Origin of the sequence: Acinetobacter sp. SCLZS86, from assembly GCF_021560715.1 — a bacterium.
Classification (GTDB): domain Bacteria; phylum Pseudomonadota; class Gammaproteobacteria; order Pseudomonadales; family Moraxellaceae; genus Acinetobacter; species Acinetobacter towneri_A.
In genome coordinates this window covers 1-115,343 of the sequence record NZ_CP090864.1, presented here as the reverse complement: position 1 = coordinate 115,343, position 115,343 = coordinate 1, and the positions used below count along the sequence as shown (strand labels likewise).

General features: G+C 41.4%; 79 protein-coding genes, 2 tRNA genes, 3 rRNA genes and 5 pseudogenes (1 of these 89 running past the window's edge). 24 read left to right on the top strand and 65 right to left on the bottom strand.

Going from position 1 to position 115,343, the window contains the following annotated elements; translation table 11 throughout:
- Positions 1-7,055, bottom strand: the 5' end (the start) of a protein-coding gene (locus LZP46_RS00440) for a DUF5801 repeats-in-toxin domain-containing protein (protein WP_236094322.1). It extends 17,206 nt beyond the left edge of the window; 7,055 of the gene's 24,261 nt are visible here — the first part of the coding sequence; the start codon lies at positions 7,053-7,055; its stop codon lies off the left edge, out of view.
- Between the two features lie 258 nt (positions 7,056-7,313).
- Between LZP46_RS00440 and LZP46_RS00435 the strand changes: the two genes are divergently transcribed.
- The gene (locus tag LZP46_RS00435) at positions 7,314-8,351 is read left to right on the top strand and encodes a L,D-transpeptidase family protein (RefSeq protein WP_136695037.1); all 1,038 of its coding nucleotides are present in this window, start codon (positions 7,314-7,316) and stop codon (positions 8,349-8,351) included.
- Positions 8,352-8,407: 56 nt separating this feature from the next.
- On the opposite strand, the pseudogene LZP46_RS00430 reads toward LZP46_RS00435, so the two are convergent.
- Positions 8,408-9,348, bottom strand: a pseudogene (locus LZP46_RS00430) (IS5 family transposase).
- Positions 9,349-9,494: 146 nt separating this feature from the next.
- On the opposite strand from LZP46_RS00430, the gene LZP46_RS00425 reads away from it, so the two are divergent.
- The 6 genes and pseudogenes from LZP46_RS00425 (at position 9,495) to LZP46_RS00400 (ending at position 17,919) form a co-directional block, all read left to right on the top strand.
- Positions 9,495-10,127: a hypothetical protein gene (locus LZP46_RS00425; protein WP_227515211.1), complete on the top strand. Its 633-nt coding sequence runs from the start codon at positions 9,495-9,497 to the stop codon at positions 10,125-10,127.
- Positions 10,124-12,304: a hypothetical protein gene (locus LZP46_RS00420; protein ID WP_070153700.1), complete on the top strand. Its 2,181-nt coding sequence runs from the start codon at positions 10,124-10,126 to the stop codon at positions 12,302-12,304. Before LZP46_RS00425 ends, LZP46_RS00420 begins: the two co-directional genes overlap by 4 nt.
- Positions 12,301-15,258, top strand: a complete 2,958-nt coding sequence (locus LZP46_RS00415; RefSeq protein WP_178318964.1) for a tyrosine-type recombinase/integrase — start codon at positions 12,301-12,303, stop codon at positions 15,256-15,258. The genes LZP46_RS00420 and LZP46_RS00415 overlap by 4 nt, the downstream gene beginning before the upstream one ends.
- Before the next feature lie 282 nt (positions 15,259-15,540).
- A pseudogene (locus LZP46_RS00410) lies at positions 15,541-15,678 on the top strand (type II toxin-antitoxin system HipA family toxin); the annotation flags it as partial.
- 637 nt (positions 15,679-16,315) lie between these two features.
- Positions 16,316-16,633, top strand: a complete 318-nt coding sequence (locus tag LZP46_RS00405; protein ID WP_004883943.1) for a helix-turn-helix domain-containing protein — start codon at positions 16,316-16,318, stop codon at positions 16,631-16,633.
- Positions 16,630-17,919 (top strand): type II toxin-antitoxin system HipA family toxin, encoded by a 1,290-nt coding sequence (locus tag LZP46_RS00400; protein WP_178318965.1) that lies wholly within the window; start codon positions 16,630-16,632, stop codon positions 17,917-17,919. The genes LZP46_RS00405 and LZP46_RS00400 overlap by 4 nt, the downstream gene beginning before the upstream one ends.
- Before the next feature lie 17 nt (positions 17,920-17,936).
- Here the strand turns inward: LZP46_RS00400 and LZP46_RS00395 are convergent, their stop codons facing one another.
- Positions 17,937-21,284 (bottom strand): DEAD/DEAH box helicase, encoded by a 3,348-nt coding sequence (locus LZP46_RS00395; protein ID WP_178318966.1) that lies wholly within the window; start codon positions 21,282-21,284, stop codon positions 17,937-17,939.
- A 166-nt stretch (positions 21,285-21,450) separates the two neighbouring features.
- Entirely contained in the window at positions 21,451-22,689 is a 1,239-nt protein-coding gene (locus tag LZP46_RS00390; RefSeq protein ID WP_178318967.1) for a hypothetical protein, read from the bottom strand.
- Between the two features lie 213 nt (positions 22,690-22,902).
- Here LZP46_RS00390 and LZP46_RS00385 point away from each other — a divergent pair, with 213 nt between their 5' ends.
- Positions 22,903-24,273, top strand: a complete 1,371-nt coding sequence (locus LZP46_RS00385; RefSeq protein ID WP_236094321.1) for a phosphomannomutase CpsG — start codon at positions 22,903-22,905, stop codon at positions 24,271-24,273.
- A gap of 87 nt (positions 24,274-24,360) precedes the next feature.
- Here LZP46_RS00385 and galE read toward each other — a convergent pair whose 3' ends face one another.
- The 26 genes from galE to tviB form a co-directional block, all read right to left on the bottom strand.
- Complete coding sequence (galE, locus tag LZP46_RS00380) at positions 24,361-25,386, bottom strand: UDP-glucose 4-epimerase GalE (RefSeq protein ID WP_236094320.1); 1,026 nt, start codon at positions 25,384-25,386, stop codon at positions 24,361-24,363.
- Positions 25,379-27,100 carry a glucose-6-phosphate isomerase gene (gene pgi / locus LZP46_RS00375; protein WP_236094319.1) on the bottom strand — a complete coding sequence of 574 codons (1,722 nt, stop codon included), beginning with the start codon at positions 27,098-27,100 and terminating at the stop codon, positions 25,379-25,381. Before pgi ends, galE begins: the two co-directional genes overlap by 8 nt.
- The gene (locus tag LZP46_RS00370; RefSeq protein ID WP_019837371.1) at positions 27,100-28,368 is read right to left on the bottom strand and encodes a nucleotide sugar dehydrogenase; all 1,269 of its coding nucleotides are present in this window, start codon (positions 28,366-28,368) and stop codon (positions 27,100-27,102) included. The genes pgi and LZP46_RS00370 overlap by 1 nt, the downstream gene beginning before the upstream one ends.
- Positions 28,369-28,912: 544 nt before the next feature.
- Positions 28,913-29,800 carry a UTP--glucose-1-phosphate uridylyltransferase GalU gene (gene galU / locus LZP46_RS00365; protein ID WP_236094318.1) on the bottom strand — a complete coding sequence of 296 codons (888 nt, stop codon included), beginning with the start codon at positions 29,798-29,800 and terminating at the stop codon, positions 28,913-28,915.
- Between the two features lie 88 nt (positions 29,801-29,888).
- Positions 29,889-31,763 carry a nucleoside-diphosphate sugar epimerase/dehydratase gene (locus LZP46_RS00360; RefSeq protein ID WP_236094317.1) on the bottom strand — a complete coding sequence of 625 codons (1,875 nt, stop codon included), beginning with the start codon at positions 31,761-31,763 and terminating at the stop codon, positions 29,889-29,891.
- 259 nt (positions 31,764-32,022) lie between these two features.
- Complete coding sequence (locus LZP46_RS00355; protein ID WP_178318973.1) at positions 32,023-33,198, bottom strand: DegT/DnrJ/EryC1/StrS family aminotransferase; 1,176 nt, start codon at positions 33,196-33,198, stop codon at positions 32,023-32,025.
- 32 nt (positions 33,199-33,230) lie between these two features.
- The gene (locus LZP46_RS00350; RefSeq protein WP_178318974.1) at positions 33,231-33,893 is read right to left on the bottom strand and encodes an acetyltransferase; all 663 of its coding nucleotides are present in this window, start codon (positions 33,891-33,893) and stop codon (positions 33,231-33,233) included.
- Positions 33,894-33,906: 13 nt separating this feature from the next.
- A complete protein-coding gene (locus tag LZP46_RS00345; protein WP_178318975.1) occupies positions 33,907-34,899 on the bottom strand; it encodes a methionyl-tRNA formyltransferase in 993 nt (330 codons plus the stop codon).
- The gene (locus LZP46_RS00340; protein ID WP_178318976.1) at positions 34,896-35,480 is read right to left on the bottom strand and encodes a sugar transferase; all 585 of its coding nucleotides are present in this window, start codon (positions 35,478-35,480) and stop codon (positions 34,896-34,898) included. Before LZP46_RS00340 ends, LZP46_RS00345 begins: the two co-directional genes overlap by 4 nt.
- Positions 35,477-36,157: a PIG-L deacetylase family protein gene (locus LZP46_RS00335; RefSeq protein WP_178318977.1), complete on the bottom strand. Its 681-nt coding sequence runs from the start codon at positions 36,155-36,157 to the stop codon at positions 35,477-35,479. Before LZP46_RS00335 ends, LZP46_RS00340 begins: the two co-directional genes overlap by 4 nt.
- Before the next feature lie 16 nt (positions 36,158-36,173).
- Positions 36,174-37,394 (bottom strand): glycosyltransferase family 4 protein, encoded by a 1,221-nt coding sequence (locus LZP46_RS00330; protein WP_178318978.1) that lies wholly within the window; start codon positions 37,392-37,394, stop codon positions 36,174-36,176.
- Positions 37,395-37,397: 3 nt separating this feature from the next.
- On the bottom strand, positions 37,398-38,528 hold the full coding sequence (gene wecB, locus LZP46_RS00325) for a non-hydrolyzing UDP-N-acetylglucosamine 2-epimerase (protein WP_178318979.1): 1,131 nt from the start codon (positions 38,526-38,528) through the stop codon (positions 37,398-37,400).
- Between the two features lie 12 nt (positions 38,529-38,540).
- Positions 38,541-39,653: a UDP-2-acetamido-2,6-beta-L-arabino-hexul-4-ose reductase gene (gene wbjC, locus LZP46_RS00320; protein ID WP_178318980.1), complete on the bottom strand. Its 1,113-nt coding sequence runs from the start codon at positions 39,651-39,653 to the stop codon at positions 38,541-38,543.
- A gap of 2 nt (positions 39,654-39,655) precedes the next feature.
- Entirely contained in the window at positions 39,656-40,693 is a 1,038-nt protein-coding gene (locus LZP46_RS00315; RefSeq protein WP_178318981.1) for a polysaccharide biosynthesis protein, read from the bottom strand.
- Between the two features lie 2 nt (positions 40,694-40,695).
- The gene (locus LZP46_RS00310) at positions 40,696-41,709 is read right to left on the bottom strand and encodes a glycosyltransferase (protein WP_178318982.1); all 1,014 of its coding nucleotides are present in this window, start codon (positions 41,707-41,709) and stop codon (positions 40,696-40,698) included.
- On the bottom strand, positions 41,696-42,820 hold the full coding sequence (locus LZP46_RS00305; RefSeq protein WP_178318983.1) for a glycosyltransferase: 1,125 nt from the start codon (positions 42,818-42,820) through the stop codon (positions 41,696-41,698). The genes LZP46_RS00310 and LZP46_RS00305 overlap by 14 nt, the downstream gene beginning before the upstream one ends.
- 6 nt (positions 42,821-42,826) lie before the next feature.
- Positions 42,827-43,783, bottom strand: a complete 957-nt coding sequence (locus LZP46_RS00300) for a hypothetical protein (protein WP_178318984.1) — start codon at positions 43,781-43,783, stop codon at positions 42,827-42,829.
- Between the two features lie 271 nt (positions 43,784-44,054).
- Positions 44,055-44,981 carry a glycosyltransferase family 2 protein gene (locus LZP46_RS00295; RefSeq protein ID WP_236094316.1) on the bottom strand — a complete coding sequence of 309 codons (927 nt, stop codon included), beginning with the start codon at positions 44,979-44,981 and terminating at the stop codon, positions 44,055-44,057.
- A 1-nt stretch (position 44,982) separates the two neighbouring features.
- Positions 44,983-46,239: an O-antigen translocase gene (locus LZP46_RS00290; protein WP_178318985.1), complete on the bottom strand. Its 1,257-nt coding sequence runs from the start codon at positions 46,237-46,239 to the stop codon at positions 44,983-44,985.
- 5 nt (positions 46,240-46,244) lie between these two features.
- On the bottom strand, positions 46,245-47,360 hold the full coding sequence (locus LZP46_RS00285; RefSeq protein ID WP_178318986.1) for a DegT/DnrJ/EryC1/StrS family aminotransferase: 1,116 nt from the start codon (positions 47,358-47,360) through the stop codon (positions 46,245-46,247).
- On the bottom strand, positions 47,353-48,282 hold the full coding sequence (locus LZP46_RS00280) for a hypothetical protein (RefSeq protein WP_178318987.1): 930 nt from the start codon (positions 48,280-48,282) through the stop codon (positions 47,353-47,355). Before LZP46_RS00280 ends, LZP46_RS00285 begins: the two co-directional genes overlap by 8 nt.
- 136 nt (positions 48,283-48,418) lie before the next feature.
- Positions 48,419-48,868 (bottom strand): GNAT family N-acetyltransferase, encoded by a 450-nt coding sequence (locus LZP46_RS00275; protein ID WP_178318988.1) that lies wholly within the window; start codon positions 48,866-48,868, stop codon positions 48,419-48,421.
- A complete protein-coding gene (locus LZP46_RS00270) occupies positions 48,856-49,266 on the bottom strand; it encodes a sugar 3,4-ketoisomerase (protein ID WP_178318989.1) in 411 nt (136 codons plus the stop codon). Before LZP46_RS00270 ends, LZP46_RS00275 begins: the two co-directional genes overlap by 13 nt.
- 2 nt (positions 49,267-49,268) lie before the next feature.
- Positions 49,269-50,147 carry a glucose-1-phosphate thymidylyltransferase RfbA gene (rfbA, locus tag LZP46_RS00265; protein WP_178318990.1) on the bottom strand — a complete coding sequence of 293 codons (879 nt, stop codon included), beginning with the start codon at positions 50,145-50,147 and terminating at the stop codon, positions 49,269-49,271.
- Positions 50,147-51,205 (bottom strand): dTDP-glucose 4,6-dehydratase, encoded by a 1,059-nt coding sequence (gene rfbB / locus LZP46_RS00260; RefSeq protein WP_178318991.1) that lies wholly within the window; start codon positions 51,203-51,205, stop codon positions 50,147-50,149. Before rfbB ends, rfbA begins: the two co-directional genes overlap by 1 nt.
- A 12-nt stretch (positions 51,206-51,217) precedes the next feature.
- Complete coding sequence (gene tviB / locus LZP46_RS00255; protein WP_236094315.1) at positions 51,218-52,495, bottom strand: Vi polysaccharide biosynthesis UDP-N-acetylglucosamine C-6 dehydrogenase TviB; 1,278 nt, start codon at positions 52,493-52,495, stop codon at positions 51,218-51,220.
- Positions 52,496-52,838: 343 nt separating this feature from the next.
- Between tviB and LZP46_RS00250 the strand changes: the two genes are divergently transcribed.
- The 5 genes from LZP46_RS00250 to LZP46_RS00230 all read left to right on the top strand — a co-directional run bounded on the left by LZP46_RS00250 (position 52,839) and on the right by LZP46_RS00230 (position 58,867).
- Entirely contained in the window at positions 52,839-53,906 is a 1,068-nt protein-coding gene (locus LZP46_RS00250) for a polysaccharide biosynthesis/export family protein (protein ID WP_374706593.1), read from the top strand.
- A gap of 1 nt (position 53,907) precedes the next feature.
- The gene (locus tag LZP46_RS00245) at positions 53,908-54,336 is read left to right on the top strand and encodes a low molecular weight protein-tyrosine-phosphatase (protein WP_004680161.1); all 429 of its coding nucleotides are present in this window, start codon (positions 53,908-53,910) and stop codon (positions 54,334-54,336) included.
- Between the two features lie 19 nt (positions 54,337-54,355).
- Positions 54,356-56,554, top strand: a complete 2,199-nt coding sequence (locus LZP46_RS00240) for a polysaccharide biosynthesis tyrosine autokinase (protein ID WP_236094313.1) — start codon at positions 54,356-54,358, stop codon at positions 56,552-56,554.
- Positions 56,555-56,862: 308 nt separating this feature from the next.
- Positions 56,863-57,237 carry an endonuclease domain-containing protein gene (locus LZP46_RS00235; protein ID WP_136143550.1) on the top strand — a complete coding sequence of 125 codons (375 nt, stop codon included), beginning with the start codon at positions 56,863-56,865 and terminating at the stop codon, positions 57,235-57,237.
- 175 nt (positions 57,238-57,412) lie between these two features.
- The gene (locus tag LZP46_RS00230) at positions 57,413-58,867 is read left to right on the top strand and encodes a capsule assembly Wzi family protein (RefSeq protein WP_236094312.1); all 1,455 of its coding nucleotides are present in this window, start codon (positions 57,413-57,415) and stop codon (positions 58,865-58,867) included.
- Between the two features lie 91 nt (positions 58,868-58,958).
- On the opposite strand, the gene LZP46_RS00225 is transcribed toward LZP46_RS00230, so the two are convergent.
- Both LZP46_RS00225 and dapB read right to left on the bottom strand, forming a co-directional pair.
- Entirely contained in the window at positions 58,959-59,603 is a 645-nt protein-coding gene (locus LZP46_RS00225) for an START domain-containing protein (RefSeq protein ID WP_236094311.1), read from the bottom strand.
- Between the two features lie 132 nt (positions 59,604-59,735).
- On the bottom strand, positions 59,736-60,557 hold the full coding sequence (gene dapB, locus LZP46_RS00220; protein ID WP_178318997.1) for a 4-hydroxy-tetrahydrodipicolinate reductase: 822 nt from the start codon (positions 60,555-60,557) through the stop codon (positions 59,736-59,738).
- A gap of 282 nt (positions 60,558-60,839) precedes the next feature.
- Here dapB and LZP46_RS00215 point away from each other — a divergent pair, with 282 nt between their 5' ends.
- Positions 60,840-61,127, top strand: a complete 288-nt coding sequence (locus LZP46_RS00215; RefSeq protein ID WP_236094310.1) for a hypothetical protein — start codon at positions 60,840-60,842, stop codon at positions 61,125-61,127.
- 94 nt (positions 61,128-61,221) lie between these two features.
- Here LZP46_RS00215 and dnaJ read toward each other — a convergent pair whose 3' ends face one another.
- The 4 genes from dnaJ to LZP46_RS00195 all read right to left on the bottom strand — a co-directional run bounded on the left by dnaJ (position 61,222) and on the right by LZP46_RS00195 (position 67,256).
- Positions 61,222-62,337 carry a molecular chaperone DnaJ gene (gene dnaJ / locus LZP46_RS00210; RefSeq protein WP_236094309.1) on the bottom strand — a complete coding sequence of 372 codons (1,116 nt, stop codon included), beginning with the start codon at positions 62,335-62,337 and terminating at the stop codon, positions 61,222-61,224.
- A gap of 128 nt (positions 62,338-62,465) precedes the next feature.
- A complete protein-coding gene (locus LZP46_RS00205; RefSeq protein WP_236094308.1) occupies positions 62,466-62,843 on the bottom strand; it encodes a hypothetical protein in 378 nt (125 codons plus the stop codon).
- A 135-nt stretch (positions 62,844-62,978) separates the two neighbouring features.
- The gene (locus LZP46_RS00200) at positions 62,979-66,113 is read right to left on the bottom strand and encodes an efflux RND transporter permease subunit (protein ID WP_236094307.1); all 3,135 of its coding nucleotides are present in this window, start codon (positions 66,111-66,113) and stop codon (positions 62,979-62,981) included.
- Between the two features lie 3 nt (positions 66,114-66,116).
- On the bottom strand, positions 66,117-67,256 hold the full coding sequence (locus tag LZP46_RS00195; protein ID WP_236094306.1) for an efflux RND transporter periplasmic adaptor subunit: 1,140 nt from the start codon (positions 67,254-67,256) through the stop codon (positions 66,117-66,119).
- Between the two features lie 459 nt (positions 67,257-67,715).
- Here LZP46_RS00195 and LZP46_RS00190 point away from each other — a divergent pair, with 459 nt between their 5' ends.
- Positions 67,716-68,330, top strand: coding sequence for a TetR/AcrR family transcriptional regulator (locus LZP46_RS00190; protein ID WP_236094305.1), 615 nt, complete (start codon positions 67,716-67,718; stop codon positions 68,328-68,330).
- 233 nt (positions 68,331-68,563) lie between these two features.
- Positions 68,564-71,248, top strand: a complete 2,685-nt coding sequence (gene ppc / locus LZP46_RS00185; protein WP_236094304.1) for a phosphoenolpyruvate carboxylase — start codon at positions 68,564-68,566, stop codon at positions 71,246-71,248.
- A gap of 271 nt (positions 71,249-71,519) precedes the next feature.
- On the opposite strand, the gene LZP46_RS16280 is transcribed toward ppc, so the two are convergent.
- The gene (locus LZP46_RS16280; RefSeq protein WP_268920073.1) at positions 71,520-71,651 is read right to left on the bottom strand and encodes a hypothetical protein; all 132 of its coding nucleotides are present in this window, start codon (positions 71,649-71,651) and stop codon (positions 71,520-71,522) included.
- Positions 71,652-71,898: 247 nt separating this feature from the next.
- Here LZP46_RS16280 and LZP46_RS00180 point away from each other — a divergent pair, with 247 nt between their 5' ends.
- Positions 71,899-73,197, top strand: a complete 1,299-nt coding sequence (locus LZP46_RS00180; protein ID WP_179995246.1) for a solute carrier family 23 protein — start codon at positions 71,899-71,901, stop codon at positions 73,195-73,197.
- Positions 73,198-73,478: 281 nt separating this feature from the next.
- Here LZP46_RS00180 and LZP46_RS00175 read toward each other — a convergent pair whose 3' ends face one another.
- The 5 genes from LZP46_RS00175 to ilvD (LZP46_RS00155) form a co-directional block, all read right to left on the bottom strand.
- On the bottom strand, positions 73,479-73,658 hold the full coding sequence (locus tag LZP46_RS00175) for a hypothetical protein (protein ID WP_004970356.1): 180 nt from the start codon (positions 73,656-73,658) through the stop codon (positions 73,479-73,481).
- A 316-nt stretch (positions 73,659-73,974) separates the two neighbouring features.
- On the bottom strand, positions 73,975-74,262 hold the full coding sequence (locus LZP46_RS00170) for a chorismate mutase (RefSeq protein ID WP_019837337.1): 288 nt from the start codon (positions 74,260-74,262) through the stop codon (positions 73,975-73,977).
- Positions 74,252-75,565: a hypothetical protein gene (locus LZP46_RS00165; protein WP_236094303.1), complete on the bottom strand. Its 1,314-nt coding sequence runs from the start codon at positions 75,563-75,565 to the stop codon at positions 74,252-74,254. Before LZP46_RS00165 ends, LZP46_RS00170 begins: the two co-directional genes overlap by 11 nt.
- A 118-nt stretch (positions 75,566-75,683) precedes the next feature.
- Positions 75,684-77,369: a dihydroxy-acid dehydratase gene (ilvD, locus tag LZP46_RS00160; protein ID WP_236094302.1), complete on the bottom strand. Its 1,686-nt coding sequence runs from the start codon at positions 77,367-77,369 to the stop codon at positions 75,684-75,686.
- Positions 77,370-77,587: 218 nt separating this feature from the next.
- Entirely contained in the window at positions 77,588-79,417 is a 1,830-nt protein-coding gene (gene ilvD, locus LZP46_RS00155) for a dihydroxy-acid dehydratase (RefSeq protein ID WP_236094301.1), read from the bottom strand.
- A gap of 375 nt (positions 79,418-79,792) precedes the next feature.
- Between ilvD (LZP46_RS00155) and fmt the strand changes: the two genes are divergently transcribed.
- Positions 79,793-80,755, top strand: coding sequence for a methionyl-tRNA formyltransferase (fmt, locus tag LZP46_RS00150; RefSeq protein ID WP_236094300.1), 963 nt, complete (start codon positions 79,793-79,795; stop codon positions 80,753-80,755).
- A complete protein-coding gene (gene rsmB / locus LZP46_RS00145; RefSeq protein ID WP_236094299.1) occupies positions 80,752-82,059 on the top strand; it encodes a 16S rRNA (cytosine(967)-C(5))-methyltransferase RsmB in 1,308 nt (435 codons plus the stop codon). Before fmt ends, rsmB begins: the two co-directional genes overlap by 4 nt.
- 129 nt (positions 82,060-82,188) lie before the next feature.
- Here the strand turns inward: rsmB and LZP46_RS00140 are convergent, their stop codons facing one another.
- Both LZP46_RS00140 and LZP46_RS00135 read right to left on the bottom strand, forming a co-directional pair.
- Entirely contained in the window at positions 82,189-82,299 is a 111-nt protein-coding gene (locus LZP46_RS00140) for a methionine/alanine import family NSS transporter small subunit (protein WP_004970370.1), read from the bottom strand.
- A 1-nt stretch (position 82,300) separates the two neighbouring features.
- Positions 82,301-83,786: pseudogene (locus LZP46_RS00135) on the bottom strand (sodium-dependent transporter).
- A gap of 486 nt (positions 83,787-84,272) precedes the next feature.
- On the opposite strand from LZP46_RS00135, the gene LZP46_RS00130 reads away from it, so the two are divergent.
- Entirely contained in the window at positions 84,273-85,235 is a 963-nt protein-coding gene (locus LZP46_RS00130; protein ID WP_068532856.1) for an IS30 family transposase, read from the top strand.
- A gap of 195 nt (positions 85,236-85,430) precedes the next feature.
- Here LZP46_RS00130 and LZP46_RS00125 read toward each other — a convergent pair whose 3' ends face one another.
- Positions 85,431-86,873, bottom strand: coding sequence for an aldehyde dehydrogenase family protein (locus LZP46_RS00125; protein ID WP_236094298.1), 1,443 nt, complete (start codon positions 86,871-86,873; stop codon positions 85,431-85,433).
- Between the two features lie 171 nt (positions 86,874-87,044).
- On the opposite strand from LZP46_RS00125, the gene LZP46_RS00120 reads away from it, so the two are divergent.
- Positions 87,045-87,728, top strand: a complete 684-nt coding sequence (locus tag LZP46_RS00120) for a TIGR04219 family outer membrane beta-barrel protein (RefSeq protein ID WP_236094297.1) — start codon at positions 87,045-87,047, stop codon at positions 87,726-87,728.
- A 164-nt stretch (positions 87,729-87,892) separates the two neighbouring features.
- The gene (locus LZP46_RS00115; protein ID WP_236094296.1) at positions 87,893-88,855 is read left to right on the top strand and encodes an IS30 family transposase; all 963 of its coding nucleotides are present in this window, start codon (positions 87,893-87,895) and stop codon (positions 88,853-88,855) included.
- Between the two features lie 77 nt (positions 88,856-88,932).
- Here LZP46_RS00115 and rrf read toward each other — a convergent pair.
- The 6 genes from rrf to tyrS form a co-directional block, all read right to left on the bottom strand.
- Positions 88,933-89,047: ribosomal RNA gene (gene rrf / locus LZP46_RS00110) — 5S ribosomal RNA — on the bottom strand.
- Between the two features lie 191 nt (positions 89,048-89,238).
- Positions 89,239-92,132: ribosomal RNA gene (locus LZP46_RS00105) — 23S ribosomal RNA — on the bottom strand.
- Positions 92,133-92,525: 393 nt separating this feature from the next.
- Positions 92,526-92,601, bottom strand: a tRNA-Ala gene (locus LZP46_RS00100).
- 55 nt (positions 92,602-92,656) lie between these two features.
- Positions 92,657-92,733, bottom strand: a tRNA-Ile gene (locus tag LZP46_RS00095).
- Positions 92,734-92,891: 158 nt separating this feature from the next.
- A 16S ribosomal RNA gene (locus LZP46_RS00090) occupies positions 92,892-94,430 on the bottom strand.
- The 16S, 23S and 5S rRNA genes sit together here with 2 tRNA genes alongside, the layout of an rRNA operon.
- A 1,212-nt stretch (positions 94,431-95,642) precedes the next feature.
- Positions 95,643-96,875, bottom strand: coding sequence for a tyrosine--tRNA ligase (tyrS, locus tag LZP46_RS00085; RefSeq protein WP_236094295.1), 1,233 nt, complete (start codon positions 96,873-96,875; stop codon positions 95,643-95,645).
- A 63-nt stretch (positions 96,876-96,938) separates the two neighbouring features.
- Between tyrS and LZP46_RS00080 the strand changes: the two genes are divergently transcribed.
- A complete protein-coding gene (locus LZP46_RS00080; protein ID WP_236094294.1) occupies positions 96,939-98,066 on the top strand; it encodes an anhydro-N-acetylmuramic acid kinase in 1,128 nt (375 codons plus the stop codon).
- Between the two features lie 131 nt (positions 98,067-98,197).
- Here LZP46_RS00080 and erpA read toward each other — a convergent pair whose 3' ends face one another.
- The 3 genes from erpA to LZP46_RS00065 form a co-directional block, all read right to left on the bottom strand.
- On the bottom strand, positions 98,198-98,533 hold the full coding sequence (erpA, locus tag LZP46_RS00075) for an iron-sulfur cluster insertion protein ErpA (protein ID WP_004969742.1): 336 nt from the start codon (positions 98,531-98,533) through the stop codon (positions 98,198-98,200).
- A gap of 133 nt (positions 98,534-98,666) precedes the next feature.
- Complete coding sequence (locus LZP46_RS00070) at positions 98,667-99,674, bottom strand: putative solute-binding protein (RefSeq protein ID WP_236094293.1); 1,008 nt, start codon at positions 99,672-99,674, stop codon at positions 98,667-98,669.
- Positions 99,675-99,855: 181 nt separating this feature from the next.
- The gene (locus LZP46_RS00065; protein ID WP_236094292.1) at positions 99,856-100,872 is read right to left on the bottom strand and encodes a putative solute-binding protein; all 1,017 of its coding nucleotides are present in this window, start codon (positions 100,870-100,872) and stop codon (positions 99,856-99,858) included.
- Between the two features lie 386 nt (positions 100,873-101,258).
- Here LZP46_RS00065 and abc-f point away from each other — a divergent pair, with 386 nt between their 5' ends.
- The gene (gene abc-f / locus LZP46_RS00060; RefSeq protein ID WP_236094291.1) at positions 101,259-103,199 is read left to right on the top strand and encodes a ribosomal protection-like ABC-F family protein; all 1,941 of its coding nucleotides are present in this window, start codon (positions 101,259-101,261) and stop codon (positions 103,197-103,199) included.
- A 457-nt stretch (positions 103,200-103,656) separates the two neighbouring features.
- Here the strand turns inward: abc-f and LZP46_RS00055 are convergent, their stop codons facing one another.
- From LZP46_RS00055 to dnaA, 11 genes and pseudogenes are all read right to left on the bottom strand, one after another.
- On the bottom strand, positions 103,657-104,019 hold the full coding sequence (locus tag LZP46_RS00055; protein ID WP_236094290.1) for a hypothetical protein: 363 nt from the start codon (positions 104,017-104,019) through the stop codon (positions 103,657-103,659).
- A gap of 130 nt (positions 104,020-104,149) precedes the next feature.
- Positions 104,150-104,377, bottom strand: a pseudogene (locus LZP46_RS00050) (transposase domain-containing protein); the annotation flags it as partial.
- A 104-nt stretch (positions 104,378-104,481) separates the two neighbouring features.
- Entirely contained in the window at positions 104,482-105,420 is a 939-nt protein-coding gene (locus LZP46_RS00045) for a group II intron reverse transcriptase (RefSeq protein ID WP_250316258.1), read from the bottom strand.
- Positions 105,374-106,144, bottom strand: a complete 771-nt coding sequence (locus LZP46_RS00040; RefSeq protein WP_250316259.1) for a reverse transcriptase N-terminal domain-containing protein — start codon at positions 106,142-106,144, stop codon at positions 105,374-105,376. The genes LZP46_RS00045 and LZP46_RS00040 overlap by 47 nt, the downstream gene beginning before the upstream one ends.
- Before the next feature lie 575 nt (positions 106,145-106,719).
- Positions 106,720-108,120: pseudogene (gene tnpC, locus LZP46_RS00035) on the bottom strand (IS66 family transposase); the annotation flags it as partial.
- Positions 108,121-108,194: 74 nt separating this feature from the next.
- On the bottom strand, positions 108,195-108,539 hold the full coding sequence (gene tnpB / locus LZP46_RS00030; RefSeq protein ID WP_005080771.1) for an IS66 family insertion sequence element accessory protein TnpB: 345 nt from the start codon (positions 108,537-108,539) through the stop codon (positions 108,195-108,197).
- Positions 108,536-108,919: an IS66-like element accessory protein TnpA gene (gene tnpA, locus LZP46_RS00025; RefSeq protein WP_005083376.1), complete on the bottom strand. Its 384-nt coding sequence runs from the start codon at positions 108,917-108,919 to the stop codon at positions 108,536-108,538. The genes tnpB and tnpA overlap by 4 nt, the downstream gene beginning before the upstream one ends.
- Positions 108,920-109,075: 156 nt before the next feature.
- The gene (gene gyrB / locus LZP46_RS00020) at positions 109,076-111,544 is read right to left on the bottom strand and encodes a DNA topoisomerase (ATP-hydrolyzing) subunit B (protein WP_236094289.1); all 2,469 of its coding nucleotides are present in this window, start codon (positions 111,542-111,544) and stop codon (positions 109,076-109,078) included.
- Positions 111,545-111,589: 45 nt separating this feature from the next.
- Entirely contained in the window at positions 111,590-112,672 is a 1,083-nt protein-coding gene (recF, locus tag LZP46_RS00015; RefSeq protein ID WP_236094288.1) for a DNA replication/repair protein RecF, read from the bottom strand.
- A 37-nt stretch (positions 112,673-112,709) separates the two neighbouring features.
- Positions 112,710-113,858, bottom strand: coding sequence for a DNA polymerase III subunit beta (dnaN, locus tag LZP46_RS00010; protein WP_019836213.1), 1,149 nt, complete (start codon positions 113,856-113,858; stop codon positions 112,710-112,712).
- Positions 113,859-113,966: 108 nt separating this feature from the next.
- Positions 113,967-115,343, bottom strand: a complete 1,377-nt coding sequence (gene dnaA, locus LZP46_RS00005; protein WP_026438000.1) for a chromosomal replication initiator protein DnaA — start codon at positions 115,341-115,343, stop codon at positions 113,967-113,969.

The window sequence follows — 115,343 nt, the reverse complement described above, 5'->3', positions numbered from 1 at the left end:
GCACCATCTGCACCGTAGTTCACACTAAACGCACTGGCAAAGTTTTCGCTATCATCTGTGGTCAGGAACGTTTCATCTACCTCTAACGCTGTAATTACCGTATTGGTGGTTACCACTGGCGCATCATCACGGAAGCCAACTTTGTCGCCCAGGTTGATGAACGCACTATGCACGTCACCATCTTTATCCGTCGCTGTTGCTGTCAGGGTCACGGTGTCTGTGGTCAGCGTGATCAGCTCATTCGGTGATGTTGCACCACCTGTTGGGTGAACCAGAGAACGAATCTGATCCAGACCCACTTCTGCGGTTGCACTATCTACACGGATTTCAAACGCTTTCAAACCTGTTGAACTTGCAGATCCGCCTACACCTACACGACCTACAACGATGCCGCCCTCAAGGTATAAATAAACACGCTGACCTGTGGCTGTATCCACTACACCACTGTCTACTCCTGTGGCTTTAACCCCCAGGCTGTACGCTGTGCTACCTGCACCATCTGCACCGTAGTTCACACTAAACGCACTGGCAAAGTTTTCGCTATCATCTGTGGTCAGGAACGTTTCATCAACTTCTAACGCTGTACTTACCGTATTGGTGGTTACCACTGGTGCATCATCACGGAAGCCGACTTTGTCGCCCAGGTTGATGAACGCACTATTCACGTCACCATCTTTATCCGTCGCTGTTGCTGTCAGGGTCACGGTGTCTGTGGTCAGCGTGATCAGCTCATTCGGTGACGCTGTACCACCTGTTGGGTGAACCAGAGAACGAATCTGATCCAGACCCACTTCTGCGGTTGCACTATCTACACGGATTTCAAACGCTTTCAAACCTGTTGAACTTGCAGATCCGCCTACACCTACACGACCTACAACGATGCCGCCCTCAAGGTATAAATAAACACGCTGACCTGTGGCTGTATCCACTACACCACTGTCTACTCCTGTGGCTTTAACCCCCAGGCTGTACGCTGTGCTACCTGCACCATCTGCACCGTAGTTCACACTAAACGCACTGGCAAAGTTTTCGCTATCATCTGTGGTCAGGAACGTTTCATCAACTTCTAACGCTGTACTTACCGTATTGGTGGTTACCACTGGTGCATCATCACGGAAGCCGACTTTGTCGCCCAGGTTGATGAACGCACTATGCACGTCACCATCTTTATCCGTCGCTGTTGCTGTCAGGGTCACGGTGTCTGTGGTCAGCGTGATCAGCTCATTCGGTGACGCTGTACCACCTGTTGGGTGAACCAGAGAACGAATCTGATCCAGCGTCACTTCTGCGGTTGCACTATCTACACGGATTTCAAACGCTTTCAAACCTGTTGAACTTGCAGATCCGCCTACACCTACACGACCTACAACGATGCCGCCCTCAAGGTATAAATAAACACGCTGACCTGTGGCTGTATCCACTACACCACTGTCTACTCCTGTGGCTTTAACCCCCAGGCTGTACGCTGTGCTACCTGCACCATCTGCACCGTAGTTCACACTAAACGCACTGGCAAAGTTTTCGCTATCATCTGTGGTCAGGAACGTTTCATCAACTTCTAACGCTGTACTTACCGTATTGGTGGTTACCACTGGTGCATCATCACGGAAGCCGACTTTGTCGCCCAGGTTGATGAACGCACTATTCACGTCACCATCTTTATCCGTCGCTGTTGCTGTCAGGGTCACGGTGTCTGTGGTCAGCGTGATCAGCTCATTCGGTGACGCTGTACCACCTGTTGGGTGAACCAGAGAACGAATCTGATCCAGACCCACTTCTGCGGTTGCACTATCTACACGGATTTCAAACGCTTTCAAACCTGTTGAACTTGCAGATCCGCCTACACCTACACGACCTACAACGATGCCGCCCTCAAGGTATAAATAAACACGCTGACCTGTGGCTGTATCCACTACACCACTGTCTACTCCTGTGGCTTTAACCCCCAGGCTGTACGCTGTGCTACCTGCACCATCTGCACCGTAGTTCACACTAAACGCACTGGCAAAGTTTTCGCTATCATCTGTGGTCAGGAACGTTTCATCTACCTCTAACGCTGTAATTACCGTATTGGTGGTTACCACTGGCGCATCATCACGGAAGCCAACTTTGTCGCCCAGGTTGATGAACGCACTATGCACGTCACCATCTTTATCCGTCGCTGTTGCTGTCAGGGTCACGGTGTCTGTGGTCAGCGTGATCAGCTCATTCGGTGAGGCTGTACCACCTGTTGGGTGAACCAGAGAACGAATCTGATCCAGACCCACTTCTGCGGTTGCACTATCTACACGGATTTCAAACGCTTTCGCACCTGATGCGTCCGCTGAACCTGCATTACCCACACGTCCAACCACTACACCACTTTCAAGATACAGATAGACTTTCTCGCCTGTGGCTGTATCAACTACACCACTGTCTACTCCTGTGGCTTTAACCCCCAGGCTGTACACCAGGGCATTGGTTGTCGCTGCTCCATCTGCGCCATAATTAACCGTAAACGCACTGGCAAAGTTTGCGCTATCATCTGTGGTCAATACGGTTTCATCTACCTCTAACGCTGTACTTACCGTATTGGTGGTTACCACTGGCGCATCATCACGGAAGCCGACTTTGTCGCCCAGGTTGATGAACCCACTATGCACGTCACCATCTTTATCCGTCGCTGTTGCTGTCAATGTCACTGCATTCGTCGTTAAGTTAATGAGTTCATTCGGTGAGCCAGTACCGCCTGTTGGGTGGGTTAACGCAAGGACTTGATCTAGTGTCACTTCTCCTGTGCCTGCATTTACGCTGATACGGAATGCTTCTGCACCACCTGCGTCTGCCACACCACCACTACCAACACGTCCTACGACACTGCCTGATTCTAGGAACAGATAGACACCTTGACCAGTGGCAACATCAACTACACCACTCGGTACACCAGCACCTGATATGCCCAAGCTATAAACAGTAGTTCCCGCACCATCTGCACCATAATTGATATTAAATGCAGTGGAGAAGTTTTGGGTGTGGTCAGTTGCCAAGGTTGTTTCATCAACCTCCACATTAATGACAGCACCTGTGGTCACAATCGTTGGCGCATCATCTCGGAAACCCACTTTATCACCCAAGCTAATACTTGCAGAAGCAGTATCACCATCTCTGTCGGTCACAGTAGCCGTCAATGTCACTGCATTCGTCGTTAAGTTAATGAGTTCATTCGGTGAGCCAGTACCGCCTGTTGGGTGGGTTAACGCAAGGACTTGATCTAGTGTCACTTCTCCTGTGCCTGCATTTACGCTGATACGGAATGCTTCCGCACCACCTGCGTCTGCCACACCACCACTACCAACACGTCCTACGACACTGCCTGATTCCAGGAACAGATAGACACCTTGACCAGTGGCAACATCAACTACACCACTCGGTACACCAGCACCTGATATGCCCAAGCTATAAACAGTAGTTCCCGCACCATCTGCACCATAATTGATATTAAATGCAGTGGAGAAGTTTTGGGTGTGGTCAGTTGCCAAGGTTGTTTCATCAACCTCCACATTAATGACAGCACCTGTGGTCACAATCGTTGGCGCATCATCTCGGAAACCCACTTTATCACCCAAGCTAATACTTGCAGAAGCAGTATCACCATCTCTGTCGGTCACAGTAGCCGTCAATGTCACTGCATTCGTCGTTAAGTTAATGAGTTCATTCGGTGAGCCAGTACCGCCTGTTGGGTGGGTTAACGCAAGGACTTGATCTAGTGTCACTTCTCCTGTGCCTGCATTTACGCTGATACGGAATGCTTCCGCACCACCTGCGTCTGCCACACCACCACTACCAACACGTCCTACGACACTGCCTGATTCCAGGAACAGATAGACACCTTGACCAGTGGCAACATCAACTACACCACTCGGTACACCAGCACCTGATATGCCCAAGCTATACACCGTAGTTCCCGCACCATCTGCACCATAATTGATATTAAATGCAGTGGAGAAGTTTTGGGTGTGGTCAGTTGCCAAGGTTGTTTCATCAACCTCCACATTAATGACAGCACCTGTGGTCACAATCGTTGGCGCATCATCTCGGAAACCCACTTTATCACCCAAGCTAATACTTGCAGAAGCAGTATCACCATCTCTGTCGGTCACAGTAGCCGTCAATGTCACTGCATTCGTCGTTAAGTTAATGAGTTCATTCGGTGAGCCAGTACCGCCTGTTGGGTGGGTTAACGCAAGGACTTGATCTAGTGTCACTTCTCCTGTGCCTGCATTTACGCTGATACGGAATGCTTCCGCACCCAATGGATCCGCAAAGCCTCCTGCGCCCACTAAGCCGACCACTTCACCTGTTACCAAGGCGTACAGATAAACTGCCTGACCTGTAGCAACGTCAATCACACCACTCACTGCACCAACACTTGATATGCCGAGGCTATAAACTAGCGCGTTGCTTAATGCTTGTCCATCTGCACCGTAGGTGTTGACGGTGAAGGCACTAGCAAAGTTTTCGCTGTCATTCGTGGTCAACACTGTTTCGTCAACTTCTAATACTGTGAGTACCGCGTTGGTGGTGACGCTTGGGCCGTCATCCAAGAAGCTTAAGGTGCCTTCAATATCAAGATCCGCACTGGCCGTGTCGCCATCTTTATCCGTCGCAGTCGCTGTCAACGTGATCGCGCTGCTGATCAATGCCGAGGCATCGTTGTGATCCGCAGTGTCCGCATGCACGATGGCGCGGCTTTGGTTCAAGGTCACGTCGGCATTGGTCGCATCCACACTAACGCGGAACGCTTCTGCACCCGCTGGGTCAGCAACACCTGCTGCGCCAACCAGTCCAATGATGTCGCCATTCACGTCTTGGAACAGGTAGATGTTTTCACCAGTTACGGTGTCAACCAGACCACTGTCGCTGCCGACGGTGGTGCTTAAGCTGTAGACCAAGCTATTGGTCACTGCGGCAGTGTCTGCACCAAACGCATGCGTGAACGCATCGCTGTAACTGGCTGTCGCATCAACGCCGTAAGCGGTTTCATCCACGGTCAATGTCGCAGCGGTGCTGCCAACGCTGACGCTTGGGCCGTCATCTTCAACAATAACATTCAGCGTCGACGCTGCTGTCGCACCATGGTTGTCGGTAACGCTGGTCGGAATGGTGAAGTCAAGGATGTCTTCTACGCTGTTATCCGCATGATCCACCGCACTATCTAAGGTGACGGTGTAGTCGCCTGTTGCGCTGTCTAAGACCACCGTGATGATGGTGAGTGCACCTGCTGTACCGGTGACAGTGTTGGTCGCGGTGTCCAATGTCCACACCACGGCTACGCCATTGGAGGTCAATACGTCGCTTGGAACACCTGTAAACGCATAGGTTAACACCGCGTCGCTGTCCACATCCGCACCAACTAGACTGCCATTAAAGGTTCGACTGTTGGTGAGGTCATCACCATTGCTATCGGCAAGTCCGCCGACTAAGCCTTCTTCAGAGACCCGCGCACTACCTGAGGTCAGCTCTGGTGCAGTATTTGTTATCGTAATGGTTTCAATTGCTTGACTAGTACCGCCATGACCATCGCTGATGGTGTATGGGAAGCTAACTTGACCCACAAATCCTGTATTTGGAGTAAAGGTGATGGTGCCATCAGCAGCAACAGTCACAACGCCATTGGTTACAGGAATGCTCTGTGCTGTACCTGGTGTCAGGGTGACGCCGTTAATGCTGGTAATGCTTAAGGCGTCATTTTCTGGATCGGTATCACCTTGTAGTGGATTGAGAACCACTGGGGTGTTGTGCGGCGTGGTGTAGTTATCATTCACCGCAGCAGGTGCAGTATTTGTTATCGTAATGGTTTCAATTGCTTGACTAGTACCGCCATGACCATCGCTGATGGTGTATGGGAAGCTAACTTGACCCACAAATCCTGTATTTGGAGTAAAGGTGATGGTGCCATCAGCAGCAACAGTCACAACGCCATTGGTTACAGGAATGCTCTGTGCTGTACCTGGTGTCAGGGTGACGCCGTTAATGCTGCTAATGCTTAAGGCGTCATTTTCTGGATCGGTATCACCTTGTAGTGGATTGAGAACCACTGGGGTGTTGTGCGGCGTGGTGTAGTTGTCATTCACCGCAGCAGGTGCAGTATTTGTTATCGTAATGGTTTCAATTGCTTGACTAGTACCGCCATGACCATCGCTGATGGTGTATGGGAAGCTAACTTGACCCACAAATCCTGTATTTGGAGTAAAGGTGATGGTGCCATCAGCAGCAACAGTCACAACGCCATTGGTTACAGGAATGCTCTGTGCTGTACCTGGTGTCAGGGTGACGCCGTTAATGCTGGTAATGCTTAAGGCGTCATTTTCTGGATCGGTATCACCTTGTAGTGGATTGAGAACCACTGGGGTGTTGTGCGGCGTGGTGTAGCTATCATTCACTGCAACAGGGGGGGTATTTCCTGTTAGTGTAGATACAGACAATGGCATCCAACTTCCACCGCCCAAACCATGTTCAAAAGGCTTAATAACTGATAAGGATGCTGGATATTCAATCCCTAAAGGTGGAATATTATCGACCACCCTATTCAGCATCAAAGGGTTAATGCCATCAGCTATAGAAGTTTCACCCACTCTAGCAATCTGGACAAAACGGTGGCCGCCTTGTGTTGCCTCAGGATCACCCTCAAAAGACTCTCCTGCAATTTCAACGTAATCTTTACCCTCTTTTTTGAATACGCGACCGTCGTCTAAGCGAACAACATCATTTTGTTGTTCAGATTCATTCATTTGCTGAAATGATTTTGCAAAATTTACAATTTTGTCGATATCTGAATTTGACTCGACCAGTAAGGAATTAAGACTGAAATTACCATCGTTATTGATTAAATCTTTGCCGTGTATTTCGACTACACGACCATTTGAAAGCTGCAATACGACATTGCTTTCTTCAGAAAGATGCAATACATCCTTTGCCTGAAGTTTCGCCCCTTTTTTTAGAATTAATTTTTTATTTGTATTGGAAAAGCGCCAAACATCACCGTCAACCGAGATTACTTTTACTGTTGTATTCATTTATAACTTTACCTCAATTTAAATGTTTAGCCATATCAATTATTTATGCCTATATGGCTAAATTTATTTAGCGCGGACACGAAATTATCCTAGTTTAGTTAATTAATATACAATATTAGTGTTACAGTCCATATACATTTACCTTCTTAAGTTGGCATTTTTTTAACTAAAATTATTACAAAGGCGCATTTATTTAACTTTATTTAAACTATTGGTTTTGTCATTTTGATAAATCGTTTTACCTTGGGATTAGCTACTATGTTGAGTCGTTTCTTAATTATTTGCTTGAGTAATATCTGTATTTTTTCAACTTATGCAAACGCACGAGAACCGCACAGTCTACTTAGTATTTCAACTAATGATCAGAACAATTTGGCATTGTTAAATCAACCCAGCACATGGTCTTTAGATAATCTAAATAAAGCTGAATGGTCAGACAATCTTGAAAAAGGCTATCTTCCTGTTTACGCAAAATTACAAGTGCTGTTAAGTCGTCATTATTCATCTCCAGGGGCAATTGATGGCACATTGGGATTAAATACCGTTAAAGCCATTTCGGCTTTTCAGATCATGAAGGGTTTAAGTGGTGACGGAGTGTTAGATGCAAATACTTGGCGGCTTTTAAATGAAGATACGACTCATCCGACGTTTATTGAGTACACCATTACCGCACAAGACTTGAAGGGGCCTTATGCTCAATCTATTCCTGTAGATTATGCTGAACAATCAAAGATGCGAGGTTTGTATTACACTCGCGTGACTGAAATGCTCGGTGAAAAATTTCACATGGATGAATTGTTTTTACAAAAAATAAATTCAGGCGCAAGTTTTAATAAAGTCGGTGAAAAGATTATTGTGGCAAATGTGAAAAACACGTTGCCAAAAAATATAAAAATGATTATCGCGCACAAAGGCTCAAAACAATTATATTTGCTTGATCAACAAAATAAGATGATTGCTTCTTTTCCTGCAACCATTGGTAGTGAAGATAATCCCTCACCATCTGGCACTCATGTGATTGGGAGCATTGTGCCAAATCCACACTACAGCTATAACCCTAAGAATTTTATTCAAGGCAAAAATCTTAAACCTCTTAGTTTACCGCCCGGACCGAATAATCCAGTTGGAAATATTTGGATTGGTTTATCTCGACCTTCTTTTGGAATTCATGGTACGCCAAACCCTGCTTTAATTTCTAAAACAGCTTCGCATGGGTGTATTCGATTGACCAATTGGGACGCAAATAATTTGTCTAAAATTGTTCGCAAAGGCATGACTGTCAGATTTTTGGAGTAGAAGCGGCTTTGTTGCACAAAGATTTTAAATGCAAAGCGCCCCTAATTGAGCCAAATTTAAGGCGTAACTTGGGTAAGTGGTCGACCTAATTCCGTAAATCTGTTAAGGACGACTACACGTGCATGGATCTCATTCACTTGGCTATCAAAACTCCTTGCACTGAGCTTATCGCCTAATAATTTGATGCAATGCATCTTGGTTTCCACCAAACTTCGCCGATGATAGCCTGACCATTTTTTCCATAATGTCCTGCCTAAACGTGTAACTGTTCGAAGTCATTCATTTCGCTCTAGCGAGCTACTCTTTGTATCTTTCCATGGTTTCGCATTTTTTCTAGGTGGAATCACCGCATGTCCTTGCCGATCTGCAATGACCTCACGGCATTGCTTGGTGTCATAAGCTCCATCGGTATAAACAGAATCAATCCGCTCATCTTGTGGAATCTGATTAAGTAAATCACCAAGCACCTGTGAATCACTGACATTATTGGTTGTGAGCTGAATAGCGCGTATTTGTAGGGTTTTAGCATCTATACCAATATGTAGTTTACGCCATTGGCGACGATATTCAGGTCCATATTTCTTGCGTTTCCATTCGCCCTCACCTAGAAACTTCATGCCTGTAGAGTCCATGAGTAGATGCAGCCCATCGCTACTTTTTTGGTAGCTGATTGCAATATCAATATGCTTTTGTCTTCTACAAAGCGTGGTGTAAGAATATCACTGATATTCGGGGCTGCTCATCCGCAAAGTTTAATCAGACTTTGCACAAAGCCAGTGACCATACGTAAAGATAGACGGAATAAGGATTTAATCATTAAGCAGCATTGGATGGCTGCGTCGGAGTAGGTTTGATTTCGCCCTTGTTTGCCTTTTGATGGAGCATACCATTGCGTAGCAGGATCAAACCAAATGGCAATATTTCCGCGACTCATGAGTGCTCGGTTGTATGCGGGCCAATTGGTTGTGCGGTAGATTTTGTGTGTAGGCTTCTTCATTTGAAAATTATATCGCTGAAAAACCCTTTACAGATAGGTTTGTGCAACAAAGCCCTAAAAAGATTAAAAACACTATATATAGTGAAATTTACAATTTAATAACACAATATAGGGCGCACAACCCTTGACTCTCCTATAAAAAATACGTGAATATTATAGCTTATTTTTCAGCCACTTGGCATAAATATGGGGAGACATCAGCATATGTCTATAAAAAAAAAGCTATTGAAAGTCATCGTGTATCTTCAAAAAACTTACAATTAATGTGTTATCCAAAATGTATGCATGCCTACCAAATCTGGATTGCTCTATTTTTTCAGCTTAATGAGAAACAGCAAAACTATCATTTGGATTTTACTTTTCAACAAAAAGTCGACATTCCTGTTCTGACAACAGACAAACCTGATCACTATTTTTTTAGTAGTCATTTCAGCTGGATCTATGCCTATTCTTACAACAAGAATAAAAATGAATTTAAGTTCAGAGCTTATGAAAAAAATAATTCCTACGAATTCACCATCCAGGCTTTAAGCGAAGTAAAGGCCTTACTGTGTTCCGGATTACACCACTCCATTCATGGCTTAGACATCATTGCAAATTGGCTAAATGAAGAATACTTAGCTGCACATCTTCAGGAAGTTTTCGGTCAGAAAGTTTTAACTATCAATTATCTACGAGAATTATCAGGACTGTCTAAATCCAAAAGTCCAGTAAGTTCTATTTCAAATTATGCTGGTCCACTTTCATTAGAAAAAATTCTGGCTGGAATATCATCATGAACGGATATAGTTACTTAGAAGATACTCAAGAATTAAAGCTTGAGCCGTTTCGATACTTCTATCAAGCACTGGCGAAAGCAAAGCTGGAAAATTATCAGGATTCTATCAAACTCAATGACTTCATTAAACCTACTGAAATCGTTGAAATCAACAATATTATAAATCAAAAACTTGCAGACAAATCAATCAGTGACTACCCTCTGGTTCATTATCTTGTTGCAGTTATTAACACCCCATCAGCATATCAATCAACTGCACTGAAATGGGCTATTTTCAATACTCAATGTATCGAGTTACTGAATAGTAAAGAACATACAGCAACTGTAGCTAATCTATGTAGGCGTTTTCGTTTAGCAAGTACAAAGAAAGAATACTATTGGCTTTACAATTTTTTACCGTCTCTTCCAATTGAATTAGAAGAGCTAGTTAAATTTCTAAAAAATACTGAGACTGAAAATGGGGAATTATTTGACGAATCTAAAGAGAGTTTAGAGAAAAGGGAAATGGGCCAACTGGCAGAAATCCGCGTTATTTATACGTATACCCATACTCAATCAGAACGTCAAAAAAGAAATCGTCAAAGTAATCCAAACATCCCAAAACCGTCTCAAACTGACGTTAAAAAGACATTAAGAATTTCACTTGATGGAGAAAAAACATATCAAACTCATTTTGAGCGAGGTGTGGCAAAACAGCCCCTTGAGGATAAAACTGTAGAAAAAGTTGAAGATCATAACTTTGAATTTACTGGATTAGAGCAACATTCTGTCACTGCCCAAATCGTAAATCTGAAAAGTAAAATTCTGCATCAAAACAAGAATGAGCTAATGAGCAAGCCGAATCCTCGGGTCTTCGATTTGCCTACCGCACAGTACATTATGCAAATTTTATTAGAACAGGCAGAAAACTCTCCAATTCATACCCTGCTTTTATTTTCAGTCCTCAGTCTTACTCATTATAAAGATCTGCCGGTATTTCAAAAAAATTTACGAGTCAGTACAAAAAACAAAGAAGTATCACTGCAACCCCAAAAATGTTTCTTTAAGCAAAGCTTTGAAGTCTCTAAATTCAAGGATTTTGTTTTAAGAAAACATCGGTTGAATACCGTGAATTCTTTTACGATTCCTCTGCCTCAATATTATCTGGAAAATCTAAGTCAGTTGAAAAAAATGGATGGTGTTGAGATTGATTCCAAGATACAGGAGTATTTACAAAAAATTAATAAAGGGCTGACCTTCCAGTTAACAACACAAAATCTTCCGCGCTTACTCAGTGATATTGCATTGAATGAACTTGAGTATGAACTGGAAAGCAAATTGCTTAATGGAGAAAGTGTTCAGCACTATATTCCATGCCATTACTCTTCAACACAAATCGTGGATATTATTAATATTTATACTCAAATTCTAACTTTGACTGTTCCTCAGCTGGAAACTGAATATCTTGAAGAATTCAGTAACCCGCATTCTTTTGGTAGTCAGCAGACACCTAATCTACCATTTGTTAAATCATTTTTTCACCAGCTTGACCAACGAGTGCGGGAACATCCGAATCCATTTCAGACGTTAAATCATTATTCAATCTGGCTGTGGCATATTTGCATGCTGATAACGTCAGCACGACCAAGTGAGTCTTTCCCACCCAATCTAGATTATCTTGACCTCGACAATCAATTGATGGCTGTTGCAGATAAAGAGCAGCGTTATTCGGGCACCATTGGACGATATCTACCATTTAACGATTATCTTCGTGATGAAATACAGCATTACCTAAAATATTTAAAATACTTTCTCCACCTCACAAAGGCCTATCTGTCCAATGAACAAGTACAAGCAATCCATGAGGTCTTCGAGGGTGAACGCCCCTTTCTATTATTTTACGATCCACAAGGAGATATCCGAAATTTAGAACTTTCTGATATTCAAAAATTCTGTACAGAAATAGCCCTTCAGCGCAATTGGACCCGCCACTTTGCTCGTTATTTTTTTGCCCAATACTGCAATGAAGATATAGTTAAGGGCATCTTTGGTCATGACGAAGCAATGCAAGGACTGTTTGACCGCTATTCAGCTTTTCAGGCGACTGATTACGATCAAATCAGAACAGCACAAGATAAGCTAATTGAAATATTAGAGCTTAAAAGTATGTCGACATTCAACGGGTTCATGATTAAATGAGCAGACATCCACACTCGCTAAAACGATTAAAAAAGCATAGAGAGAGAAAAGTGTTTCTTTTGCAATTATTTAGCGAAAAATTCACAAAACTGACACCCGAAAACTATCCAGAAATTTTTCGACAAGTTGACGATCGACTTTTAGAGCACTATAAGTCAAATATCCGAAGCTACCAGATAGCACGTATAGAATTTGCTAAATATATTAAGCGCTTTAATCGTTCATCGAATCAAAACTATCCGGTGCCCGCCGCTCCCATTAAGCACGAAAGAACTCCTCCCGAGCAAAATATTGAAACCTTAAAACATGGTAAAAAAGTTACTCAATTTGCCCAAAATATGATTGCTTACTGGACAAAACATAATGACTTCAGTCTAACTCAATCACTTGGCTTCTGTTTGATCAGTTCAATATTATTTAATGGCATTTATAATGAGAACGAACTACAAAAGTTTTTAAAAATCATTTTAAAAACAAAGAAATTTCAAAGTTTTTTAAACCTGAATCATATTGTTTCACTTGATATCCCGAACCGGAATTTCGGTAATCAGCGTATATATGACCCTGATTTTTCAGTCAGCTATACCAAAACGTTTGTGCTACACGACATTGTGAAATGCTGGATCTACAGACTAAAACATCAAAAATTTGATTTATTTTCGGATATTGAAGATGCAGAACATCTGATTAACGCTTGTATTATTGAATGCTTCCCTGAGGAAAAGGTGCGTTGTAAAGACCTGTTAAAATACGGTTTTTACTATACACAGTTCCTGAAAAACAGCGGGCTGGATCAAATGTCCATTTGTATCTTAAAAAATGAAATTTATAGTTCCAGTCCTCTCGAAAAACAATTAGCAGCTTATTTTAGTCAGCCTGAACCCACGCCTACCCATACGATTCAGGAAGTTTATGAAAACCCTCAAGACCAGTCTAAAGTCACTATTGCATTAGATGTTGCCGATATTTTAGTAGAAATACGTCAAGCTATTCGTGCAAAAAACTATAGCGATCAACTCATAGAATTATATGCTAAAGAACAATCTCCAGCCTTGGAACGTTTGCTGCTGTGGAGCATACTACGCTCAAAATTAACGGAACCTCAACTGGACCTTCTAAATCATATTATTCAGCAGCAGCAACGATTTAAGCGCAAGCTTATACGTGCAGATTTTCAGCCGCTCAAGCAAAGTTCTCTGAAGACCATGTTTTCACAGTTTGCAGTCCATTGGCTGCAGGCAACGCAAGACAAAGATATTTCATCATTTTCAGATGCTGATTTTGAAGATCTGTATGGAGAAATGCTTCTATTAAAGAAAGAAACAACTAGAGCAACTCTACAAAAACGTCTACAGGAGTTTCATCACAAACAGACCTTATTTTTTAACGCACCCACTGTTGATCTGGATAATTTAATCCAGGTAAAAATCTGCAGAACCGCATTGATCTCGCCCCATATTTTTCACCACATGCTAGAGCAGCTCGAAAATACTCAAAATATTTCGATTCAGGATAAAAATATATTTAAACTGATTTTTATTTTGGGGTTCAGAGTCGGACTACGGATCAATGAAACATTGAATATCTTCGTACGTGATCTATTTATTAGTGAAGATGCTATGATAATCACTATTCGCAACAATCGCAATAAAAATCAAAAAAGCTACTCAGCTTACCGCAAGATTCCCCTGCATCATCTACTTAAAGCCGACGAATTACATGCATTTAAAACATATAGTCTGAATAGAAAACGTCTGCTAAAAGAACAAGGAAAATCAGTTGCACAACCGCTGTTTTTAAAACAGTCCTTAGAAGAAACTCATGAAAATGAAGTGAATTCCCTATTGAAACAATTGATCCAGCCAGTTTTTGGAGAACACAATTTTACTTACCATAGTCTGCGCCATTCTGCATTTAATCATCTTTACCTGATTTTAAAAAACTCAACACTTTCAGATGCATTTACTGACTATAGCCCACATGAGCAATTACGTATCCGTTATGCATTGTTGCGAAACAGAAATACTCAGCAAACCTGGTATGCACTTTCTCATTTTGCCGGGCACCTAACCCCTGACACGACCTGTTCAAGCTATCTGCATTTAATGCATCTGGCAATTAGCTACCAGCTGAATCAAATGCACAGCCCACTTCCTAAAGAAGCCTATTTTAATATTCTGAAACATGATGATGCTATTAAATATCCTGTTCAGCAACGGGCGATCAAACAGTTTTTATTTGATCAACTCACTAAAGACCGTTACAGGCAACATGATCATCAATATAAACCAGAACAACAGAAATCGCCTGATTCACTGATGCTAGGAGCTCATGACTCAGAGATGACTTTTGAATTATTGCATCACATTCTTGCAGTAGAAAAAGAGCAAGATCTTCTGTTACCTGAAGCCATTCCTTTGCAAATCGCGCAAAAATTACGTGCCAGAGCCCTACATTTGAAAACCTCCTGTGTAAACCAAAAAAAATCATCGAGGTTATTTACCACAGATTTTTTAAGGAAAACTCCGAATGCATTGGTCACCATGTTGCCAACCAATCAGGAGGAAAAAAAAGTCATTCAACATGTTCAGGAGCGTTATGCAAATGTACAAAGTAAATACAAAAAACAGCTTCATACGATCTACTCAATTTATCTTGAAAAAGTTCAGCCCAATTCAGCCCAGTTAATTTTTGAACTGAATGAAAAACGGCAACTGAAGAAACTTCTTTCTTTTATTCATAGTTTATTTCCGAAAAAATATCTTCATTTAGAACTCTCTCAACAGAGCAAGACAGAGCTCAAAAAGACATTACAGGATTTAACATTACGGGCAGAAAACTTCAGCTTGAATGAAAATGAAAGGCGAATTAAATTCTGCTTCAAAAGTAAAGATGCAAAAGTACTTGGGGTATTCAAGTTACTGATGTATCTCATGATAGTTTCTCATCTTTAAGCTGCTTGTAATAAAAATTTGAACTCTGAGCAACGATAATCAAATAGTATAAACTCTAGGGGCTTTGTTGCACAAAGATTTCCTAACTATATGATTTTATAGGATTTGATTGTTTTTCAGTCAGGATTTTAATTTAATAAAATCAATGGCTTATATATTTATGCAAGGCTTTGTTGCATAAATATTTTGCAAGATGCTGATTTTTAAGGGTTTTCCTAAAATTTTAATAAAAATAAATATAATAAAATCATAGTGTTAGCTATTTGTGCAACAAAGCCCTATGAAATTATTAGTTCGATTTGTAAGGTTGTAATCCGATTCAGGAATATCGCTCATGATCTATTACCTAGACAAATTCAAGCAGAGACTCTCCAAATGATCCAAAATAGGATTGAGCATAATATTCATTTATTGAATTGAATATAAAACATTTTCATGAGGATTAACAATCATTATATTAAATCATATACTGTTGTTATTTTTCATGAAAATCAGTATTAAAACATAGGTGACTTTTATAGACAAAAATTTCCAATATAAAGTGACCAAAATACCCTTAAATGATCTAAATTGCTAAAAATTTTGCCCCACTAAAAACTAATCACATTCAATTAAATCATATACTTAAAATTAACATCATTTAATGGTATAAATCTCGGTGACCTTGCCAAGGTTGGGGTCGCGAGTTCGAGTCTCGTTTCCCGCTCCAGATTCTAAAAGCCTCAGTTGAATGACTGGGGCTTTTTTATTGTTGTTTTATTCAATATTTTACTTCATAAGAAATTTTTATACTTAAAAAGTATGTTTACAAAAGTGCTCTTTCAAAACTGTGAACAAAAAACCGTGTAGATGATGCTCCAGAGTATCAATCATACAAGATAAAAAAAACTCCAAAACAAAAGATAGTATTAGCTACTACTAAGTGGCTTATGTTAAACAAGATCAGCTTGCCTAGATCCTAAATATTGATGCCGCGGAGCCTGTTAATAATTTCTGTCATTGCTTCTTAATAAAAAAGCAACTAATATGCTTCTTATACCACCAAAAAGCAATAAATATGTCTACACTAAATAAGTCTTTACTACAGCAAGTCAAAAAAAGACGAACCCTATTGGGTTTAAAGCAAGTTGATATGCAATCACGTACAGGCATTTCAAGACAGCAGTACCAAAAACTGGAAAGTCAAGGCAATCCTCGATTAGATACCTTAGAAATTATTGCGGCAGGACTAAATGCTCAACTGATGCTCATCCCAGATGATAAGGTTCATTTGATTAGACAATTATTGAATGATGAAATTAAAGTCACTATTGAAGATCAAGATGACTTAATGTCTAACCCATGGAAAGGTCTTCTCGGAGGAGAGGAACCATGAATACTGTTGCAGTCCTGAAATTAACATTACATCACGTTGTCGTTGGATACTTGGCAGGATTTCAGAGCGGAAAAAATATTCTGGTTTTCACAGATTCTTTTCACTTGGATCAGCAACGTTCGACCTTGAGCCTGCTGACTTCCCCTTTATATCCTCAAGCGGATAAGATTTTAGAAAAGACCTATGTTACACATCAGCGCTTACACCCCTTGCTATCAAATCTGCTACCAGAAGGTGCATTACGCGAACTCATAGCACAAAGCCTCAAAATACATATAGACAATGAATTTCAGTTATTGGCAGCTTTAGGTCATGACTTACCTGGGGCACTGATTGCAACCCCAGTAGATCCAGAAGAAATCCCAGATGGAATAAAATTTAAGCTTCAGATCTCGAATCCAGATCAGATATTAAAACAAGAGATTCGGACAAATAATAAGTTTTCCTTGGCTGGCGTCCAAATGAAGTTTTCCATGAAAGCCAAAGATGGGCGTTTTACATTAGCACAGGCAACGGAATCCAACCTACTCGGTGATTGGATTGTCAAAACTCCTTCTACCAGACATGCTTTTGTTCCGCTGAATGAATACTCTATGATGATCCTTGCCAAAATGGTCGGAATAGATATCCCAGAGATTCGTTTGGTAGATATGGCACTCTTACAAGACCTTCCACCATTAAATCTACCCCAAGAGCAATATGCTTTTGCAATTAAGAGATTCGATAGGCAGAGTACTGCTAATACTACAGAGCTTATTCATATTGAAGATTTTGCTCAGATCTTTGGTTCATATCCACACCAGAAATACAGCACCACAAATTATGAGCAGATCGGTAAGATCATTTATCACTATTCAGATAACAAAATTTTTGATATTCAGCAATTTGCCAGCCGTTTACTCGTCAATATTTTACTCGCCAATGGAGATGCACACTTAAAGAACTGGAGTATGATTTATCACGATAAAACAACGCCAAGATTATCCCCTGCATACGATATATTGATGACAAGTGTATATATTGAAAATGAGCGTCATTTCGCCTTAAATCTTGCCAAAAATAAAGATTGGTATTTAGCTGAGATGAAACACTTTGAACAATGGGCTGAAAAAGTCGGTGTTCCATGGCGTGTTATTGAAAAACAACTTCACGCGATCATGGACAAAGCACGGTCGGTATGGCCAGTGCTATTACTAGACTTACCTATGATTTCTGTTCATAAAGAAAAATTAAGAGAACATTGGAAAAAATTGCATCCAGACTTTCAGATACTTACAGATGATTAGGGTAATCTGAAACCAAACTAAAATTTCTCAAACAAGTTCATCACGTCATTTTCCGTCAGTTTCGCTTCGCCTTCATGATCTGTACTTAGAATAGAGTGTGCCAGTTCTGCTTTATTTTGCTGTAAGGCAAGAATTTTTTCTTCTATGCTTTTATTAGTAATCAGCTTATAGACAAATACCGGCTTGTCCTGTCCAATCCGCCATGCACGATCTGAAGCTTGATCTTCAGCAGCAGGGTTCCACCATGGATCATAGTGAATGACCGTATCTGCGGCAGTTAGATTCAAACCGACCCCTCCTGCTTTCAGACTGATTAAAAATACCGGCACTTGTCCAGACTGAAACGCTGTAATGACTTCATCTCGCTTTTTGGTCTTTCCAGTCAGCTTCACATAGCCAATTTCTGCGTGATGGAACTGTTGTTCAATCAGTTCCAACATTGAGGTAAACTGAGAGAAGATAAGAATTTTTCGCCCCTCTTCCACCATTGGAACGACCATATCCATCAACTGTTCAAGTTTGGCAGAATGCGCCTGCCCAATTTTCACTGAATCCAGCTTTAGTAAGCTAGGATGGCAGCACACCTGACGTAGCTTCAGTAAGGCATCTAAAATTTGAATTTGACTACGTTTAAAGCCTTTTTCTGCCACAATTTTCTGAATGCTTGCCTGCATCGTGGCACGAACAGCCTCATATAACTTGGATTGCTGGTCATTCATATCAATATTGACTTCAATCGTGGTTTTTTCTGGCAACTCTTTGGCTACGTCAGTTTTCAAGCGACGTAAAATGAAGGGCTTAATCCGGTTGACCAACTTTTGTCTTAACTGCTCATCACCGCGCTTTTCAATTGGATGACGGTACTTTTTATTAAAAATTTCTTGTGAATATAAAAATCCTGGCATCAGGAAATAAAATAGTGCCCACAGCTCACCCAAATGATTTTCCATAGGTGTACCGGTTAGACATAGACGATGTCGCGCTGTTAATTGCCGTACTACCTGTGCAGCTTTGGCGCGCGGATTTTTGATATTCTGCGCCTCATCCAAAATGAGTTGATGATATTCATATTGCTTTAGTTGCTCTTCATCTCTCGCCAGAAGCGGATAGGTGGTTAACACAATATCATAGTGCGGAATCTGCTCAAAATACTGATGGCGGTCGGGGCCTTGTAGCAGCAGTACCTTGAGCTCAGGAGTAAATTTTTCCGCTTCTTTGAACCAGTTATGCATCAGCGATGTGGGTGCAACAATTAAGGCGGGACTATCCTGCAAATATCCAGCCTGCTTTTCCATGAGTAAATGGGCTAAAGTTTGTGCTGTTTTCCCCAAGCCCATATCATCTGCCAGAATCCCGCCATGCTGGGTTTCCCTTAAAAACTGTAACCAGCCTAAGCCCTGCTGCTGGTATAGACGCAACTCCCCCTGAAAACCTTGTGGTGTCGGCAGTTGTTGCTGATAGCCTTGTTTGAATTTATGTACAAATTTCTGCAGGCGATCACTGACCTGCCATGTCATCCCAAGATTATGCTGCAATTCTAATAATTGACTCGCATCATAGCGATCAATACTGCGCTCTTCTTGCTGTAAAATGCTCTGCAGATGCAATAATACCGGCTTAATATCCCTAGCGGATAGCGCCAAATCAGGTTGATCAACTGCAGTTTTCACGGTGAAAATTTGACTGTCATGCAGATGAATAAAAGTCCGCGGATCAAGTAAATCAGGATTTACTCGCACCAAAGCTACGAGCGCATCAAGTAAATTATAAGAATTGCCTGCACTGTCTTGAACCGTCGCCCCGATATTGAACCAGTCCTGCTGGCCTTCAGATTCAGTGATAGAAATATTTAAATTTTCAACATATTGCAGGTTAAAGGGGCTGTTTTCCAGATGCTCTATCTGCCAGCCCATCAACTCAATTTGATTGATGGGCATCAGCTGTTTGATCCAGTCTCCATAGAAAGCAAAAACCATAGAATCGAGACGTTGTTTATCCAGTTTTAATTGCTGGTCATAACTAAGATCTTTCACCCACTTCAGTGATTCGACCAATAGCTGTAAACGCTGGATTGACTGTTGTTCCTGAACTAAGTCCCGAAGCTGTCGCACCATTTTGTCATGCTGCTCACCAATGAAACTGTCACCTGATGTACCTGCTTTAATTCGCCCGCCTGCATAGGAGAATTCAATTTCAGCACAAACAGACTCTTCCCATTTCCAATCAAATTTATCTAAAACACCGAAGCGTAAAATTGGCTGGGGACTACCCTCAAGGACATCAATATGCTGAATAGACTCGGGCTGAGGCAGATTTTTCACGTCTGAATATTGATGAGTCAGTTTCTCAAACTCTGGCAAGAGCATAGATGGAAGATCAGGCATCTGTAAAAAATGGTACAGAAGATTTGCCGTATATTCACCATATAACTGGCCCACCGTGTTCTGTTGAATATCCACATAACACGGTGGCTGGCTAGCGAGAATTTGGATATGTGGATTTGATTTTAAATCGAGTCGAATATCACCATTGACCAATTCAATATTTAAATGCTCTGTCTGTTTGTTTACACCTTGTTGCCAGATCAGTTCGATGTGATAGCCTTGTTCTGACCATTGAAGTGCAGTATGGCTCTTTTTTTGCCAGTACACATCGCCACTTTGAATAAAAGATTTGAAATGCTCCAATAAAATTCCGGAGATATCAAGATTGCTTTGATAAAAACGTTCGTCACTGTTTATTTTGGCATAATAATAAATCTGGTTAAATAATTGTCGTTTTTGTTCAGGTAAAGTCAGATGCTTTCTGGTGATATTTTCATATTGGGTATAATAACTTTCCCCCGCAATTGAGCCGTTTTTATTGCGTCTGGCCTTCTGAACATCAACTGTCAATTTCTTTAAGCTGACAGACTGATCTAACAGGTAAATTAAATAATTGTTTGTTTTGACAGATTGCTCTGGTTCAGTCTGTTGTAAATACCGTTTAAAATCATTCAACCAGCGCTGTGCCTGATCATCCCCCCGTAGGCGTTTTGCGATTCCCTGCGGGGATTGAGAGTCAGCATAACGCTGCTGAAATTCCTGGCGATATTCCTGAAAGAATAACCGCGCTAAAGCAGCAGCATGTTTACAGTTATATCCAACCGGACAAGTGCAGTCGTCATCAATTAAACGGTCCTTTTTAAGATTATAGGTAATTGCAGTATCGTAATAATCTGTCCCTTCAATTTGGGCATACATCGTAACCCCGTCTTTTTCCTCAAAGAACTCAATCGTTTCCCTATCAATGCGTTTAGCATAGCTAAGACTGCGCTGAAGAGTTGCTGTACTAAAGCGAGATAGAAAATTGATCAATGAGGACATAATTACCAGACACTAAAAATGTTTATACAATTATAACGGACAAAGGTGTCAATTCAGAATAGTAGCCGAACGGCCCAACCTGAGCATAACTTGGATTCACTCAAAAGGAATATTGTAAATAAAGACTACTTTTTGCATAAACATTCAAAGCCAAACCTCAATATGTCTACATCATCACAGCATGCATTTCCCACACATATTGACTGCGCATCAATTGCTTTAATTGTTTAAGGTCTTGATATTTTTCCAGTATCTCTTGCGCTCGAGCTAATTTTTGTTGAACATGTCGATAGTCTTGCTCATATTTTCGATACAAATCCTGCACTTTAATTTTACGGTTAGAATATAAAAACTGACTCCAATTAAAAGAGTAAATAATGTCATCTACTTGCATTTGCAAAGTTTCTAACTGTTCTTCTAAAAGCAGGTTATACGCTTTTAATTGTTGATTGGCGAAAGACAAATTATGCTGCTGACCCAACTGAATTTGCAAATTTAACAATGTCAATAAATCATTGGCTTCATAAGCCTGATTGGCTTGCTGCATCAATACGGTTTTTTCTTGTTTTTTCTGCTCATCTTGCTCACGATCTGGGTGAATCCACGCTGTAATTTTTAAGTAAATCGCTTTAATGGACTGATTTGCTAGTTTCTTGGCTTCTTCACGCTGTTGCTGTTTTTTTGCTGCTTTGGCTTTTTCACGGGCAATTTGCTGTTCGGCAAAAGCTTTTTGCGCACTACTCAACTGACTTAAAAAATCCAGCTCATCTTGTTCTTGCATTTTTTGTTCAAATTTTTTTATAAAGTCATCTAAATCTAATGGATCATGCTGAAAATCAAAAAAATCTAGATCTAGGTCATATTCTTCACAAAGAAAATGCTTCAAACTTTCTAGCTTGAGCTGTGCCAAGCGCTCTTGTTCAGACTCATCATGTTCAAAACTATTTTGTTCACATTGTTCAACATTTTCGTCTTCTGACTCTGTTGCTGTTTTAGCTTCAGATCTTAAATCCACATCATCTGTGTCTAGCAATTCAATATGATGCCCATAACTGTTCAGCAATTCTGTTAAAAACTGAACTTGTTCGGTAGACATCTGCTGCGAATCTAAGAGCTGTAAACTGAGTTGCTCAATTTTTTGAGCAAGTTTAGTTTGTTGGGCTGCCGTCATTTTTTGTTGTTTTTGCTGAAGCAATTGTTGAATTTGCTGAAATATAATTTCACGCAATTGCGTATAGGTTGGTAAAATTTCTCGGCTGGCTCGTGCCTGAATATCGGCTTGTGCGGTCTGCCATTCATTCAAACGTACTTGTTCCTGCTCAATTTTTTGACATAATTTCTGAAATTTTTTCTGTGGCGCAGAAAGTTTCTGCTCTGGCTCTAAAGTACTTTTCTGTAATTCCATCTTCAATCATATCGAACACATAAGTCTGAGCCGTATTTTAACCAACTTCTTACTCATTAAAAACACCTTTGCCCATCACCACGTCTTTTCTCATCCATAGTCTTTGACCTGAAACATCTTCAAGCAATTGATTTTCTATTCTTTACAGCACATTGCACATAGTTCGATTATCATAGGCAGCAATACGATTTTTCCAAATATTCAGGACAATACATGAGCACATTCACCTGTTTTAAAGCCTATGACATTCGCGGAAAATTGGGCACAGAACTCAATGAAGAGATTGCCTATAAAATTGGTCGTGCTTACGGACAAATTTACCAACCTAAAACCGTTGTAATTGGCTGCGATATTCGCCTTAGCAGCGAAGGCTTAAAGCAAGCCACCATTCGTGGTTTAAATGATGCAGGGGTCAATGTGCTAGATTTGGGCATGACAGGCACAGAAGAAGTCTATTTCGCAGCCTTTCATTTAGACGTGCAAGGGGGCATTGAAGTAACTGCCAGCCATAATCCCATGGACTACAACGGCATGAAACTGGTACGTGAAAATGCACGTCCGATTAGTGCCGATACCGGCCTAAAAGATATTCAGGCTTTGACAGAATCGGGCGAATTTACCCCAGTTGAGCACAAAGGTAGCACTCAAAGCTACAATATTTTGCCTGAATTTATTGAACATTTAATGACTTATATCGAGCCTAGCAAAATTCGCCCAATGAAACTGGTCATGAATGCAGGCAATGGCGCTGCAGGACATGTGGTCGATGCGATTGAGCAAAAATTCAAAGCTCTGAATATTCCTGTTGAATTGGTCAAAATTCACAATGATGCCGATGGTACTTTCCCCAATGGTATCCCGAATCCAATTTTAGTGGAAAACCGTGATAGCACCCGCAATGCCGTATTAGAGCATCAAGCCGACATGGGTATTGCGTGGGATGGTGACTTTGACCGCTGTTTCTTGTTCGATGAAAAAGGCCAGTTTATTGAAGGCTATTATATTGTCGGCTTATTGGCACAGGCATTTTTGCTCAAACAAACAGGCGAAAAAATCGTGCATGACCCGCGCTTGGTCTGGAATACCTTTGATGTGGTCGCGCAATATCAAGGTGAAGCGATTCAATCTAAATCTGGGCATGCCTTTATTAAAGATGTAATGCGTGAACACAATGCTGTTTACGGCGGTGAAATGAGTGCACACCACTATTTCCGTGATTTCGCCTATTGTGACAGCGGCATGATTCCATGGTTATTGGTGCTTTCGGTATTGTCTGAAACAGGACAATCGCTATCCAGTCTAGTCGAAGAGATGATTGCCAAGTTCCCATGTTCGGGCGAAATTAACTTTAAAGTGGCCGATACTCAAGCCACGATCCAAAAAATCTTTGAGCATTATGCCAGCCAAAACCCAACGATTGATCAAACCGATGGCGTGAGCCTTGACTTTAGGGCATGGCGTTTTAATGTGCGTGCGTCAAATACTGAGCCATTATTGCGCTTAAATATTGAAAGCCGTCGTGATCAAAACCCACGCCCAATGCAGGACTATGTGGATGAGTTGACCCAATTGATTCAAGCTTAATCTGAAAATCAAAGCAATATAAAAAAGGGAGTCAAAACTGACTCCGTTTTTATGCTCTAAACCTTGTGGCTGAGTGTATGGCTAGAATCATTCATCTTGACGATAACCATTCGGATTCTGCTTTTGCCAGTTCCAACTATCGGCCAACATATCTTCTAAACCATATTGTGGTGTCCAGCCCAGTTCTTGCACTGCGCGGCTATTATCTGCAAAAGAGGTCGCCACATCGCCTTCACGACGTGGTGCAAACTCGAATGGAATTTGCACACCATTGACCTGTTCAAAAGTATTCTTCACTTGCAGCACCGAAATTCCATTACCCGTACCAATATTCCAAGCACGGCAACCCTGTGCAGTCAAACGGTTATTCAAGGCACATAAATGCGCATTGGCCAAATCGACCACATGAATATAATCTCGCACGCCTGTACCATCTGGCGTGGCATAATCCTGCCCAAAAATTGACAGTTTTTCACGACGTCCCACCGCCACTTGGGTGACATAAGGCATTAAATTATTTGGAATACCTTGTGGGTCTTCGCCGATGCAGCCACTTTTATGTGCCCCCACAGGATTAAAATAACGCAATAGCGCAATCGACCAACGTGAATCGGCAAGGGCTGCTTTTTGTAAAAGCTGTTCCACAATCAGTTTGGTATAGCCATAGTTATTGCTTGGCATACCCGTTGGCATCTCTTCATGTAACGGCGAAATATTGGATTCGTCATATACTGTAGCCGATGAACTAAACACCAGTTTAAACACATGCGCGCGTTGCATCGCCTGGATCAAGCTAATTGAACCCGCAATATTGTTATCAAAATAGCTCAGTGGAATTTGTTGGCTTTCTCCCACCGCTTTGAGTCCTGCAAAATGAATCACTGCATCAATTTGATGTTGCGCAAACACAGCATCCAAAGCAGCAGCATCACGAATATCACCCTGAATAAACTGTAAGGTTTTGCCAGTCAGTTGCTGCACTCGCGTCAATGACTCTGCCGAGCTATTGGACAAATTATCTAGTACCACCACACTGTGCCCTGCATTCAGCAACTCGACACAGGTATGTGAACCAATATAACCAGCACCGCCTGTTACTAAAACATTAGCCATCTATTTTTCCTAATAAAATTTTTAATAAACCTTGAGTCGATGCATCGAGTGCCGATAAATCCTGTTGCTGCCCATTCAAAATAGGCAAGAGCTGATTGGCAATTTCCTTACCTTTTTCTACGCCCCATTGGTCAAAGGGATTGATATTCCATAGCACCGATTGTACAAAGACTTTGTGTTCATACAAAGCAATCAACATGCCTAAGCTATACGGATTGAGTTCTTGCAATAAAATACTGCTACTTGGCTGATTACCACTGTACTGCTTATACGCCGCTAAGCCATCTAATTCCTGCTGATCTAGAGCCTGATTGCCAAAGGCCAAAAGCCGCGACTGTGCCAAGCAGTTGGACAATGCCAAATGATGCTGCTCCACCAAAGCCTCAGCATTTTCCGCATAAGTAAATTGATTGGCATTATAACGCTGCACAGGGGCAATAAAATCACAACTGACCGCATGCGTCCCTTGATGCAACAATTGATAGAACGCATGCTGTGCATTCGGCCCAACCTCGCCCCAAACAATCGGGCAAGTATCCAAGCTCACCGCCTCGCCATTACGCTGAATGGACTTGCCATTCGATTCCATTTCTAATTGCTGTAAATACGAAGCGAAGTATTTTAAACGTCCATCATAAGGCAAGACCGCATGAGTCTGAATATTCAGGAAATTATTATTCCATACCCCTAGCAAACCCATCAGCACTGGGATGTTCTGATCAAATGCAGCTGTTTGAAAATGCTGATCAACCGCATGTGCACCTGCTAAAAACCGCTGAAAACCCGCAACGCCAATGGTCAGTGCAATCGGTAAGCCAATACACGACCATAACGAATAGCGACCACCCACCCAATCCCAAAGCAAGAGCTGATTTTCAGGACAAATGCCCCAAGCGGTCATTTTATCTGCTTTGGTGGATACCCCAATAAAGTGATGCTTTAGAATTTGGGTGTGCACACCCAGCGCTTTTTCCAGCCATTGTTTCACAGTTTGCGCATTGGATAAGGTATCAATGGTGCCAAAAGACTTGGACGAAATAATAAATAAAGTAGTTTCAGGACGCAGACGATGCAGCAATTCAGATAGCTGGCTGCCATCCATGGTAGACACAAAATGTACATTCAGTGGTTTTTCAGTTGCCACTTTAAAGTCAGATAAGGCTTGGGTCACCATCAACGGGCCTAAATCTGAGCCACCCACACCAATATTGACCACATCCTGAATCACTTCACCCGTGGCACCACGGTATTGGCCTGCATGGATTTTTTCCACCAAGGCATACATACGCTCAAGCTGGATATGGACTTGCTCAGTCAATGCAGCGTAGGCATCGGTCTGTTCGGAAGCACTTGCTGCTGGGCTGGTCGCAGGCAAACGCAAGGCCCAATGCATCGCATCGCGCTGTTCGGTATAGTTGATTTTCTCTGAGCCTGTTGCCGTTGAAAATAAACGTCCAATCCACTCAGCAAGCTGACTCTGCTGTGCAAACTGAACCAGGGTCTGCAATACCTTGGCATCAATCCGATGCTTGCTATAGTCAAACAGTACACTGTCCAAAGCCACCGAAAAACGCTGAAAACGCTGCGGATCTTGGGCAAATAGCTGATTTAAATGCAGCTGCTGAAACTGTTGCTGTAATTGTTGTAACTGTGGCAAGGCATTATCATTTGGAGATATCGAGGTTTGCGTCTGTGGCGTTGTGCTGCGAATCATTAGCGGCCTACTCCCATATAAGCAAAACCTTGTGCCTTCACAAATTCAGGATCATAAATATTGCGACCATCCAAAATCAGTGGATGCTGCATCTGCTTTAATAAAGTTGGATAATCCAAACTCCAATATTGTTTCCACGCAGTCAGCACACACAATGCTGATGCACCTTCGACGGCTTGGTATTGGTCTACACATAAAATCAGATCATCGCGCTGACCATACTGTGCCACAATTTCAGGCAAGGCTTGTGGGTCGTGCAATTTGACCGTCACACCCTGCGCCCACAACGCAGGCAACATTACATGAATGGGAGAATGTTGCACCCGTGCAGTATTTTCTTTAAAGGCTGCGCCCCAAATCGCCACGGTTTTACCGTTTAAATCGCCCTGATAATAATTCCACAACTTTCTAAACAAGAGTTCTTTTTGTTGTTCGTTAATATCCCAAACTTGCGCCAACAGCTGACTTTTTACCCCTGTAGTGGATACGGTACTGGCCAGAGTCTGAATATCATGGCTAAAGTTTTCACCACCAAACCCCGCACCAGGATACATATACGATGCACCAATACGGCTATCTGCCGCCATACCCTGTCGCACATGTTCAATATCAATCCCCAGTTTTTCTGCCACCACTGCCAAGTCATTGATATAACTGATACGGGTTGCCAACATGCCTGAAATACTCAGTTTGGTAAATTCTGCATCCAACACAGGCATAAACAGATATTGCTGCGCACGTGGAAATAAAGGGCGGAGTAGTTCTTTGAGTTTGACTTGCGCACGTTCATTTTCACAACCCACGGTGAGTTGCTGTGCACGGGTCATACTTTGAATGGCATTGCCCTCTTGAATCATGTCGGGCAAATAAATCCAGTCATCTTGTGGCAAGATTTTTTGCAGGCGCTGTGTGCCATTTAAGCCCAAAGTCGAGGCATTGATCATCAATTTAGGGTGAATGATCGGACGTTGTTGCAACTGCCCCAAAACAGTTAAGGCGTGAGCTTCTTCAGTCGGGTTCAAACTGAGTAGATACACATCCACATCTAAAGGCAATGCAGCAAAATCACAATAGTGTAAAAAGCCCTTGCTGCATTGTTGTTGTAATAACAGGCTCAAGGCTTGGTCTTGAAAGCTGAGATGTTGCTGTTCTAGTGGATGGGCAGCATCCTGAAAGATATCGCACCAATAGACTTGATGCCCACATTCTGCCAAGAGTGCAGACATCACGCCTGCATAGAGGGTTTTTCCAAAGACTGCGACTTTCAAAATGTGTTCCTGTGTATTGGTTGATGCTGTTTATTTCATGGGGTTACTCTCTTGATTCAAGAGAGATTAGGAAAGATTTTTACATTTCATCCTTTCCTACTGTTCCTCCCTTTTTAAAGGGAGGCTAGGAGGGATTTTCAACATTGAAAGTTTTCACCATATTTGGCTCTCCTTTTTTTAATCCCCCTCAATCCCCCTTTGAAAAGGGGGAAGTTCGCACAAGCAAGGGCTTTATAATGGATGTTCCACCATGAGCAAGAATTTAAGCACTGCTTTAAATTTTCGCACATAAAATCAATTTTATAATGAGCACCCCTCTCTTTTTTAAAGAGAGGTTGGGAGAGATTTTCAACATTGGAAGTTTTCACCATATTTGGCTCTCCTTTTTTTAATCCCCCTCAATCCCCCTTTTTCAAAGGGGGAAGTTCGCACTAGCAAAAGCTTTATAATAGATGTTCCTCCCTGAGCCAGAGTTTAAGCACTGCTTTAAATTCTTGCGTAAGAAGGGAGGCTAGGAGAGATTTTCTAATCTTTCCCCCCTTAATCACCTTTTAGATTCAAGCTTTAACTCTTGAATCAAGGCTTTAAAATCATCGCCTAATTTTGGATGATCAAGCCCATAATGCAACACTGCTTTTAAGTAACCCAACTTGCTGCCACAGTCAAAAGTCTGACCTTGCATACGGTAAGCTTCGACCACACTGTTTTGTTGCAACATGGCAATCGCATCGGTCAATTGAATTTCATTACCTGCCCCTTTAGGGGTGTTTTCGAGCAAAGTCATAATTTCTGCAGGCAAGACATAACGCCCCACTACCGATAAATTAGAAGGTGCCGTGCCTACTGCAGGTTTTTCGACAATGCCCTGCATCACGGTACTTTCACCTTCAGCAGGTGCTGCGGCTACATCGACAATACCGTATTGATCGACCAGATGATCTGGCACTGCTTCGACCATAATCTGTGCGGCCTGAGATTGCTCAAAACGCTGAATCATACGCGCCAAGTCATTTTGTGCCGCATCATCTTTAACCAATACATCGGGTAACAGCACTGCAAAGGCGTCATTGCCCACTACAGATTTAGCACATAAAACCGCATGCCCTAAACCTAAAGGTTGTGGCTGACGTACACTCACGACACTGACATGTGCAGGTAAAATTTCGGTAATTTCTTTGAGCAAATCCATTTTTTGTTTTTGTGCTAAAGTGGTTTCTAGCTCAAAGTTACGGTCAAAGTAGTTTTCAATGGAGGCTTTAGAGGAATGGGTCACCAAAATAATTTGCTCAATCCCTGCTGCAACTGCCTCCCGTACTACATATTCAATCGCTGGACGATCGACCACAGTCACCATTTCTTTAGGGATAGATTTACTGGCAGGTAAAAAGCGGGTGCCTAAACCAGCAACGGGTAAAATGGCTTTTTTAATCATCTCATATACCTAAATTTACACAAATTTTTTAGTTAAATTTTACTCATCAACAAGTTGAACTTACTTACTTCAACTTAGTTTTTGAAATTTAGTTCACCTTAATTTCTATACCACGGGCATAACCATCCACATAGTGTTCAAGCTGTGCTAAAGCCCAGTCAATATCACTTTGAATTGCGGTTAAGTCATGCATACGCTCAAACACCAACAACAATTCATCCAACGGATACTTTTTTTCATAAGAACGCAAAATCCGGCTGTGTTGTGTCACTTCGGTATTATCAGCATCAATCAACAATTCTTCGTAGAGTTTTTCGCCTGGGCGTAAACCTGAATATTGAATTTCAATATCACCTTCCTGACTGCCTGTTTCTCGTACTTTTAAACCACTCAGTGCAATCATTTGACGGGCCAAGTCCTGAATGCGTACAGGTTCCCCCATATCTAGTAGGAATACATCGCCCCCCTGACCTAAAGCACCCGCCTGAATCACCAATTGCGAGGCTTCTGGAATGGTCATAAAGTAACGGGTGACTTCAGGATGAGTCACGGTAATGGGCCCACCTTTGGCAATTTGCTGTTTAAACAACGGCACCACCGAACCCGATGAACCCAAAACATTCCCAAAACGGACAATGCTAATTTGGGTCTGATCTTGCGCTTCTGCCATGGCTTGGCAATACAATTCTGCCATACGTTTAGACGCCCCCATGACATTGGTTGGACGCACGGCTTTATCGGTAGAAATGAGTACAAAGGTTTCTACACCTGTTTTGACCGCTGCATTTAAGCTAAATGCCGTACCAATGGCGTTGTTTTTCAAACCTGCCAATGGGTTACATTCTACCAAGGGCACGTGTTTGTAAGCAGCCGCATGGTACACGGTTTGAACCCTATACTGTTCCATCACTCGCTCTAGTTTGGCCTGATCTAGCACTGAACCTAAAATCGGGATAATCGTGACATCGCTATTTAAGCGTAATTCTTTGTCAATGCTATACAACGCAAATTCGGTCAGTTCATAAATCACCAAGGCTTTGGGTTTATTTTTGACAATTTGGCGACACAATTCAGAACCAATGGACCCCCCCGCACCTGTGACCAAGACCATTTTGTTTTGAATATTTTTAGCCAACAGTTCGGGTACTGGCGGCACAGGGTCACGCCCGAGCAAGTCAATAATATCGACTTCCTGAATATCCGATACGCGAATTTCACCATCGACTAGTTTGGTTAGTCCTGGAATTTCGGTAATTTTAATATGTGCAGGCTCTAAGAATTTGACGATCTCGCTTTTACGCATACGTCCGACCGAAGGCAACGCAATCAAAATTTCATCAATATGCTTTTTCGGCATGACTTTTAATGCTGTTTCTGCATCATAGACTTTTAAACGGCCCAACTGTTGCCCAGTGAGTGACGGATCATCATCAATAAACAACACAGGTAAGTGTTCATCGGAATTGTATAGTGCTGCTGCAATTTGCTGTCCTGCATTGCCTGCACCATAAATCGCCACACGTTTTTTTTGTACATCGGCTTGTAAATAAGAACGTACGATAAAGCGAATAAAGCCACGGCTAAACCAAACCCATGCGAACATGAGAAAGCCGAACATAAGCGGAATAGAAGTGGGAATAAAGGCATCGGTAAAATATGCCAACGCATACAATCCTGCCACAGTCAAAGAGGTTCCCAACCCCAATTTGACCATAAACAGTTCGCTGTAGGTACGCACAATAAAGCGATACACGCCAAAAATAAACAGCGATACAACGGCAATCACACTTGCCCATACCGAACCAAAAGCCAAGTTGGGCACCACTTCTGCGCCTAAATCAAACTGGCGAATGGCATAACATAGCCACAGCAAGACAGGAAATACACAAAAATCCAGCACTATTAAAAATGCGAGTTTGACTAAGCGGGGGGATTCTACAGCAGGTTCGATAATGGATTTCACGGGATGAGGCTTCTCAATATTTTTTTTACTGAAAATTGTCTATAAACATTAAATAGACAATTTTCAGTTCACACTATTTTTATCAATGTAAAATATATCATTTGGCATATTTTACTCTATTTTCAGTTTAAAGATTAGATGACTCTATCGCACTTCAATAGCCGAATGATGTAAAGCTACAACAACCAACCTAATGCAGCCCTTTGCGCCCTATCGCAAGATGAAGATCATCACTTGAAGGCTGCATCATAAGTATGGCTTAGCCTGCCATCTTTTGTATCACCTGCTGAATTGCCGCAATGGTTTTTGTGATACTGTCATCGCTTAAGTTTGGATGTACCAAGAACATTAAACTGGTTTCGCCCAATTGCTGTGCATGCGCTAAACGCTGTGCAGGACGCCATGCTGTACCATCAAAAGCATGTTCTAAATACACTTCTGAACATGAGCCGCTAAAACAAGGTACATTCAGCGCATTGATTTCCTGCATGATACGATCACGTGACCAACCTGTAGGTAACTGTTCGCTATTGACCTGCACATAGCACTTGTAGTTGGCATGTACATAGTCACTGTCTGGGTAATGCACAGTAAAATATGGACTGTCCTGAAACGCTGCTAAAATGCGCTGTGCATGCTCGGTACGTTTTTGTGTCCATTCAGGCATGCGCTGTAATTGAATACGTCCAATCACGGCTTGCATTTCCATCATGCGCCAGTTGGTGCCAAAAGAGTCGTGTAACCAGCGAAACCCTGGTGGATGCTGTTTGTTATAAATGCTGTCGTAATTTTTACCATGGTCTTTGTAGGACCACATTTTTTTCCATAGCTGTTCATCATTGGTGGTGACCATACCGCCTTCGCCACCTGTGGTCATAATTTTGTCCTGACAGAACGACCATGCACCAATATGTCCAATGGAACCTGCAGATTTACCTTTGTACATCGCACCATGTGCCTGTGCACAGTCTTCAATCACATACAGACCCTTTTCTTTTGCCAGTTGCATAATCGGATCCATATCACACATCCACCCGGCTAGATGGACACAAATAATCGCTTTGGTATTTGGAGTGAGTACCGCTTCAATGGTACGAGCAGATATGTTTTGTGAATCGAGTTCTACATCTGCAAAAATGGGGTTGGCACCTGCTGTCACAATGGAGCTTGCCGATGCTAAAAAGGTGCGTGAAGTGACAATCACGTCATCACCCGTGCCAATGTTCAAGGCTTTGAGTGCAACATCCAAAGCGACAGTACCGTTGGCAAGTGCCACGGCATATTGGGTTTGCGCAAATTGCGCAAATTCTTTTTCAAATTCGCGGCATTCTTGCCCTGTCCAGTAGTTGACTTTGTTGGACAGTAGAACTTGAGATACGGCATCTGCCTCTTGTTGAGTAAAGCTTGGCCATGGTTCAAATGCTGTGTTTAGCATGCTTTATCCTAGAATATTAATTCGTATTCGTCTTAAAAATTAGTTTTTTTCAGCAGTCGCGCAGGGTTGCCGACAACAGTCACATCTGCAGGTACACTTTTAGTCACCACAGCACCCATACCAACCACCGCACCCCGACCAATAATTAAAGGTTGGTCTGGCGTACCTTGTTTTATCATCGCACCCGCACCAATGTAAGCATGGTCATGAATATGAATATTGCCATTACACTGAACACCTGGGGCAAAAGTCACAAAGTCACCAATCACACAATCATGTTCTACATAGCTATATAAGTTGGCATGAAAGCATTTACCAATTTTTATATTTGAGGTAATGCTCACAAAAGGGCTGAGTGCTGCGCCTGCGGCAATTTCAACCTCATCCATCAGTACGACATTATCTGCCTGAACACTCCAGAGCTCAATTGCATCTTGTTCAAGTTGTATTGAAATTTTTTCACGTACTTGACTATTGGCAATCGCAATCAGCACCTGTTTTTGAGTCGCTGGGTGTGCTTTAAATGCCGCATAATTCATAGCACGATGTGAATTGATTATGGTTTCTGCAACTAAGCTATCATCTATAAATACGATTTCAGCAGGATTTCCCAAACGTTTTAATTGGGCTCTTGCTACAGGCATCAAACCACGCCCACAACCTGAAGCACCATAGATACCAAATAATACAGACATTTTAGGCACCTATTTATAGCTTGTTACTTAATACTTTTTTTAAAGAAGTTTCCATTACTTCTAAACGTTCACTCAAGTCTGCTACTTTTTTTCTTAGCAGATTAATTTCGAGAGAATTTATATATCCTAATCTCATCCCTACTTTAGGTAACCAAGAATTATCTGTAGACCAACTAGTTACTCTAATACAATGATCAAGACATTGAATAATAAAATCATTTTGATTAACTTTTTGAATCGTCCCAACAACGCCATTATAAGGCGAATTAAATAATACTTCAGATTTCCAGATTTTTATTTCTAAGTCTTCAAAAAATGTAAAAGCTCCAGGATGAGGGAGTGTAGCGGCTTTAATTAACCGGTCAACTTTATATGCCTCATTTTCCCAATTTATACAACCATCAAAATGAGTACGCTTGCCATTAAATGTGGCCTGCTCTTCAGATTGTTGTGTTCCTTTTAATTTATTATTTTTTATTGCAAAAATTAACTCATCTAAAGCATCTTTTTCTGCAATCAGCAATTTTGCTTCAACACTTTCAGCATCATCGGACTCTTCAACCAGAAATGGTGTCTGAACAAAAATTTGTCCTTCATCAGCATTTTCTGTTAATTCAAAAAAAGTCGCTGCCCCATCCTCACATTTTTCAGTAATCCATGCTAAAGGTGCTCTGCCTCTGCCTTTTGGCAAAGCAGTAGGATGAAAACCGATAGAAAAATTTTTAGCAGCATCAATAATTTTTCTAGATACCAATTGAGACAGACCAACAACAAAAATATAATCTGGGTTTGCTTCTACAATTTCATTTTCAAGATCATTTATCTTTTGAAACGCTTTATAAATATATCCTTTCTTTTGACTATAAGATAAATCTGTCCATCCACTCACTAAAGAATGATCTTTAGGCTCATAACCATAAACGGTAACGTCAGCTATATTTGAATCAAGAAGTTTATCAATTAATAGTTTTGTACTTGTTACTCCACCAATAACTATAAATTTCATTTCACATCCTTTTTAAATTTATCTTCTCCAAAAATAACAACTAATATTGTTTTAAAAACAATTTTTATGTCATTTAAAATGGATAAAGTTTTTACATATTGAATATCGTATTTCCAACGCTCTTCCCAGCTCAAAAAAATATTCCCATTAATTTGAGCTAACCCAGTCATCCCAGGGCGAACTTTAAAACGCTCTTTTGCCCATTCAGGCATTTCTTTATAAGTTATGGTAAGACATGGTCTAGGGCCAACTAGTCCCATATCCCCTTTTACTACATTAATCAGTTGAGGTAATTCATCTATTTTGGTACGACGCATCACTCTCCCAATCCATGTTACCTCTGGATCGGTATTAAAAGTCTGGCTAATTTCTCTATTTTCATTTACGCTCATAGAGCGAAATTTTAAAATTTCGAAAAAACAGCCATTAAGCCCTACTCGTTGTTGTTTATAAAATATTGGCCCCTTGTCACCTAATTTTATAAACAGGGTACAAAGAATTAATATTGGTGATAGGAGTATTAATAAAAATAGAGAAATTATGAGATCTGTTAATCGTTTTAAAGCAACTGTGAATTTCATCGCTGATATTCACCTATAAGTACAAAACCTTCTGCTGCCATACTGCCTATATGTGTTCCTCGAATATGAGCTAGAGATTCCAATGATTTAAGTGAGCGTGGCATATTTGAGGGTTGAACTTGACTTTTATAAGCAGCCATTGCCAATAGTTTTTTTTCTAAAAAACTCTCTATATCAACAAAAATATTAGGTTGAAATGCAGCAACTAAATAAGGTGCCGCTAAATGGGTTTCTGAAAGAGTCTCATAACATAACACTCTCTTTAAATTTTTATTTTTTGATAAATAGGGTCTTAACGCTACCAATGCAGCGTAATTGATTACACCATGATCCTGATGTAAGTCATGCTGAAAGGGAATATATACTTCATCTGGATTAACTTCTTGAATTAGCTTATCCACTTCACCATTCACTTTCCATGTCGGGTAGTGATCTAAACAAGCAGCAGGTAAATTTTTAAATATAACTTGAGTTATACCTAAAATTTCTGCTGCATCTAAACACTCAGTACGAATGCCATCCCATAATGAACTTGGCCATATCGGATGAGTCTCATCACCAGGTCCTGTTAAAATAGCTAATACTACTTCATGTCCTTGGGATGTTAGTTTCGCAATCGTTCCTCCCATACCAATCACTTCATCATCTGCATGAGGGGCTAATATTAAAACTTTCATTACATATTCTCTCAAATTAAACTTTTCGACTAACTTTTTCAAAAATCGTTACAAAGTTTAAGACCCCACTTTCTAAAGATAATTCTTGTAAATAAAAGTTGTGCGCATTTAAGCCCATTTGCAGCTGTTCACTAGCAGACAAGTGATAAATTTTCAAAATAGCTTGCTGAATACTTTCTACATCCTCTGAAATAGCAATACAACCACATTGAGCTTTTTGCACAAGTTCAGCAGCATCTCCAGCTACCGCCATTAATATTGGTTTACCCATTGCCATATATGCTTGCGTTTTAGACGGTACGGTAATCTCAAACAATGGGTCTTTTTTTAAGTGTACTAGTAATAGATTAGATAGCTCTAATACACCTCCAACTTCAGCCATAGGCATACGAGGGATAAAAATCACGTTAGATATATTTTCAACAATTAAACGTTGTTTTAAACGCTCAGTTTCTGTACCACCACCAACAAATACAAATTGAATATCCTTAATATGTTGAACTTTTTTAGCAACCTCTAAAATAGTATCTAAAGCCTGAGCTTTCCCCATATTTCCTGCAAAAACAATATTAAATTTATTTTGCATCAGCTGCTGATATTCAATTTTTGCCGGCTGAGCCTGAGTCAGACCTTGTTCATCACACCAATTATAAATAATGCTAATTTTTTCTTCTGGTACACCACGTTCTGACAGCAGCTTTTTAAAGCCAGGACATAGCACGACAATATGATCAACAAATCTATAGACCAACTTACACACTAAACCAATAAGATTTAAAATTTTAATGTTATTCAGCATGCCTGTTGCTTTTAGGGTATCAGGCCACATATCCTGAATGTCATAGACAACCGGTGTACGTCGAAAAAACTTAATGAAAATAGCAGCTATTCCCACAGTTAATGGGGGATGATAAGCATAAATGACATCGGCTTTTTTGGTCGAAAAAATGCCAAAAAGTATTGCCATAAATGCAAAGCTAATATAGTTAAAAATTCTTTTTAACGCAGAGCTATCATGATTAGGATATAAAGCAACACGTAAAATGGATATTCCATCTACTTCTTCACGTTGATAAAGTTTTAATTTATACCCATCATAAATTTTCCCACCTGGGTAATTTGGAAACCCCGTGAGTACCTGAACATCATGACCTTGTCGTTTTAACTCTTTGGCAAAAGCCAGTCCTTTAAAAGTAGGTTCAGGATCAAACCACTGCGTTAAAAGAAGAATTTTCATATTTTAGTACTTCTTCCATACCACACGGTTAACATAGTCGGTATAGCTTAAAATTATACGTGCCACCTTTTCACTCACGTTTGGCATACTGTAGTCAGCAACTAAACGCAATAATCTTTCTTCGCCACGTGGTTGATGATCTAAAATTTCCAAACCTTGCAAAACACGCTCTGCGGTTAAGCCCACCATCATCACGGCAGCTTCTTCCATCCCTTCTGGACGTTCATGCGCCTGACGCAAGTTCAAAGCAGGGAAATTTAGAATTGAAGATTCTTCATTAATGGTGCCACTGTCTGATAATGTTGCTTTTGCAGAAAGTTGCAACTTATTGTAATCACTAAATCCAAGCGGCTTTAATAATTGAATCAGCGGATGAAACGCAATATTCAGCTCTTCAATACGCTTACGGGTACGTGGATGTGTGGAAACAATCACAGGATACTGATACTTTTCCGCAACTGAATTCAGCATTTGAACCAGGTCTAAAAAGTTTTGATCAGAGTTAATATTTTCCTCACGGTGTGCACTTACAATAAAGTATTGGTGCTCTTTTAAACCTAAACGCTCTAGCACATCTGAAGCTTCAATTTTAGCTTTGTAATGATGCAGCACTTCAAACATTGGACTACCTGTTTTAATTACCTGATCTGCGGGTAAGCCTTCTGACAACAAGTAATCTCGTGCAATCGTACTATAGGTCAAGTTAATGTCAGCGGTATGATCGACGATACGACGATTAATTTCTTCAGGTACACGCATATCAAAACAGCGGTTTCCTGCTTCCATATGGAATGTTGGAATTTTACGACGTTTTGCAGGTAATACGGCCATACAGCTATTGGTATCACCCAACACCAGTAAGGCTTCTGGTTGAACTTGCTCTAATATCTTATCTACAGCAATAATCACATTACCAATGGTTTCTGCACCCGTCGCACCTGCAGCATTTAAAAAATAATCAGGTTTACGGATACCTAAGTCGGTAAAAAAAATTTCATTGAGTTCATAATCATAATTTTGACCTGTATGAACCAAAATATGATCAAAATATTGATCACACACTGCCATTACACGCGATAAACGAATAATTTCAGGGCGTGTGCCCACTACCGTCATTAATTTTAATTTTTTCACAACTTTTACTCTTTAACGGGTTAATGGCATTACATAAGTATCAGGTTTTTCACGATCAAATATTTCATTTGCCCATAACATCACCACCAATTCATCTTCACCAATATTGGTAATGTCATGCGTCCAGCCTGGTACAGTTTCTACAATTCGTGGTTCATCCCCACAAGTTTCAAGCTCATAGAACTCGCCTGTCACTACATGCTTAAACTTAAATAATGCCTTACCTTTAATGACCAAAAATTTTTCTGTTTTGGTGTGGTGATAATGTCCACCACGGGTAATACCAGGGTGTGCGGTAAAGTAAGAAAATTGTCCTGCATCTGGTGTTTTCAGCATTTCGACAAACACACCGCGTTGGTCACCATATTTAGGTACGCTATAGTCAAATTGTTCAGGCTTCAAGAAACTTAGATAAGTCGAATAAAGCGCACGAGTTAAACCTGTACCAACTCGGTCTGTAATTAAGCTCTCACGGGACTGTTTAAAACCAGCCAAAGTTTTTGCTAAATCTCCAACGCTAATTTGATACTCAGGTTGGACTGCAAAAATTTGTTCTACTTGTGCTGTACCTTGAATAATGTCCCAAAATGATTTCACCACATCATCTACATAAACTAGACGAATCATGGCATTTTCATCATGAATTTGAATAGGTAAATCATGAGCGGTGTTGTAACAGAAGGTTGCCACAGCTGAGTTATAATTTGGGCGTGACCATTTACCAAATACATTGGCTAAACGGCAAATATAAACGGCATTGCCCCGTTGCTGATTCAACTCTAATAATACCTGCTCACCACCTAGCTTACTCTGTCCATAGGCACTGTCACGTTCTGCCTGAATTGAAGAAGAAAGAATAACTGGTGTTTGCTTATTAGTCTGTTTGAGAATATCTGCAATTTTTTGCGTAAGTGTGATATTTCCATCTATAAATTCTTGTTCATTTAAAGGGCGATTAATCCCTGCTAAATGCACAATCCAGTCTGCAGCAAGGACAGATTGCTCTAGTTCTGCTGAACTAGAATTACGGTTGAATGGTAAAACTCCTATTTCTGATTTTTCAGACAGAAATTGAATTAAGTTTTTTGCAATAAAGCCGTTAGACCCTGTGACTAAAATTTTCATGTTTAAGCCTCTGGATCTATATACTGACCTTGGGTTAAAGCACGTACGAATTCAAGTTTTAATAATAACTTTTTCATACCTTCAACATCTAAGCGGTCGGTATTATGTGAGTTATAATCTTCAAATTCAGAAATTTTTGAGTCGCCCTCTTCTACATATTTTTCATAGTTGAGGTCACGTTGATCTGCAGGCACTCGGAAGTAATAGCCTTGGTCTATCGCAACCACCATTTCTTCACGGCTAAGCAAGGCTTCATAGGCTTTTTCACCATGACGCGTACCCATAATAGAAACAGGATGTTCTTCTACTTTAAGTAGTTCTTTTAATGCTTGAGCCAAAACTTCAATGGTTGCTGCAGGTGCTTTTTGTACAAAAATATCACCATTTTCACCGTGTTCAAACGCATATAAGACTAGATCAACCGCGTCTTCCAAAGTCATCATGAAGCGGGTCATGTTAGGGTCTGTAATGGTAAGCGGTTTACCTTGGCGAATTTGATCTACAAACAATGGAATGACTGAACCACGAGATGCCATCACATTACCATAACGCGTACCGCAAATTACTGTTTCTAGTTCTTCTAGGTTACGTGATTTTGCTACCATGACTTTTTCCATCATGGCTTTGGAGATGCCCATAGCATTGATAGGATAAACAGCTTTGTCTGTACTTAAGCACACCACACGTTTTACGCGGTTTTGAATGGCTGCTTCCAACACATTTTCTGTACCTAAAACGTTGGTTTTTACCGCTTCCATAGGATGGAATTCGCATGATGGCACTTGCTTTAATGCAGCAGCATGGTAAATGTAGTCTACCCCTCGTGTCGCATTCAGCACGCTGTTATAGTCACGGACATCACCAATATAGAATTTAAGCTTAGATGATTGGTATTTTTTTCGCATATCATCTTGTTTTTTCTCATCACGACTAAAGATACGAATCTCTTTAATATCTGTTTCTAAAAAGCGTTTTAAAACAGCATTACCGAATGAACCTGTACCGCCTGTGATGAGAAGAATCTTGTTTGTAAAATACATATTTAGTCCACTAGAAGTTGCATAATCTTTGAAAGATCATTTTCGATTAATTTCTTTGCACAAGGTAATTCATTTTTTATAGCAGTTACTATGGCAGCTTGTATAGAATCTATACTAATAGGATCAAAAATTAGTGAAGGCTCACAAACTTCATAAGTATAGCTCAGGTCTGATGCTATTACTTTACAACCACCATCTATAGCTTCAGCCAACCCTAATCCAAAACTTTCAGCCAATGAGGGGAATATAAAATACTCATGACACAAATAAAGTACAGTTAATTTTTCTCTATCTATAAAACCAACATTTTTGATCGGATAGCCCACATCAATTTTCTTCTGAATAAATGCACATAGATTTAAATCGGTATCTGGCACAGTAACAGTCAAACTACCTTTATGTACTTCATCATAAGCCAAACAAAAAGATTCGATTAACCTATAATGATTTTTATGAGATGAACTGTTGCTCACATAGAGAAAACTATCCTTTGCTCTATTTATATTATAACAAGAGAAATTTAACTCAGGATAGAAGGGCAACTTGGCTATTTTTTCAGCTCTGCCACTTAAATATTTTTTAGAAAATTCCAACTTAACATTTTCACTTTGCACTAACCAAATATCAGCATTGTTTTTTATACAATTTAAAATATTCTGCTTTATAACGTATGTAAATTTATTTTTAAAAGAAAATCCTTTTGGAATTTCTAAAAAAAGTAGTTGATGAAAATAAACTAGAACTTTAGCTTTTAATCGAATAGTAGGCGGCAAGTTACCAAAACAAATAACTTTATCAAATTTATCTTTATTCTTTTGATAAAAAAAGTGTCGTTCCATTAAAGAATTGGAAATATACTTCTTACGTAAATCAGGAATTTTTTTGAAATAAACTTCGGCTCTACTATCGAACAAATAGAAAACATTTTGGAATATTGACTCTAAGTAATCTACTAAATGCCTGAGTAAGACCAATCCACCACCATTATTAATAAAAACGGAATCAACCAGCAACATTTTCAAGCAACCTTTTTAAATCAACGATAAATTCTTTATCCAAACTCTCAATTGTAAAAACTGGATTGGTATTTAAATTTAATTTTTTTATCGCATTTGAAAAACTTAAAGGATCTGCACTTTCAGAAAATGAAATTAAATCAGAAACTTTTGATTCTTCAATACATCTTATGGGTGTACTTACAACTGGCAGCCCTACACTTAAATATGCTAAAACCTTAGAAGGGAAAGTATAATCAGAGAGGTTATCAGATAGAAATCGGGGATTAATAGCAAAATCACAATTATTAAGGAAATTAATATAATCATCTCCCTTTAAAAATCCTTCATAAACCACATTATTACTTAAATCTTTTTCAACAATATATTGCTTAAGTTTGTTTAGTGCATAATCACTGCCATAGCCTAAAATTGATAAGCTGTATGAATCATCTAAATATTTCATTGCATTTAAAGCTAAATAAATATCTGAAGCGTCTTTCTCAGAAATTAAGCCAGCGTAAACAATTCTTTTTTTATTATTTCGTTTTTTAGTAGATAAGGAATCTTTAACTTCATAATTCCCATAACAAACAACATAGGGTTTAGTATTTTCAATAAAATTTGGCAATAAATCATTCACATATATATATGCATCAGCACCCTTGAGATTTTTAATTTCATTATTAATTTCAGAATCAGATTTACCCCAAGCAGCTTTATAACTCTCCTCTACTTCAATAATTAAATTATATTTTTTAAAAATTTTTATAAATTTAAATAAAAACAGAAGATAATAGCTATGGTAAAAAATCACAGTATCTGTTTTTTTCACTTTAAAAATTAAAATACTAATTATTTGCAGATATAAATATATTTTTGAAAATAATTTAAAACTAGTAGTTCCAACAAAAAAATTATTTTCTAATGAGTCAATTTTAATGCTTTGGCTTTTATGAGTGATATTTTCTTTAGACTCGCCAAGACATATTACATCGATAGCTATATTGTTAATTTTCATACAATTAATAATATAGCTCATTTTATTACTACAACCAGGAAATTCTAAGAAACCATTGGGGTTACTGTTTCCAGTATAATAGCCAAAATAAAATAATTTCATACGTTTCATCAAAAATCAAGTGTTCCTAAAAAAATAGCTTCTCATAATTACAAATGAGAGCAGCAGCAATAAAAAATTATGAAGCTCATTTGCAGAAAAAATAAGACCTTTGAAATAATAAGCAAGCAATGACAAAACTAATAAAATATAAATCAGCTTATTTAATTTCAATAACTTATTATTGAAAACATATAAAAAAACAAAAATCTGGAATACAACACCGACTAGACCGAACATAAATATATCGCGAACAAATCCTATATCAGATGAAAGAGAGTTCTTACCTAAAGTTTCATACCCTTGACCAAATAAAAAGTTTATTGTAGTGCTTGGAAAAACTAACATATCTTTTAAAGCTAAAAAAGTACCGCTTATTTCCCCATTTAATAACAATAACACCTCTTCCATACCAACATTAAAACGTCTCAAAAGTTCACTACCCATATAACCGTTTAAGAAATAAAATAAAATACTGATAAAAAAGGTTGCAAAAACAAAAAAGTAAAATTTATTTATTTTATAAAATTGAAAAATTAAACTTAAATAAAAAATTAAAAAAGATAATACTATTGGAATCGCACCAATTCTAGCATTTAAAACAACACTCAAACCGAACCCAACAGTTAAAATCAAGTAATATAACTTTATATTTATTTTTTTTTCATAAAAAAAGTAATAAAGAGTAAATATAGTATAAACACCCATTAACATAGGTAGACTTGATGTATAGTTCTGTGATAAACCAAACGAACGAACCCCAACTTCATTATTAGCAATATCTAATAACATAGTATCTTCTTGTCTTGCCGCACTTAAAATAAACTCTCTTAACTCTGGGGAAATAATTGTGAATATTACAATTACAATTTGAATAACACCAATATTTATTAAAAACTTAATAAATAAATTAAAATCAAATCCATAGGTTTTTTTATAAACACACACAATAGTAAAAGAAATTAGCAAAGCCATTAGTAACAAAAGCAGGGTATATGCCCTATACAAAGCATCCTCATTAAATAAGAAATACAAAATTAAACAATAAAAAATCATAAAAAAAATATAAGAGATTAGAATAAATACCCTTTTATTTGATATAAAAAAAACTAGCTTATTAAAATTAAACAAAAGATAGATTAATGACACAACAAAAAGAATGTATATTAAATTAAAATCAAAAAAAATGGTTGGATTAAAAATAAATAAAAAAGCAAAAACATATAGAAAAAAATTATTTAAATACTTAAAGTTTACCATAATATTTTTTCCAGTAAAAAACAATCCTAAATATTGCCTTAAAATAGTATATATCAAACTTACTTAGTGATTTAAAACCACCTTTAACAGCATACTTCTTCGTTTTACTATAAGAAGAAAAGTATATAAATCGCCTATAATTCCAACATAAAATAGCTTCATTATATAATTTATGGTGTTTAAACTTTTCAATAGTTACTCGATGAGAGTTAGACACATCTAAGCGCATTACTGGTCTACTTCTCTCCCCTCCTATTGCGGAAGGAGAGCGATAATAATACAACTTACAATCTAAAATCCCCACATTATAAAATTCTAACAGTCGCAAATAAAGATCATAATCTTCTGCTGTTATACTTTCATCAAACCCCCTTAGCTCATCTCGCAAGATTTTCAAATTATATAATCCAGTTACTGGTAAATGTACTTTAAATGTAAAAACATCATTAAATTGTATGTTCTCATTTAAACCTAAATTATACCGTAATGTTTGATCATTCAATACGTTATTCAAATCATCTACAACAAAAGACTTTGTTATACAAAATTTTTTATCATTATTATTTTGTAAGTAATTAGCTTGAAAAAAAATCTTATCTTTATGATAATAATCATCCGAAGCTAAAGGAGAAAAATATATCCCCTCACACCACTCCAATGCCTCATTTAATGTTGCGCTCAATCCTTTATTCGATCTATGTCGGAATTCAAACCGAATAAACCTTTCTTGGCAAGCTGGGATCATTTCTTTTATCTTTTCTACCGAACCATCCTTTGAACCATCGTCGATAATAATTAGCTCGATATTTTGATAAGTTTGATTAATTACACTTTGAATACTATCTTGTACAAAGCTTTCATGGTTATAACAAGGAATAACCACTGAAACCAATGGCTGATTACTCTGATTCAATTTAACCTCTTTGACTCTCTAAAGTCCCAAATATAAAATAGCTCATAACCAGCCAATACAAAGCATAATTTACTAAATGAGCAATTGAAACACCTTCAAAACCGAAGAGCTTAGTAAATAAATAAGTCAATCCTACAGAGGACAAAGCAAATAGTATTTCTGTAGTGACAAACAGCTTTGTCATTGCCTTAGCTAACATAAGATAAGCCAAAATCCAGCTGCCTATTTTAAGCGAATCGCCTATCATTTGCCATAAAAACAAATCTCGCATAGGCATAAATGCTTGACTAAACAACAGTGCAATAATCCAATCACGTAATAAATAGACACTCAAACCACCAACGACCGCCAAAGGAAAAATAAACTTATAACCTGAATACACTTCTTTTTTTATTTCATCCAAATGTGTCAGTTCGGCCAATCTAGGTAAATAATATACCCCCAATGTAGTGGTAACCAACATCAAATATGCTGCACTTAAGCGAATCATCGCTTCCCAATAGCCTGCGTAATTTAAACCAAACTCTTGAGATAAATAAGAACGGATTACCATTTGAGACAACGGCACACAAATTGCACCAACAAGTGCCATAACCGCAAAAGCCGCAAAATTCTTAGCAATTTGTGGCTCGATTCGTCCAAATAAATATGAAATTTTGAACCAATTGGCTTTATAGCATAAAAACAGCGTTACAAAAAAAGCAAGAGATTGATAAATGGATAATGCAACTAGAGCACCATATAAATGATATTGAACAGCTAAAACACTCGTTACTAATAAAGACAGTACACTACCTGCAATATTTGCAGTGACCAACTTTAAAATTTCCTTTTTCCCATTCAAAATTGCTAAAAAAAGTGCATTTAAGTTAAATAAAACTAAAAAAACCGCAAACCACGCAAAAACAGATTGATATTCAACAGTTTGAAAAATATAAATTGACAACTGTTTTTGATAAATTAGAATAATTATTGAAAAAAATAAACTAAAAATAAGAACTGAACTGCCTGCAGCTTTCCAAATTGCTCTTTGCTTAGTTTCATCCTCATGATATTCAGCAGTATATTTTATTACTGCTGTATTAATCGCGCTTCCTGCAAAAGTTGTGACCATTTGTATAAAGTTTTGAAACTGCCCAATTGCGGCATAGCCTGCAGGACCAACATATACAGCTAAAATTTTATTCAAAATAAACATTGTAGCTATTTTAATTAAAACAGCCACCCCGTTTAATGCGCTCGTCTTTAACAGATTCATTACTTTTAAGCTTGAAATTGATTACATAAAGTGATAATTCTTTCTGCATCTACTGCAGACAGTGTCGACCCCATAGGTAAACTTAGTACTTCAGTATGTATCTGCTCAGAAATAGGATAACTTAAATTATTCCATTCTTTATACGCTTGTTGTTTATGTGGTGGAATTGGATAATGGATTAATGTTTGAACACCATGATTTAATAGATACTTTTGTAAAGCTTCACGATGCTTTGTACAAATTACAAATAAATGCCAAACATGTTGAGTATAGGTTTCTGCATTAACTTCCTTCAATGGGAGTTGAATTAGAGGATTTTTGATTCCATTTAAATATAAGCCTGCAATGTGACGTCTATGCTGAGTTTCTTCCTCTAAGTATTTGAGCTTAACATCTAACATCGCCGCTTGAATTTCATCTAAACGGCTATTTACGCCTGGTACTAAATTTTTATACTTTTCATGCGAGCCATAGTTACGCAATGCTTTTAACATGGTCGCTAATTCTGCATCATTGGTCGTGACTGCTCCTGCATCACCTAGTGCACCTAAATTTTTTCCAGGATAAAAACTAAAACCTGAAGCATCGCCCCAGTTTCCTGCTTTTTTACCTTGTATTTGTGCCCCATGACTTTGTGCGGAGTCTTCTAAAACCAATAAATTGTGTTGTTCAGCAATTTGCATAATTTCTGGCATTTCTGCCAATTGCCCATACAAATGGACAGGTAAAATCACTTTGGTTTTAGCCGTTATTGCTTCTTTTATTTTTATAGGATCAATATTGTAGGTAGAAATATTTGGCTCAACTAAAACTGGCGTCAAGTTATTTGCTGTGATAGCGAGAATACTGGCGATATAGGTATTCGATGGAACAATAACTTCATCTCCATCTTTAAGTTTACCTAATTCTTTCCATGCGCGCAGGGTGAGAATCAGTGCATCAAGGCCATTGGCCACGCCAATACAATGCTTGGTGCCACAATAAGCTGCAAACTCTGACTCAAATGCCTTCAGTTCAGTACCTTGAATATACCACCCTGAGTCGATGACACGGGTAGCTGCTTCAATCAGTTCTTGGCGATATTCTCTATTGGCAGCTTTTAAGTTTAAGAATTCAATCATTTAGCAAAACCCATGTTTCTTTTACACTATTAATACAGCCAATGGACTGCTTATAGTCATTCAACCCAGAAGAAACAACACCGTCTTCACTAGAAGGTCCAATATCTAGATACTCATAGCCTAGATCCCTGTATACTTTTACGAGCTCAAATGGTAAATAATACATTGCTTTATATCTTTCACCATCACCTGTTGCACCCCAGTATATTACTTGAGCTACTTTCTTTGTTACATCAAACACAATTGCTGATGCGACAGGGTTATCATTTTTTTTGACCAAGAAGAATCTTGCTTTTGCTGGTCCTTCCGCTGTTCTTATCACTTGATCCCAACACATACGAAGAGGATAACCTTTTGACGCTCTGTTCTCAGCAATTACATCATAAACAGTTTTTTTTTCGGATAAACTTAAAGCTTCTGAAAAAACAAACATATTCTTTCGTGCGCTTCTTATTGCTTTTTTTGCAGATGAAAACAAGCTCTCCTCATCAAAATTAAGGAGATCAAAGTGAGAGTTTATATCCCTACTCTGAATTCTGGAACCTGAATCTTGGAGCGCAAAGGAAAATTTAGTTACCGATGACATATCATAAAAAAAAGGAGGCAAAACAAACTTTGCATATCTTAACTCTGATAACTTTAGTTTTTCTTTTAGGTTTTGCAACAAGCCTAGATATTCAGAATATTTAACATTACTTGTTGACATTCTACAAAAGGAAAATGGCGCACTGAATGGTGCCAGCAAACCGTCACCCACTTTCCCAAAGAACATATGTAGTTTACCATACCTGTGAACATAAACATATTCACATTTACTCAAATTAAATTTAGTGAAATCTTTAGAAGAGAACAGCATGTAGCTATCTTCAAATAGGTTTTCATCAATATCATTGCATGCTGTGGCAAAGTTGTTTTCTATCATAAAGTATCAAGCCTCATTACAACGCACTTATCTTCTATACCTGTTTCTGAGAAACCATATTTACGATACAGCATGTAGCTATCTTTAAATAGGTTTTCATCAATATCATTGCATGCTGTGGCAAAGTTGTTTTCTATCATAAAGTATCAAGCCTCATTACAACGCACTTATCTTCTATACCTGTTTCTGAGAAACCATATTTACGATATAGACGAATGGCTCTTTCATTGGATACAGCAACTTTTAAATTAATTTTTTTTAATCCTAAATCTTTTGCTTTTTGAATACAGAGATTGATAATTTCTTTACCATGACCATACCCCCAGTATTTTTTATCTCCAATGTAGCCCCAATACTCTCCTTCATTAGCAGAGATATTTTTTAAACCACACGCTCCAACTTTGACTCCATCAATCGAAACTCCATAAATAAAATATCCACTTCTGGATTTAATATTTTTAAAAAAATTCAACTGCTCTTTCTTTGTAAAGTCTGGAGTCATAGTTAGCTCTTTAATCTCAGGGTCACTCAGCCACAACCAAGATAACTCTAAAAATTCTTCGGTGTATTCAACTAACGATAGCATTTCTGAATCTCTTTTAAGAAAACATCATAATCACGAATATAGTCGCTTTCATCATAATGCTCACTTGCCAACACAAGCAAAACACAATCTTCTGAAAAATTATGCATTTCATGCCATACCATAGGTGGTATTTTTAAACCTTGATTCGGCTTGCACAATACAACCTCTTGCTTTTCCTTACCACTATCCATCAACATTTTACAACTTCCTTGAATACAAAAAGCAATTTGTTGTAGTTGTCTATGTGCATGAAATCCACGTGGAACATCAGGCTGAGCGCCAAAAATATAATAAAGCCTTTGAATATTGAATGGGATATTCTTATTAGCTTCAGCAACAACAAGGCTACCACGGTGATCACCTAAATCAGGTAATTCAACCCACTCTATAAGGTTCATATTTATTCACTCACCAAAGAAATGAGATATTGACCATAATCATTTTTACTCATGCTCTGACCAATTTCTAAAACCTGTTCTTTACTCAGCCAACCATTATTCAAGGCAATTTCTTCTAAACACGCCACTTTATAGCCCTGACGTTTTTCAATAGTCTCTACAAACTGCGCTGCCTCAAGTAAACTTGCATGTGTGCCTGTATCCAACCAGGCAAAACCACGTCCAAGCAATTCTACATTTAAATCACCACGCTCTAAATACATCTGATTAACTGTGGTAATTTCTAATTCTCCACGCTCAGAAGGCTTCACTTGTTTCGCAATTTGAATCACATTATTGTCATAAAAATACAAACCTGTAACTGCAAAGTGAGATTTAGGCTGCTTTGGTTTTTCTTCTAATGAAATGGCACGTTTTTGTTCATCAAATTCGACCACACCAAAACGCTCAGGATCTTTCACCTGATAACCAAATACCGTTGCACCTTTTTGACGGGTAACCGCCTGTCGAAGCATAGGTGTGAAGCCTTGACCATAAAAAATATTGTCGCCAAGCACTAAGCAAACATTACTGTCCCCAATAAAGCTTTCACCAATAATAAATGCTTGTGCCAAACCATCAGGGCTAGGTTGGACGGCATATTCAAGCTGAATTCCAAATTGAGCGCCATCACCTAATAAACGTTTAAAACCATCAATATCTTCAGGAGTACTAATAATGAGTACTTCTCGAATACCTGCAAGCATTAATACTGAAAGCGGGTAATACACCATTGGCTTGTCATAAATAGGCAACAATTGCTTAGATACCCCTTTGGTAATCGGATATAAACGTGTACCTGAACCGCCTGCTAAAATAATACCTTTTGTTGTATTTGACATTATGAATTTACACCCAATCTTTCGCGTTGGTAACTGCCATCTTGCACTCGATGGCACCAGTCTAAGTTATTTAAATACCACTCTACCGTTTTACGGATTCCAGTTTCAAAAGTTTCTGCAGGCGTCCAACCTAATTCATTTTGAATTTTTGTGGCATCAATCGCATAGCGTAAGTCATGACCAGGGCGGTCTTTTACAAATGTAATCAGTGATTCATAAGTTTGACCATTGGCTTGTGGCTTTAACTCATCCAAAATTTTACAAATGGTTTTAACCACTTCTATATTCTGCTTTTCGTTATGACCACCAATATTGTAGGTTTCACCCACTACACCTTCGGTTACCACTTTATATAAAGCACGTGCATGATCTTCTACAAATAACCAATCCCGAATTTGCTGACCATCCCCATATACAGGTAAAGGTTTAGCATCCAGTGCGTTTAGAATCACCAATGGAATTAGTTTTTCTGGGAAATGGTAAGGTCCATAATTATTTGAGCAGTTGGTCACAATGACAGGTAGACCATAAGTTCTGTGCCAAGCACGGACTAAATGATCTGAACTGGCCTTAGAGGCAGAATATGGAGAACTTGGCGCGTATGAAGTTGTTTCTGTAAACAGATCAGTCGTACCTTCTAAGTCGCCATAAACTTCATCCGTTGAAATATGATGAAAGCGAAAGTTTTGTTGTGCTTCTGGGTTAAGACCCATCCAATATTTTCGAGCGGCCTCTAATAAAGTATAAGTTCCCACAATATTAGTTTGAATAAATGCTGCAGGACCATCAATTGAGCGGTCTACATGCGACTCTGCAGCCAAATGCATAATTGCATGAGGTTGAAATGCATCTATTGCAGCTGCAATTTGTTCTGTATCACAAATATCAATTTGTTTGAACTCATAGTTCGAGTGTTGATCAATTTCTTTTAACGACTCTAAATTACCCGCATAAGTCAATTTATCTATATTCAGAACTTGGTTATTGGTGTTTTGAATAATATGGCGGATGACAGCTGAACCAATAAATCCTGCACCGCCAGTCACTAAAATTTTCATAATTTCCTTTTGTTATAAGCGAATATCTACATCTGTATGATTTAAAATATATTTTAAATCGTATAAAACATATTTTTCTTTTGCCACTGCTTTAAACTTATCTATAGACATCTGCTTAAATTGATCATGCGCAACTGCTAAAACAATGGCATCATATTTAGCGTTCGCCAAACTAGCAACAGGGTCTATACCATATTCCTTTGCTGCGTCTAACGGATCCACCCACGGGTCATAAATATCTAAATCTAAATCATATTCTTTTAAAGCTTTAACCATATCTACAATTTTAGTATTGCGAATATCAGGACAGTTCTCTTTAAAACTTAAGCCCATCACTAAAATTTTTGAGCCAACCACTTGTATACGTTGCTTCACCATCTCTTTAATCAATTGTGTTGCAACATATTCACCCATACGGTCATTTAAACGACGTGCCGCTAAAATAATTTCTGGATGCAAGCCTAAAGATTGGGCTTTATGGGTTAAATAATACGGGTCTACCCCAATACAGTGCCCACCGACTAAACCTGGACGGAAAGGTAGAAAATTCCACTTGGTTCCTGCAGCCTGTAAAACCGCTTCGGTATCAATACCTAACTTATTAAAGATAACCGCCAATTCATTAATTAAAGCAATGTTCACATCACGTTGGGTATTTTCAATGACCTTAGCTGCTTCAGCCACTTTTATACTCGGTGCTTTATGTGTACCTGCAGTCACAATCAGTTGATAGACTGCGTCGACAAAGTCTGCAACTTGTGGGGTAGAGCCCGAAGTCACTTTTAAAATATTGGTCACACGGTGTAGCTTATCGCCTGGGTTAATCCGTTCTGGGCTATAGCCTGCAAAAAAATCCTGATTGAATTTTAATCCAGACACTTGTTCCAAAACTGGAATACAAGCTTCTTCGGTAGCACCGGGGTACACGGTAGACTCATACACCACCACATCGCCTTTTTTAAGTACCTTCCCAATACTGGTAGAGGCTTTAATGAGCGGGGTCAAATCAGGTTGTTTAAACTCATCAATTGGGGTTGGGACAGTCACAATCAAAAAATTGCAGCTATTTAAGTCATCTAAATTGGCAGAATAAGTCAATTGCGTCGCTTGTTTAAGTTCTTCTGACGACACTTCTAAGGTATGATCATGCCCACTTTGTAATTCTTGTATGCGTTTTTGCTGAATATCAAAACCCACCACAGGCAACTGCTTACCGAATTCAACCGCTAGAGGTAACCCGACATAGCCTAAACCAATAATGGCAATTTTTAGGTCTGAAAGCTGTAGCATTTGAGCGCCTTTAAATTTATATCTGTATTTTATGAAGAATGAATCTTTCGGCAGGAATACTAGCAGAAATTTATGAAATTTCTATTATGATTTGTGCTCAAATTAGTTGAAAGATGCATCAGTGTATAGTTTTTGTGACTATTCAACTTTTTTAATTTAGATTAAATTCACAATTTGCGATTTTTATCATTTTTTTCGCAAGGAATTTGACAGAATCTGCAAAATGATTACAAATTGCTATGTACCTATTTGACAAGTTCGGTAAAATGGTCGGAATTGATTTAAATATTTTAATAAATTAAAAATGGAATCTCGCGTGCGACACTTTCAACTGGCTGTTTTAATGGCATGTGGCATTGCCGCCACTGGCTGTGCTGTGACCTCTGGCTTACAAACCTATGACCTACCTACACAAGGTGCGTACCAAACAGACCAAGGCGCCCAACTAACGGTCGTTCAGCTAACACAGGACAATTTACCTAGCCACTTGCTCAATAATATTCAGAGTGCAAATTCTACCTATCATTTATTTAACAATAAGCAACACATTTACCGTTTAACTGCAGGTGATGTACTTTCAATTCAGCTTTGGGCTTACCCTGAGATAACACCACCTATCCAAGATATTAGTAATATCAAAGCAGCTGGCTATCCTATTGACCCAAATGGCAATGTATACTTACCTCTACTTGGACAAGTCAAAGTTGCTGGCAAAACACTGGCTGAAACCAACCAATATTTACGCTCACAATTTTCGCGCTACTTAAAACACCCAGATGTAGTTGTGCGAGTTCTTTCTTATGAAGGACGCCGCTATTTTGTAAATGGTCAAGTCATGCGTAGTGGTCAGTACACATTGAATGACCAACCTATCAGTATTTATACAGCTTTGGGACAAGCAGGTGGCGTAAATACTGAAACAGGTGATAACACCAATATTCAACTGATCCGACAAGGGCAAACCTATCACTTAAATGCTGTAGAATTAGAAAAGCAAGGGTTGTCTTTGCACAACTTACTTATTCAACCCAATGACACAATTTTTGTAAATGCAAAACAAAATCAAAAGTTATACGTTATGGGTGAGTCAAATAAAAGCCAAGCACTTACTTTACGTGATCAAGGCATGACCTTAAGTGATGTATTGGGTGAAAGTGAAGGTGTTAACCCTTATTCTGCAAGTGCTGCACGTATTTTTGTGATGCGCACAGATTTAAGCACTAAAACCTCTACAATTTATCATTTGAACTTAAGCAGCTTAGGCAATTTGGCTTTAGCCAATCAATTTCAGATGCAAAAAAATGATATTGTATATATCGATGCAACGGGGCTTACACGCTGGCAACGTATCATGAATCAAATTGTGCCTTTCTCGAGTGCACTTTACACATTTGACCAGTTAGGTAAATAGCATGCAAATTCAAAATGTTTTAGTTGTATGCATTGGAAATATATGTCGTAGTCCAATGGCTGAATATTTTCTAAAAAACAATCATCCCAATTTAAATATTGAGTCTGCAGGTCTCTCTGCAATGTCCGGGCATTCGGCAGATGCAAAAGCTATACACTGTATGGATCAACTGAATATTGATATGCGTCCACACATTGCCAGACAAATTACTGCTGAAATGATTAAAAAATCAGATTTAATTTTAGTCATGAGTAATAATCAAAAAAAACATCTTGAGCAAACTTGGTCTTTTGCCAAAGGAAAGGTTTTTCGTTTGGGGCATTGGCAAAATCAAAATGTGCCCGATCCTTATCAACATGATCAAGCTTTTTTTGATGAAACTTGTCGCAACATTCAAAAATACGTTTCTGACTGGCAATCCCATTTTTAATTTTTAGCAGTTTTATTTCATGAATTCGAATAGCACACCTCAAGACGATACCATTGACTTAAAAGAATTATTCTTTTCTTTGCTGTCGCAATGGAAGCTCATTGCTCTATGTACACTCCTTAGCCTCGTTTTCGCTCTCCTTTACTTAAAAGTAACGCCAAATGTCTACTCAACGGATGCTATGATTCAGGTTGAGGACGCTAAAGGTGCTGGTGCGGCAGCTCTTTTAGGGGATTTAGGAAGCGCACTACCTGGAGGAGTGGGTGGAAAGTCAGCTGCAGATGCGGAAATTGAAATCTTAAACTCGCGCAAAGTACTCGGACAAACCATACAAGACTTAAAGCTAGATATTCGCATCACCGATGAACAAAATAGCCTGACGCATCGTTTGCTCAACACAGTTCAAAGTAAAGTTATCTATAAAAATAATGTTGTGACTTGGCAAGATAAAAAAAATGTATTTGTTATTCAATCTTTTGATGTGCCTAATTTTTATCTAGATAAAAAGCTCACATTAAACTTTATCAATGGACAAGAGTTTAGCCTGTCTTATAAAAAAGATGTTGTATTTAAAGGAAAATTAAATGCGATCAATCAAAGCCTAGATCAGAAAGGTTTATGGAAAATTCAAATTTATGCGAAAAACCCTATATCGCATGATTTTTCAGTCACTAAATTATCTATGCCTTCAGCCGTACAATGGATTAAAAAAGATTACGGTGTAGCGGAAAGAGGTAAAAACTCTGGTGTGATTGGTCTTAACTACAATGGTGAAGATAAAGAACATATCACACAAGTACTTAACCACATCTTAAATATTTACCAAGCACAAAATATTGAACGTAAATCACTGGAATCGGCTCAAACATTGAGCTTCCTTGAAAAGCAACTGCCTGAGTTAAAACAACAACTCGAAGACTCTGAAATTAAATTTAACCGTTTCCGAGAACAATACAACACAATTGATGTAACACAAGAAGCGGAGTTAATGCTAAAGCAGAATGTTGAGCTAGAAAAATTAAAAATCCAACTACAACAGCAACAAGCAGAACTCTCTTCAAAATATACGCCTGACCACCCATTAATGTCAGCAATTAACGCTCAACTTTCTGAAATTAACAAAAAAACTTCAGAAATGACTCAATCCATTAAGCGTTTACCTGAAACCCAGCGACTGTACTTACAACTGTACCGCGATGTTAAGGTAAATACTGAGTTATACACCGCGTTATTGAATAGCTACCAACAACTCAAAATTGCCAAAGCAGGTGAAATTGGTAATGTCCGCATTATTGATACTGCAATTGAACCTGTAAAACCAATTAAACCTAAAAAGCTCATCACATTAGTACTTGCTATTTTTGTAGGTGGCTTCTTGGGCACATTATTAGCCTTACTGCGTAATATGTTGCGCTCAGGTATTAAAGACTCGAATCAAATTGAAAATGAGCTTGATTTACCTGTTTATGCCACTGTACCGCATTCACCTGTGCAAGAAAGCCGTATTAACATTCTGAAAAAGAAAAAGAATATTCCTATTCTTGCGGTGAAACACAGTGATGATATTGCCATTGAAAGCCTGCGCAGCATGCGTACTGCTATTCACTTTGCTTTAAGCAGTGCCAAAAACAATATCATTATGATTTCTGGCCCTGCACCAGAGTTGGGTAAATCGTTTATTTCAACCAACCTAGCCACCATTTTGGCGCAAAGTGATAAGCGCGTATTATTGATTGATGCCGATTTACGTCGCGGTTATATGCACAAATATTTTAATTACGACCCTAAGCCTGGCTTAACCGAATACCTGAATGGTCAACACGAGTTAGGCAATATTGTACGCAGTACTGAAGTTGAAAATTTAAGCATCATCAGTCGCGGCAAAAGCCCTGCTAATCCGTCAGAATTGTTAAGTACGCAAAAATTTGCAGATATGCTAACGCACTTGTCGAGTCAGTTTGACCATATTCTGATTGATACCCCGCCAGTTCTTGCGGTCACCGATGGGATTATTATTTCACAATATGCGGGTGTGAATTTGGTTGTGGCACGTTATGCCAAGACGCAAATGAAAGAGCTTGAAATGACTGTCAACCGCTTTGAACAAGCTGGCGTTAAAGTAAACGGCTTTATTTTGAATGATATTCAACGTGAAGCGGGTGGCAGTTATGGTTATAACTATGCTTATGCCTATAAAGCTAATAAGGATGAAGATTGATTTATTCAATCTAACCTTTTTGCTGGTGCTAGGCTTCCTCCACTGTCAAAGATGAGCTATAAGGCAAAAGCCACCAACGTTAAAATCCCTCCTAACCTCCCTTTAAAAAAGGGAGGAATGTTTCATTACAAAGCCTCTGCTTGTGCTAGCCTCCCCTTTGAAAAAGGTGAGCTATATGCTCGTGCTAGCTTCCCCCTTTGAAAAAGGGGGATGGAGGGGGATTAAAAAAATCTAAAAAGATGAGCTATGTATGTCACAAGAAAGCTAATTAAAAATAAACCACTTTTTAAAACAAAGAATAAAAAACCATGCAACCCTATAACAAAAATTTAAAATATAACGCACGACAGTTAAGAAACAATATGACCGAAGCAGAACAAAAACTCTGGTTACGACTGCGTCAAAAACAACTCTTGGGCTTACAGTTTTACCGGCAAAAGCCTATTCTGAATTTTATTGTAGATTTTTACTGTCCTGCGGCAAGTTTAATTATTGAATGCGATGGCAGCCAACATTTGAACGAAAAAGGCTTAAAGTATGATTTATTACGTGATCAGGCTTTAACACAGTTAAATTTAACGGTGTTAAGATTTAACAATTTACAAATTTTGCATGAACTCGATGCAGTCGTCCAAACGATTGAAAATGTGATTTTAAGTCAACACGCTGATAATCCCTCCTAGCCTCCCTTTAAAAAGGGAGGAACATTCATTACAAAGCCCTTACTTGTGCTAGCCACCACCTTTTACAAAAGAGTTTTCTGTTGAAATTTACAACAATACTCAACAATTCACATTGCAAAAATCCACTCAAAAACCTATCTTGTTTACAGTTTATAAACGCTGAGTATATATAAGCATGTTTGCACCCAAAGCGCTGCTGGCGACACTGGCATTAAGCTCCTCCTTCACCTTTGCCCAAGGCATTGTCTTAAATGACCAAAACTTACGTACCGATTTAAACTGGCTAAATCAGCAAGGCGTGATTCAAATTAGTACGTCAACTTGGCCTATGAGTGGTGATGAAATTCAACGTGTACTTTCTCAAGCCAAAGTCAGCAACAACAATCAACAAAAAGTCATAGATGCAGTGGTGGCACATTTAAATACCAATAACAAACTGCTCAAAGCCTCGCTTTTTGCAGAAACAGATCAAAAAAATATTCCACAAGCCTTTGGCGACCAACAAAAAGCGCAATATCAGGCAGGCTTGGAACTCAATGCAGGCAATCAACACTGGGATGCTAAAATTCGGGTCAATGCAGAAAAAGACCCACAAATTGATAACGATCAAGATGTCAATGTTGAAGGTTCCTATATTGCAGCCAAACTTTGGAATCAATGGCTCATTGGAGGGCAAATTCCAACCTACTGGGGGCCTGCCCATGACGGCAGTTTAATTCGTGGCGATGCTAGCCGCCCAGTTTACGGCGTAACTATGCAACGTGCTGAACAACAAGCTTTCAGCAACAAATGGTTGTCATGGATTGGTCCATGGCAATATCAGGCCTTTGCAGGTCAGTTGCAGGATTATGATGCTGTACCCGATGCCAAATTGATTGGGTTACGTGTCACTGCACAACCGCTACCTTATTTGGAATTGGGGGCTTCACGTGCCTTTCAATGGGGGGGTGAAAATCGTCCAGAAAGTTTTGACTCATTCTGGGATGCGGTGATTGGTAAAGATAATGTGTATGGAGATACTCCTAACCCATCTAACCAAGTGGCGGGCTTTGATGCACGCTTAAACCTACAGCCATTGCTACAAGTGCCAATGGGTGTTTATGCACAATATGCTGGTGAAGATGAAGCAGGCGGCTTACCTTCAAAAAAAATGTATTTGGCTGGGGTAGACTATTCATCAAGCTATCAGAATATGCCTTTCCAACTCTATACCGAATGGGCTGACACCCGTACCAACGGTAAGGGACAAGGTATCACTTATAATCACAGCACCTATACTGATGGTTTCTACCAACATGGCTATCCTTTAGCGCATGCTATTGGCGGTGATGGACAAATGATTTCAGTCGGTGGTGATATCCGTCTAGACCGCCTAAACCGAGTCAATGCACGTATGCTGTTTGCCAAATTTGATCAGGCGGCTAATCGACGTGCGAGAGGTGAAACCAACCAAGCTTTCCCAGAAAAAGATCAGTTAAAAGCTTTGGATTTGACTTGGACACACTATTTACGCCCAGATATTCCACTTAAACTGAATGGCTGGATTAGCGATTCAGATGTCCATGGCAATGATGGTGGTGCATCGATTGGCATTGAATTTCCTTTAGAAAAAGGGCTTTTTTCATATTAAGTCTACCCGCTAGACCGAAATACTTCGTGGATGAGATCGACACCGATTTCATCCATTTTTTGAGATTAAAAATTCAGCGCAACTCAATTATTTAACGCAAAATTTCAGGCAATGCCTTATAACTACCGCTTTTGCTTAATTCAATTTTCATTTTTTGCAGCATTTGATACGGTTGCTGCTGCACAAACATATTCACAAAACTTAAAGGAATCGAGCCTTCAGGGTTGGCATAGCCATAGGTACTGACTTTGACTTTGTGATTACCCAGTTTCTGAAAGGTCCAGTCGCCTTCGTAATCCTGAATACGCACATAATCTGGGCTCAAGGGATAGCCGCCCTCAATGGCTTTATTTTGAATACTAACCATACCTTGCGCATCTTTAGTCATTTTACCTTTGACCACCAAATCACGATCTTTTAGTGGAAAAGGAAAATCCAGCACCATATACAGCAAGAACTCACCTTTTTGGTCATCACGTGACAGGACTTTGACACTGCCAACATAAGGCACCCATTTCACGGCATGATCAACATCTAAAATTAACGCAGCAGCTTTTTCTAAAGGTACATTGAAGGTGGTTTCGGCCTTATACAAAAACACAGGGCTAGACTGTTGTTGAAAGGTCCAGACTTTAATATTGTTTTTATGTATACTCAGTTTGGCATGTTCAATATTTTGTGCAGAGGCCACACAAATACAGCTGCTTAACCCAAGCATCAGCAGAGTTTTTTTCATTTTATTTTGCATCTTATTTTAGTTTTAAATGGGGTCTGATGCTTCATCATCCATGGCATCAGACCCTAGTTTTAGCGGTAGATTGAAAATTGTTCAAGTAGTTTTTATCTATTTCGGATTCCTGCGCAGTTTTTAAACTTGAATATCGTTAAAGCCTAGCACATCTTTCATGTCGTATTTACGCGCTTCGCGTCCCACCACCCACGCTGCAGCACGCACGGCACCTGCAGCAAAATTCATGCGGTTGGTGGCTTTGTGGGTAATTTCCACACGCTCGCCATCGGCAATAAACATCGCAGTATGCTCGCCCACAATATCGCCACCGCGAATGGTTTGGAAACCAATGCTCTTCCGTTCACGTGGTCCTGTGTGTCCTTCACGGCAGTAAACAGCGTCTTGTTTTAAATCACGACCTAAGGTTGCTGCAATGGCTTCACCCATCATTAATGCCGTGCCTGATGGTGCATCGACTTTATGACGATGATGCGCTTCAATCACTTCAATATCTACACTATCACCAAAGACTTTCGCTGCCAATTCCAGCAGTTTAATGGATACGTTTACCCCAACTGAATAGTTGGCGGCATACACCACTGGGGTCTGTTGAGCCGATTCTTCTAAGAGTGCTTTTTGTTCATCATTCATGCCTGTGGTGCCAATCACAATCGCCACGCCTGCTTCACGACAAAGCTTTAAGTGCTGTGCTGTGGCGGCGGGTGCGGTAAAGTCGATTACGACATCACAATCAGCTAATACCTGTTCTAGGCTGCCCACGACTTTCACACCGAGTGTACCTACACCTGCCAACTCTCCTGCATCTGTCCCCAAGAGACTGCTTTCTGGACGTTCTACTGCGGCTGCCAACTGGTAGCCTGCTTCTTGAACGGCTTGAATTAAGATGCGTCCCATACGGCCGCCTGCGCCTAATACACCAATGCGTGGAGTTGCTGACATAGCATATTCCTAAAATAGATTCTAAATTGTGCTTACTATATCAAAACTCGCTGCCTAGACTAAGTTTGTCAGCCAAGTTTCTGGGTTTATTTTTATCGGAAAGCAACTGTGACAGTATGCTAAAGGTCACTTTAAATGCCACTGGCAAACTTTTATCAAAGCGATGCTAAAAATTTATCTGAAAATGCTCATCTTTTATTTTTATTTCACAAATTTGCAAACTTGTATGCGCAGACTAGCCTGCACGAATGATAACAACTGCACAAATTAAAGGGGATTTACATGCATTCGAAGAACATTGTATTGGCATTATTGTTAGGCATGAGCACAACATCCGTATTTGCAGAGCCTGCACTTCAAGAAGGGGATACGCTGGAAAGCCTGTCTAAAGTCCGTATTAGCGTGACACTACAAGAACCACTTGCTGTTGAAGTTGATACACCTGAACTAGAACAAACAGCACCAACGGAACATGGGGTTGTTGCAACCGCTCAGCCACAAACTGCCGTTGAAACAGCAACGACTGAAATGGTTGATGTTTTAGAGATTGATGTACCTGAAGTCGAATAAGCGTGCAGCAGATACAACAAAGGCGATCTTCAAGATCGCCTTTATTTTTGAGTTTAGATCAGGTTGTGCTTCGACATACCTAATCTAAGTTTCCTTAATCAAACAAACGATCAAAGAAAGACTTCTTCTTTGGTGATGACTGACTGCCCTCACCTTCCATCGTCGTCTGTAATTCTTTTAACAGTTCACGCTGACGTGCAGTTAAATTCACAGGTGTTTCCACCACAATACGGCAGAGCAAATCGCCTTGCATACTGCTACGCACAGGTTTTACCCCTTTACCACGCAAACGGAATAATTTACCCGTCTGTGTTCCCTCAGGCACTTTCAGGCTCACGCGACCATCTAGAGTCGGAATTTCAATTTCCTTACCTAAAGCAGCATCGGCAATACTGACAGGTACATCCATATATAGGTCGGCACCATCACGCTGGAAGATTTCATGCTCGCGCACCACTACTTCTACGTATAAATCTCCTGATTGACCATCACGAATCGCTTCACCTTTACCCGTTAAGCGTACGCGGTCGCCATTGTCCACCCCTGCAGGAATGGTCACTTCAAGAGTTTGTTGACGGTCTGACACCCCCGAACCATGACATTTTTTACATGGATTCTTGATGATTTTGCCCTGACCACGACAGGTACTACAGGTTTGCTGTACCGAGAAGAACCCTTGTTGTATGCGTACTTGACCCGCACCATGACAGGTTGGACAAGTTTCAACATCATTTGGATTTTCTGAGCCTTTACCATCACAAGCGTCACAAGGCGCAGGTGCTGTAAAGGTGATGGTTTTCTTGACGCCTTTTACTGCTTCTTCAAGCGTGAGTTCCATCACATAGCGTAAGTCTGAACCACGGCGTTGACGTTGCTGACCACGCCCACCGCCACCGAATGCACCACCGAAAATATCACCGAACTGGCTGAAAATGTCTTCTGCACTAAAACCACCGAAGCCGCCAGCACCACCGCCCATACCACCTTCAAAGGCTTGATGCCCCATACGATCATACATGCTGCGTTTTTCGCTGTCCGATAAAACTTCATAAGCTTCCGCAGCTTCTTTAAATTTCTCTTCGGCTTCAGGATTGTCTGGGTTGCGGTCAGGATGATATTTCATCGCCAACTTACGGTAGGCTTTTTTTATTTCATCATCACTAGCGGTTTTAGCGACACCCAAAACCTCATAATAATCACGTTTAGCCATGTCTGGCGATGCTCCTCACGGAATTCTAATTAAAACTGAACTGATGTGTGAAATTGGGGTAAAACTGAGTTTTACAAGGGTAGACTGCTAAAAATTTTAGCTGCCTGCTGAATACACGCGAAAATTCCTTAGAATACGGCTTTATTTTTCAAAAATTTGGATAGCCCTTTAATCCAAGCATTGATTAAAAACAAGAAGGCAATCACGGCAAAGACGACACCTGCCACGGTGCAAGCTTTGACCCATAAAAAAGCATCCCAGGGAAAGAAAGCCAATGGAATAAACCACAATGCAGCAAACAGTGCCAATACACTGTAAATCAGCACATTGCGCATGACCCATAAAGCCTGCGCCTGTAACCAGACTTCAGTGCTATCGACCAGAATCACTTTACGCGCATACCAATAAGCTAACGCGCCGCTCACCACAGTAAATAAAGCAAAAAACATAAACACGTAAGAGATCGCAACCGAACGGCGCAACTTTAACAAGTTATCTTGCTTCATAATGTGATTAAACCCCATCTGTGCCATGCTTTATTTTTTAATCTGGCGCATGCTGTAACGTATGCAAAGGCTGAAAAATATAAGGTGCTACTATATTGAAATTTTCCAAGTTTCGCACCCGTTATTATGTCACTTTTACAGATTATGTGGATTTTTTTTCACTTTAAACCACTGGGCGTATAACGCAGGTAAAAAGAACAGAGTTAATAAGGTCGCCACAATTAATCCGCCCATAATCGCCACAGCCATCGGGCCAAAGAAAATACTGCGAGAAAGTGGAATCATCGCCAAAACAGCCGCTAATGCTGTAAGGACAATTGGACGACAACGGCGTACCGTGGCGTTAATAATCGCATCCCACTGCGACTCTCCTGCCCGAATATCCTGCTCAATCTGATCAATTAAAATCAAGGAATTGCGCATGATCATGCCCGATAAGGCAATCGTGCCAAGCATCGCCACAAAACCAAAGGGTTTGTTAAACAGCAACAGGAACAATACCACACCAATAATGCCAAGCGGCGCAGTCAAAAATACAATGAACGCACGAGACATGCTACGCAGCTGAATCATTAACAAGGTCATCACCACTGCAAGGAAAACTGGCATGCCTGCATTGACTGACTTTTGCCCACGTGCCGACTCTTCAACTGTACCGCCCACTTCAATTAAATAGCCATTTGGCAATTTTTCACGCAAGGCTGCCATCGGCTCAGATAATTCGGCTACCACCGTTGCAGGTTGCAGATTGCTACGAATATCGCCACGTACGGTAATGGTCGGCAAGCGGTTACGATGCCAAATTAAACCTTCTTCAAAACGATATTCAATTTGTGCGATTTGCGCCAACGGCACCGATGTTCCACGTGAAGTAGGTATGGCCAAGCTGCTTAAAGATGCGACATCTAGTCGCTCGGTTTGATCGCCACGTAAACGAATTTCAATCAGTTCACGTTTTTCACGATACTGGTTGATTGCGGCGCCACTGATAGAGCTATTGAGGAAGTTAGCCAAATCTAGACTCGACACTCCCATTTGACGGGCACGGTCTTGATCAATCTGCAATTGAATGACTTTGCTCGGCTCACCCCAATCTAAATGCACATTGGTGCTGTTTGGGTTGGCACTGATAGTGGCTGCGACTTGCTGCGCCCATTGACGTACTTGTGCCAAGTCTTCGCCTGACACGCGAAATTGCAATGGATAACCCACAGGCGGACCATTTTCCAATAACGACACCCGAGTACGCACCTCTGGCAATAACAAGCGAATTTGCTCTGATAAATTACGACGAATTTCATTGCGGTCTTCTAAGGACGATGCCAACACCACAAATTGGGCAAAACTGGCCTGCGGCAATTGCTGATCTAAGGGCAAATAGAAACGCGGTGAACCTGTGCCGACATAGGCCACATAATTGTCGATACCTTGTTGTTGTGCTAAAAACTTTTCAACTTTTTTAACGGCTGCTTCTGTGGCTGTTAAGGATGCACCCTCTTCAAGTTTTAAATCGACTAAAATTTCTGCCCGATTGGAAGGCGGAAAGAATTGCTGCGGTACCAATTTAAACATGGCAATGGATAGGACAAAAATGGCCACGGTCGCTGCAATGACGGTTTTACGATAGCGTACACAGCTATTGACCCAACCTCGAAACACTTGATAAAAGCGGGTTTGATAAGGGTCGTGTAATTCACCTGTTGGCTGTACCACAGGCTGCGGCTCAGCTTGTTTGCCTAAACGCGCCAAAAGACGTTGATACCACGGCGCTCGCTGTGCATGACGCTGAAAATCTGGCAATAATTTATCGCCAAGATAAGGCACGAATAGCACGGCAGCAAACCAGGACACCACCAAAGCAATGGTCACCACTTGGAAAATTGAACGGGTATATTCCCCTGTACTTGAGGCTGCTGTGGCAATGGGTAAAAAACCTGCTGCGGTAATCAATGTTCCAGTCAGCATAGGAAAAGCAGTCGTTCGCCACGCATGACCTGCCGCTTGCAAGCGACTATAGCCTTGCTCCATCTTAATTGCCATCATTTCAATGGCGATAATGGCGTCATCCACCAATAATCCGAGCGCTAGAATAAGCGCACCGAGTGAAATTTTGTGCAGACCGACATCAAACAAATGCATACCTGCAAAAGTCATCGCCAAAACCAGTGGAATGGAAAATGCCACCACCAAGCCAGTACGAAAACCCAATGAAAAGAAGCTGACCAAAAGCACGATAATCACCGCCTCAGCCAAGACTTTCATAAATTCATTGACGCTGTGTTTTACCGCTACAGGTTGATCAGAAACTTTTTGCAGTTGCATGCCTAAAGGCAAAGTTTTTTGCAAACGGGCAAATTCTGTTTCCAGATTTTTCCCCAAAGCCAAAATATCTCCGCCTTTACGCATCGACACCGCAATGCCAATGCCGTTTTCGCCCATAAAGCGCATACGTGGTTGGGCAGGTTCGCTAAACCCACGATAGACCTCGGCAACATCGCCCAGTTGAATGGTGGTGCCATTCACCAACAGCGGCATTTGTTTCAGCTCATCAACACTGTTCAATGCACCGCTGACACGGACCTGAATACGGTCTGAATTGGTTTCAAAAAAACCTGCGCTTGCCATGCTGTTTTGTTGTTGTAAGGCTTGCTGAATCGCGCTAACAGGAATGCCGAGTTGTGCAGCTTTGGTATTAGACAACTCAATCCAGATTTTTTGGTCTTGCAAACCGACCAAATTGACTTTGGCCACATCTTTGACCCGCTGCAATTGTAGCTGCAAACGGTCGGCATATTCTTTGAGGGTGGCGTAATCATAGTCTGCGCCTGTCAGCACATAAATATTACCAAAAGTGTCGCCAAATTCATCATTAAAAAATGGGCCTTGTACCCCTTGTGGCAATTCATGGCGAATGTCATTGACCTTTTTACGCACCTTATACCAGACATCTGGAATTTGGCTGGAACGCATGGAATCTTTGGCAATAAAAGTCACCATGGACTCGCCCGGACGCGAATAGGCCATGATGCGTTCATAATCGCCCGTGCTCATCAATTCTTTTTCAATACGGTCAGTGACTTGTAAGGATACCTCTTTGGCACTCGCTCCTGGCCAATAGGTTTGAACCACCATCACTTTAAAGGTAAATGGCGGATCTTCACTTTGTGCCAATTTGGAATAGGAAAAAATCCCGACAATACCCAACAGCAACATCAAGTAGACCACTAGACCTTTATTTTTCAGCGCCCATTCGGATAAGTTAAAATTCATATTTTAACGCTCCGTCTGTGTAGCAGCAGGAGCTGCCTGAGCGGTTGGATTGACCGCCTGTACAGCTTGATTGTCACGGTTAATTGGGCGGATTTTTTGTCGATCACGCAGTAAATGTACCCCACCCATCACCACATAATCTTGCGGCTGCAAGCCACTGAGTACAGGCACGCTGTCCCGTCCATAAGCGCCCAAGGTAACGGGAATTTGGCGAACGGTTGAATCTGGCTGTAAAACCAAAACAAAAGCTTGTTGCCCCGTTGCCGATACGCTAGATAAAGGTACATATAAACCCTGATTGGCTTGGCGAGTCAGAAATACCCGCGCACTTTGCCCCAATTGAATCTGTGCATTGCCTTCGCGTAAAGCCACTTTGACTTTAAAAGTACGCGACTGATCTGCCGCAGGGGAAATTTCACGAACCTTACCTGTAAAACGGCTATCAGGCTGTGACCATAAACTGACCGTTGCCTCTTGCCCGACCCGAATATCAGCAACTGCTTGTTCAGGCACCCCAATCACGACTTGACGTTCTCCATCAATCGCCAATTGATAAGCGACCTGCCCTGCCGCTAAAACCTGCCCAACTTCAATATTGCGTTCAGTAATCACGCCATTTTTTGTGGCCCGTAACTGGTTATAGTCGGTTTGATTACTACTAACCGCATAATTGGACTGCGCCTGTTTCAACTGCGCCATGGCATGTTGATACTGGTTTTTGACTGCATCATATTGCGAGCGGCTGACTGCATTCATGGGTAACAATTGCTGAAAACGCTGCAATTCATCACTGGCAACTTTTGCAGCAGATTGCGCACTTTCGAGTTGCGCTCGTGCGGCATTGAGCTGTAATGCTGCATCTTGCACATCCAGTTTTGCTAAGACTTGCCCAACCTTAACCTGATCTCCCACATCGGCAAAACGCTGTGTAACTTGCCCTGCTACCCGAAATGCTAAAGCAGTTTGCTGACGTGCTTGTACCTCGCCTGCATAGCTTTTTTGCTCAAGATGTAAACTGCTAGGCTGAGTCACCATCACCAAAGGGACTTCCTGTTCAACCGCGGTTTTTTGCTTGCTGCATCCCATTAGGGTGATACAGCACAGCAGCATCAGGCTACCAATGAGATTCTGAGTCGTATTCATCAGGTTTGCTCTTATTTAAACGTTTTTATTAGGGCAGAATACGGTAGGGTTTGCTGACACTTCGTCTATGTTTGCGACATGAGAGATATATCTCGCAAGGTTTTTTAGCTGATATAAGGCATGAGGCAGGAAACTTAGTCATTCTAAGTAACTGACTCATAACGTAATAGCAGTAAAAAAAATGCTCACCCCCTTGCGCAGCAAACAAAGCAGCACTTTGTTCTTGCTCATGTGGCTAAAACTTTCTCAGATTGCTTTATGAAACTTGGTAATAGTCTCGCTATTCCCTGCGTTTCATGCCTGATCTGCTCAGTTTTAGCCTACAGCGCAAGCCATTTATGAAGTGCGTGCAAACCCCTATATTAAATTGATTATTTTTTAATTAATATACCACTAGGTACATTAATTAAAACTGAAGCGTCATTTTCTAGTTGTACTGATGCAAATTAGGAGGAGCATGTGCAGATTCATGTCGGACGACCCAAAGATTTAGAAAAACGCCAACGTATTTTAATGTCGGCAAAACACTTGTTTTTAAAGTTGGGCTTTCATGGTTCGAGTATGAATCAGATTGCACGTGAAGCAGGCGTGACCAAATTAACGGTGTATAATCACTTTCAAGACAAAGCCACCTTATTTTCCTGTGCCATTGAAGAAACCTGTGAAAGTCTGCTCAAAGCACAGCCTTTGGACTTGACTGCACATCGCAATTTTAAGCAGGCTTTATACCAAGCCTGTGAACTGTCCTTGAACTTGGTCAATATGCCTGAAGCGATTAAATTAGAGCACTTGCTGATGGAGCTGGCCTCGGAGCAAAATCCGTTGGCATTGCAGTTTTACAATGCCTCACATGCCAAACTTCGCGCGATGTGGGAAAGCTTCTTTCGTCAAGCAGCAGAATTGCAGTTTATTCAGGCCGATGAACCTAAAACACAAACTGAATTGATAGTTTCCTTACTGCATGGTTTACGTCACCACGAAGTTTTACTCGGTGTACGTGCCGTGCCCGATGCTGCACAATCTCAAAAGATTATTGAAGATGCGATTGGTATTTTTATGCTGCGTTATGGCTGAGCAAGCTAATTTTGCAGCCTCATCATGCGAAATCTAACTCTCACCTTACACATATACGAATGATCAACTGACTCATATCTCCGCCCTGTATTCCTCTCCTAAATACTGCCGCTTGGCTCTATAACTTCAGATGCGCAAATTCCATGCAACTTTTGTAGATAGCCCGCTTGGATTGTGTCTAAATCGGGGTATAGTCTTAACAGAGTAAAAACACAGAACATGGAGAACAACGAATGATTCAACAAATTGATGCTCCTCTACGCGATGACGTACGCTTACTTGGCAATTTATTGGGTGAGACCCTCAAGTTACACGCAGGACAAGATTTGTTTAATCAGGTCGAACAAATTCGTGCTTTATCTAAAGGCGCGCGCGATGGACAAGCCGAAGCTGAAAAACAACTCGAACAACTGTTTTTAAGTCTAGAAGATGACGAAATCTTACCGCTCACCCGTGCCTTTACCCACTTTTTGAACTTTGCCAACATCGCCGAGCAATATCATGTGGTGCGGAGTCGTCGCCAAAGCGAATTTGATGAAAATGGCGTTTCTCCAAACCCACTCGATCACTTATTCCTCAAGTTTAAAGACAACCAAATTTCTGCAGAAACCCTCTATCAACAAGTCTGCGAACTGAAAATTGAATTGGTTTTAACTGCGCATCCGACTGAAGTCAGCCGTCGTACCCTGATTCAAAAATATGACGATATTAATGACTGCCTGTCTAAAATGGATCAACAAAAACTGACGCCACGTGAACGTCAGGCAGTTTTGGCAGATTTAAAACAGCTCATCAGCTCAGCTTGGCAAACCGATGAAATTCGCCAACATCGCCCAACCCCTGTCGATGAAGCCAAATGGGGCTTTACCACCATCGAACAAACCCTGTGGAATGCAGTGCCTAAATTCATACGTGAATTAGACAGCATTGTGCAGGAACACTGTGGGCAAAGCCTGCCGCTGAACGTTGCGCCTGTGCGTTTCGCCTCTTGGATGGGCGGTGACCGCGATGGCAACCCCAATGTCACCCATAAAGTGACTCAAGAAGTATTGTGGTTGTCGCGCTGGAAAGCAGCAGAACTGTATTTACGTGATATTGAAAACCTGCGTTGGGAACTTTCCATTCAGCAATGTAGCCCAGAATTGGCAGATGCTTTAGGACATTCCCATGCAGAGCCGTACCGTGAATATTTACGCGACACCCGTGAACGCCTAAAAGCCACCCGCGACTGGTTAGCAGCAAAATTACAAGGCAAAGATGCTGATGACAGTTTGGTGATTAAAAACAAAGACGAGTTGTTACAGCCTTTATTACTGTGTTATCGCTCGCTGACGGCTTGTCAATTGTCAGACATTGCGAACGGCAAATTGCTAGATTTAATACACCGTGTGAATTGTTTTGGTATTGAATTACTAAAACTGGATATTCGCCAAGAGTCAGGACGTCATCGCCAAGCCATTTCTGCCATTACCGAATATTTAGGTTTAGGCAATTTTGAAACTTGGACTGAACAAGCGCGTCAGAACTTCTTACTTCAAGAACTGCAAAGCAAACGTCCGTTATTGCCAAAATTCATGCAGGAACCTGCAGAAAGCCTGATTCAACATCCCGATGTGCAAGAAGTGTTTGCAACAATGCGCACGTTGGCTGCGCAGCCGCAGGAAAGCTTGGGCGCTTATATTATTTCCATGGCGGAATATCCAAGTGATGTGTTGGCGGTGTTATTGCTACAAAAAGAAGCAGGCATTCAGCATCCTTTACGTGTGGTGCCGCTGTTTGAAACCCTGAAAGACTTGGATGGGGCTGCCCAGACCATGAATACCCTATTTAATATGCATTGGTACAAACAGCATATTCAGGGTAAACATGAGGTCATGATTGGCTACTCAGACTCCGCCAAAGATGCAGGTTTTATGTCTGCCAACTGGGCACAGTACCGCGCTCAGGAAGAACTGACTGCGGTAGCGCAGCAACATGCTGTGCAACTGACTTTATTTCATGGTCGTGGTGGTTCCATCAGCCGTGGTGGTGCACCGACTCAACAAGCACTGTTCTCACAGCCACCGGGTTCTATTTCAGGTGCAATTCGCGTGACCGAACAAGGCGAAATGATTCGTTTTAAATTTGGACTTGAAGGGGTTGCCTTACAAAATCTGGAAGTCTATACCGCTGCCACCTTAGAAGCGACGCTGATGCCACCGCCTGTACCAAAAGCAGAATGGCGCGAGCTCATGCATAACATGACTGAACTTTCGGTACAGGTCTACCGTCAAACTGTGCGTGAAAATCCCCATTTTGTGAAATATTTACGCACCGTTACGCCAGAGCTAGAATTGCAGATGTTGCCGCTCGGTTCACGTCCTGCAAAACGTAAAGTCAGCGGCGGAATTGAATCCTTACGTGCCATTCCGTGGGTGTTTGCATGGACGCAAATCCGTCTGATGCTACCTGCTTGGTTAGGGACAGGCGCGGCAATTAACCAAACAATCGATCAGGGACAAAAAGCCACTTTAGATGAAATGCTCAGCGATTGGCCTTATTTCCAGACTTTAATTGATATGTTGGAAATGGTGTTGTCTAAAGCCGACAGCAATATTGCATTGTATTATGAGTCTAACCTGACCGATGACGAAGACCTGAAAGAACTCGGTGAGCAACTGCGTCAACGCCTGCGGGATGCCGTAACAACGCTACTGACTCTCAAAGGGGAATCGCAATTGCTCAGCAGCAATGATGTGCTAGATCAATCGATGCGGGTGCGTAAACCGTATTTATTGCCGCTGCATTTGCTACAGGCAGAGTTGATGAAACGTCGTCGTTTATATTTGGCAGAACAGAATGCCGAACATACCCCTGTCGATCATGCCCTCATGGTAAGCATTGCAGGGATTGCAGCAGGCTTACGCAATACAGGTTAAGCCTCTACGAATAGATAGCACAACAAGCAGAGTCTGTACTCTGCTTGTGGCTCATTCACTTAGAAATGGCATGGGCAGATTGCTGTATAAAAGGGTCACTAAAAAAATCATATAAAACATGAAAACTGGCATTTTTTATGATTTCTGAGCTACCTTCTTTGAATTATGCTTATGATTAAATATCTGATAAAAAATATGAACATTGACTATTTTCTGGGTCAAATGACAGTACTCACAGATGTGTTTACCATTAGCTCTATGTTCTACAAGCTTACTGCTGTTTAAACGCATTATTATCTTTGAGGGCACCCTTGCCTGCTGAGTGGTCTTTTACGGTGGTTCTGTGCTGACCTTGCTCATTATCATCCCCTATACGCCCGTTTTTTAGCCCTATACGTTGCATGGCGAAAAACCAGCCTAAATTATGTGCAATTAAATTTATTCTTAGTCTGTTTTCATCCCATTGATGCAGCAATACATTCTTTAAATTTATAAATAAAATTACTTATTTATATTAAATGCAATTTTTAACAAATAGTAAAATTTAATCCTAAAAATAAGCAGCCGGTCAGTTTCCTCGCAAAATTTTTAAAAAATTTATGCAATACAAGAGTATGATGTGCTCAATTTAGCTTTTGAGTGCTCACTTTATGTCCAATTGGTTTCCCAAATGGCGCCCCTATGAGGGCAGCATTGATGCACGTCCTGTAGGGACCAATGAGTATCTACCGCCTGCACAAACCGTTGTCTTGGGAATACAACACGCGTTTGCCATGTTTGGTGCTACGGTACTTGCACCTTTCTTAATGGGCTTTGATCCGAACCTTGCCATTTTAATGTCAGGGATTTGTACCATCCTGTTCTTTTTCATGACAGGTGGGCGTGTGCCAAGTTATTTAGGTTCGAGCTTTGCCTTTATTGGGGTAGTGATAGCTGCCACAGGCTATGCAGGTGCAGCAGGTGGTTTAAATGCCAATATTGGGGTCGCGGCAGGCGGGATTATTGCCTGCGGTATTTTATATGCTCTGATTGGCTTTTTGGTGATGGCTACAGGCACCCGTTGGATTGAAAAATTGATGCCACCTGTGGTGACAGGTGCCGTGGTAATGATCATTGGTTTAAACCTTGCCCCAGTTACAGTCAAAGCCGTTGCAGGCAATCCATTTAATATGTGGATGGCATTGGTGACTGTGCTATGTATGGGCATAATTGCTGTATTTACCAAAGGTTTACTGCAACGCCTCTTGCTCCTAATTGGCTTACTCATGTCGTATCTGATCTATTTTGTAGTCACCAATGTCATGGGTTGGGGTACGCCAATTAACTTCGCACCAATTCAGCAAGCCGCGTGGTTTGGTGTTCCAGACTTTCACGCGCCTGTATTTGATGTGAATGCCATGCTGATTATTGCCCCAATTGCGTTCATTTTGGTGGCAGAGAACTTGGGACACATTAAAGCAGTCGGTGCCATGACAGGTGAAAACCTCGATCCACACATTGGTAAAGCCTTTGTCGCAGATGGTGTTGCCACAACACTCGCAGGCGGTGTCGGTGCACCAGGTATGACCACTTATGGTGAAAATATTGGCGTGATGGCTGTTACCCGCGTGTATTCCACAATTATTTTTGTGGTGGCGGGGGTCTTTGCAATTTTCCTTGGCTTATCACCAAAATTTGGCGCGATTATTCACACCATTCCTACCGCTATTTTAACGGGTGCTTCAATTGTGGTCTTTGGTTTGATTACCATTGCTGGCGCAAAAATTTGGATTGAAAACAAAGTCGATTTTTCTAAAAACAAAAATCTGATGGTGGCTGCCGTGACCATTATTTTAGGAACAGGCGACTTTGCGCTGCAACTGGGCAGCTTTAACTTGGGTGGGATTGGTACAGCAACTTTTGCAGCCTTGTTCCTAAACTGGTTCTTTAGTTTGCGTGATCCATCCTAAGCAGAACTTGTAGTCATTTGCTTGAACCTAAGCAGATGCCGAAACAATGCAAAAAGACCGAACAACAGTGATTGTTCGGTCTTTTTTTAGCTCAAACGGTCTGTCTAGAATAAACCGTTTTTAAGAGATCATGCTTTTACTTAAGGCTTATTTCTGTTTTTTAAGCTCTTGCTTAAGTTGCTTCAATTTGCCTTTATGTTTTGAAATCTTTTTCAAACGTGCTTTGATTTTTTGCTTCAAAGATTTAACTTGCTTAGCCATGGTATTACTCCTTAGTAAGGCTATTCGTTGCCATTGTGTTGTTTCACAAAACTACGAATAAATTTTCTTAATTCACGAGCAGCACTAGTATCAAGTTCTTCACATAAACGAATAAATTCATCACGTTCAGTACTATTAATACGAATTAAAAGTTGTCCATCTTTCTTGCCTGTCTTTATTTTTTTGATTTGCTCGTTCATTGCTGATCTCTCCAAAATAAAGACTGCTTCGCAAAAGATGTATATACAATATATATACTTTTTAAAATAAAGCAAACTTACAATGTTAAAAAATGTAATAAAATCAGATTCTTTTTTTTACCACGACTTTATAACAGCCGTCAAAGTCAAGACAGGCAAGGCTTTGCGCTTAAAGCTGCCAGCAGAAAAAATAAGCAAATTATTTTTAAAAATTATGGTTTGAAAACCAAGATGGCATACAAATAGCGGTTTTACCGCGTAAATATAAAGTTTGGGCTGCGGTTGAAGCATCACCCAAACTTATAGATAAGACCAGTTAGGGACGAAATTCTTTTAATTCACGCTGAATAAAATGCTGAATCATATCGTGATATAAACGCTCGACCATGTCTGGATCGACTGCATGTTGCACGGCCAAAGCACGGACTTTTTCAATCACTTCTTTCACGCGCTGTGGCGACTGTACATCATCCACAGTCTGTTTATGGCGCATCGCCTGATCGACATAAAACTGACGCGATGCAATCAATTCAATTAAAGCCACATCAATTTGGTCTATTTTGTCACGTGCTTGTTGTAATGATTTTACTTTTTCATTGTTCATGGGCTTGGGCTACACTTTCAGTTTCGGTTTCACTCTTATACTTTTCTTCTAACACATTACTGAAAATACTTTCAATCATCCACACCCGATATAAGCTATTAAACACGTATCTTTGCCCATCTATACGCAATTCCAACACAGGAAAATCAGGCTGAGATTTCATTTCACACAGCATATCATTTTCTTTGAGCAACTCAGTCACATCCGCTGTGGTCATTTGATCTAACTCGAGTTCACGCTGCATACGCTCAAAATGCGCTTTAAAGGACAAATCCTGCCCCCTTGTCCATACCGCCTGCAAAATGCGATATATGGCATCGACACGCTGTTCTTCAGGCACACTGTAATACAGTTGCGCCATTTGATAAGTCGCCTGCTCGGTCGGGCGGCAAAATGGCGTAAACGCAACATCGGTACGTTTAGATAATCGCGTCGCCAAACTCCAGTCAAAGCAGTCACGCCCATGATAGGACAATGGATACACATTCAAATGGATATTGTAATAGGCAGCTAATTCCTCTTTGATATACGCCAATAACAACCAAGAAATCGGGTCTTCTAGTGCGATGTATAAGTCCAATTCAGGGTCAAGTGCCTGAATTTCATTGAGTTCTTCGGCATCACTAATTAAATGCTCACACCATTCAATGTGATTGATCAAGAAAATCGGATTATCGGTGAGTAATTTTTGTTGTTTTAAACGGCGGGTTAGACGCAATAAATCATCTACGGCATGATATTTACGTCCACCAAATTCAAAATAACTGGCCAATACAGGTACATCATCAAAAACCCTTTCAGGAAAATCCTGAATTTGATGATGACGGCTGGCCATGGCATATAAGGTGCGTAATTTACCCGACTGCTTTTGCCACAGCATATGGAACACATCTTCGAGTAAATACAAGAAATCCTGACCACGTAACGGAGTATGCCGCAAAATGGCTTCTGCCTGCATTAAGGCCTCTGCAGTCGGTGGTTCAGGGGTATCGTGAAAACTAAAACGATGCTGTTTGGCAAGAATTTGTGCATCTTGAATACAATAATTTTGCCATTCTACAGCCGACATTTGATTCGGTGCATCGCCACTTTGCCGCGAAATCACCACGGTTAAAGGTTTTAACTCATCGGCCAGAATATCTTCTAATTGCGGCAACTGCTGTACCGCCAAATAGCTATATACATCATCTAGACGTAAATACACACTCAGTCCGTGTTCCGTGGACAACACCGCTTGCCGAGATGGTTTTTGATAAAACCATCTGGATCGGATCGGATCGAACCAACGGCGTAACAATGACATGAGATCAGCCTCTAAAAAGAAAATCCTTGTGGTTTAGGGACAAGCCACATGCAAATCATGTGCGCTCGTCCTTCAATACTACACAAGGATTTATATCAATTCATATAAAAATGAGCAATTAAACCTCTAAATTCAGATCAGTCACTGCACCTTTTTCTGCACCCGATGCCAATTTAGCAAATTTCGCCAATGCACCATGGGTATAGTTTGGCTTTGGTTTGACCCATGCCGCTTTACGCGCTGCCATTTCCTCTTCCGACACATGCCAAGTCATTTCACGGGTTTCAGCATTAATCGAAATTTTATCGCCATTTTTCACCAAACCAATTGGCCCACCTTCATACGCTTCTGGGGTCACATGTCCAATCACAAAACCGTGACTACCACCCGAAAAACGTCCATCAGTAATTAACGCGACTGAATTACCCAAGCCCTTGCCAATAATTGCAGAAGTCGGTTTCAGCATTTCTGGCATACCTGGGCCACCTTTAGGGCCTTCGCCGCGGATCACAACCACTTCACCTTCTTGCACTTCGCCATCTAAAATGCCGCGCATTGCACCAATTTCACCTTCAAAGACACGCGCAGGGCCTTCAAAATACAAGCCTTCTTTGCCTGTAATTTTTGCCACTGCACCCGTAGGCGATAAGTTGCCTTTTAACACCACCAAGTGTGAATCTTTTTTGATTGGTGCATCAAACGGTAAAATAATGTGCTGACCTTCAGGGTAATCGGCAACATCGGCCAAATTTTCTGCCAAAGTTTTACCTGTAACCGTTAAGCAAGAACCATCAAGCATGCCTGCATCTAGCATGCGTTTCATCAATGGTTGAATTCCGCCAATGGCAATTAGCTCCGACATTAAATACTTGCCCGATGGACGTACATCGGCCACGACTGGGGTTTCCTGACCAATACGCACGAAATCATCCAGTGTGAGTTCAACCCCTGCAGAATGTGCCATGGCAATTAAATGCAGCACGCCATTGGTCGATCCACCCAAAGCAATCAGCACTTTAATGGCATTTTCAAAGGCAGATTTGGTCATAATGTCACGTGGTTTAATATCCAAACGTAACAAATTCATGACTGCTTCGCCTGCACGTTGGCAGTCATCCATTTTATCTTGAGAAACAGCTTCTTGTGCCGAAGACCCTGGTAAACTCATGCCCAATGCTTCAATCGCCGATGCCATAGAGTTCGCGGTGTACATGCCACCACACGAGCCTGCGCCCGGCAAAGCCACTTCTTCGATCTGCTTGACCTGAATTTCGTTAATTTCGCCTTTGGCGTGCTGACCCACGGCTTCAAATACCGAAATAATATCGGTGTGTCCTGCACCTGGTTTAATCGTGCCGCCATACACAAACAAGCCCGGACGGTTTAAACGCGCCAATCCCATAATGCAGCCCGGCATGTTTTTATCACAGCCACCAATGGCAATCACACCATCATAGGCCTGACAGCCCACCACAGCTTCAATTGAGTCGGCAATGATTTCACGTGAAACCAGTGAATATTTCATACCCTCAGTGCCGTTCGAAATACCATCTGAAATAGTGATGGTATTGAAAATAATGCCTTTACCACCTGCCTGATTCACGCCTGTTTCTGCTTCACGCGCCAAGCCATCGATATGCATATTACATGGGGTGACATTGGCCCAAGTCGATGCAATGCCAATAAATGGACGAGTAAAATCTTCATCCTTAAAACCCACCGCACGCATCATGGAGCGTGCAGGTGCATTTTCAATGCCTTCATAGACTTCGGCTGAATGTTCGCGGATATTCTGTTTACTCATGGCTGATTCCTTAGCGAGATGGGTGAAATGACGTGTTCATTATGACGATTTATTTTATTTTTCATTGTATCGAAAGCAGGCAGGATGTAAACGAAAATGCCTGTCTAATTTCATTGCTCAAATTTGCTGCGATACTAACATTGCTCATTGCAGGCTCATAAAAAAGCACCCCAATTTTGAAGTGCTTTTTTGTGGCAGCTTAAATTGCCAATTCCTGCTTAGATTTCACGTACCGCACCTTTTGCCGCACTGGTAGTGTGCATGGCATAGGCTTTCAACGCTTTAGAAATTTTACGTGGACGTTCTTCTGCAGGATGCCAACCTTTGGCTTCTTGCGCTTCACGACGTGCCGCCATGGTTGCGTCATCTACTGCCAAGTGAATGCTGCGGTTTGGAATATCAATTTCGATACGGTCACCATCTTCAACCAAACCAATCGCACCACCTTCAGCCGCTTCTGGAGAAACGTGACCAATTGAAAGACCTGAAGAACCGCCCGAGAAACGACCATCAGTCAGTAAGGCACATTCTTTGCCTAAACCTTTCGATTTCAAATAGCTGGTTGGATAGAGCATTTCTTGCATACCTGGGCCACCACGTGGGCCTTCGTAGCGAATCACCACCACATCACCCGCTGTGATTTTACCGCCCAAAATCGCGTCTACTGCAGCATCCTGACTTTCAAAAACACGTGCTGTGCCGTTAAATTTCAAAATGGAATCATCCACACCTGCAGTTTTGACAATACAACCATCCAAAGCGATGTTGCCGTAAAGTACCGCCAAACCACCATCTTTAGAGAAGGCGTGTTCTGCATTACGAATCACACCATTGTCACGGTCACCATCTAAACGTGAATAGTAACGGTCTTGTGAGAATGCTGTTTGGGTGGGTACGCCGCCGGGTGCAGAACGGAAGAAGCTATAAACGTCTTCATTTTCGGTACGGATGATGTCCCATTTATCTAAAGCATCTTTTAAAGTCGCTTCGTGAACTGTGCCCACTGAAGTGTCCAATAAACCTGCGCGATCTAGCTCACCTAAAATAGACATAATGCCGCCCGCACGGTGTACATCTTCCATGTGAACATCTTGTTTTGCAGGTGCAACTTTACACAATACAGGCACTTTACGTGATAAACGGTCAATATCATCCATGGTGAAATCCACACCTGCTTCATTGGCAGCCGCCAACAAGTGCAATACGGTGTTGGTTGAACCGCCCATGGCAATGTCCAACGTCATAGCATTTTCATAAGATGCTTTGGTTGCAATTGAACGTGGCAATACGCTGTAATCGTCTTGTTCATAATGGCGTTTGGCCAATTCCACAATCAACTGACCTGCTTTATCAAACAGTTTTTTACGGTTGGCGTGAGTTGCTAGAATTGAGCCGTTGCCAGGTAGAGATAAACCTAGAGCTTCTGTTAAGCAGTTCATTGAGTTGGCAGTGAACATCCCTGAGCATGAACCACACGTTGGACATGCTGAGCGCTCGTATTCAGCGACTTCTTCATCGGTATAGTTATCATCTGCCGCTACAATCATCGCATCAATCAAGTCAATCGCGTGTTCATTGCCACGAATTTTGACTTTACCTGCTTCCATTGGGCCGCCAGATACAAACACCACTGGAATGTTTAGGCGCATGGCAGCCATCAGCATCCCTGGGGTAATTTTGTCACAGTTGGAGATACAGACCATAGCATCGGCACAGTGCGCGTTGACCATGTATTCTACCGAGTCGGCAATCAAGTCACGTGATGGCAATGAATACAACATGCCGTCATGGCCCATGGCAATCCCGTCATCTACGGCAATGGTGTTAAATTCTTTGGCAACACCACCTGCCGCCTGAATTTGCGCTGCCACCATTTGACCGAGGTCTTTTAAATGCACATGGCCCGGTACAAATTGGGTAAATGAGTTGACCACCGCAATAATCGGCTTACCGAAATCTTCGTCTTTCATACCCGTTGCACGCCATAAGCCGCGTGCACCCGCCATATTTCTTCCGTGTGTCGATGTTTTTGAACGATAGTCAGGCATTATAAAGTTCCAACTTGGTTGTGCTGAAATGAATCTGAAATTCATTCTGGCGAAATAATACTGTTTGCAAGATCTGTATCACTGCAAAACAGTTTAAGAATCTTTCTATTTTACTACAGCTTGAGGTAGTAAGGCTGCTGCTTTACCGACTTTATGATGGATAAAAAGTGACGAAAACCCACAGCACCTTGTTGATCATACTGAATTCAATACAAAACTTTCATGAATAATTTTTAAAATTTACATTACTAATTTTTATCATAATAATTTATAGCGCAGCACAGCGACAAGGTGGATTTATTACAACCCGTTCCGACCTTTGGGCCGCAATTTGTTATAATTGCCGCGTCATCTAAAACTATGGGTTGATTTCCATTGAAAATCGTTTTTGCAGGTACGCCTGAATTTGCTGCAAGCGCTTTGGCAGCACTCCTGAACACCGAACATGAGATTGTCGCGGTTTACACTCAGCCTGACCGTAAAGCAGGACGCGGACAAAAACTCACAGCATCTGCGGTGAAGCAATTGGCACTTCAACACGATCTTCCTGTCTATCAACCTTTGCATTTTAAATCATCTACTGAAGAAGGTCTGGCGGCTCAACAAGAATTGGCTGCATTGAATGCCGATGTGATGGTGGTTGCGGCCTATGGTTTAATCTTGCCGCAAGTGGTTTTAGATACGCCTAAATATGGCTGCTTGAATATTCACGGTTCTTTATTGCCACGTTGGCGTGGTGCAGCGCCGATTCAGCGCGCCATCGCCACAGGGGATACCGAAACAGGCATCACAATTATGAAAATGGCCGCAGGCTTAGATACGGGTGATATGATGTATAAAACCCGATGCCCAATTACTGCCACAGACACCTCTGCTACTTTACATGACAAACTGGCGCAGCAAGGCGCCGAAGCAATTGTTGAAGTATTGGCTTCAGAACAAAAATTACAAGACTATTTAGATGCGCGTGAAGTGCAAGATGAAGCCTTAACGGTCTATGCACACAAACTAACCAAAGCCGAAGCGCAAATTAACTGGTCCCAAACTGCAGCCGAAATTGACCGTAATATCCGTGCTTTTAACCCGTGGCCTGTTGCATTTATTCCTTTAGATGACACTCAAAACTTACGCGTGTGGGGTTCAGCATTATCAGATGAATCTGCACAAGGCAAAGCTGCAGGCACAATATTAAAACTGGACAAACAAGGTGTACACGTCGCTTGTGGTGATCAACAAGCAGTATGCTTAAGCTCGTTGCAATGGCCAGGTGCTAAACCACTGAATCCTGTGCAAATCATTCAAACTCAAAAACTTCAAACAGGACAAGTTCTCGCATGAGCCATTCTGAATCAGGCAACTCACATTTGAACTTGCGTGCCCAAGTTATTCGTACGCTACTGGCTGTACAACAAGGGCAATCATTGGCTAGCATTTTACCTATACATTTAAGCAAAGTCGCAGAACGTGACCGTGCCTTGTTTCATGAGCTGGTTTTGGGCACCTTGCGTCAATGGTATGCCCTAAAAAGTATTACTTTGCCGTTGTTGGTGAAACCACTTAACAATGAAACTGTTGAAACCTGTTTATATGTTGGCTTATATCAAGTGCTTTGTACCCGTGTAGCCAGTCATGCCGCAATTTCCGAAACTGTTACTGCAGCCAAACAATTGGGCTATCAAGCACTCAGCGGTGTAGTGAATGCGATTCTGCGTCGTGTTTCACGTGAAACATCCGAATTTCAAACGGCTTTGGCACAAGCGCATGGTTTGCCAAGTTGGTTGTATAAACGCCTGAAAAAAGATTGGCCTGAGCAATTAGAACAACTGACGCACACTTTAAAGCAAACTGCCCCCCTGACCTTAAGAGTCAATACGCGCCAAATCAGCCGTAATGACTATTTAAAAATTTTGCAGGAACAAGAGATTGCTGCTGAAGCTTGCACCGTATCTGCAGTTGGTATTGTGATGCTGCAAAATGTGCACATTCCAGACTTGCCTGGTTTTGATGAAGGCGTATTTTCCGTACAGGACGAACATGCCCAACTGTGTGCAATGCTCTTGCCAAATTTAGATGGCAAAGTCGTAGTCGACGCCTGCGCAGCACCCGGTGGTAAAACAGCGCATCTGCTCGAAAAATTTCAGCCTAAAAAATTGATTGCCTTAGATCAGGATGCCAAACGTCTGTTACGTGTCAGCGAAAACCTAGAACGCCTGCAACTAAATCAAGAAGCGAAAGTCGAAATTTTGGCTGCCGATGCAACCACATGGAACGCTAGTGAAGCAGTCGACTGTATTGTATTGGATGCACCATGCTCTGCAATTGGGGTCTTGCGTCGTCATCCAGATATTCGTTTGCTGCGTCAATCTGGCGATATTCAGCAAACGGTGGCATTACAGCAACAGATTTTGCAGCAGATGTGGCAGCAACTCAAAGTTGGCGGCACCTTGCTTTACATTACCTGCTCGGTTTTAAAAGCCGAAAATGAACAGCAAATGCAGCAATTCTTTGCCGAACATCTTAATGCCAAAGAAGTCAAAATTGATGCAGATTGGGGCATTCCACAACTTTACGGACGCCAATTATTGCCGCAAGAAGGACGCGGTGATGGTTTTTATTATTGTCGTATTGAAAAAACCGCCTAAGTTGTTTTTGTTTTAACCATTCTTCTCATTGAATCGCCTTTCCAATAAAATAACCCTTGAATCAATCAAGGGTTATTTTAGTTAGCCAGTGCAATGCTTTAAAGCTTCTCACCCGTTTCAGCAAAATGCTTAGTCTTCAAGTTCATCTGGGTTTTTGATCAGGTGAATCATCGCCAAAACCAAACCACCCCAAAGTACCACTGTTGAAATAATCAACATCACCAATGCAGATGTATTCATGTTATTTCTCCGCTGCGTCTTGATCTTTTAAACGACTAAACAATACCGCACCAATAATAAAGAGCGCCACGGTACCACCACCCACGATGAGTAAAATGTGTAATGGATAACCCCCATAGCCTTCCGCAAAAATAGATTTAAGGGTTAAAGCTAAAGCGACTAGCAATGAAAGCGGAGTCACGATGGTTAATAGGATATTCCAGCCCAAACCCAATTTAATACTTGAGTATTGGTTAACGTGTTGCTGCAATTCTTTGAGCAATGGACGACGGAACCAAGTCACCAAAATAATCGACAATAAACCACCACCAACAATACCAATATTGTTGGCAAAGTAATCAATGATGTCGACAAAAGTAATTGCGCTGTGGGTAGAGAATAACAGAGTTGAAACAATCGCTGAACCACCTGCAATAATGGTTACTGCACGCTTACGCGACCATCCCAGTTTGTCTTGGAACGCAGCAATAGGAACTTGCAGAATACTCACCATTGAGGTCACCCCCGCAACCGTCAATGAAGCGAAGAATAAGAAACCAAATAAATCGCCACCAGCACCCAAGCTAGAAATGATTTTTGGGAATGCAATAAAAGCTAAACCAATACCACCTGAAACGACTTCATCTACCGATGAACCTGCACTGTACGCCATAAAACCAAGCGCAGCAAAAATACCAATACCCGCTAAAATTTCAAAAGATGAGTTTGCAAGTGCAACCACCAAGCCTGAACCAGTCAAGTTAGTTTTACGTTTTAGGTATGATGAGTAGGTCAACATAATCCCGAAACCCAACTGAAAGCGAGAAGAAGATATGACCAAAGGCAGCTAACCATACTTTATAATTCGTCATCGCTTCCCAGTTAGGCGTAAAGAAAGCATTTAAGCCATCGACTGCACCCGGTAAACGTAAAGCTTGAACCACGAGAATAGAGAACAAAATCAGCAAAAGTGGTATAAAGATTTTATTTGACAGCTCAACCCCTTTTTTCACCCCGCCGTATAAAATGAACATCACCACCATCCATACGATGACCAAGCCAATAAATAAGGTTGGTACAAAACCAAAGGCTAAGCCTTCACCATTTTGTAAGTAGCTTGTGAAAAAGAATTTTTCAGTGTCTGTTCCCCATTGCTGACCAATGGAATAGAACATATAACTGCCTGCCCAAGACAATACGCTGGCATAGTAAATACCAATCAGCAAAGTCACCATCACCTGCCACCAGCCCAATGCTTCACTGTTCATGAGCTTTTTATAAGCGGTTGGTGGTGCTTTACGGTATTTATGCCCAACTGCATAGTCCAAAAACAGCAATGGCAAACCTGCGGCAAAGATCGCAATTAAATAAGGGATTAAAAATGCGCCGCCGCCATTTTCATAGGCAACATAAGGGAAACGCCAAATATTGCCCAACCCGACCGCAGAACCAATGGCTGCGATAATAAAGCCTGATCGCGCGGACCAACTCTCACGAGAATCTGTCATAGAACACCTAAACTTCAGGCTATTTTTTGCTGCTTGTTTTTTAATTCTGACCTTTTATATAAATAACTTGCTTTTTCATTAGCTTAAATTTACTTTATATAACGGTACTTTAGCGCACGCAAAAAATATCCTGCAAAAAATGAAAATCTGGGTGTTTGCTTTAGAGTCACACCTTTTGAGCATCAAATTCTAAAGGTCAAACAGCGAAATATTCGGAAAATCTTGCTTAAAGTCTTTGCCCAATATTGCGCTTTTGTATGGCTTAACAATACTCATTTTTGAACAATTTTTCTGTAAATTCTGCTTAGAAAGATGCTTTTTGTATGCATTTTTTTAATCAAACGTTCAAATTCCACTCCATTTTGACTTGATTTTTTAGTTACGCAGATTCAAATCTCAAGTGCAACACATTTGTAGTTAGTTGAAAAAGTTAGGTGTATTCATAGAATCATTCGACTTTTTCAACCCGCAATTGGAAAGCACACAATGAAGAAATACACCCAACTTTCTCAAGATGAAAGATACGAAATTTATGCTACTTTGAAAAGTAAAAGTTCAATCGCTACCCTTGCTCGGGAGTTAGGACGTTCACGATCAACCATCTACCGTGAATTAAAAAGAAATACTGGGCAACGTGGATATAGAGCTCAACAGGCAGCTAAATTTGCAAGTCAAAGACGGTACCGTCCTTCATCATCAATGACAGCATTTGCCTTCGCTTATATTGATTATTTGATTGGTTTGGACTGGTCACCAGAACAAATTTCAGGTGCTTTAACACAACGCGGTTGGCTGGGTGTACCTTCACATGAGTGGATTTACCAGTACATTTATCAAGATAAATCAAAAGGCGGTAAACTTTATCTACACTTAAGGCTTCAGAAGAAATATCGAAAACGCGGTTACAAAAACACGGATCGTAGGGGGCAAATCATTGATAAAACAAGTATTCACTGCCGAGACCAGGTCATTGATCAACGACAACGTTTAGGAGATTTCGAAGGTGACACGGTGATTGGTAAACATCATAAAGGTGCTTTATTGACTCTCGTTGATCGAAAGAGCCTGTATGTACATATTGTTCATTTAGGGCCAACGAGAGCATCCTCTCAAACGATTACTTGTGCATTAGATCGTTTACAAATGAGCCATGCTTATAGTGTGACATTTGATAATGGCAAAGAATTTTCCGAACACAAAAGAATTACTGATGCTGGCATAGAGACGTATTTTGCTGATCCTTACAAGTCTATTCAGCGAGCTAGAAATGAAAATACGAATGGTTTAATCCGGCAATATCTGCCAAAATCATCATCGTTTGATGACGTGTCAAACGAACAAATAGAGCAGATAGAATTTGCACTCAACCATCGTCCTAGAAAAACACTAGGTTGGTATACACCGAGTGAAGTTATGGCTGGTTTTTATACTGTTGCACTTGCCGCTTAAATCCGCCTTATAAGTTCTATAACTATTTGGAATGAAATTTTGATGCTATTTGAGTTATTTTAATTTTCATCTATTTTACACTAGCGCTGTAGCCTATTATTCACCGAACTACAGCACTGTAATCAATCATCTCAAAATTCAGAGTTAACTCATCCTTTCTCTTTATTTATAACGATGCATCATTAGATCAGATACTTAACGCTTAATTACCAATAAACGCTCTTCCTGCATATCCCGAATAGCAGATTGAATTCCCTCACGCCCTAAACCCGAATCTTTCACTCCACCATAAGGCATATTGTCCACACGGAACGATGGAATATCATTAATAATCACCCCACCAACTTGTAACTGATCCCATGCATACAGCATTTTTTCCAGACTCTTTGTATAAATACCCGCCTGTAAACCAAAACGGCTTTGGTTAATACGTGTAATTCCTTGTTCAAAAGATGAATATTTTTCCAAAATGGCAACAGGGCCAAAAACTTCATCTTTATAAACCTCCAAGTTTGGATCGACCTGTTCCAATAAAGTCGGCTCAAACATCACACCTTTCAGCTCGCCACCGACCAATATTTTTGCACCTTTTTTCACCGCTTTATCAATCCACTTTTTCAGACGCTGCGCTTCAGAAGTCTTAATCATTGGGCCAACTAGCGTCGTGTCTAAATCAGGATCTGCCGCTTTAATTTTCTTGAGCTGGCTCACAAGTTTCTTTTTCAGTTCGGCATATACGTCAGCATGCACCAAAATACGTTGCACACTAATACACACCTGCCCAGCATGATTATACGCCCCACTAATGAGACGATTGATCAGCGCATCATTCAGTTCAGTATCGGGTTCAATCATCACCGCTGCATTGCCGCCCAACTCTAGCGTTACTTTTTTTCGTCCTGCGCGGGCTTTCATATCCCAACCCACCACATCTGAACCAGTAAAACTGAGCAGTTTAAAACGGTCATCAGTCACTAAAACATCGGCTTGCTCGCGCTCGCAAGGTAATACTGAAAACGCACCCTGAGGTAAATCTGTTTCAGCCAACACTTCTGCAATTTTCAATGCTGAAATAGGCGTGGCGCTGGCAGGTTTTAATACAAAAGGGCAACCTGCAGCAATCGCGGGCGCAATTTTATGTGCAGTTAAATTCAACGGAAAATTAAAAGGGCTGATCAAAGACACTGCACCAATGGGTACATGCTTAACCATCCCTTGATAATTCGCAGCAGCAGCCGTTACCGCCAACGGTAAAATACGTCCTTCATCTAGCTGCGACACCGCATCTGCCGCAATTTGGAAGGTATTAATTAAACGCTCGACTTCTGCCATCGCAGCCAAACGTGGTTTTCCACCTTCGGCAATTAAAATTTCGACTAATTCTTCACGCATGTTTTGAAAACGCTGCACACAATGCAAGAGAATTTTTTGTTTTTGAAAGGGCTGTAATTTTGTCATTTCTGCTTCTGCTTTGACGGCTGCAAGAATAGCTTTTTCAATACTTTTTGCATCGGCAAGTGCGACACGTGCATATAATTTTTGAGAATATTTATGCTGAACGGCTAACCATTGCCCTGTTTCTACTGCTTTATTGGCAAGATAGAGCGGGTAATCGACAGGTGGATGGACATTTTGCATACTGAAATCCTCTTTTTTGGCGCGAATTAGGCTATATTTTTACAAGAATTTTGATTCAAGAAAATGTATGATGCGCTAAGTTAGACAATATTTCACATGATTTTTTGTCACGAGAACATACAACACCACACCATTCATCCCAAATGATGATGACAAAATACTAGGGTTTATATGCTTACATTACAACGTTTTGCTTTAGCATGCAGTTTAATTGGTTGTTCAGCGGTGCATGCCGATATTATTGGGCTAAAAGCCAGCGTGGATTATTGGAAATATAGTGCAGACTGGAATCAGGCTCAGTTATCGCCAAACTTAGATGATGATTTTGCCATACCCTTCAGTTTGGCAGTAGAACATCCTGTTCCTTTTTTACCCAATGCCAAAATTAAGCATGTCAATTTGCAGGCCGAAAGCGAGCAAAGCGCTGCTGGTGTAAAAATCAATCAGCTGGATTTAGATTACTCAGACTTCATTTTATATTATGAAATTTTAGATAACATTGTTGCAGCAGATGTTGGATTTGGTGCCAAAGTACTTGAAGGCGACTTAAGATCGAATTTGTTTTCGACACAAGACGTCAGTGAAACTTTACCTATGCTGTATGCAGAAGCAGTAGTCAAATTACCATTTACAGGTTTAAGTGCCAAAGCTGAGGCCAACTATGCCAAAAATAGCGACAATGAAGTTCGTGATGCTCAGGCAGAAATTAAATATAACTTTATAGATGCCGTTTTGGTCGATGTGGGTTTAAAAGCAGGCTATCGTATTTTAGATATTAAGCTCAATCAAGATTCCAATCAGGAAACTCAATTAGAGTTTAAAGGCCCATATTTAGGCTTAGAAGCACACTTCTAAGCATTTGATATTTAAATAAATTTAAAAACCTTAAATTATGTTTAAGGGTTTTTTATTCTTCGCAGATTCAAATCCCAAGTGCAACACATTTGTAGTTAGTTGAAAAAGTTAGGTGTATTCATAGAATCATTAGACTTTTTCAACTCGCAATTGGAAAGCACACAATGAAGAAATACACCCAACTTTCTCAAGATGAAAGATACGAAATTTATGCTACTTTGAAAAGTAAAAGTTCAATCGCTACCCTTGCTCGGGAGTTAGGACGTTCACGATCAACCATCTACCGTGAATTAAAAAGAAATACTGGGCAACGTGGATATAGAGCTCAACAGGCAGCTAAATTTGCAAGTCAAAGACGGTACCGTCCTTCATCATCAATGACAGCATTTGCCTTCGCTTATATTGATTATTTGATTGGTTTGGACTGGTCACCAGAACAAATTTCAGGTGCTTTAACACAACGCGGTTGGCTGGGTGTACCTTCACATGAGTGGATTTACCAGTACATTTATCAAGATAAATCAAAAGGCGGTAAACTTTATCTACACTTAAGGCTTCAGAAGAAATATCGAAAACGCGGTTACAAAAACACGGATCGTAGGGGGCAAATCATTGATAAAACAAGTATTCACTGCCGAGACCAGGTCATTGATCAACGACAACGTTTAGGAGATTTCGAAGGTGACACGGTGATTGGTAAACATCATAAAGGTGCTTTATTGACTCTCGTTGATCGAAAGAGCCTGTATGTACATATTGTTCATTTAGGGCCAACGAGAGCATCCTCTCAAACGATTACTTGTGCATTAGATCGTTTACAAATGAGCCATGCTTATAGTGTGACATTTGATAATGGCAAAGAATTTTCCGAACACAAAAGAATTACTGATGCTGGCATAGAGACGTATTTTGCTGATCCTTACAAGTCTATTCAGCGAGCAAGAAATGAAAATAAGAATGGTTTAATCCGTCAATATCTGCCAAAATCATCATCGTTTGATGACGTGTCAAACGAACAAATAGAGCAGATAGAATTTGCACTCAACCATCGTCCTAGAAAAAAACTAGGTTGGTATACACCGAGTGAAGTTATGGCTGGTTTTTATACTGTTGCACTTGCCGCTTGAATCCGCCCTTCTTAATATTTTCTTTTCTACATAAAAAAGCCCCCTTGACGTTTATGTCAAGGGGGCTTTGAATAATGAGCTGGCGATGACTTACTCTCACATGGGTAACCCCACACTACCATCAGCGCGAAGAGGTTTCACTTCTGAGTTCGGGAAGGGATCAGGTGGTTCACTCTTGCTATGGTCGCCAGCACAACTGTTTACGGAGACTTGCATTGGTCTTATTCACGACTGTGATGCACTGCGTTTTCCGAATCTGTAACAGATTGGGCTGTATTGGGTCTGAATTTTATTGTTTAGCGTTAACTAAATCAAGGTCAGTCTGATTTGACTGATTGGATTTGAATCGATTGAGCATACAACCCCAACTGTTTGGGTGTTGTATAGTCAAGCCTCACGAGCAATTAGTATTGGTCAGCTTCACATATCGCTATGCTTCCACATCCAACCTATCAACGTCGTAGTCTTCAACGGCTCTTTAGGAGGCATAAAGCCTCGGGGAAATCTTATCTTGAGGTAGGCTTCCCGCTTAGATGCTTTCAGCGGTTATCCCTTCCGAACATAGCTACCCGGCGATGCGACTGGCGTCACAACCGGTACACCAGAGGTTCGTCCACTCTGGTCCTCTCGTACTAGGAGCAGATCCTCTCAAATTTCCAGCGCCCACGGTAGATAGGGACCGAACTGTCTCACGACGTTCTAAACCCAGCTCGCGTACCTCTTTAAATGGCGAACAGCCATACCCTTGGGACCTGCTTCAGCCCCAGGATGAGATGAGCCGACATCGAGGTGCCAAACACCGCCGTCGATATGAACTCTTGGGCGGTATCAGCCTGTTATCCCCAGAGTACCTTTTATCCGTTGAGCGATGGCCCTTCCATACAGAACCACCGGATCACTAAGACCTACTTTCGTACCTGCTCGACTTGTGGGTCTCGCAGTTAAGCGCGCTTTTGCCTTTATACTCTACGCGTGATTTCCGACCACGCTGAGCGCACCTTCGTACTCCTCCGTTACTCTTTAGGAGGAGACCGCCCCAGTCAAACTACCCACCAGACATGGTCCTCGTCCCGGATAACGGGACAGAGTTAGAACCTCAACATTACCAGGGTGGTATTTCAAGGACGGCTCCACTCGGACTAGCGTCCAAGTTTCAAAGCCTCCCACCTATCCTACACAAGTAAGGTCAAAGTTCAATGTCAAGCTGCAGTAAAGGTTCACGGGGTCTTTCCGTCTAGCCGCGGGTACACCGCATCTTCACGGCGAATTCGATTTCACTGAGCCTCTGCTGGAGACAGCGCCGCCATCATTATGCCATTCGTGCAGGTCGGAACTTACCCGACAAGGAATTTCGCTACCTTAGGACCGTTATAGTTACGGCCGCCGTTTACTGGGGCTTCGATCAAGAGCTTCGCTTACGCTAACCCCATCAATTAACCTTCCAGCACCGGGCAGGCATCACACCCTATACGTCCACTTTCGTGTTTGCAGAGTGCTATGTTTTTAATAAACAGTTGCAGCGGCCTGGTTTCTGAGGCTGTCGACAGCTCAAGGAGCGAGTCCTATCACCATCAACAGCGTACCTTCTCCCGAAGTTACGGTACCATTTTGCCTAGTTCCTTCAGCAGAGTTCTCTCAAGCGCTTTGGTCTACTCGACCTGACCACCTGTGTCGGTTTCGGGTACGATTCCAGTGTAACTGAAGCTTAGAGACTTTTCCTGGAAGCAGGGTATCAGCCACTTCACTGTACAAGTACAGCTTGATATCAGATCTCAGCATAGAGCACCCCGGATTTGCCTAAGATGCATGCCTACTTCCTTTCACCTGGACTACCAACGCCAGGCTGACTTAACCTTCTCCGTCCTCTCATCGCATTACACTGAAGTATTGGAATATTAACCAATTTCCCATCGACTACGCCTCTCGGCCTCGCCTTAGGGGTCGACTCACCCAGCCCCGATTAACGTTGGACTGGAACCCTTGGTCTTTCAGCGAACGGGTTTTTCACCCGTTTTGTCGTTACTCACGTCAGCATTCGCACTTCTGATACCTCCAGCAGACTTCTCAATCCACCTTCTTCGGCTTACAGAACGCTCCCCTACCACGCATAATAAATTATGCATCCGCAGCTTCGGCACATAGTTTTAGCCCCGTTACATCTTCCGCGCAGGCCGACTCGACTAGTGAGCTATTACGCTTTCTTTAAAGGGTGGCTGCTTCTAAGCCAACCTCCTAGCTGTCTATGCCTTCCCACATCGTTTCCCACTTAACTATGATTTTGGGGCCTTAGCTGGCGGTCTGGATTGTTTTCCTCTTGACTACGGACGTTAGCACCCGCAGTCTGTCTCCCGGATAGTACTCATTGGTATTCGGAGTTTGCATCGGTTTGGTAAGTCGGGATGACCCCCTAGCCGAAACAGTGCTCTACCCCCAATGGTATTCGTCCGAGGCGCTACCTAAATAGCTTTCGGGGAGAACCAGCTATCACCGAGTTTGATTAGCCTTTCACCCCTATCCACAAGTCATCCCCTGGCTTTTCAACGACAGTGGGTTCGGTCCTCCAGTTAGTGTTACCCAACCTTCAACCTGCTCATGGATAGATCACCCGGTTTCGGGTCTATACCCAGCAACTAGACGCCCTATTAAGACTCGATTTCTCTACGGCTCCCCTATTCGGTTAACCTCGCTACTGAATATAAGTCGCTGACCCATTATACAAAAGGTACGCAGTCACCAAACAAGTTGGCTCCCACTGCTTGTATGCATGCGGTTTCAGGATCTATTTCACTCCCCTCACAGGGGTTCTTTTCGCCTTTCCCTCACGGTACTGGTTCACTATCGGTCAGTCAGGAGTATTTAGCCTTGGAGGATGGTCCCCCCATATTCAGACAAGGTTTCACGTGCCTCGCCCTACTCGTCATCATTATGTGTGCCCTTTCGTGTACAGGACTATCACCCACTATGGTTGCACTTCCCAGAGCATTCCACTAAAACACACATAACTTAATGGGCTTTTCCCCTTTCGCTCGCCGCTACTGAGGGAATCTCAATTGATTTCTTTTCCTACGGGTACTGAGATGTTTCACTTCCCCGCGTTCGCTTCGTATGACTATGTATTCATCATACGATACCTACCTTAAGGTAGGTGGGTTTCCCCATTCAGAAATCTCCGGATCAAAGGATATTTGCCGCCTCCCCGGAGCTTTTCGCAGGCTATCACGTCTTTCTTCGCCTCTGACTGCCAAGGCATCCACCACATGCACTTAATTACTTGACTATACAACCCCAAACAGTCGTTAACACTTACAAGTAGGATTAAGACAATTAAATAAATAATCAATGATTTATTTAATCTACAGTTCAAAGTCTCGTGCACTTAAGCACTGTACAGCTTCAATCTAAATTCATATACCAAAACGCTTGATTCAGTTAATTTGCTAGTTCTCATTTCAATTCGTAATTAAACCGTAACACCGAAGTATTACTGTCAATCTTGAATTAAATGAGTTGAACAATTTATTTCAGACTCAATTTTTGCCAATCTGTTAATGAATTAATGCGTCTTCGTCAGATCGCACTAAATACTGTGATATTTAAATCACAGAACTTAATAAGCTTATACTTACTAAATTCTGTAATCTTTAGCTTATACCCATACTCAATAAGTACGTGGTGGAGACTAGGAGAGTCGAACTCCTGACCTCCTGCGTGCAAAGCAGGCGCTCTACCAACTAAGCTAAGTCCCCAGCTTATCATCTGTGATTCGATGTATCTTCTTCTGCATAATTGCTTCGTCAGTAGTGGTGGGTCTGACAAGACTTGAACTTGTGACCCCACGCTTATCAAGCGTGTGCTCTAACCAACTGAGCTACAGACCCTGAGAAAAATCAAAGCATCGCTTTGTATTTTTCGCAAGACAAACGCAGTGCGTAGTATCTGCTACTCAATCCAATTCGAAAACCTCGAATTATCTTTTAAGACACATCGTCATGAAGAACAACTTGTTGTGGATTCTTACCAATCGTCAATCTTTCGTTAAGGAGGTGATCCAGCCGCAGGTTCCCCTACGGCTACCTTGTTACGACTTCACCCCAGTCATCGGCCACACCGTGGTAAGCGTCCTCCTTGCGGTTAGACTACCTACTTCTGGTGCAACAAACTCCCATGGTGTGACGGGCGGTGTGTACAAGGCCCGGGAACGTATTCACCGCGGCATTCTGATCCGCGATTACTAGCGATTCCGACTTCACGCAGTCGAGTTGCAGACTGCGATCCGGACTACGATCGGCTTTTTGAGATTAGCATCCTCTCGCGAGGTAGCAACCCTTTGTACCGACCATTGTAGCACGTGTGTAGCCCTGGCCGTAAGGGCCATGATGACTTGACGTCGTCCCCGCCTTCCTCCAGTTTGTCACTGGCAGTATCCTTAAAGTTCCCATCCGAAATGCTGGCAAGTAAGGAAAAGGGTTGCGCTCGTTGCGGGACTTAACCCAACATCTCACGACACGAGCTGACGACAGCCATGCAGCACCTGTATGTAGATTCCCGAAGGCACCTTTCCATCTCTGGAAAGTCTCTACTATGTCAAGGCCAGGTAAGGTTCTTCGCGTTGCATCGAATTAAACCACATGCTCCACCGCTTGTGCGGGCCCCCGTCAATTCATTTGAGTTTTAGTCTTGCGACCGTACTCCCCAGGCGGTCTACTTATCGCGTTAGCTGCGCCACTAAAGGATCAAATCCCCCAACGGCTAGTAGACATCGTTTACGGCATGGACTACCAGGGTATCTAATCCTGTTTGCTCCCCATGCTTTCGCACCTCAGTGTCAGTATTAGGCCAGATGGCTGCCTTCGCCATCGGTATTCCTCCAGATCTCTACGCATTTCACCGCTACACCTGGAATTCTACCATCCTCTCCCATACTCTAGCTAACCAGTATCGAATGCAATTCCCAAGTTAAGCTCGGGGATTTCACATTTGACTTAATTAACCACCTACGCGCGCTTTACGCCCAGTAAATCCGATTAACGCTCGCACCCTCTGTATTACCGCGGCTGCTGGCACAGAGTTAGCCGGTGCTTATTCTGCGAGTAACGTCCACTTAGCCCAGGTATTAACCAGGTAAGCCTCCTCCTCGCTTAAAGTGCTTTACAACCAAAAGGCCTTCTTCACACACGCGGCATGGCTGGATCAGGGTTCCCCCCATTGTCCAATATTCCCCACTGCTGCCTCCCGTAGGAGTCTGGGCCGTGTCTCAGTCCCAGTGTGGCGGATCATCCTCTCAGACCCGCTACAGATCGTCGCCTTGGTAGGCCTTTACCCCACCAACTAGCTAATCCGACTTAGGCTCATCTATTAGCGCAAGGTCACAAGTGATCCCCTGCTTTCTCCCGTAGGACGTATGCGGTATTAGCATCCCTTTCGGAATGTTGTCCCCCACTAATAGGCAGATTCCTAAGCTTTACTCACCCGTCCGCCGCTAGCTCAGTTACCGAAGCAACCTCGCCCGCTCGACTTGCATGTGTTAAGCCTGCCGCCAGCGTTCAATCTGAGCCATGATCAAACTCTTCAGTTAAAATCATTTTGAAGTTTTAATCTAAACTTCCAAATCTGGCTCATCAATTTTCTGACTTAAATTTCGCTCAAATAAACTTCGAGTAATTTAAACCAATCAATCAATGAAATATTTTCGATCAATCAATCAGTAAAAATCCACACAAGTTGTTCTTCATAATCTCTTAATGATCTTAATTTCTGCCTCGTCAGCAGAAATTTTAACGCAAAACACTTCTAACAACTTAACCCTGTAAGCTAAGTTCGTAGGCTGTTTCGCGTCGGGATGAGTGCATTCTAGGGGATTTCAAAATCTTTGCAAGCCCCAAATTAGAATATTTTTCACGTATGTATTTTTTTTCTACAAAAATGCTTGGTTTTTTAATTTTTTAGCTATTTTTTCATCAAATTTAAATAAAAACTCTCCTCTACAATGCAGAGAGGACTTTTTTTATCCATACTTTTGTGGACTCAAATCGGTCAAGTTTTGCAGGCTGTAATCAACGATTGCCAATGTATATGATTCTTTTCATCTTACGACATCTAAAAAATTTTACATTTCAGTTAAAAATGCTTTTGCATGATCCAAAATCATATTCATACATACGGCGTACATCTAGCATTGATTTCATGTCAGCTTGGTGGTTTTGTCCGTTAATTCAAAGTTGATGCTTAGCATTTGCATTACCGACTTCAAGTTGACAAACCTACTCTTCTATTCGGCAAGTTTAGATCGCGCCATCCACATGCACTACTTACAAGATGTTTTACCATATATAAGTAGCTTTGAAATTTGAATTAGGTCTTAAAGTTTTAAGAATATTTTTATAAAACAAAGAGAAGGAATCTTATATTTTACCTTTAGATATAAACTACTACAAAACCAAAGGCAAAAAAAAGAAAGAGATCTCTCCCAAAATCTCTCCCTCGGAGTTGAATCTATATGCGATCCATATATCGTTATTATAGTTATACAGAAAAAAAGAGTCCCTTGGGGAAGGGACTTGTAAATTGTGGAGCTATAGTTATAAGTACCCTCTAGATCTGTTTTGTACACTGTGTCTAGATGGGTAAATCTTATACATAACTGAGCAAAATTGCAAGCTACTTGGCAAAATTTAAGTGTTGTTTTTATAAGGTTTTTTTTGAGTTTACTTATTCATATAATAAATATACCAAACAGAAAATAAAAGCAGACCGAAGCCTGCTTGTATTTCAATCACTTAGAATAGTTCTAGTCTGTGAACGTAACTTTGGCAATTGCTTTTTTACCTGCCTGAATAATATGCGTTGCATTTTCTTTGATCGAAAAACTTGCATCGACTACATTCCAATCTACTTTCACTGCGCCACGCGCCACAGCATCTTTGGCTTGTGCGGCATTTTTAGTTAAACCCGCAGCACGTACAATAGAAGCAATAAATAATTCACCGCCAAATTCAGCACGTGAAATCGTGACTTCTGGCGTACCTTCTGGTAATTCACCTTCGGTAATGATATTACCCGCACCTTTATGGGCATTGGCTGCGGCTTCGCTACCATGGAAACGCTCAACCAATTCGAGTGCCAAAATCTTTTTGATTTCTTGAGGATTCCGACCTTCTGCCATTTCTTTGAGCAACACTTCAATTTCATCCATCGATTTGAAGCTGAGTAATTCAAAATAGCGCTCAATCAGACTATCTGGCATGGACAAGACTTTTTGATACATCGCACCTGGTGCATCAAATACGCCAATATAGTTGCCTAAAGATTTAGACATTTTATTGACGCCATCTAAACCTTCAAGAATTGGCACAGTAATACAAACCTGCGCTTCCTGATCATAACGACCTTGCAAGGTACGCCCCATCAACAAGTTAAAAGTTTGGTCTGTACCGCCCAACTCTACATCGGCATGTAATGCCACCGAGTCATAACCTTGTACCAACGGATACAAAAATTCGTGAATCGCAATCGGTTGCTGATTGTTATAACGCTTGGTAAAGTCATCACGTTCTAACATACGCGCTACGGTTTGCTGCGATGCCAATTGAATTAAATCTGCTGCAGTTTTCGTTGCAAACCATTCTGAGTTAAACACCACTTTGGTTTTATTTGGATCAAGAATTTTAAAAACTTGTTCCTGATAAGTTTTGGCATTTTCTAAAACTTTTTCACGTGACAACGGTGGGCGTGTTGCACTTTTACCCGTTGGGTCACCAATCATGGCGGTGTAATCGCCAATCAAGAAAAAGACTTCGTGACCTAAGTCTTGGAATACTTTTAATTTATTGATTAATACCGTATGCCCCAAGTGTAAATCAGGTGCAGTCGGGTCAAACCCCGCCTTAATTTTTAAAGGACGATTCTCTTTTAATTTCTTTAGAAGATCTTCTTCAGAAATAATTTCATGCGTGCCTCGTTGAATGAGAGCAAGTTGTTCTTCAGCCGACAGGAAATTTGACATCACGAAATCCAAACACATCAGTTATTCAATTTGTGCGATATACTAACACTTTTTCAGCATATTGCAGGCTATAGAATAACCATGACAGCGATCTATATTGGGGTAATGACGGGCACAAGCATGGATGGTGTCGATCTTGTTGCTGCTTCTTTTGATCCACTGCAACTCCACGCTACCCTGACTTTGCCGTTTGATCCCGATTTACGCGACGAACTTATGGCACTAACATTGCCAGATGACAATGAAATTGACCGCATGGGTAAGGCAGATGTGGCTTTAGCCACCATGATTGGACATGGTATTAACAGCCTGATTGAAAAAAATAAACTGGATAAATCTCAAATTAAAGCGATTGGTTCGCATGGCCAGACCATTCGTCATCGTCCTGAACATGCTTTTACTTTACAAATTGGCGATCCGAACATCATCACTGAAATTACTCAAATTCCTGTAATTTCAGATTTTCGTCGTCGTGACATGGCTGCAGGTGGACAAGGCGCACCTTTGGTACCCGCGTTCCATCAAAATTTATTCCAACATCCCAGTATCCATCGGGTAATTTTAAATTTAGGTGGTATTGCCAATGTCAGTTTGTTGCCTGCAGGACAACCAGAAGCAGTGTCAGGTTTTGACACTGGACCTGCCAATATTTTAATGGATGCTTGGTGTGAGCGTTACACAGGTCAGCCGTATGATGAAAATGGCAATTGGGCAGCGTATGGACATCCGATTCGCAGCTTGTTAGACCGTTTGCAAGCCCATGCTTTTTTCTCTAAAGAACCACCCAAAAGTACAGGGCGCGAAGACTTTAACTTGGAATGGTTGGATGAACAGGTTGCCGATTGGCGCAATGATGTGGAATATGACGAGCTAGAAGATAATCCTGAAAATATCCAAGCCACTTTATTAAAACTCACTACACGAGCAATTAAAAAAGCTATTTATCGTTCAGGCATGGATACAGGCGAAGTCTATGTTTGTGGTGGTGGTGCCTATAATTCTTATTTGCTAGAACAATTGCGTTGGCGTTTGCGTAAACATCAATGGACAGTTCAAAGCACAGCCGATTTAGGATTAAACCCGACATGGGTCGAAGCCACCGCCTTTGCTTGGTTGGCAATGCGTTTTTGTCAGCAATTAAGTGGCAATTTACCTGCGGTCACAGGGGCAAAAGGTGATCGTATTTTAGGTACTATGACTTTGGTTTAAGGATGCACTTTTAAACCAGATCAGTAGCAACAAAAAAGCCTTTCCTCTTCTATATAGGAAAGGCTTTTATCGTTTTGAGTACATGAATCTGCTTTTTCAGATGCTGATACTCAAAAATATTTAAATCACACTTAAATTGAGAATGAAGACCCACACCCACAAGTGGTGGTTGCATTCGGGTTCTGGACTACAAAACGCGAACCTTCCAAGCCTTCAATATAGTCCACTACTGAGCCAACTAAATATTGATAGCTGAGAGAATCGACCAGCATTTTTACATCGCCATTCACAAATTCTGCATCATCTTCATTTTGGCTTTCTGCAAAGTTAAAGCCATAAGAAAAGCCTGAACAACCGCCACCTGTCACATATACACGTAGCATTAAGTCTTGATTACCTTCACTGTCACGCAATTGGCGAACTTTTTTAGCAGCGTTGTCGGTGAGCTCAAGTGCTTGGGCATTCATGATGGATTTTCCTCAGGTACAATTCAGATGTCTTTTCTGCAAAAAGACCACTTATCAAGTATAGCATACTCAATATTGGGACGGTGATGCAGAATTAAAGTGAATTCTGAGTAATTACCTCAAGATTCTCCAATTATTTGTAATTTTCGTCCTGCAAACCACATTCAAAATTGGTTGGCGCTTGTTTACAACGGAATTGCCATAATAATTTCATCATGCGTTTGTCATAAACACCACGTTTGGTTAAGTCAATCCGCGATTCACGCATCATTTTCTGATAACCTGGCTGATCTACTGCAGGCACTTGCATCCAATATTTTGCAGGAATATCAGCTTTCATTTTACCCAAAATACCAAAGGCACGTGGTAACTGCCCCTTCACCCAATCACGTGATTTTTGACCAAATCCTGCAGGGAATTTATCTGGGCGGATAATAATATTGCCCGTGACCTGTAAAATTGGATAATTTACAATTGCCCCCTTAGTACCCAAGCCTTTATGGAGTTCCAAAGGGCGGAATACCGCAGCGGGCGCACCAATAATATCAACCTGACCATTGTTAAATTTACTGCCAAAATTGGTGACATCGGCACTGACTGCTTGCGCACCAATTTGCTGTACCATAATTTTTTGCGCTTGGTCATAATCTAAAACCGCAATTTTTTTCCCTGCGGCTTTGGCGACACTATTAATACTGCGGTCATTCACCATCAAAAAGGCATCACCCACAGGAATGACACCTGCAACTTCATACTGACCATTGCGCATATATTTGGCAAAAGCAGGACTTGCCAAACCTTGCATGACTTTGACTGCCAGTTTTAAATCTGGAATTGCGCCAATTGCATCCAATGAGCCTGTAAAATGGTTAAACTGACGACCACGCATGCCCGTCACACTAATACCATCACATTTTCCTGCTTTAAAATCTTCTGCAATCACGCCTTCGTTTTGACCTACGCGTAACTCAATCTCTGCACCCCAGTTTTTGGCCGCCAATTGATAGTCTTGCATTAAGTTATAGACATCACCGTTTTTACCGACCAAATCGAATACACAGACCACTTGTTTGGCCTGCGCTGCACTAGCGGCTAAAGACAAGCCTGCACCGAATAATAAAGCTTGCGTCCATTGTTTCATTTATAGTTCCTTCCATTTTTTATTTTTCTGGGCAAAATTGATGCAAACCTTCAATTTTGCATCACTGTTCTTTTATCAAGCTCAGATTAGCGAATTTTAATCTCTGACTGATATGGCTCAATTGACGAATCTTTCATTATAAAAAAACCTAGAAATCTAGGCTTTTTTATTAAAAATCAATCTATTCACCACCTAGTGAACATTCAAAATTGGTTTTTTCGACAGAACAACGAGCGCGTTTTAACACACTCATCATGGCAGGGTCATAAATGCCGCGTTTGGTCATATCCATACGGCCATCACGTAGCATTTTTTGATATTTGGTTTTATCTTCTGCGCTTAAGTTCATTTTATATTTGGCTGGAATTTCACCTTCTAAACGATTAATCATACTCATCGCCTTAGGCAGATTTTTTACAAACCAATCTCGTGATTTTTGCCCAAAGCCCGCAGGGAATTGTTCAGGGCGAATCACAAAGTCTGCGGTCACTTGTAATACAGGGAAATTAAACATCGCCCCGTGATTACCTAAACCTTTGTAGATTTCTAAAGGTTTGTAGGCATAGGCAGGCGCACCGACCATATCGACCTGACCATTGTTAAATTTCGCCACAAAGTTAGATACATCAGAAATAACGGCTTGCGCACCGACACGCTGTACCATAATTTTTTGTGCATCATCATAGCCCAATACCGCAAACTTTTTCCCTGCCGCTTTTTCAATTGAATTGATATTCTTGTCGCGCACAAAAATGAATGCCGAACCTAAAGGTGAAATACCCGCAACCTCATATTTCTTGCCACCTAAATTGGTGACCATTTTTGCTGCATTGCGTTTGTCTAAAGCAAAACTGATGGCACGTTGTGCAATCGCATTACTTGGTGCACCACCTAAAGCATCAATTGACCCTGCAAACTTATTGTATTGACGGGCACGCATGGCAGTCATAAATACCCCATCACACTTGCCTGCTTTAAAGTCATTGTCTGCAACAGCTTCATCTTGACGCGGAATTAAATTGACTTCTGCACCCCAGCCTTTTGCTGCTAGCGCCCACTCCTGTGCCATTTGATAAGATTCGCCAGACTTACCCAGTAAGTCAAAGACACATACATCTATTTTTGCTGCTTGCGCCTGAGCACTGAAACCGATCGCTGCGAATGCACTCAATGTTGCGCTGACCCATATTTTTTTCATTGTTTCGATCCTTCTACAGATTTTTTTATTTTTGAGTGTCCTTACACGAAACAAATATTAAGCAAGTTCAAATTAAAAAAATAGAGCATTTACTCGAATTTCGTCTGTCAATTCTGCCAAAACCTTATGCTGCCTTATTTAAGCGATCACTTTTATTTCATAATTCACTTATATTTTATAGATTTAGATCAAAATAAAAATCATCTCCAACATGCATGTATTTTGTGCTTGTTTACAAAGTCATAAAAAAGCCTGTTGCTGGAACGTAGTTTTTAAGCATTACAAGAGAGATTTTTCGCAAATCGCAAATAAAACTAGGCTTATTTTTGTTTTCTGCTGGGCTTCCATTAGAATATGCCCAACTTTTGTTGTGACCAGTAAACACCATGATTCAACTTGACCAAGTTTCTTTACGCCGCGGTGGACGTGTTTTATTTCAAAAAGCGTCTATGCAAATCCATCCAGGCTGGAAAGTCGGTCTTACAGGCGTCAATGGTGCAGGAAAATCCAGTTTATTTGCAGCGCTTTTGGGCAGCTTAACCCCAGACGAAGGTACGCTAAGCCGTCCGCAAGGCTGGACTGTGGCGCACATGGCACAGGAAGTTAAAGCATTGGATTTGCCTGCAATTGATTTTGTGCTTTCGGGTGATGAAGAATACTGGAACATTCAACAACAACTACAACATCCTGAACAATTAAATAATGACCAACTTGCGCATTTGCATGGTCGTTTTGATGAAATTCATGGCTATACCGCACCTGCCAAAGCCGCACAACTCATGGCAGGTTTAGGTTTTATGGAACATCAAAACAGCTTGGCTGTCAGTAGTTTTTCAGGTGGATGGCGCATGCGTTTAAATTTGGCGCGCACCTTAATGAGTCGCTCAGAATTATTATTACTGGACGAACCCACCAACCACTTAGATTTAGATGCAATTTTATGGTTAGAAGACTGGCTCAAAGCCTATGCGGGAACGTTGGTGCTGATTTCCCATGACCGTGATTTTTTAGATGCCATTACCGATCATATTTTACATATTGAAAATAGCGAACTGACTTTATATACGGGCAATTATTCAACCTTTGAAACCACTCGCAGTGAACGCTTGGCACAACATCAACAAGCGTATGAAAAACAATTAGAAACTCGTGCACATTTACAAAAATATATTGATCGCTTTAAAGCCAAAGCCACCAAAGCACGGCAGGCACAAAGCCGTATCAAGCAATTGGAACGCATGCAATTGCTTGCCCCTGCGCATGTAGATACCCCGTTTACCTTCAGTTTCCGTGAACCCACCAAAATGAGTTCGCCGTTACTAACTCTGGAACAGGTCAGCATTGGTTATGCAAACAAAGTGATTGCCAGCAAAATTAACCTACAAATTACTCCGACCAGCCGTATTGGTTTATTGGGGATGAACGGCGCAGGTAAATCCACTTTAATTAAATCCTTAGTGGGTGAATTGGCTTTATTGTCAGGTACTCGCAAAGCCTCAGAGTTGCTCAATATTGGCTATTTTGCGCAGCATCAAATGGATGCTTTGGATGATAGCGCCAGCCCGATGCTACAACTATCACGCATTGCCGATAAAAAAATCAGCGAAGCTACTTTACGCGCCTTTTTAGGCAGTTTTGGCTTTAGTGGTGAACGTATGGACACACCTTGTGAAAGTTTTTCAGGAGGTGAACGTGCACGTTTGGCTTTGGCTTTAATTGTCTGGCAACGCCCTAACGTACTGATTTTAGACGAACCGACCAACCATTTAGACTTAGATATGCGACATGCCTTAACAATGGCCTTACAGGATTATGAAGGTGCAGTGGTATTGGTGTCACACGAACGTCAATTAATTGCCAGTGTCTGTGATGACTTACTCTTGGTTCACGCAGGACAATGCACAGAATTTGAAGGCGATTTACAAGATTATGCCCAATGGTTACGCCAAGCCCGTGCAGACATGCTTAAACAAGGTACATCTAACACAGCTCCATCCAATCCAAGTCCAGTGATTGAAAACAAAACTAACCTTGCCAAAGTAGATAAAGAAGCGCAGCGTAAACTAGCAGCGCAACGCCGTGAACAAACTCGCCCTATTCGTAAAAATATTGAAAAATACGAAGCGCAAATTGAAAAAATTCAACCGCGTCTGACTGAAATTGAAACCGAACTGGCAGATCCTGCCCTATACGATGCCAACCGTAAAGATGATTTACTCAAACTGATGAATGAACAAAATGATCTGAAAACCAAATTGGCACAGGCAGAAGAACACATGCTTGAATTGATGATGGAATTGGAAGAACTCGAAAGCAGTTTTGAATAACCATATTGATGAGATTTTAACCCTATACAAAATAGGGTTAAATCTCATCATATTTCGTAGAATATGCATTGTGTATGTTCCATACTCATAAGACACATTCGTAACAGCTTTAATCTTTAGTTTAGCTTCACAATAACCACGCAAAGAAATTTAAGTCACTCTCTGCGTTTGTTTATTTTTACTTATCAATCTTGCACCACAGCATAGTTGTATGACACCCCCCACCCTGAATAAAAGTAAGACAGCATAGCTACCAAGTAAGAAGTTTTGAATTTAAAACTCAGTGTGATTTTTAAATTCAAAATCTACAATTTAAATTTAAAAGCAAAAAACTTAGTTATCCACAGCTCAAACCAACAGTTATTTTAAATTCAAAACTCTAATTAAAGCCAAATCAATCCATTCTTTCATGGTTATTTTGAGTCATTGAATCTCAATGATTCACAGAAAATCGCTGCTATTCAGCAGTAATTTTTGCTTTGCTAATGCATAATTCTTGTATTTTCCAGCCCTGAAGATATCGCCAGATTTCTTGAATATACCCTTGATCATCCGCCAAACCAATTTGAATCCGACAGTTAAGTTGCTCACGATCGAACTCATATTCTTCTGATTCAACATTCGGTTTGAACGGTTTCCAGACGCCATTGTTTACTGCATGCTGAATATTGGCATAACGTGTTTCACGATTTTCCACGCGTGATTCTGCCGTATAAACCACTTTGAAATCTTCATCTTCATAGTGTGCTAACAGCTCCACATTGCCAGTAAAAAAGGCATTCACCCACGCATCACGTGCTTGTTCTAATTGATTATCCATCTTAATGATTCTCCTGTATTTTTGGCTTAATGTGGCTCAGCATGACAGAACAATAAGTCAGTTTTATAAAAGTTATTTGGATGAATCATGACAACAACAGTAAGCGTCCGCTGAACCCCATGCCTATTTTTTAATTTGAGTTGGATTTCCAGCGATGTGGCAGTAATTCTTCTATTTGGGTCGCTTTATGCGTCGGCAGCCTTTTCAGCACATCACTTAAATAGGCATACGGATCCAAGCCATTCAGCTTTGCTGACTGGATTAAAGTCATGATATTCGCCGCTCGCTGGCCGCTGCGCAGCGAACCTGCAAACAGCCAGTTCTTGCGCCCTAAGGCCCAAGGTCGCATTTGATTGTCGGGTAGTCAGACGCAGTTACCTACGTCCAACCCCCTAAGAACCGTGCATGCGAGTTTCCCAGCACACGGCTCAAGCCTCTGCTAAGGCGCCATTCGGCACCCGGTTATACATCGTTGACATTGGCAAATTGAACACTCCTTGGACAATACAGATGGTAAATCTCAAGATTAGCAACTGCATCCGTTCCACCATGACTTAGCTTCACAATATGACGGCTGTGCCATGGTGTATCTTTGGTGACTGGTTTAAGACAGGCGCAGCAGCGACCACCTTGTTTTAGCCACACCCGATACAGCTTGGCTCGCCCCTTTGCGGAGACCAGCATTCTTTTACCCCATCGGGATTCGAAGTACTCATCCCATGCGGGGTCATGAGGGTTAGCAGCAGCCTTGATCTTGATATGTCGCACAATTGGCGTGTCCGAGGCAGACACTAATGTGTATTGTCGCTTCCGACCATCAGCGGACTGTTCATCACATGAGAACACCCATCGACGCGCTCCTTGTACTTTGAAATACCGATCTTTGACCCATCGGAGTGTTTTGCGAGGGTGGCGACGTACCGCCCATCGCCAGAGCATTTCCCACACTGCGCTGTCTACCTGGTTGAAAACCTTCTTGGCAACGACATAACTATGATAGTTGGCCCAACCCCTTAGAATAGGGTTGAGCAAACCGATCAAAGTGGCCTGTCGTGTCGCTTTGTTTGCATTGATTAATGCTCGCAGCTTATCGAGATGAGCACTGATGTTTGCCTTTGACGGCTTGATCAGTAGCTTGCCATTGTACTTGCGTACGTTCCACCCAAGAAAATCGAACCCGTTCCCTATGTGCGTGATTTTGGTCTTTTCCTGAGAGAGCACGAGACCGCGCTCCGCCAGAAATTCAACCACGGCAGGGCGAACTTCATTTTCGAGCCACTCTTTAGAATACCCCGTGATGATGAAATCATCCGCATACCGTACCAGTTGCAGCTTTTTGCCTGTCCATTTGGCGTTAGGGAACCTCTTCGCCAGCATCGTTTCCAGTCCGTCCAAGGTCATGTTGGCCAACACCGGGGGAGATAATACCTCCTTGCGGTGTTCCGGAAAGACTGGGAAACAGCTTGCTTTGGTAGACGTAACCGGCTTTGAGCCATTTCCGTAGAATCACCTTGTCCATTGGGAGGTTGGCGATCATCCAGTCATGGCTGATATTGTCGAAACAGCCTTGAATGTCACCCTCTAGCACCCACTCCGCACTTACTTTTCTTGACAGCACACCAAAGCACTGTGCTGCAGCATCCGCGGTTGAGCGTTGCGGTCTGAATCCATAAGAGTTCCGATCAGCGGTGGTCTCCGCGATGGGTTCCAAAGCCAGCAGATGGAGCGCCTGCATGGCCCGGCATTTCATCGTGGGTATCCCGAGAGGTCTCATCTTGCCATTTTTCTTCGGAATAAGGACTCTCCGAAGCGGAAGGGGCGTGTAACCTCGCCTCTTCAACGACATCATCGCACCGGTCTTGGCCTTGGGTGTATTCCAAGTCACCTTGTCGACCCCAGCCGTGTTTTTGCCTTTGTTTTCAGACACTCGTTTTACGGCCAATGCTTTGCCACTAAACGAGTGAGTCAGCAGCCATTGCAGAGCTTTCGCCTTGTTATACCTGCCGTCTTGTACCGCCTTCACAATACGCGCTTGCAGCCCTCTGACATGACGCTGTACAGCAATCCAATCGATGCTGTCCCACGATGTGCTGGAAGGCGCACACGCTGATACTGCTGCGTTCATTTGCTCTCCCTCCATTAAAAGGGTTCTACACACTCTCTTGTGATGAGAGACCATAAGGACGTCAGCCCGCTTTCGCGTGAGGTAATGTTTCAACCTCTATCCAACCCATTACAGACTGGCATTCGCTTTTTCCTCGTTCCTTCGCCCGCATCACCATGGGCAGTTTTTGCAAACTGCTTTCCCAATGGGGGTAATACGGGATTTCCACGTTCCGCTTACTGAAGTACATCGGCTTAGGTGCCTGCTATCGACCGGGAGGCGTATGGGTCACGAATGCGTAGTAGAAAGACGCGATTCCCACCTCCATTACCGTTTTGGTTCGAGCGTATTAGCCATTTCCGCTCGTTCAATTTAACGATCGTTGCGCAGATTCACATGTGTTCACCATACCGATTATCTAGCCCTTGTCCGGCTATGGCTGCCAGAAGAGTACGCCTCTCACGATTGATACCCCGCACCTTACGGTGCCTCGTTACATTGTCGAAGGCGCTCTTTATTCAGCCTTCTAGATTCACCCGGTGACACGGGTGGTTCCCGCAGGGGGAACAACTTCATTAAGCGACTTCGTGTCGCACCTCTACCCAATTGTTGCATATCGGTAGATTGCCATCATCCAGATAACGGCTTAAGGCTGGCCAACGCTTCAGAGTGTAATTGATAGCCTTGGCGGTAGGAGAACTCGATGGCACTGTCAGATGATGTTGGTTGAGCCATTCATATAGTTGTTGCATCACTGGTTGACTATGCTGTTGTCGGTATTCGCGGCGGTCTTCCGCTGTACCATCGGTCTTTTTCCTGAGTTCTGCTTCTATCGCATACAGTTTCTGAATCAGCACTAAGGCCTGTTCAGCAACCTGACTTTTCCCAGTTACATGCAGTTCATGGAATTTACGACGTGCATGGGCCATGCACCCCACCTCAATCACCTGGCCTGATTTAAAACGTGCTTTATAACCACTGTAATCATCACAGACTAGATAGCCCTGCCAGCCTTTCAAGAACTCTTCAGCATGCTGGCCTGAACGACTATCCTGAAAGTCATAGATCACCGCCTGAACTGGATTGTACTGTGTGGTGGCATAGGCCCAGACATAACCTTTCTTCGGTTTTTTATTATTCTCACCCATCCGCATGATGGTGACCGGTGTTTCATCTGCATGCAGCACCCGCTGTTGCAGCACCACCTCTTTTAAGGCATTGGCCAGAGGTTCCAGTTCTACACCGCAGCGACCTATCCAGTCAGATAAAGTTGATCTAGAAAGTTCGATTCCCGCCCGCTGATAGATCAGACGTTGACGGTACAGCGGCAAATGATCGGCATACTTCGATACCAGCACATGGCTGAGCAATTCAGGTGAAGCAATGCCTTTATCAATCACATAGGCGGGCATCGCTTGCTGAGTCAGAGTGTCACACTGATCACAGACCCATTTACCACGCACATGCTGTTCCTTATAGAACTGTGCCGGTCTGAAATGCAGTTTTTCACTGACATCTTCGCCGATACGACGGAGTTGGCAGCCACAAGCACATTGGGTTGATGCAGGTTCATGCTCAATACGGATGGTGTGTAGATGATCTGGCAGTGGTCGACGTTTAGGTTTATTGGTTTTGGCTTTCTGTGTCGCTGCATTGGTTTTATCTGCATTTAGCCGTTCCAGTTCTAGATCAACCGCGGCAATATCTTCTTCAACCGCTTCATCCCACAGATGGATTTGTTTTGCCGTTAAGTGTTCATTCTTTTGGGCGAATTTGTGCTTTTTAAACAGCGCCAGTTCATGCTCGTATTTTTGATTGAGAATAGAAAGATGTTGAACTTTAGAATCTAATTGCTGATTGGTGACTTCAAGATGTTGAACTCTGGCATCTAATTGCTGGTTTGATTGTGCTAGAGACTGATGCTGCATCGCCAACTGTCTGGTGAATTCCAGCAGTTGTTCATGGGTCAGTTGGCTTAAGTCAGGCAGCGTATTCATGACCACAGTATGCCTGAGGTCATGAAGAGAATGAAATAGAACGTTTGGAGGATGGCAGAATGGTCGAGCTTGGTTTAGAGCATATTCACCACTTGCTGCAATCCAATTCTCTGCCAGGGCAAACCTTGGATTAATGCCTGTAACTGTTCCGGGCTGAGGGCCACGGTTTCACCTTGGTGAACTTGGTGAACTTGAGCCCAGTGAAATTTACCCTGTTCCAAACGCCGGGCACACAGCCAGATGCCCAGTCCATCATGTACCAACACTTTCATACGATGACCACGTTTATTACAGAACAGGTAGGCGCAATGCGGTTTGATGTAGCCAAAGGCTCTCACCACCTGAGCCATGACAGTATCCATTCCTGCTCGCATATCCATGGGCTGGGTAGAGAGCCAAATTTCATTGATACGGATCATGTTGCCAGTGCCTTGAGTAATTCTGCCAAGGCAGGTATTTCTGATGTCTGCCATTTCAAGCCAATTTCTGCTTTTGAGTGGGGTAAAGTAATTTGAACTTTTAACATGTCAGTAGGAGTAGGATCTAATGGTGCAGAGCAAGATAAGGCAATAAATGCAGGTTTATTCGGTAGTGGTGAGCGATCACTCCCTGGCTTAGCATCAATTAAGCGAATCCATTTGGATACAAGATTTGTATTCAATCCATGTTGCAAAGCGACTGAAGCAATTGAAACGTCCGGTGCTTTACAAGCCTGAACGATCTGCTGTTTAAATTCAGCACTGTATGTTCTTCGTTTTTTCGCAAGAGATGCGATGGATGTCTGATTATTTGTAGTCATAAATTTAAGTCCCCACTTGTTTTTAGGTGGGAACTAAATTAAGGCTTATAGGATGAATTCAGAAGGTGTGTTCAGCGGACGCTTACCAACAACAAAAGCCAAACATAAAAAAGCACTCCGTAGAGTGCTTATGGTTATGCGGATGATTTTGACGAATTAAGCGTCAATATCTGCATTTAAGGCATTTTCTTCAATAAAGGCACGACGTGGTTCTACATCATCGCCCATTAAGCAAGAGAACATGCGGTCTGCTTCAATAGCATCGTCAATGGTGACTTGCAACATATTGCGGTTTTCTGGGTCCATGGTGGTTTCCCAAAGTTGTTCCGCGTTCATCTCACCTAGACCTTTATAGCGCTGAATCATCATGCCGCGACGCGAGTCTTGTAAAATGTGTTGCCACACTTGATGGAAATTATTGACCGTAATTTTACGTTCACCTTTTTCCAAGTATGCACCTTCCTCAAGCAGCGTAAACCAGCTTTTTGAATTTTTCAGCAAACGTGCATATTCAGCTGAACCTAGCAAACCTGTGTCTAGCAAATAAGTATGTGGCAAGTTGTGCACATATACCGTGATTCGTGGCCAATACGTTGCAGATTTTTGACCATCCGCATCTTCTTTTTCAAACTGTTCGATGCTTAATTCAGGACGCAAACCTGGCTGTAATCGTTCAATGCTTTGACGTAATTGCTCGCCCCATTGTTGTACATAGGCCTGATCTGCTGCTTGATCAATTTTAAAGGCATCTAGCTCCAATAAACCATCCAACAGACTTGCAGGATAACGCAGCGTTAAACGACTCAAACTCTTTTGTGAGGTTTGATAATCAGCAATCACTTTGGCTAAAGCCTCGCCACGAATTGCAGGTGCATCAGCACTCACATGCAACTCCAGTTCATCAATCGCATTAGAAATTAAATAGGTTTCTAAAGCATCGTTATCTTTGATGTACTGTTCCTGCTTGCCTTTTTTCAGCTTATACAATGGTGGCTGTGCGATATAAATATGACCGCGCTCGACCAATTCTGGCATTTGACGGAAGAAGAAGGTCAATAGCAAGGTACGAATATGTGAACCATCTACGTCAGCATCGGTCATGATGATGATTTTGTGATAACGCAGTTTGTCTGGGTTATATTCTTCACGACCAATACCACAGCCTAAAGCGGTAATTAAAGTACCTACTTCTGCCGATGAAATCATCTTGTCAAAACGGGCACGTTCCACGTTCAGGATTTTACCTTTCAGTGGCAAAATTGCTTGCATCTTACGGTTACGACCTTGTTTAGCCGAACCACCTGCCGAGTCACCCTCGACTAAATATAATTCAGATAATGCTGGGTCTTTTTCTTGACAGTCGGCCAATTTACCTGGCAAACCTGCAATATCCAAAGCACTCTTACGGCGCGTCATTTCGCGGGCTTTACGCGCTGCATCACGAGCACGCGCTGCATCAATAATTTTACCCGCGATAGATTTTGCTGCTTGTGGATTTTCCAATAAATATTCAGAGAAAGATTTATTCATGGCCTGCTCTACGGCAGGTTTCACTTCACTCGACACCAATTTTTCTTTGGTTTGTGATGAAAATTTTGGATCTGGCACTTTGACCGACACAATCGCGGTTAAACCTTCACGTGCATCATCGCCTGACACCACAACTTTTTCTTTTTTCAGGATATTTTCGCTTTCCATGTAGTTATTTAAACCACGGGTCAGCGCAGCACGGAAGCCTGCCAAGTGCGTTCCACCATCTTTTTGTGGAATGTTATTGGTAAAACAACGTACGTTTTCCTGATAGGAATCATTCCACTGTAAAGCAACCTCTACGGTAATTCCGTTTTCAGCCTGTGTGGTGAAATGAAAAATCTCATTCAGATGGGTTTTGCCTGCATTGATATATTTCACAAATTCAGACAAACCGCCTTCATAGTCAAAAATATGTTCTAAATTGACACGTTCATCACGCAGTACAATACGTACGCCCGCGTTTAAGAACGACAGTTCACGCAAACGGCGCGCCAAAATATCAACATTAAAAATAGTTTGGCTAAAAGTTTCAGCACTTGGCCAAAAACGCACAGTCGTGCCTGATTGATCAGTTTCGCCGACCACTTTCAGAGGATATTGCGGATCACCATGACGGTATTCCTGTTGGTGAATTTGACCCGCGCGTTTAATCGTTAATTCAAGTTTACTCGATAAAGCGTTGACCACTGACACACCCACACCGTGCAAACCGCCCGAGACTTTATAACTGTTATCATCGAACTTACCACCTGCGTGCAGAATCGTCAGAATAACCTCTGCCGCAGAAACACCTTCTTCTGGGTGAATATCAGTTGGAATACCACGACCATTGTCAGATACACTAACAGATTCATCTTCATGGATAGTCACCAAGATTTCATCACAATGACCCGCCAAAGCTTCATCAATAGCGTTATCGACTACTTCGAACACCATGTGATGCAAACCTGTACCATCATCTGTATCACCGATATACATGCCTGGGCGTTTACGAACAGCATCTAGGCCACGCAATACTTTGATACTAGAGGAATCATAAGCCTTTTCAATGGTTTGTTCTGTAGTAGAGGCAGATTGATCTTCTGAACTCATGGTTTCTCCCTAGTGAAAAATAGGTCTATCCAAAGATAAAAAAAATTATTGCTCAACAGCCTGCACCGTTCCGTGATCGACCTGAAATAAGCGATAAGGAATCGACAACGCTTGTAAGTGTTGTTGCACGGATTGATGATCTAAAGTGGTAATAAAAACTTGACTACCCAATTGGCTTAATCGTTCAATTAAACGTTGTTGTGCGCTTAAATCTAATTCTGCTGTCAGATCATCTAATAATACCACAGTTTCCTTATTAGACGCATGCAGCATTGCAATCTGTGACAGTTTTAATGCCATAATCAATAGCTTTTTCTGCCCACGTGACAGCACCACATCAGCATCGCCTATTGGGGTTTTTAAGCGTAAATCGGCACGGTGTGGCCCATATTCGGTATAGCGACGTTCCACATCTTTTTGATGATAATTGCACAAATCATTCAGCAAACCTGTTTCGGTATGAAAGCCCGCGCTGTATTCCAAACTAATGTGTAAATCAGGCAGTAAATACTGTAAATCTTGCGCAAAAAATTGCTGCCATTGTTCCACCGCTCCTAAGCGCTGCTGATGCAAAATCTCACCATAATCACTGAGCATTTTATTCCACGGTTCTAAGTCTGACAGACTTAAATGTCGCTGTGATTTAAGCAGACTATTACGCTGTTTTAAGGCACGTGAATAATATTGCCAAGCGTGATAAAACTCTGGTTCCACGTGGAACATCAACCAGTCCAGTAGTTGTCGTCGTGGTTTTGCACCATGATCAATAATATCGGTACTGAGTGGATCAATATGCTGTAAAGGCAAAATTTTAGCCAATTGCCCTTGGGTTGCAACAGGGTCACCATTGACCTTAATCAACTGCTCACCCGATGCCATTTTTTGCATACCAATTTTTTCAGTCAAAGACTGGGCAAATACAATCGCATCTTGGCTAGTGTTCTGAATGTAATTTTTAGGAATATGGGTGCGAAAAGAACGCCCTGTCGCCAATAAATGAATCGCTTCTAAAATCGAGGTTTTACCTGAACCATTTGGCCCATAAAAGACGTTAAACGGCTGCAACTCATGAAGTGCAACCGCTTTTAAGTTCCGAACACGCTCGATATGTAAACGCGTAATATGCATGATTCAGCTAGATTTAATCTTGAAATAAACTGCTCACTTAAACACGCATTGGCATCACAACATAGGTTTGATCTTGATGTGCTGGATCTTGTACCAATACCGATTGGTTGGCTTCGGTCATGGTCATCAATACATCATCGCCATCCAATGCCCCTAAGACGTCCAATAAATACTGTGCATTAAATGACATTTCCAACGGTGAATCGGCATATTGAATCGCTAAATCTTCAATTGCTTCATCTTGTTCCGGGTTATTGGCACGTAATTGTAAGGTGTCCGCACTAAAATTCAGGAATACGCCACGCAATTTTTCATTACTTAAAATCGCCACACGCTGTAAAGATTGTTTAAATACATCATGCGCGATCAGCACGTTTTTATCACCACCACGTGGAATCACACGGCGATAATCTGGGAACTTACCATCAATTAATTTAGTGGTAAAACGTACGGTAATTTCTGCTTGTTCTTTGTCACGGCTTGGGGTGCGAATGGTCACATTCAACAATTCACGCCCAATTAAAAGTGCCAGTTGTTCATCTTCAATGCTCAGCAAACGCTGTAATTCAGCCACAGCTTTACGCGGCACAATGGCTTGAATTAATTGTGTGGCGGTCGAAGAAGCCGCTGTTTCACACAAGGCCAAACGGTGACCGTCTGTGGTCACAGCGCGCAATTGATTTTCATCAATTTCTAGCAAAGTACCAGTTAAATAAAAGCGTACATCCTGCACTGCCATAGCAAACGCGGTTTTTTCAAACAAACGCTTCAACTCACGCTCAGTGACGGTCACTTGCGTGCCTTGAGCATTTTCTGTGGCCAATAATGGATAATCTTCTGCAGGCAAAGTGCCTAACACAAAGCGGCTATTGCCTGATTTTAAAATACAACGTTGATCTTCAGTGATTTGCAAATCAATCAAAGCTGCGCTTGGCAAAGATTTACAAATATCCATCAGTTTACGTGCAGGCACTGTGGTTTCCCCTGCCTGTAAACATGCCCCTTCAGTCAGATTCGTACTCGCAACCAACTCCACTTCCAAGTCAGAACCAGTAATGGTTAAGGCTTGCTCAGTCACCTGAACTTTGACATTGGATAAAATATTTAAGGTATGGCGACGTTCAACCGCTCCTACGACATGTGACAGAACATTCAGTAAGCTTTCTTTCGCGATTTTTAAACGCACGGTGCATTCCTCTAACAACTGAAGATTGGAGTATAAAATAGGTTTTTTAGCAGTGTACTATGCGGCAAAAGCCGCTGCATGGCAAGAACAGAATTTGAGCAAATTCGGTCAACTTTGCAACAATCGTTGTAGGTTTTTATAGTCTTCGTTAAAGATCGGATCTTCTTCACGCAGGCTTTGTACTTTTTCACAGGCATGCATCACGGTACTGTGATCACGCCCACCGAACGCCATACCAATTTCAGGGAAACTGTCACCTGTCAGCTCACGTGCCAAGCCCATTGCCAACTGACGTGGACGCGCATAAATACGGGTACGTTTTGGCCCCACCAATTCTTTGAGTGGAATGCGGAAATATTCACTCACTACCCGCTGAATATTTTCGGTACTGATGGTACGCGCGCGAATTGCCAAGACATCTTTTAGAGATTCACGCACCACATCTAGATCAATTGGGGTGCCTTTAAAACGGGAAATTGCCACCACTTTATTGAGTGCGCCTTCAAGTTCACGCACATTAGCCACCACTTGCTGGGCAATAAATAAAGCACAGTTACGTGGTAAATCCACGGCGCTGCTTTCGGCTTTTTTTAATAAAATTTCAATTCGGGTTTCAATATCTGGCGGTTCCACCCCGACTGATAAACCCCAAGAAAAACGTGACACCAAACGTGCATCCAATTCGGTTAATTCCTTAGGATAACGGTCTGAAGTCAATATGATTTGTTTAGATTCGTCCAATAAAGCGTTAAAGGTGTAGAAAAACTCGACCAAACTGGCTTCTTTACCCGCCAATAAGTGAATGTCATCCACCAATAACAAATCTAAAGAGCGGCAGTTTTTCTTAAATTCTTCGACTTTCCCCTGTTGCAAAGAGCTAACAAAATCCTGCACAAAACTTTCTGCTGTCATATACATGACCCGTGCATTCGGTTTGGCTTGCAACAACGCATTGCCCACTGCTTGCATCAAGTGAGTTTTACCCAAACCTGTTGGGCCATACAAAAATAAAGGGTTGTGCTGTGAAGCCCCCAATTGGGTCAATACCTTGCGACAGGTTTCCGCAGCCATTTGGTTAGAACGACCTTCCACAAATAAGGAAAAGGTAAATAACGGATTGAGTAGGCGTTTACGGCTTTTTGCAGAACTTTCTTCTTTTTCACGTTTAGGCTTGGCCAAAGGCGCAGGGCTAGATTCCAGCGCAGCAGTGGTGGTCGCAGGTTGTTCACTGGCCGATAAAATCGCACCTGGGCGCGAATCGACTAAAATTTCGACCTTACGCACGCGCCCCTCAGACAACTGCTCTGCCAAAATGGTAATCAATTCCAGATGATGTTCTTGAATGTAACGCGTCCAATAAGGATTAGGCGCATAAAGTTTTAATGTATCTTCAACTTCTTCTGCCACCAATGGGCGAATCCACATTGTAAAGACATTTCCAGAGAGCTCTTGTCGCAAGCGATTTAAGCAGTCCGTCCAAAGCAT

Bases quoted from the DNA above. Each gene is read 5' to 3' on its own strand.
- LZP46_RS00355 (WP_178318973.1), bottom strand. From the start codon at position 33,198: ATGCTAAACACAGCATTTGAACCATGGCCAAGCTTTACTCAACAAGAG.
- LZP46_RS00070 (WP_236094293.1), bottom strand. From the start codon at position 99,674: ATGAAACAATGGACGCAAGCTTTATTATTCGGTGCAGGCTTGTCTTTA.
- ilvD (WP_236094301.1), bottom strand. From the start codon at position 79,417: ATGCCTGACTATCGTTCAAAAACATCGACACACGGAAGAAATATGGCG.
- LZP46_RS00180 (WP_179995246.1), top strand. From the start codon at position 71,899: ATGTCCAATTGGTTTCCCAAATGGCGCCCCTATGAGGGCAGCATTGAT.
- LZP46_RS00280 (WP_178318987.1), bottom strand. From the start codon at position 48,282: ATGATAGAAAACAACTTTGCCACAGCATGCAATGATATTGATGAAAAC.
- LZP46_RS00415 (WP_178318964.1), top strand. From the start codon at position 12,301: ATGAGCAGACATCCACACTCGCTAAAACGATTAAAAAAGCATAGAGAG.
- pgi (WP_236094319.1), bottom strand. From the start codon at position 27,100: ATGATTCGCAGCACAACGCCACAGACGCAAACCTCGATATCTCCAAAT.
- gyrB (WP_236094289.1), bottom strand. From the start codon at position 111,544: ATGAGTTCAGAAGATCAATCTGCCTCTACTACAGAACAAACCATTGAA.
- galE (WP_236094320.1), bottom strand. From the start codon at position 25,386: ATGGCTAATGTTTTAGTAACAGGCGGTGCTGGTTATATTGGTTCACAT.
- LZP46_RS00330 (WP_178318978.1), bottom strand. From the start codon at position 37,394: ATGAAAATTCTTCTTTTAACGCAGTGGTTTGATCCTGAACCTACTTTT.
- LZP46_RS00115 (WP_236094296.1), top strand. From the start codon at position 87,893: ATGAAGAAATACACCCAACTTTCTCAAGATGAAAGATACGAAATTTAT.
- LZP46_RS00230 (WP_236094312.1), top strand. From the start codon at position 57,413: ATGTTTGCACCCAAAGCGCTGCTGGCGACACTGGCATTAAGCTCCTCC.
- LZP46_RS00065 (WP_236094292.1), bottom strand. From the start codon at position 100,872: ATGAAAAAAATATGGGTCAGCGCAACATTGAGTGCATTCGCAGCGATC.
- tviB (WP_236094315.1), bottom strand. From the start codon at position 52,495: ATGCTACAGCTTTCAGACCTAAAAATTGCCATTATTGGTTTAGGCTAT.
- LZP46_RS00315 (WP_178318981.1), bottom strand. From the start codon at position 40,693: ATGTATTTTACAAACAAGATTCTTCTCATCACAGGCGGTACAGGTTCA.
- LZP46_RS00285 (WP_178318986.1), bottom strand. From the start codon at position 47,360: ATGATTGAATTCTTAAACTTAAAAGCTGCCAATAGAGAATATCGCCAA.
- LZP46_RS00420 (WP_070153700.1), top strand. From the start codon at position 10,124: ATGAACGGATATAGTTACTTAGAAGATACTCAAGAATTAAAGCTTGAG.
- ilvD (WP_236094302.1), bottom strand. From the start codon at position 77,369: ATGAGTAAACAGAATATCCGCGAACATTCAGCCGAAGTCTATGAAGGC.
- wbjC (WP_178318980.1), bottom strand. From the start codon at position 39,653: ATGAAAATTTTAGTCACAGGGTCTAACGGCTTTATTGCAAAAAACTTA.
- erpA (WP_004969742.1), bottom strand. From the start codon at position 98,533: ATGAATGCCCAAGCACTTGAGCTCACCGACAACGCTGCTAAAAAAGTT.
- LZP46_RS00200 (WP_236094307.1), bottom strand. From the start codon at position 66,113: ATGAATTTTAACTTATCCGAATGGGCGCTGAAAAATAAAGGTCTAGTG.
- LZP46_RS00130 (WP_068532856.1), top strand. From the start codon at position 84,273: ATGAAGAAATACACCCAACTTTCTCAAGATGAAAGATACGAAATTTAT.
- LZP46_RS00195 (WP_236094306.1), bottom strand. From the start codon at position 67,256: ATGAATACGACTCAGAATCTCATTGGTAGCCTGATGCTGCTGTGCTGT.
- LZP46_RS00385 (WP_236094321.1), top strand. From the start codon at position 22,903: ATGAGCACATTCACCTGTTTTAAAGCCTATGACATTCGCGGAAAATTG.
- LZP46_RS16280 (WP_268920073.1), bottom strand. From the start codon at position 71,651: ATGCAACGTATAGGGCTAAAAAACGGGCGTATAGGGGATGATAATGAG.
- ppc (WP_236094304.1), top strand. From the start codon at position 68,564: ATGATTCAACAAATTGATGCTCCTCTACGCGATGACGTACGCTTACTT.
- dapB (WP_178318997.1), bottom strand. From the start codon at position 60,557: ATGTCAGCAACTCCACGCATTGGTGTATTAGGCGCAGGCGGCCGTATG.
- LZP46_RS00290 (WP_178318985.1), bottom strand. From the start codon at position 46,239: ATGAATCTGTTAAAGACGAGCGCATTAAACGGGGTGGCTGTTTTAATT.
- LZP46_RS00390 (WP_178318967.1), bottom strand. From the start codon at position 22,689: ATGGAATTACAGAAAAGTACTTTAGAGCCAGAGCAGAAACTTTCTGCG.
- rsmB (WP_236094299.1), top strand. From the start codon at position 80,752: ATGAGCCATTCTGAATCAGGCAACTCACATTTGAACTTGCGTGCCCAA.
- recF (WP_236094288.1), bottom strand. From the start codon at position 112,672: ATGCATATTACGCGTTTACATATCGAGCGTGTTCGGAACTTAAAAGCG.
- LZP46_RS00205 (WP_236094308.1), bottom strand. From the start codon at position 62,843: ATGAAGCAAGATAACTTGTTAAAGTTGCGCCGTTCGGTTGCGATCTCT.
- LZP46_RS00345 (WP_178318975.1), bottom strand. From the start codon at position 34,899: ATGAAATTTATAGTTATTGGTGGAGTAACAAGTACAAAACTATTAATT.
- LZP46_RS00140 (WP_004970370.1), bottom strand. From the start codon at position 82,299: ATGAATACATCTGCATTGGTGATGTTGATTATTTCAACAGTGGTACTT.
- LZP46_RS00215 (WP_236094310.1), top strand. From the start codon at position 60,840: ATGCATTCGAAGAACATTGTATTGGCATTATTGTTAGGCATGAGCACA.
- abc-f (WP_236094291.1), top strand. From the start codon at position 101,259: ATGATTCAACTTGACCAAGTTTCTTTACGCCGCGGTGGACGTGTTTTA.
- LZP46_RS00270 (WP_178318989.1), bottom strand. From the start codon at position 49,266: ATGAACCTTATAGAGTGGGTTGAATTACCTGATTTAGGTGATCACCGT.
- LZP46_RS00040 (WP_250316259.1), bottom strand. From the start codon at position 106,144: ATGAACGCAGCAGTATCAGCGTGTGCGCCTTCCAGCACATCGTGGGAC.
- LZP46_RS00340 (WP_178318976.1), bottom strand. From the start codon at position 35,480: ATGAAATTCACAGTTGCTTTAAAACGATTAACAGATCTCATAATTTCT.
- tnpA (WP_005083376.1), bottom strand. From the start codon at position 108,919: ATGACTACAAATAATCAGACATCCATCGCATCTCTTGCGAAAAAACGA.
- LZP46_RS00275 (WP_178318988.1), bottom strand. From the start codon at position 48,868: ATGCTATCGTTAGTTGAATACACCGAAGAATTTTTAGAGTTATCTTGG.
- LZP46_RS00310 (WP_178318982.1), bottom strand. From the start codon at position 41,709: ATGTTGCTGGTTGATTCCGTTTTTATTAATAATGGTGGTGGATTGGTC.
- LZP46_RS00080 (WP_236094294.1), top strand. From the start codon at position 96,939: ATGACAGCGATCTATATTGGGGTAATGACGGGCACAAGCATGGATGGT.
- LZP46_RS00350 (WP_178318974.1), bottom strand. From the start codon at position 33,893: ATGTCTGTATTATTTGGTATCTATGGTGCTTCAGGTTGTGGGCGTGGT.
- tyrS (WP_236094295.1), bottom strand. From the start codon at position 96,875: ATGTGTTTGGATTTCGTGATGTCAAATTTCCTGTCGGCTGAAGAACAA.
- LZP46_RS00335 (WP_178318977.1), bottom strand. From the start codon at position 36,157: ATGAAAGTTTTAATATTAGCCCCTCATGCAGATGATGAAGTGATTGGT.
- galU (WP_236094318.1), bottom strand. From the start codon at position 29,800: ATGATTAAAAAAGCCATTTTACCCGTTGCTGGTTTAGGCACCCGCTTT.
- LZP46_RS00165 (WP_236094303.1), bottom strand. From the start codon at position 75,565: ATGTCATTGTTACGCCGTTGGTTCGATCCGATCCGATCCAGATGGTTT.
- LZP46_RS00305 (WP_178318983.1), bottom strand. From the start codon at position 42,820: ATGAAACGTATGAAATTATTTTATTTTGGCTATTATACTGGAAACAGT.
- rfbA (WP_178318990.1), bottom strand. From the start codon at position 50,147: ATGTCAAATACAACAAAAGGTATTATTTTAGCAGGCGGTTCAGGTACA.
- LZP46_RS00300 (WP_178318984.1), bottom strand. From the start codon at position 43,783: ATGGCTTTGCTAATTTCTTTTACTATTGTGTGTGTTTATAAAAAAACC.
- LZP46_RS00120 (WP_236094297.1), top strand. From the start codon at position 87,045: ATGCTTACATTACAACGTTTTGCTTTAGCATGCAGTTTAATTGGTTGT.
- LZP46_RS00395 (WP_178318966.1), bottom strand. From the start codon at position 21,284: ATGTCCTCATTGATCAATTTTCTATCTCGCTTTAGTACAGCAACTCTT.
- LZP46_RS00045 (WP_250316258.1), bottom strand. From the start codon at position 105,420: ATGACCTTGGACGGACTGGAAACGATGCTGGCGAAGAGGTTCCCTAAC.
- LZP46_RS00245 (WP_004680161.1), top strand. From the start codon at position 53,908: ATGCAAATTCAAAATGTTTTAGTTGTATGCATTGGAAATATATGTCGT.
- LZP46_RS00125 (WP_236094298.1), bottom strand. From the start codon at position 86,873: ATGCAAAATGTCCATCCACCTGTCGATTACCCGCTCTATCTTGCCAAT.
- LZP46_RS00240 (WP_236094313.1), top strand. From the start codon at position 54,356: ATGAATTCGAATAGCACACCTCAAGACGATACCATTGACTTAAAAGAA.
- tnpB (WP_005080771.1), bottom strand. From the start codon at position 108,539: ATGATCCGTATCAATGAAATTTGGCTCTCTACCCAGCCCATGGATATG.
- rfbB (WP_178318991.1), bottom strand. From the start codon at position 51,205: ATGAAAATTTTAGTGACTGGCGGTGCAGGATTTATTGGTTCAGCTGTC.
- LZP46_RS00055 (WP_236094290.1), bottom strand. From the start codon at position 104,019: ATGGATAATCAATTAGAACAAGCACGTGATGCGTGGGTGAATGCCTTT.
- LZP46_RS00435 (WP_136695037.1), top strand. From the start codon at position 7,314: ATGTTGAGTCGTTTCTTAATTATTTGCTTGAGTAATATCTGTATTTTT.
- LZP46_RS00400 (WP_178318965.1), top strand. From the start codon at position 16,630: ATGAATACTGTTGCAGTCCTGAAATTAACATTACATCACGTTGTCGTT.
- LZP46_RS00250 (WP_374706593.1), top strand. From the start codon at position 52,839: ATGGCATGTGGCATTGCCGCCACTGGCTGTGCTGTGACCTCTGGCTTA.
- LZP46_RS00235 (WP_136143550.1), top strand. From the start codon at position 56,863: ATGCAACCCTATAACAAAAATTTAAAATATAACGCACGACAGTTAAGA.
- dnaJ (WP_236094309.1), bottom strand. From the start codon at position 62,337: ATGGCTAAACGTGATTATTATGAGGTTTTGGGTGTCGCTAAAACCGCT.
- LZP46_RS00175 (WP_004970356.1), bottom strand. From the start codon at position 73,658: ATGAACGAGCAAATCAAAAAAATAAAGACAGGCAAGAAAGATGGACAA.
- LZP46_RS00170 (WP_019837337.1), bottom strand. From the start codon at position 74,262: ATGAACAATGAAAAAGTAAAATCATTACAACAAGCACGTGACAAAATA.
- dnaA (WP_026438000.1), bottom strand. From the start codon at position 115,343: ATGCTTTGGACGGACTGCTTAAATCGCTTGCGACAAGAGCTCTCTGGA.
- LZP46_RS00225 (WP_236094311.1), bottom strand. From the start codon at position 59,603: ATGAAAAAAACTCTGCTGATGCTTGGGTTAAGCAGCTGTATTTGTGTG.
- LZP46_RS00405 (WP_004883943.1), top strand. From the start codon at position 16,316: ATGTCTACACTAAATAAGTCTTTACTACAGCAAGTCAAAAAAAGACGA.